We start from the raw sequence: 108,734 nt of genomic DNA on the forward strand, positions 1-108,734 counted from the left end.
TTCCGACACCGGACACGCGCCGCGCATCCCTGCTCGCCAGTTCCCGACCCGGTCCTTCTTCTTGGCCGAAATACTCCGGGGTCCGGGGCAGCGCCCCGGGTGTCCGGGCCATGCGCCCTCGGCGGGACGACCGCGCTACCCCGCGACCGCCCGCAGGAGCCTCTTGCGCGCTGGCGGGATGCGGCCGATCTCCACCCCGGTGAAGACGTGCAGCGTGTTCAGGTCCGGATCGACGACGGCGTGGTCGCTGACCCAGCCGCCCATCATCAGGTAGGTCCGGAGCAGCGGCGGCATGCCGAGCGTCGCCTTCTTGGCATCGGGCGCGCGCCGCAGCCGCTGCGCGAAGCGGACGACGGTGGGCGCCTTGATCTTCGGCAGCCAGCGCACGGGCCCGAGATGGCGCGCGCGCAGCATCGCGAAGGCGTCGAGATGCGCGCGCCAGTCGGTTCCGGCGAACGACGCGCAGCCAAAGAGCATCTGCGTGCCCGACCGGTCGACGTAATCGGTCATCGCCCCCCAGGCCACGCGCAGCACGTCGGCGTCGCGAACTTCGGGGTGGATGCAGAAGCGCCCGAGCTCGAGCATCGGCCCGTCGAAGGTCTCGAGCCCGGCGAGGTTGTAGAATTGCGCGGCGTAGGAGCGCCCGATCTCCGACCCGCCGGCCAGCGGCAGGAGCCGGAAACACCCAACCAGCCGCTCCCCCGCCCGCTCCTCGACCAGAACATGCACGCAGAGAGGATCGAAGCGATCGCGATCGAGCCCGTCGTCGCGGCCGCGAAAGCACAGATGACGCAGGCGCTGCGCGGCGGCGATGTCCGCGGCGCTCTCGGCCACGCGCACGCGGTAGCGCCCCTTGACGAGGTTCAGCATGAGGTCTGCCTCGATTGTCCTGCCCTGGCGGGCAGTCTGCGACGCCTTCGCGACACCGGCATGACAGGGCCGACGCCGCCCCGGCGGCGCGTTCAGTTCGAGCCGAGGAAGTCCGCGGCCTGCAGGCGTCCGATGTTGCCGAAGAGCCGCCGGATGAACCCGATGTCGCCACCGGCATTGTCCGTGACCCGGCGCGTCAGCGGAACGACCCGCCCGTCCTCGAGCCCGTAGCGTTCGATGCCGCGCACGATCCCGGCCTGGTCGAAGGAGATCGCGACGACCTCGCGCTGGACCACCTGCGGCCGCTGCCACGCGAAGGTGCGCATCCGGCTCGAGACCCAGTAGTAGCCGTCGTTGTTCAGGATGCCCTGCGATGTCGGCACGCCGACCAGGTCCTCGACTGTCGCGCGCGTGTCCACGCCCGGCACGATCCGCGCGAGGTCGGACTCGGGCGGCGTGTAGCCGTGATCGCGGAACTGCGCGGTGCAGCCGGTCAGCGCCGCGGCCGCGATCGCCGCAAGCATCACGCCGCGCGCGCCTGATGTCACAGCCCTGCCCGTCATCGTTCGCCCCTTGTCATCGGTCTTTTCCGACTTTTATTGCCGATATACGCCACGAGACAAGCAATCAAGTCGAGGGGGGCCGTTCCGCCCATGACCGCATCACCCGGCCCGTTCCGCACCGCCGACCTGTCACCGAGCCGCAGAACCGCGTTTTCCGTTGTCCCGGACGCCGATGGACGCGCCGCACTGGCCGAGTCACTGGGTCTGCGCGGTGTGCGCAAGCTGTCGTTTTCCGGAGAGATCGTGCCCGCAGGAGCACAGGGGTTCCGGCTCGAGGGGCAACTCGGCGCGACGCTCGTTCAGGATTGCGTCGTGACGCTGGCCCCGGTGACCACACGGATCGACACGGTCGTGCGGCGCGAGTTTCGCCCCGAGGCCCGGATGGAGACGCCCGAGGCCGGGTCCGAGGTGGAGATGCCCGAGGACGACACCGTCGAGGCCCTCGGCGCCGAGATCGCGCCCGAGACCGTCATGCGCGAAGCGCTGATGCTGGAGATCCCGGATTATCCGCGCAGCCCCGAGGCCGAGTTCGCCGGCGCGACCGCCGAGCCCGAGGGCGCGGCACCGATCACCGACGCCGACGTCAAGCCGTTCGCCGGCCTCGCCGCCCTGCGCGACCGGATGAACGACGACACGCAGGACTGACGCGCGCCCTCGCGCACCGGACTATCCGCTTGTCTTTTGCGAATTCGCGCGTATGTTCGCGCCTTCACGGGAGATTCAGGGTTGTCACCGCCCCTCTCGGGGCACTATGTGCGCGGTGATTTCCGACATTCACGAGGGCTCCGGGCGCCGGGTGCGCCGCGATCCTGCCCGCAGACAGCAAGCACCGAGGTTGAGACATGGCCGTCCAACAGAACAAAGTATCGAAGTCGCGCCGCAACAACCGCCGGGCCCATGACGGGCTGGTGGCCGCGAACCGCAACGAGTGCGACAATTGCGGCGAGCTCAAGCGTCCGCACCACATCTGTGCGTCCTGCGGCCACTATGCCGAACGTGAAGTGATCGCGCAGACCGACGAGATCGATCTCGACGACGACGCCGCCTGAACTGATCCCCGCCGGATAGGCCCGTTGCCATGAGTTCCCAGCCGGAAATCTCCGAGGCGGGCCAAGGCGAGGTGGTGATCTCGGTCGACGCCATGGGCGGAGACCGCGGCCCGTCGGCCGTGATCGCGGGCATCGCCAAATCGGCGCGCAAGAACCCGGACATCCGCTTCATCCTGCACGGTGACGCGGACGAGTTGCGCCGCCTCGCGGCCAAGCGGCTCTACGCGCGATACCTCGACGGGCGATGCGAGTTCCGCAATGCGCCGGATGTCGTCACGATGGACGACAAGCCCAGCCAGGTGATGCGGCGCGGACAGGACACCTCGATGTGGTCCGCGCTCGAATCGGTTCGCAACAAGGAAGCCACCGTTGCGGTGAGCTGCGGCAACACCGGCGCGCTGATGGCGCTTGCCATGGTGCGGCTGCGCAAGCTGCCGGGCGTAAACCGCCCCGCGATCGCGGTGCTCTGGCCCTCGCGCAATCCGCAGGACTTCAACGTCATGCTCGATGTCGGCGCCGATGTGCGGGCCGATGCCGAGGATCTGCTGCAATATGCGCTGATGGGAGCGTCCTACGCCCGCAACGGCCTCGCGCTCGACCGGCCGCGCGTCGGCCTTCTCAATGTCGGCACCGAAGAGCACAAGGGTCGCCCCGAGATGCGCGCGGCGCACGATCTCATCGCCTCGACCGCGCAGGATTCGCATTTCGACTTCGTCGGCTTCGTCGAAGGCGGCGACATTCCGGGCGATCGCGCCGACGTGATCGTCACGGACGGCTTCACCGGCAACATCGCGCTCAAGACCGGCGAAGGCACGGCAAGCCTGATCGGGGACCTCTTGCGGGAGGCGTTCGCCTACTCGCCGCTGTCGCGCATCGCCTCGGTGCTGGCGCTCACCTCGCTGCGGCGGCTGAAAAAACGGATCGATCCGCGTCGCGTGAACGGCGGCGTCTTTCTCGGCCTCAACGGCACGGTCGTGAAGTCGCACGGCTCTGCCGACTCGACCGGCGTGTCGGCGGCGGTCAAGCTTGCCTTCCGGCTGGCGCAGTCGGGCTTCTCCGACCGTCTGGCAGCGCGGGTTGCATCCGCCGCCGAGCAGGCACAGGATGCCGCTGCGGCCCACGCCAACGAGGATGCCGCGAAGGACGGAACACACGCATGACCACGCGCGCGGTCGTCACCGGATGCGGCCACTACCTCCCCGAGCGGATCGTGGAGAACACCGAGTTCGAGAAGACCCTCGACACCACGGATGAATGGATCCGCTCGCGATCCGGCATCGAACGGCGGCATTTCGCGGCCGAAGGACAGACCACCTCCGACCTCGCCACGCGCGCTGCCCGCGCCGCGTTGGCCGACGCCGGTCGTGACCCGTCCGAGATCGACGCCATCATTCTCGCCACGTCGACCCCGGACCTGACCTTCCCTGCGGCAGCGACGATCGTTCAGGCCGAACTCGGCATGACCAAGGGCTTCGCCTTCGACGTTCAGGCGGTCTGCGCGGGCTTCGTTTACGCGCTCGCCAATGCCGGCGCGATGATCTCTTCCGGCCAGGCGCGGCGCGTCCTGGTCATCGGCGCAGAGACGTTCAGCCGCATCATGGACTGGAGTGACCGCGCGACCTGCGTCCTCTTCGGGGACGGCGCCGGGGCGGTCGTTCTCGAGGCTCAGGAGGGCGACGGCACGTCCGACGATCGCGGTATTCTCGCCACCGACCTCAATTCCGACGGCCGCCACCGCGACATTCTCTACGTGGATGGCGGAGTATCCACGAACTCGACCGGGCATCTGCGCATGCAGGGGCGCGAAGTCTTTCGTCATGCGGTCGAAAAGCTGGCCCAGACCGCTGAGACCGCGCTCGAACGCGCCGGTGTCGGCAGCGACGAGGTCGACTGGGTGGTGCCGCACCAGGCAAATATCCGGATCATCCAGGGCACCGCGAAGAAGCTCGGACTCGGCATGGACAGGGTCGTTGTGACCGTTCAGGATCACGGCAATACCTCGGCCGCCTCTATCCCCCTTGCCCTGTCCGTCGGCCGCGCGCGCGGCCAGATCAAGCAGGGCGATCTCATCGTCACGGAAGCGATCGGCGGCGGTCTGGCCTGGGGCTCGGTCGTTCTGCGCTGGTAGGCGTCTCGAACGCCCGAATCCGCTTGCAGACGGCGACTTAAAAGTCCTTTCACAACCCGTTGATATTGACTCGGAAAAGCCTCGGGGCCAGTCTCGTCGCAAATCCGGGAGGGTAGGATGGGCGAAAAAACGTTGACGCGCATGGACCTGAGCGAGGCCGTCTTCCGTGAAGTCGGCCTGTCGCGCAACGAAAGCGCCGAGCTCGTGGAATCGGTTTTGACGCACATGTCGGACGCGCTCGTCGCCGGCCAGCAGGTCAAGATCTCGTCCTTCGGCACGTTCTCCGTGCGGGACAAGGCGGCGCGTGTCGGTCGCAATCCGAAGACCGGCGAAGAGGTTCCGATCCAGCCGCGCCGGGTGCTTACCTTCCGCCCGTCGCACTTGATGAAAGAGCGCGTGGCGGCCGGCAACAAGGCCTGAGGACACGAATGGCGAAGTCACCCGACGCCTTCCGCACGATCAGCGAGGTCGCGGAGTGGCTCGACACCCCGGCGCACGTCCTGCGCTTCTGGGAAAGCAAGTTCACGCAGGTCAAACCGGTCAAGCGCGCGGGTGGACGGCGCTATTATCGGCCGTCGGACATGGAGCTTCTCGGCGGCATCAAGAAGCTCCTCCACGATGACGGCATGACCATCAAGGGCGTGCAGAAGATGCTGTCGGAAAAGGGCGTGAAGTCCGTCTCTGCGCTGTCGCAGCCCGTGGACATGACGGCGATCGAGGCCGAACCCGCCCTGCCGGAGGCGGACGAGCCGCTTGCACGCATCGCCGACACGCCCCACACCGACGATACGGCCGACCGCCCGACCGACGAGAGCCACGACGAAGAGGTCGCCTCGGCCGGGTTCATCGCGGACGCGGTCCCCGAGGAGCATAGTGGTCACGTCGTGCCCTTCGCCCCGCAGAAGCGCGCGACGGCGCGCGATGCCGAGGTGCCCGTATCCGAGGACGCGGCGGAGGAGACGGCCGCCGGCCCGGACGCACCCGAAACGATCGCGGATGAGGCAGACGTCCCGGCACCGGTCGATGCCGGCACGACGCCGGACGACGCCGACAGCATCGCAGCGTCGGAAGACCCGGCCACGTGGTGGCTCGGGGACGACGATGTACCGGCCGAAACGCCGATGGACGCACCGGCCGAGCCGACCTCCCTCGATCCGGTCGGCGAGCCGCTCGACACTGCCGAGCCGGCCGAAGATGCCGGCCCCCCGACTCTGGCCGAGGAGGAGCCCGCCGAAACCGACATCGGGGACACGCCCGACGTCCGCGACCCTGACCTCACCGAAGACGCGACCGCGGAGGGAGTCGAGCCGGAGCCGGGCTTTCCGGCCGAAGCCGTCGAGACGGGCCTGACAGAGAGTCCAAGCGAGCTTGCACAGGACCCGGAGATGCCCGAGCCTCTGGCCGAGCCCGACGAGACCGTGGACGAGATCGACGAAGCGGAGGACTCCGACATGGAGGCCCCGCGCACCGACGAGGACGTATCGCAGGGCGAGTTGTTCCCCGAAGCCGAGAGCCCTGTTCCGTCCTTTCTCAGCCAGACTCTTGCCGACCGGCTTCGCGATGCCGGGGTCGGACCTGAGCCGCAGGAGGATGCGGCATCGGCCGAGGCAGACCCGGTTGTGGCCGAGAGCATCGGCATGTCCGAGCCGGAGCCCGAGGAGGATGCCGCCGGCGCAGACACGGTCGAGCCCCTTGTCGAAGAGCCGCTGACCACGTTGCCCGAAACCGACGATGGCGACGCGGCCGACGACGACACGGCCCCGGCAGTAGACGAGGAGCCTCTGCCGACGGTGCCGACGACCGAGGAGGCCGAGGCGGCCGAGCCTGCGCTTGCCGGCGCAAGCCCCGGCCCGCCGCCTGAGGACGACCACGCCGAGCCCCCGCCAGGTCCGCTCTTTCATGTCGCCCGGATCGCCCGGCTGACGCCTGCGCAGGCGGCGCAGATCGCGCCGCTGGCCAAGCGCCTGCGCGCGCATCTCGAACATTGAGCCATGAGCGAGAGGCCCCCCAAATTTCCCCGGCGGAGGGGTTGCGACGCCGCGCAAACCCTGTATGACACCGCTCACCAATTCGGGCTATGGCGCAGCCTGGTAGCGCGTCCGTCTGGGGGACGGAAGGTCGCAGGTTCGAGTCCTGCTAGCCCGACCAAATCACCCCGCCATCCGATTTTCTACGACCCGCGTCGGCCGCGTGCCGCGGGATCCGATCGCGCGCGCTGCGCCGGAGCCGTGGCGTGACCGGGGTTCTTGCCAGCCAACAGATCGAGGCGCTCTTCGACGCCGAAGCGGTGTCGTCGGATGCGCCACTGGCCGAGGGCCAGATCCAGCCGGCGAGCCTCGATCTGCGGCTCGGACAGGTGGCCCACCGCGTGCGCGCCTCGTTCCTCGCCGGTGCCGGACGCAGCGTCGCGGACCGGCTCTCCGAATTCGAGATGCACCGGATCGACCTGTCCGAAGGCGCGGTGCTCGAGAAAGGCTGCGTCTACCTCGTGCCGCTTATGGAGCGGGTCGCGCTCCCGCCCGAGATCAGCGCTGTCGCGAATGCCAAGTCGTCGACCGGGCGGCTGGACCTGCTGACCCGCACGATCACGGATGGCGGCACCGAGTTCGACCGCATCGTCGCCGGCTACGATGGCCAGCTTTATGCCGAGATTTGCCCCCGCTCCTTCTCGGTCCTTGTCCGGCCCGGGATGCGGCTGAACCAGATCCGCTTCCGCTCCGGGCGCTCGGTTCTCGACGATGCGGAACTGACCGCGCTTAACGAAGCCGAGACTCTGGTCAACGGAAAGGCCGTGATCGGCGACGGCCTCGGTTTCTCGGTCGATCTCACGGCCGGGCCCGGAGGTCTGGTCGGCTACCGCGCAAAACCCCATACGGGCGTCATAGATCTCGACCGGATCGGCCACTACGACCCTGCCGAGTTCTGGGAAGAGATCCGCACCGAGGACCGGCGCATCATCCTCGATCCCGACGCATTCTACATTCTCGTAAGCCGAGAGGCCGTGCACATTCCGCCGGGCTACGCGGCGGAAATGGCCCCCTACCTCGCGATGGTCGGAGAGTTCCGCGTGCACTACGCCGGTTTCTTCGATCCGGGCTTCGGTCATGCAGGGGCCGGCGGAACGGGATCGCGCGGGGTTCTGGAGGTCCGCTGTCACGAGGCACCCTTCGTTCTCGAGCACGGGCAGGTCGTCGGCCGGCTGGTGTTCGAGCGCATGGACGCTGTACCGCGCACGCTATACGGCGCCGGGATCGCGTCGAACTACCAGGGTCAGGGGCTCAAGCTCTCGAAGCATTTTCGAGCGTAAGATCCTGTTTTGACTGGGAACCGGCGTCAATCCGCCCATGCGCGCTCACGCGCGGACGTCTCTTTGCGCATTCCCTGAAACATGGTCGGACTCCGCCGGAACGGACCGACGCCGTACCGACTTCTTTCGCCACGACGCCCCCGGTGTGGGCGCCCTGAACGCGAAAGGAGAAAGACCATGAAAACCAGAATCATCGTTCTGTCTACGGCCGTTGCCGGCATCCTCGCCACCCCGCTGGCCGCGCAGATGACCGCCTCGACCACGACCGACCTCAACTTCCGCGCCGGCCCCGGGCCCCAATACGCCGCGCAAGGCGTGATCCCGGCCGACACGGCCGTGGACGTCGCCGGTTGCCTCGAGGGCGGGGAATGGTGCGAGGTCACCTATGACGGCGCGACCGGCTGGGCGTACTCGGCCTACCTGACCACGCCGGTCGAGAACGAACCGGTCGTGCTTTATGAGGCGCCGTCGACGGTCGAGATCGAGACGGTGACCTACGAAGAGGGCAATGCCGGTGTCGGCGGCGCGGCTGGCGCCACCTGGGGCGCGGCCGCGGGCTCGCTTCTCGTTGGGGGGCCCGCAGCGGTTGCCGCGGGCGCGGTGCTCGGCGCAGCGACCGGCGCGTCCGGCGCGGTCGAGGAAGAGACGGTGACCTATGTGCGCGAGAACCCGGTGGAGCCGGTCTATCTGAACGGCGAAGTTGCGGTTGGCGCCGGCGTGCCCGAGACGGTCGAGGTCTACGAAGTGCCCGAAGCGGGGTACTCCTATCTCAACGTGAACGAGCAGACGGTGGTCGTGGACCCCGAGACGCGCCGCATCGTGCAAGTGCTGCGCTGACACCTACTGAGACCACTGCGATGATCCCGGCGCGCGTGGCCGGGGTCGTCGCCCTGTTCCGAGTGCCGGGTCTAGAGACGTCCGGCACGCCGCGCGACGCGCATCGCCCGCTTTGCCTGCCGGCTGGTCTTCTTGGCGGATCGGGCCTGCTGCCGCTCTTCGGGAGTCATGTCCTTCGGCGCCTTGCCCTTGCCGAAGGCGGTGTCGATCCCGGCGTTGACGCCTCTCGATATAAGGCGCCGCATGACCATGCGGCCGATCATGCTGATGATCTGGTTGGCGTTCATCGCCGCCTCCTCATGTCTGCTCCGCGCGGAGCATAGGCTGTAATTGTGCGCAATGTTGGGCGCATGCCCGCGCGCCGCGCCCGTCAATCCTCGAACAATTCGCTCTGGCCGGCATCGCTCGCCTCGTCCGCGTCGACGTCGCCCTCGCCCGCCTGGGGCGCGTCCCCGGGCGGCGGACGGCTTTCGAGCAGGCCCGCCGCGCGCAGTTCTTTCAGTCCCGGCAGATCGCGCGCACTCTCGAGCCCGAAATGGTCGAGGAATGTCTCGGTCACCACGAAGGTGACCGGCCGGCCCGGCGTCATCTTGCGCCGCCCGAAGCGGATCCACTCCATCTCCAGCAGCTGGTCCACGGTGCCCCGCGACACCGACACGCCTCGGATCTCCTCGATCTCGGCACGGGTCACCGGTTGATGATAGGCGATGATCGCCAGCGTCTCGATCGCCGCACGGCTGAGCTTCCGGGTTTCCTCGGTCTCGGCGCGCATGAGAAAGCCGAGATCGGGCGCCGTCCGGATCGCCCAGGAATCGCCGACGCGTACGACATGCACGCCACGGCCCTCGTAGCGCCGGCGCAGATGCACCAGCGCCTCGGCTGCGTCGCAGCCATGCGGCATCCGCGCTTCGAGCTCCTTGACGGTGACCGGTTCGCTCGCGGCGAACAGCATCGCCTCGACCATTCGCTCCTGCTCGGCCATCACCGGCGCGTCGAACAGGCTCTCGCGCGGCGCTGCGGTGTCCGGTTCTTCCGGCTCAGGCGCGTCGGTGTCGTTGCTCATGAGCGGCCGTCCGTGCGCCGGATCTCGATGGGAGCAAACGTCTCCGACTGACGTATGTGAACGCGCCCCTCCTTCACCAATTCGAGCGATGCGGCAAAGGTCGCCGCCGTGGCCGAACGCCGCTTCACCGGATCGTCGTGCCATCCGTCGGGCAGGTAGGCGGAGATGTCCGTCCACGTGCCCGCGAAGCCGATCATGCCCCGCATCCGGTCAAGCGCCTGCTCCATCGTCCAGACGCGATCCCGGTCCATCACGAAGGGGCGGAACTCGTCCCGGGTGCGGATGCGGGCATAGGCCTGCATCAGGTCGAGAAGATTGGCGGTGTAGCTGACCCGCTTCACCCGCTCGATCCGCTCGGGCAAGCCGCGGGCAAAGACATCGCGGCCGAGCCGGTCGCGCGCCATCAGCTGCGCGGCGCGTTCGCGCATGGCCTGCAGACGCTCGAGCTGGAACGCCAGGTGCGCGGCCATTTCCTCGCCCGAGGGCCCCTCTTCCTCCGGATCGGGGGGCAGCAGGAGCCGCGACTTCAGGAACGCGAGCCACGCGGCCATGACGAGATAATCCGCTGCCAGCTCGATCCTGAGCGCCTTCGCCTGTTCCACGAAGGCGAGGTATTGCCGGGCGAGGTCGAGCACGGAGATCTTGCGCAGATCGACCTTCTGCGTCCGCGACAGCGTCAGAAGAAGGTCGAGCGGCCCCTCGAAGCCGTCCACGTCGACGATCAGCGCCTCGGCATCGAGGCGCTCGGCAACGCTCATATGCGCGATCTGCGGCTCGGTGTCGTCGCTCATGGCCTCAGGCAGGACGTTCCGTGGGAAGCGCCTCAAGCTGCGCCGCGAGGTCGGCGATGTCAACGTCCGGTGCCGGACGGCGGGCGGCAAGCGCGGCCTCGGCCCGGGTTTGCGCCGCGTCCGTCATCTCTCCGACAGCCCGCATCAGGCCCAGCATTTCGGTCATGTCGCCGTTGCAATGCAGCACCGCATCACACCCTGCGGCGATCGAGGCCGCGCCGCGCTCGCGCACTGTTCCCGAAAGTGCCTCCATCGAAATGTCGTCGGTCATCAGGAAGCCGTCGAAGCCGAGCCGGTCGCGGATGAGCGCGATCATCGTTTTCGACACGGTAGCCGGCGCCGTGTCGAGCGCCTCGAACACGAGGTGCGCGGTCATGCCGAGCGGTTGGTCGGAGAACGGCCGGAACGCCGCAAAATCGGTGTCCTCCAGCGTATCGAGCCCGGCCTCGATCCGCGGGAGCGCCAGGTGGCTGTCGAGCTGCGCGAGACCGTGGCCGGGCATATGCTTGATCACCGGCAGCACCCCGCCGTCGAGATGCGCCTGCGCCACGGCGCGGCCGATCTCGATCACCAGGTCCGCGGTTTCGCCGTAGCAGCGGTTTCGCAGGAACCGATGCGTATCGGGGCGCGCCACGTCAAGCATCGGCGCACAGTTGCCGTCGATGCCGTAGCTGCGCAGTTCCGCCGCGATGACGCGGTAGCGCAGGTACATCGCGCGCCCGGCATGGGCCCGATACTGCCGTACATGGTCGAGCGGCGCCGGCCAGTCGCGTGCGAGCGGCGGGCGCAGGCGCTGCACGCGCCCTCCCTCCTGGTCGATAAAGATCGGGGCGTCGCGTCCGACGCTTTCGCGCAGTTCCCCGGTCAGTGCACGCAGTTGCGCGCCGTCTTCGATGTTCCGCGCGAACAGGATGAAGCCGAACGGATCAGCATCACGGAAAAAACGTGTTTCGGCGCCCGACAGCCTCGGCCCGGCGCAGCCGAGGATGGCGGCGCCGAACGTCATCGCGCGACGACCGGGATACAGTCCGCGTTGCCGGCGACAAAGGCCGCGCAGAAGCGGCGCGCGTCCGAAAGGGAGTCAAAGCCGTGTGCCCGCAGCCGGTAGAAGATCTTGCCACCCGACGAGGCACGCTCGATAACCCGGTCGTGGCCGTCGAGATACTCGCTGAAGCGCCCGGCCAGCCTGCTCCATTCCTCGCGCGCGGTCTCGGGGCTGTCGAAGGCGCCGAACTGCACGAGCCGCGTGCCTTCGGCGATCTGGTCCGCCGCGATCTCGCGCGTGTCTGGCGCACTCGGCGGCGCCGCCGCGGCGATCCGGTTCGCGAGCGCGACCGGCCGCAGCGCCGGCCGGCGCGACGTGGAGACGCCGGGAACGCTCGCGGGGATGACGCGGAATTCCGGCTCGGCCGGATCAACGGCGCCAAGAGCCTCGGCGACGACACGGTCGATGGCCGCGGCCTCGCGCTCCTCGGGCGTCGCCTCCGCCGTCTCGGCCTCCGCCACGGTGTCCTCGGAGAGATCGGACAACGGCGCAGCGCCTTCGGCCAACTGATCGGCCAGCGCCCGGATCGCCGTCTCCGGATCGTCCGAGCTCGCCGTCAGTTCGGCCAGCGTCGGAAGCGGCCCGGGCGCCACTGCACCGGAGGGCGCCGGCGGCGGCGCGATCTCGGCGAAGGCCACGTCCTCTTCCGTCAGGTCCGGCTCCGACGGTGCGAGTCGCAGGGTGTCTGCGGGTTTCGACGCGGTGCCCGTGCCGGCCACGGCGTTCACCGACAGTCCCTGGTGATCCGCGGGCCGCCCGCCGGGGCGTTCGGGCGCCATGCGCATCGGCCCCTCGGCCGCCAGGACAACGGGAATGTCGCCCACGTCGCGCAGGATGATCTTGGTGCCCCACACGCCGATTCCGATCACGAGGCCGAGCGACATCGCCGCCCCGGCGTAGTTCGTCCACCGGGCGAGTCGTGCCTGCATTGTCGCGAGAAAGCCCGGATCCGCCTCCGGACCCGAAAGGTCATTGTCCGCCATCACTGCCCTTTGCCGGCCTTTTTGGCGGATCTGGCCCGCCGCCGGTCACCTGCTCTGCCAAGTCACCGGCGGCGCGTTGTTTTGTCAGCGCATTTCTTCTGCCGGCGTGACACCCAAGATACCCAAACCGGCCGAGATGACAACCGAGACGGCCCGCGCCAAAGCGATTTTCGAGCGGCTCGTGTCCGGATCGTCCTCCTGCAGGAAGCGCAGTGCCGTTTCGTCGTTGCCGCGGTTCCACAGCGTGTGGAGCGACGAGGCCAGTTCGTAGAGGTAGAACGCCACGCGGTGCGGCTCCGACGTTCGCGCCGCGATCTCCACGAGTCGCGGCCATTCGGCGAGTTTCCGGGCCACGTCGAGCTCGGCCGGATGATCTGTACCGGACAAATCGGCGTTGGCGAGCACCGGATCGTCGACGTGGATCCCGGCCTCGCGCGCCTTGCGCAGAACGGAATGCACCCGTGCGTGCGCGTATTGCACGTAGAAGACCGGGTTGTCCTTCGACTGCTCCAGCACCTTGTCGAAATCGAAGTCGAGCGGCGCGTCGTTCTTGCGGGTCAGCATCACGAAACGGGTGACGTCCGGGCCCACCTGCTCGACCACGTCGCGCAGGGTCACGAAGGTCCCTGCCCGCTTGGACATCTTGAACGGCTCGCCGTTCTTGTAGAGCTTCACCAGTTGGCACAGCTTGATGTCGAGTGGCACGCGGCCGTCAGACAGAGCCGAAACCGCAGCCTTCATCCGCTTGACGTAGCCGCCGTGATCGGCGCCGAACACGTCGATCAGCAGATCGTAACCCCGGCCGACCTTGTCCCAGTGATACGCGATGTCGGGAGCGAAATAGGTCCAACCGCCGTCCGACTTCATGATCGGGCGGTCTACGTCGTCGCCGTGCGCGGTCGAGCGGAACAGCGTCTGCTCGCGCGGCTCCCAGTCCTCGGGCGTCTTGCCCTTGGGCGGCTCCAGCGTTCCGCGATAGATCAGGTCCTTTGCGCGCAGCGTCTCGATCGCCTCTTCGATCCGGCCGGTACCGTAGAGCGACTTTTCGGAGAAGAAGCGATCCATCTCGACGCCGAGAAGCGAAAGATCGCCGCGAATGAGGTCCATCATCGCGGCGGTCGCGAAATCGCGGACGGGCTCGAGCCACTCGGCCTCGGGCGCCTCGACATAGGCATCGCCGACCTTCGCCTTCAGGGCCTCGCCCACGGAGATCAGGTATTCGCCGGGATACGTGCCGTCGGCGAACTCGACCTGGTGGCCATGCGCCTCGAGGTAGCGAAGGTAGACGGACCGCGCGAGCGTATCGACCTGGGCACCGCCGTCGTTGATGTAGTACTCGCGCGTGACCGAGTAGCCGGCATAGGCCAGGAGCGCGGCGAGCGCGTCGCCGAACACGGCGCCGCGCGTGTGGCCGACATGCAGTGGTCCGGTCGGGTTGGCCGAGACGTATTCCACGTTCACCGCCTTGCCCTGCCCCAGCCCGGAGCGGCCGTAGTCCGCGCCTTCGGTCAGCACAGTACGGGCGACCTCCTGCCAGACGACGTCGGACAGGCGCAGGTTGATGAAGCCCGGTCCCGCAACCTCGGCCGACGCGACGCGCGGATCGGCCGCGAGCTTCGGGGCCAGCGCCTCGGCGATGTCGCGCGGCTTCTGTCCGGACGGTTTGGCCAGCACCATCGCCGCGTTCGTGGCCATGTCGCCATGCGCGGGATCGCGCGGCGGCTCGACGGTCACCGGCCCGAGGTCGAGCCCCGCGGGCAGCGTGCCCTCGTCGGTCAGCGTTCCGATCGCGCCGTGGACGAGCGCGCCGATATCGGTGAAGAGGTTCATCTTGGGTGTCCCGGATATGTCGGCGCTCGTCTATCCACGCGCGGACGAAGCGTCAACGCGGCGCCGTCACCCGCTCATCCGGTGCGCCGCTCCTCGCGCCGCGGCGACAGCGAGACCAGCCGCAGGCCGGCGCGATCCTCGGGCGCGTCTTCGGGCCCCAGAAAGCGCAGGGCGCCGCCCTCGCTCAGTGTCGCGACGGGGACCGCGTCGGGATTTCGGGTGCGCCAATCCTCCAGCCCGAACTCCTCGGACAAGGTGGTGGCCCGGAACTCCCAGCCGTCGCGCAGCCGCGCCTGCGCCTCGTCGAATGTCTCGTCAGCCGCGATGGCGCGCCCGCCGAGCGTCGCCGGCAGCGCGTGGCGGCGTGACGTGTCTTTCGTTCGACGCAACTGGTAGACGTTCTCACGGCCGAACTCCGGCGCGAGGTCGGTGGTGACCAGCGTGTTGTAGGCGTCGTTGTCGGTCGCGGCGACCACCTGTTCGTAGCGCACGAGGTCGAGCCGGTGCTCGGCCTCCTCCGAGAGCACGTCGCCGAAGAAGGTCTCGATGCCCGCTTCTCGCGCCGCGCGCAGGTGGGCGTGGTTCGGATCCGCGATCATCACCGGCAGATCGAGCTTGGACAGCGCCGAGGCAAGCGCCACCGACCAGCGCGACCCGCCGACAATCAAGACGCCGGGCCGGTCCGCGGCCGTCAGGCCGAGCGCGCGGGCCATCGGCGCGAGCGCGAAGCCGTGCAGCACCACCGTCGCGCCGACGAGCGCGAAGGCGAGCGGCGCCATCGCCTCGCCATCCGGCACGCCGAGCTCGGCCAGCCGCTCTCCGAAGAGGCCCGCCACCGCGACCAGCACCACGCCGCGCGGCCCGGTAAAGGCCACCAGCAGCCGCTCGGCCCACGGCACGTCGGAAAAAGCCAGCGACAGCAGTACGGCGAGCGGCCGCGCGAGGAAGACCACGGCAAGCACGAAGAGAAGCGCGCGCAGATCTAGGCTCGCCAGGGTCGCGCGGTCCATGTTCGCCGCCAACAGGATGAACACGCCCGACACCAGCAGCACGGTCGCATGCTCCTTGAAGCGGCGCAGCTCGACATACGAGGGCAGCTCCACGTTCGCGATCCAGAGGCCCATGAGCGTCACGGCGAGCAGGCCGGATTCGTGCAGAACGTGATCCGACGCCGCGAAGACCGCCAGAACCGCGGCGAAGAGGACCGGCACCTTCATGTATTCCGGCACCCTGCCCCGCGCGAAGGCGCGCGCAAGGCCCCAACCCGCAACGAGGCCAAGGACCGTCGCCGTCGCGATCCCGATGAGCAGATCGGCCGCCGCAGCCCCGGCGCCGGTCGCCGTGCGCAGGACCAGCACGACCTCGAAGGCGAGAACCGCGGCGAGCGCACCCACGGGATCGTTGACGATCGCCTCCCATTGCAAAAGCGCGGCGGGCCGGCGGCGCAGCCGCGCCTGCCGCAGCAGCGGCGCGATCACCGTGGGGCCGGTGACGATCATTATGCCGCCGAACACCGCCGACGTCTCCCACGTCAAGCCCGCGCCCCAATGCAGTGCCGCGGCCGACGCGATCCAGCCGAGCGGCGCGCCGAGGACAACGAGGCGCCGCACGCCCGAGGCGGCATCGCGCAGCCCGTGGATGTCGAGGCTCAGCCCGCCTTCGAAGAGGATGATCGCCACCGCGATCGCGACCATCGGCTGCAGAAGATCACCGAAGTCCCGAGAGGGATCGAGCAACCCCAGCCCCGGCCCGACGATCAGACCCGCGAGCAGCATCAGAACGATCGCCGGCATACGAAGCCGCCACGCCAGCCACTGCGCCCCGACGCCGAGCGCGCCCACGAGCGCAAAACCCAGAAGCGGGGCAAGACCCGGATCGGCGGGGGTGGCCATATGTGTCGTCTCCTGTCACGCGCGGGCTGAGCGTGGTTTAGCACGGTCGTCCGCCGTGGCGAGTCCCGGTGGGCGGGGGGCGCCCGGCCCGGTGCGGGGTCAGGTGGCGTCGGCCAGCACGTCGCGTCCGGTCAGGCGCGCGTGGCTCTGCAGCGCGTAGCGATCGGTCATCCCGGCGATGTAGTCGGCCACGAGGCGGGCGCGCGTCGTCTCGTCGGTCGCGGCCCGGATCTCGGGCTGCCAGCGGCCCGGCAAAAGGTCGGGCCGCGCCATGTAGATAGGGAACAGCTCCTCAACGACCTCGGTCACGCGGGCCCGCTGCGCCATCACCGACGGCGCACGGTACATCTGGTGAAACAGGAAGGCGCGGATCTCTGTGATCGCGGCCGTCATGCCCGAAGAGAAAGCGATCACCGGGTGCCCGAGGCGGCGCAGCGCATACGCGTCGCGCGGCTCCGCCGTGTCGAGCGCGACGCGCGCGGTGTCGATCACGTCGGCCACCATTGCGCCGAAGACCCGGCGCAACGCCTCGTGCCGTCGGCGCGACGTATCGGTCTGCGGATAGAGGCGGTCGACCTCGGCGTAGCAGTCGCGCACCACCGGCAGGTCGGCGATGTCGCCTTCGGTGAACAGGCCCGCACGCAGCCCGTCGTGCAGATCGTGGTTGTTGTAGGCGATGTCGTCGGCAAGGGCCGCGACCTGCGCCTCCGCGCTCGCATGGGTGTCGAGTTCCAGCGACTGGCGGGCCTCGTATTCAGCAAGGGCATACGGCAGCGGCGGGGCGACGGGGCCGTTGTGCTTGGCGATGCCCTCGAGGGTCTCCCACGTAAGGTTGAGACCGTCGAATTCGGCGTAGTGCCGCTCGAGCCGGGTGACGATGCGGATGGTCTGCGCGTTGTGATCGAAGCCGCCATGCGGCGCCATGAGCGCGTCGAGCGCATCCTCGCCGGTGTGGCCGAACGGCGTGTGCCCGAGGTCGTGCGCCAGCGCCACCGCCTCGGTCAGATCGGTATCGAGCCCCAGCGCGTTCGAGATCGTGCGCGCCACCTGCGCCACCTCGATCGAATGCGTGAGCCGCGTCCGGAAGAAGTCGCCCTCGTGCTCGACGAAGACCTGCGTCTTGTGCTTGAGCCGCCGAAAGGCGGAGGCGTGGATGATCCTGTCCCGGTCGCGCTGATAGCAGGAGCGGAAGGCGCTTTCCTCCTCCGAGTGAAGGCGGCCGCGCGAACGGGCCGGGTCGCAGGCATGAGGCGCGCGCATGAGATCGGGTCCTGACGTTCGAAGGGCCGTTCTTGTGACCGGGTCGCGCGGTCCATATATTGGGTTTTGCGGTGAAGGGGAACCGCTGGTACCGCTTGGCCGTGCCGCCCCGCCGGGTCCTGCCCGGACGACCGCCGCACCGACATGTCGCATGACCCGAAAGATCCCGGAGCTTCGCCAGATGCACCTGCCGCCCAAAGTCACCGACCGCGCCTTCGCCCGGCTCGCCGAGATCGGCGCCGCGAAGGATGGCACCGCGCTGCGAGTCGCCGTCGAAGGCGGCGGCTGTTCGGGGTTCCAGTACGATATCCGCCTCGACGCCCCCGAAGACGGCGACCTCGTGCTCGAGGGCCAGGGCCAGAAGGTGATCATCGACGAAGTCTCGCTGCCGTTCCTGGAAAACGCCGTCATCGACTTCACCGAAGAGCTGATCGGCGCGCGCTTCGTCATCGAAAACCCGAATGTGGCGAGTTCCTGCGGCTGCGGCACCAGCTTCGCGATGTGAGGTCGGAACGGCCCGCGCGGTGACGTGACGGGCCGCCACATTCGTGGTCCGGGCGAAGCTGATCGGCCGCTTCGCGAACGTGCCGATGCGGCCACTTTCATCTAAATCACACGAAATCCGCTACGTTACCACGACGTCAGAACACTTCGCTAACGGCTTGCCGATACGAGCGGAGTGCGCGACGCCCCGCCCGTGTCACACACGTGATCGGAATGGGGGATTCGGTGTTATCAAGGCTTAAGGCGACGCGCACGGCCGGGCTGGAGGTCGAGAATGACGTTCTCATCGGACGCAACGGGACGCTGTTCATCTTTCAGGGCGGGCACAAGCTATACGAGCAGGCTCAGGGCAAGCACCCGCTGACCGCGGAAGCGCGGGATGCCTTCGCGCAGAATCTCCGAAGCCGTCGCGCATTGTGCGCCGAGCGTGGGATAGGCTTCGCCCACCTCTTTCCGCCGGACAAGCAGGTGACCGTGGCCGAGGATTACCCGCTGCGCGACGTCTATTCGATTGGCGCGGCGGTGCGCGAACAGCTTGATGCGCCGTTCATATGGGGTGGCGATATGCTGACGCGCTCCGACTTCCACCGAACCGACAGCCATTGGAACATCCACGGGCAATTCAAGATGATGCCCCCGCTCCTACACGAGCTCGGCCTCGATGACCTTCTGCCGGAGGTTCTGGGCTGGCGCGACGGGCTGGCGGAACGGAAATTCACGGGCGACCTCGGCGTGAAGTTGAGCGCGCAACCGTCGGAGATCGCCTCGGTCCTTCCGCCGAATCCCGACACGACGCGCTACGGAAATGGACTGAAGCCCGCGGGCAACGAGGGCACGATAGAGGTCGTGCTGAACCGCAAGCCGCTTGTCCGGCGCACGCTCCTCGTCTTCGGAACCAGCTCCACGCAGGTCTGATGCCGCTCTTGTCACGCATCTTCGAGGTGACGGTGCATTGCCGTGCACGTTTCCTGCACCGCGACGTGCTCGACATGGTAAAGCCGGATTTCTGCGTGACCCAGAACCTTGAGCGGTATTTCTGGTCGACCCGCAGCGATCTCAACGCGCTGCCCTTCTTCCTGATCCCGCATCTGCGGGACCGCGAGCCGGCTTATTCGCAAAAGGCACTGGAGATCATCGGCGCCACGTTCAGCCACGGATCGTTGCGCCACGACGCGATGTTGAGGATGTTGCGTCGAGGCCGGTTTCCCGGCGCCCATCTCAGACGGATCCAGCCATGAAGATCGCGACCTTCAACATCAACGGCGTCAAGGCGCGTATTCAGACGCTTCTGGACTGGCTCGACCGGGCCGAACCGGACGTGGTCCTGCTGCAGGAGATCAAGTCCGTCGACGAGGCGTTTCCGCGCGAGGCGATCGAGGACAAGGGCTACAACGTCGAGACGCACGGCCAGAAAAGCTTCAACGGTGTCGCGATCCTGTCGAAACATCCGCTCGAGGACGTAGTGCGCGGTCTGCCGGGGGACGACGACGACGAACAGGCGCGCTGGATCGAGGCGACGGTGACAGGGGACGCCCACGCCGTGCGCCTCTGTGGGCTCTATCTGCCGAACGGCAACCCCGTGAGCTTCGATTCCGAGGGTCGTCCCGAGCGCAACGGAAAGTATGGCTACAAGCTCGACTGGATGGCCCGGATGGAGGCGCGGGCGCGCGATCTTCTCGCCGCCGAGATGCCGGCGCTCATGGCGGGCGACTACAACGTCATACCCCAGCCCGAGGACGCGAAGCGCCCGGACGCCTGGGCCGAGGATGCCCTGTTCCTGCCCGACAGTCGCGCGGCCTTTCGGCGCGTCCTGAACCTCGGCTTCACCGAAGCGTTCCGCGCCCGGGTCCGCGGCCCCGGGCACTATTCGTTCTGGGACTACCAGGGCGGCGCTTGGAACCGGGACAACGGCATCCGGATCGACCACGTTCTTCTCACGCCACAAGCTGCGGACCTGATGACGGATGTCGGCATCGACCGCGAGGAGCGCGGGTGCGAGAAACCCTCGGATCACGTGCCGGTCTGGGTCGAACTCGCCGCCTGAGCGCTCCCTTGTTCCCCGCCGGACGCTCGCATACATTCCGGCTTCGAGGACAGCAGGGAGTCACGCCGCACATGGCCATCGAGGCGACAGAGATCGAGGCGCTGATCCGCGAGGCGTTTCCCGACGCCCGGATCACGATCACGGACCTAGCCGGAGACGGCAATCACTATGCCGCCGAGGTCATCGACGAGAGCTTTCGCGGCCAGAACCGGGTGCAGCAGCAGCGCGCCGTCTACTCCGCGCTGAAGGGCAAGATGGACGGCTCGCAAGGCGAACTCCACGCGCTTGCGCTCACCACCAAGGCGCCGGAATGACCCGGGCCGCGACGTAGCGGCCACACACAGATCACGGGGCGCCAGCCCCAGAGACCGGAGGCAGAGATGACCACCACCGACGCGCACAGCCGGATCGAGGAAACCGTGAAGGCCAATGACGTGGTGCTCTACATGAAGGGCACCAAGACCATGCCGCAATGCGGGTTCTCCTCGCGCGTGGCGGGCGTTCTCAACTACATGGGCGTGGAATACGCCGACGTGAACGTGCTCGCCGACGAGACGATCCGCCAGGGCATCAAGGATTATTCCGACTGGCCGACGATCCCGCAGCTCTACGTCAAGGGCGAGTTCGTGGGTGGCTGCGACATCATCACCGAGATGACGTTGTCGGGCGAGCTCGATCAGCTGTTCGAGAAGGAAGGCGTCGCCTATGACAAGGACGCCGCCGAAAAGATCCGCGAAGCGAACGGCTGAGACCGAAAGACCGCTTTGAGCAAGGGACGTGCCGAGGCGATCGGCACGTCCTTTTTCGTTTTACGCTACATGAGCCGCCCGCATCCCGCCGCAGGGCGCGCGCTGCCTCGGCGCCAATACTAGTCGCGAGTCTTTTCCTCGACCTCTTCGGCAAGGGCCTCGGCCCGCGCTGCAAGTTCGGCCAGTGCATCGGTCATTTCGGCGGGAACGACCGGCACCTCGATACGCTCGGGCTCGGGCGGCGCGGCGTCTTTCAGAGCAACGAGCTCGGCGTTGAGTGCCGCGACTTTCTCTTCGGCCGCCTCGGCACGCTCTTCCATGCCGGCGGTCTTGTCGGCGAGCATCAGTCCAGCCATCAGCAGCATCCGAGCCTCGGGCACACGGCCGAGCTGGTTCACCAGGACCTGCGCCTCACCGTCCAGCATGGCGGCAGCCGAGTGAAGATAGGCTTCCTCGCCGTCCTGGCAGGCCACGGTGAAGCTGCGCCCCCCGATATGGATGTCGACCTCGGGCATCAGGCGTCCTCCTCGGTTTCGGCGCCGGTCTCGGCCGCGGTCCCTTCGGCGGCCTCGGTCAGAAGCGGCTCCAGCGCCGCGAGCAGCGCGGCGCCCTCGGCCTTGTCGGTCGCCCGCGCGGCACGGATCGACTCGAGCTCCGCCAGCATCGCCTTGTTGATCAGGTGCGGCTCGCCCACGTTCTCGGCGACGGCGCGGCTCAGTTCCTCGTTCGTATCCCGCAGCATGTCGTTGGCCCGGCGCAGACGGCCGAGCTCGCCATCGAGCTGCGCCAGCGCCTCCCGGCTCGCCGCCACCTGTTCGCGCAGTTCGGCGACCTGTCGCTCCTGCTTGTCACGGATGCCGCGCACGCGCTCCTCGAGCTGGGCGTTGGCGAGACGCTCGTCTTCGAGCGCGGCGCGCAGATCCTCCAGTTCCGCGGGATCGGCCTCGGGCGCGGCGGGCGGCGGCGTTGGACGGTCGAGCTGCCCGACCCCCTTTCCGATCCGCTCCAGCGCGGCGGCGATGCGGCCCTGAAGCTCGTCGATATCGCTCATCTCTCTGCCTCTCGTTCTGCGGGCGGCCCCGGCCCGTGCGTGTCGTCCGCCACATTGGCCCGTTGACCGACCGGCGAATCGCGGTTGCGCGGCCGTGACGTCGGGCGCGCCCCGATGCAAGAGTGCTCCTGCTGGCCTGTCAAGGCCTTGTGGGCCGAGCTTGAACTTCGGTCCCGCCCTGATATGAGCGTCGCGACAGGATGAAATCGCGAGAAGGACCGCGCGAGGTGGATATCGAGACGCTGCGCAGCCGCGCCCCCGATCACTGGATGACCGCCGCGGCCATCCGCACGCTGACGCTCGATGCGGTCGCGGCCGCGAATTCGGGCCATTCGGGCATGCCGATGGGCATGGCCGACGTCGCGACCGTGCTGTGGTCGAAACACATGAAGTACGACGCGGCCCACCCGGACTGGCCGGACCGCGACCGCTTCATCCTGTCCGCCGGGCACGGATCGATGCTGCTCTATTCGCTGCTCTACCTGACCGGTGATCCCGAGATCACGCTCGAGGAGATCCGCAACTTCCGCCAGCTCGGATCGCAGACGGCGGGCCACCCCGAGAACACGCTCGCCCGCGGGATCGAGGTCACCACCGGCCCGCTGGGCCAGGGGCTCGCGATGTCGGTCGGTTTCGCCATCGCCGAGGAGAGCCTGCGCGCGCGGTTCGGCAAGAAGCTCGTCGATCACCATACCTGGGTTATCGCCGGCGACGGCTGCCTCATGGAAGGCGTGAGCCACGAGGCGATCGCGCTGGCCGGACGCCAGCAGCTCGGCCGGCTCATCGTGTTCTGGGACAACAACGCGATCACCATCGACGGCAGCGTCGATATCGCCGACCGGGTCGATCAGCCGGCGCGCTTTGCCGCCGCCGGCTGGCACGTGCAGGAGATCGACGGCCACGATCCCGAAGAGATCGACGCGGCGATCACGGCAGCCAAGAGCGACCCCCGCCCGTCGATGATCGCCTGCAAGACGCATATCGCGCTTGGCCACGCGGCGCAGGACACCTCCAAGGGGCACGGCGCGCTGACCGACGGCCAGCAGCTGATCGATGCCAAGGAAGGCTACGGCTGGGGCTACGGCCCGTTCGAGATCCCGACCGAGATCAAGGAGCGCTGGGAAGGCTATGGCCGTCGCGGCGCCGAAGACCGCACCGCGTGGGAAGAGCGGCTCGCCGCCGCATCCGCCGCGCGCCAGGCCGAGTTCCGCCGCACCTTCGCGGGCGATGCGCCCAAGAAGCTGTCGGCCACGATCAAGGCGCTCAAGAAACAGGTCTCCGAAACCCAGCCGAAGGTCGCGACGCGCAAAGCCTCCGAGATGGTGCTCGAAGTCGTGAATCCGATCGCGCCCGAAACCCTCGGCGGGTCCGCCGACCTGACTGGCTCGAACAACACCAAGACGGCCGATCTGGGCGTGTTCGACATCGAGGAGCGCAAGGGCCGTTACATCTACTACGGCATCCGCGAGCACGGCATGGCGGCCGCGATGAACGGCATGGCGCTGCACGGGGGCATCCGGCCCTACGGCGGCACGTTCATGTGCTTCACCGACTATGCCCGCCCGGCGATGCGCCTTGCTGCGCTGCAGGAAGTTCCGACCGTATTCGTGATGACCCACGATTCGATCGGCCTCGGCGAGGACGGTCCGACCCACCAGCCGATCGAGCATCTCGCCATCAGCCGCGCGACGCCGAACATGCGGGTATTCCGCCCCGCCGACGTGGTGGAGACCGCGGAGGCCTGGGAACTGGCGCTCACCGCGCACGAAACCCCGTCGGTCCTGTCGCTCACCCGCCAGGGCCTGCCGACCGTGCGCACCGCACACAAGACCAAGAACCTGACCGCGCAGGGCGCCTATGTCCTCGCCGAGGCCGAGGGCAAGCGCCAGGCGATCCTGCTCGCGACCGGTTCCGAGGTCTCCGTCGCGCTCGCCGCACGCGACAGGCTGCAGGCCGAGGGAATCGGCACGCGCGTCGTCTCCATGCCCTGCTGGGAGCTTTTCGCCGAGCAGGACGAAAGCTACCGTCGCAAGGTGCTTCCGGCCGGCCCGGTCCGCGTCGGCGTCGAGGCCGCCTGCGGCTTCGGCTGGGATCGCTGGCTGTGCGGCGAGCGGGGGCGCGAGAAGAAGGCGGGCTTCGTCGGGATGGACAGCTTCGGCTCGTCAGCCCCTGCAGAGGAACTCTTTGCGCATTTCGGCATCACCGCCGAGGCGGTCGCCGCGCGCGTGACCGCCCTGCTCTGAGGTCAAACGGCGATGCCCACCGCGCCGAAATCGGGGCCCGGGCCAACCGCGCGCATGGTCGCCGGCGCCCGGCGCCTGCTGGGCCGGCTGGCCGCTCCGGCGAGTGCCGGCAGCGTGCTGTCGCCACCGGCCGGCGGCGACGCGTCGTACGAATACAAGCGCGTGACGCTCGTCGTGAATCCGGGGCTGCTGGCCGAGAGGCTCGGGCGCGAGACGCTCGTCTGTTGCGGGGCGGCGCGCGGCATGACGTCGGTCGTCGCCTACACGCTGTTCGATCAGGGCTACTTCCTGGGTGAGCGGCTTCAGCACCGCAACTTCGAGGACGTGGACATGCGCCGCGCGATCCCGCCGCGCGACCAGATGCTGCGCCCCCTGGCGAACCGGCCGGACTTCACCACGCTCGTCGCCGCGCGGAACGCCGACTACACGCGCTGGGGATTCAAGATCCCGCACGCGGTCGAGCACGTGCCCGAGCTCTGCCGCCTTCTGCGCGACCCCGTCATCCTGCTGTGCGTGCGCAACCCGGTGGGCACCGGCAAGTCCATCGTCCAGCGGTCGGAGACCGAGACCGGCGGCATCGACCAGATCATGCACGCGTCGCTGCGCTGGGTGCCGGCGCTGCAATACCTCGTCGGCCAGGCGGATGTCCCTGCCCTCATATGCGACATGGACATCGTGCGCCGGCGCCCCTTTGCCTTCGTGCGCGACCTCAAGGAGGCGCTGGACCTCGAGGGCGACGCAGACGCCATCGCCGAGACGATCGGAACCGCGGGATACAAGCGCGCCGAGGCGCGGCCCGGCATGACCTTCGTCAGCGACGACGCGCCGGCGAGCGACGCCGCCCCGGACGACGCGGACCGACCCGCGCCGTAAGCCCGCGACCGCCGCGGTCGATGCCGCCGCACCGGACGCCGCGCCTGATACGGTTGTGATGTGCTGCGACAGATCGCCCGCCTACCTCCCGGGCAGTTTTCGGAGGATATCACCATGCGCCGCTTCGCCATCCTGCTTGCCGGAACATCCACGCTGACCGCCGCCTGCGCGACCGCGCAGGACTTCGAGCGTGGGTCCAGGAACACCGATCTCCAGCCCGCCTACGAGTGGCAGTTCCGCGCCCCGCTCGAGGACTCGGGCATCGCCATCGAAACCAGCGTCGTCGCCGACGGGCTCGTGCATCCCTGGGGCATCGAGGTGCTCCCCGGCGACGCCGGCTATCTGGTGACCGAGCGGCCCGGACGGCTGCGCGTCGTGGCCGAGGACGGCACTCTCGGCGAGCCCATCTCGAACGTGCCCGAGGTTCTGGCCCAGGACCAGGGCGGGCTGCTCGACGTGACGCTCGCCCCCGATTTCGAGACGAGCCGGCGGATCTACCTGACTTACGCCAAACCCCTGGGCGGTGGCGAATCCGCAACGGCCGCCGCCTACGCGACGCTGAGCGAAGACATGACCGCGCTCGAGGGCGTGACCGAGATCTTCGTGCAGGAACCGGGCTCCACCGTGCCGAAGCATTACGGCAGCCGGGTGGAGCTCGACGATGCCGGCCACGTCTTCATCACCACGGGCGAGCACTCCTCGCAGCGCACACGGGTCTATGCGCAGGATCTCGACAAGACCTACGGCAAGACGATCCGCCTTACGCGCGACGGCGCTGTGCCGTCGGACAACCCGTTCGTCGGCCAGGACGGTGCGGTGGACTCGATCTGGTCCTGGGGGCACCGCAACATCCAGGGCGCGATGGTCGTCGACGGCACGCTCTGGACGATCGAACACGGCCCTGCCGGCGGCGACGAACTCAACGAGATCGAACCCGGCGCGAACTACGGCTGGCCGGTGATCTCCTACGGCGAGCAATACAGCGGTGGGCCCATCGGCTCGGGCGAAGCGCAGCGTGAGGGCATGGAACAGCCGGTCTATTTCTGGGACCCGGTGATCGCGCCGGGCGGCATGACGATGTACGACGGTGACGCCTTCCCAGACTGGCAGGGCGACGTCTTCATCGGCTCCCTCGCGCCCGGCGGCATCGTCCGGCTCGAATTGCAGGACGGGCGCGTCGCTGCCGAGGAACGGCTGCAGATGGACCTCGGCCGCGTGCGCGACATCACCGTCGACGACGATGGCGGCCTGCTCGCGATCACCGACTTTCGCAACGGTGAGATCGTCAAGCTCCTGCCGGCGAATTCGGGCTGAGGGGCGCCGACGGTCGCGGCGCGATGGCGTCGCGGACGGGAGCGGGGGGCCAGCCCCTCGCGCTCCCCGGAGTATTTCGGCCAAGAAGAAGGGGAGTGCAGCCCGGGCGCGACTCGCCGGTGCTGGTGCCGTGCCGGCTCAGGCGGCCTTGCGGTCGCCGAACAGCGCGGTCCAGACCGGGGCAACGAACCGTGTGCCGATGGGGATGAGCGCGGCACCGAGCGCGATGCCGAGCAGACCGTCGCAGAGGGCGGTGACGGCCCATTCCACAGTGCCGTGCATCCCCTCCGGCGTGGCGCCGGCCACGGCGACCGCGATGGCGTGGATGACCTCTTCGGGCCCGTGCCAGCCCATCTGGGCGAGACCGTGCACGATGATCGAGCCGCCGACCCAGAGCATCGCGGCGGTGCCCACGACCGACAGCGTCGTCATCACGCGCGGCATCGCCTTGACGATGCCGCGCCCGAGACCGCGGCCCGCGCCAGTGCGGCCCGTCTGCGCCAGCCAGAGGCCGATATCGTCCATCTTCACGAGAAGCGCGACGGCGCCGTAGACCGCGGCGGTGATGAGGACCGCGACGGCCGCGAGCGTGGCGGCTTCCATCCAGAACCCGCTTTCGGGAATCGCCGCAAGCGCGATGGTCATGATCTCGGCCGACAGGATGAAATCGGTCTTGATCGCGCCTGCGACCTTCTTTTCCTCGAGATGCTGGTCGCTGAGATTCTGCGTTTCGGGCGGGCGCGCGTCGGCGTCATGGTGGTGGAAGAGCGCGTGGTAGAGCTTCTCGGCGCCCTCGAAACACAGGTAGCCGCCGCCCAGCATGAGAAGCGGCGGGATGAGCCACGGCGCGAAAGCCGACAGCAGCAGACCGGCCGGCAGCAGGAACACGAGCTTGTTGAACAGCGAACCGCGAGCGATCTTCCAGATGATGGGCAATTCGCGCGCGGGCGGAAATCCGGTGACGTATTTCGGGGTGACCGCGGCGTCGTCGACCACCGCCCCGGCGGCTTTCGAGCCCGCCTTCAACGCCTGCGCCGCGACGTCATCGACGGAGGTCGCCGCGACCTTGGCGATGGCCGTGACGTCGTCGAGTAATGCCAGAAGTCCGCTCATGCGCGCCGGTCCCCGTCTGATGCCGCCCCGACCGACCCTAGCGACGCGGCGGACCGGTGCAAGCGCGACACCGCGAAGCGACCCGGCCCGTGCGCGGCGAGGCACAGGCAACCCCCGGCGATCGCCCAGTTCTTGACGAGGATGCTCATCTGCCAGGGATCGTCCGGAACGAAATGAAACACGCTGGTCACCGCGCAGTAGGCCGCCAGGAGCGTTGCGACGGCTGGCACACGGACCCCCGCGACGAGCGCGAGGCCGGCGGCGAGATTGAAGGCGAGTGCCGGCCAGAGCAGGATCTCAGGCAGGCCGCGCCCGGCAAGGAGCGCCGCGGTGGGCGCGGGATCGAGCGCCTTCTGGATCGCGCCGGCGAGAAACAGCGCCGCGATCAGAACGCGGCCGACGAGAACGGCGAGGTCGGGCATCGGATGTCTCCGTCGCGGCGTGTCGATGTGTCTGTGTGTCGGGGCGCAGCGGGACGTTAGCGCCACCACGCGCGACGGCCACGCTTTTATCGCTAACATATGCCAATACAACGATTTTTCGCTTCCGGCCCGGCGGCCCGCGGGCTAAGCGGTGGACGATTGCATACAGTCGAGGACCCGCCATGACCGTCACGCTCGGGATCAACGGATTCGGCCGCATCGGCCGCTGCACGCTCGCCCATATTGCCGAGAGCGCGCGAAACGACGTCGCCGTCGTCAGGATCAACGCGCCCGGCGACATCGAGACCCATGCGCATCTGCTGCGTTACGACAGTGTGCACGGGCGCTTTGGCGGCCGTGTGTCGGTCGAGGGCGACACCCTCGACCTTGGCGGCGGGCCGATCCGGGTGATGTCGGACTACGACCCTGCGGCGCTCGACTGGTCCGGATGCGACGTGGTGCTCGAATGCACCGGGCAGCTCAACGACGGTGACCGCGCGGGCGTGCATCTCGAGCGGGGCGCCAAGCGCGTGCTGATCTCGGCGCCCGCGAGGAACGTCGATCGCACGATCGTCTACGGCGTCAATCACCGCAGCCTGGTCGAGACCGACCGGCTGGTGTCGAACGGGTCGTGCACCACCAACTGCCTCGCGCCCGTCGCCAAGGTCCTCGACGACGCGATCGGGATCGAAGAAGGGATAATGACGACAATCCACTCCTATACCGGGGACCAGCCGACACTGGACCGCCGGCACGCCGATCTCTATCGCGCGCGGGCCGCGGCGATGGCGATGATCCCGACCTCGACCGGCGCGGCGCGCGCGCTCGGAGACGTGCTGCCCAACCTGGCCGGCAAGCTCGACGGCACCGCGATGCGGGTGCCGACCCCCAACGTGTCGGCTGTGGACCTGACGTTCCGGGCCGGCCGCGACGTGAGCCTGGCAGACGTGAACGAGATCGTCCGCGAGGCAGCGCAGGGCCACATGGGCATGGTGCTGTCCTACGACGAAGAGCCGAAGGTGTCGGTCGACTTCAACCACACCACGGCGAGCGCGATCTTCGCCCCCGACCAGACCAAGGTCGTGGGCCGCCGGATGGTGCGCGTGCTGGCATGGTACGACAACGAATGGGGCTTCTCGGCGCGGATGGCCGACGTGGCCGGCGCGATGGGGCGGCTCATGCACTGAGGCCGCACCCGGTCCGGCCGGTCGGCGGCGAGGGGCCAGCCCCTCGCGCTCCCCGGGGTTTCGGGGCAAGATGAAGAGAGGGGCCGGGCCGCAGCGCCACGCCGCGCGTGCCGTGCCCCCCGCGCGGGCTCTCAGAGCCCCGGAAGCGGCTCGGCCGAAGGATCGGAGGCATCCCGGCCCTCGCGCGCGCGCTTCCACGCGAAGACCTCGCCGCGGGGCCACCATTCGTAATCGGGATCCTCGGTCACCGCCCCCCAGTAGAGGCGGCCGCCCCAGCGCCACGGGTCGAGCACGATCCCGCTGGCCATCGTGGCGCCGGCGCGCGACACGATCACCGTGGAATGTTCGATCCGCAGCGGCTTGTCGTGGTTGGCGATGGCGCGGTGCAGTTCGAGCGTCGCGAAACCCTCGCGCGCGAGGCGGCGTTCGAGATCCTCGGCCCAGTGCCAGCACAGGCCACGCGGACGCGTCCCGGCGTTGACCTTCATGTTGTGCACGATCGGCGGGTCGGTGATCCGGTAACGCTCGGCGAGTTCGAGCGGATGCAGGTAGGCGATGCGGGCGGCGGCCTGCGCCTCGTCTGGCGCCACGTCTGGGCCCAGATCCCGAATCGCCGTGGCGAGCGCGGCGATCTCGCCCGCCTCGGGCGCCGGCGGCCCATCGCGATAGGTGGGCCCGCACGCGACGAGCGCGACGCCGGCGATCAGTGCGAGGAGACCGGCACGGATCGAGCGCATTGGAAACCCTTTCTGCTGACGCTGCGGATGGCGACGTATAGCGCCCGCGCGGCGGTGTCGAGACCGGGGGCGCAACACCGCTTTCGGGAGGGCGCGCGGGGCACTAGCGTTGCGGGGCACAGCGAGGGAGCCTGCCATGACCCCGACATTCGTCACCGCGGACGCGGCCGCGGAACTGAACTGGCACGATGCCGTCGAGGCGCTTCGCGCCGGCCATCGCGGCGCCGCGCCGGAGATCGGCGACCTGTTCCTCGGGCCGGCGGAGGCAACGCTCCTGACGCGCGCGGCGCACGTGCCGGGACTTGGCTTCGGCGTGAAATCGGTGACGGTGCGTCCGGACAATCCCGCCGCGGGACGGCCGAGCGTGCAGGGCGCGATGTTCGTCTTCGATCCGGAGACCGGCGCCCTTTCGGCGGTGATCGACAGCGCGCTGGTCACGCGCCTGAAGACGGCGGCGGATTCGGTTCTCGGCGCGACGCTTCTGGCGCGGCCCGAAAGCCGGCGGCTCCTGATCGTGGGAGCCGGCGCGGTCGCCGCCAGTTTGATCGAGGCCTACCCGGCGCTGTTTCCGGATCTCGAGCGGATCGAGGTCTGGGCGCGCCGGCCCGAGCAGGCAGAGGCGCTCGTGGCGGCCGCGGCGGCCGGGGGCGCGGCCGAGCTCGGTGTCGCGACCGACCTGGAGGCGGCCGCGGGCGCCGCGGATATCGTCGCGACGGCGACCATGGCGCGCACGCCGGTGCTGCGCGGCGCGTGGATCCGGCCCGGCACGCACGTGGACCTGATCGGCGCGTTCCGCGCGGACATGCGGGAGGCGGACGACGCGCTGATCGCCGGCGGGCGGCTGTTCGTCGACAGCCGCGAGACGGTGCTTGGCCATATCGGCGAGCTCGCGATTCCGATCGCCGAGGGCGTCATCGACGCCGACCACGTGCGCGCCGATCTGCGCGCGCTCGTCGCCGATCCGGACATCGGGCGGCAGGGGCCGGAGGACGTGACCGTGTTCAAGAACGGCGGAGGCGCGCATCTCGACCTCATGATCGCCGCGTGGATCGCGCGAACGATCGGCTGAGCCGGTCAGCCGCGCTTGAGCGCACCGATGGCGGCACGTTCGGACTGCAGCCGGAGAAAGACCGTGTTGTCGAGCGCGAGCCGGCGCGCGGCGGCGGCTCGGGGCGTGAACCGACGCCACGAGGGCTGCATGGCCTGCGCGGTGGCGGCAAGGTCGCGTCCCGGTGCCGCGGCGGCGATCGCCGCTCCGAGGAGGACGCCGTCGCATCCCTCGGCGACGCGCACGTCGCAGCCGGTGGCATCGGCGAGAAGCTGCATCAGCAGCGCCGACCGCGCGTGCCCACCGGTGACGTACAGCGCCTCGATCGGCGGGCCGGCGGCGCGCAGATGCTCGACGATCTGACGCAGCCCGAGCGCACTGCCGACCGCCGCGCGCCAGTACAGACGTGCGGTGCCTTCGGGCGAACGATCGAGCGTGATGCCGCAGAAGATCGCGCCCAGATCCGGATCGGCGAAGGGCGTACGGTTGCCGTTCACGTCCGGCAGCACGTCGATCTCTCCGCCGAAGCCCGGGCCCTCGGCGGCAAGACCCGCCTCGGCGAGAGCCTGCGCCCCCACATGGTCGAGCCCGGGACAGCGCGCGAGCACATCGTCGAGCAGCGCGCCCGTGGCCGACTGCCCGCCCTCGTGCACGACACGGCCGGGCAGGATCGCGTCGGCATATGGCCCCCAGACGCCCTTGGCGCGCCAATGCGCGTCACCGATCACCATGATACAACTCGACGTGCCGGCGACGAGCGCCGCGCTGCGCGTGCGAGCCCGGGTGTCGAGACCGCCCAACATCGCGAGCGCGCCGGCGAAGGCGTCGACCAACCCGGCGGCGACCGGTATCCCGGGCGCAAGGTCCAGCGCCTCGGCGGCGCTGGCGCGCAATGCGCCGAGCCGTGCGCCCGGCGCGATCACGCCCTGCCCCAGCCCGGCCCGCGCCGGCATGTCGGCGAGATCGAGCGCGGCGAGAAAATCCGGCGGGATCGCGTCGGCGGGCGCGACATGCGCCCACTTGGCGGCGAGCGTGTTGCGCGAGCGTGCGCCCTGCCCCGTGGCCATGTGCCCCAGCCAGTCGGTCAGGTCCCACGCGCCACCGAGACGCGCCCAGAGATCGGGGCGCCGGCGCTTCAGCCAGAGGAGCTTCGGCGTCTGCATCTCGGGCGACATCGCCCCGCCGAGCGTTTCCAGCACCGGATGCGCCGTCGCGGTGCAGAGCGCGGCTTCCTCCGTCGCGCGGTGGTCGTACCACAGGATGACGTCGCGCCCCTCGGGCCCGAGCGCCAGCGGAGCGCCCGTCGTGTCGGCGAGGACCAGCGAACAGGTCGCGTCGAAGGCGAGCCCGGCCACGGCGGCGGCCGGCACGTCCGCGATCGCGCGGGCCTCACGGACGGCGCGCGCGGCCGCTTGCCAGATCTCGGTCGAGGCGGCCTCGGCCCGTCGTCCGGGCAGATCGTGAACGGCGACCGGGCAGACCGCCCGCGACAGCATCGCCCCCGACGCGTCGAAGATCCCGGCGCGCACGCTCGCGGTGCCGGCATCGACGCCGCAATAGAGCGGCCCCTCGGTCAGGCGGGACGGCACGGCGGTGCGGGTCGGGCGAAGGGGCGGTCGGTCATGCGGAGATCATGGCACCGCATGATCCCGTGCGCCAGCACCGCAACGGGTGCAGAGGTCTCGGGCGGGACACGGTTTCAACGCCCCGTCAGCTCGGTGATGGCCGGACCGAGCGCGGACATGTCGTCGATCAGCGCGTCGGGCCCGAGCGCGGCCAGCGTCCGCGACAATTGCGCCGGGCCGGCGTGCCCGCCGCCGGCGAAGCCGATCACCGACATGCCTGCGGCGCGTGCCGCGCGGACACCGGCCGGACTGTCCTCGACAACCACAGCAGCGGCCGGGTTCGCGTTCATGCGCGCGGCCGCATGCAGGAAGAGATCGGGCGCGGGCTTGCCGGCCGCCACCTCGGTCGCGCTGAACACCCGTCCGCCGAAAAGTGGTGCGAGGCCGGTGACGCCGAGCGCGAGAGCGAGCCGCTCCGGCTGGCTGGAGGACGCCACGCAGACGGGGGCGCCGATCGCCTGCACCGCATCCGCCACCCCGGCGATCGGCCGTAGCTCTGCCATGAAACGTTCGGCGAGTCGCAGGCGCATCGCCGCGAGCTGCGGATCGGTCAGCACCAGACCGTCGGCTTCGGCGAGGTCGGTGCGGATCGCGCCGAGCGACCGGCCGAGAAACCGCGCGTACACATCCTCGAGCGTGAGCGAGAGGCCGGCGGCCCGCATGGTTTCCGACAGGACGGCGACGGCAATCGGTTCGCTGTCGACGAGCACGCCGTCGCAGTCGAAGATCACCAGCGAGGGGCCGCATGCGGCGATCGCTCAATCCTCCAGGTAGGCGCGCAGCGTCGCCTCGGTACCATCGGACCAGAGCCGGTCGAGCCATGCGGCGAACCGTGCGCGCAACCGCGGATCTTGACCGAGCGCCCCGTAGATCGCGCGCTGGTCGAGCCAGACCTCGGGCCGGGTCCGCGCGTCGAGCGCGACCGGGCGGAGCGTGTCCCATGCGGGATCGTTCGCGGCGATCTCCGCGCCGGCGTCGGTTGTCCCGGCGCAGTATCGGCACCAGAGCGCGCAGGCAAGCGCCAGCCCATCGACCGGACCGCCCCGTTCGAGCGCGTCTGCCAGCGAAGGCAGGATGAATTTCGGTTGCCGGTTCGATCCGTCGAAGCAGAGCCGCCGCACCGTGTCGCCGATCTTGGGGTTGGCGAAACGCGACTTGATCGTCTCGAGATAGACGGCGGTGTCTGTGTTCGGCACCGGTGGCACTCCGGGCAGGATCTCCTCGCGCTCCACTTTGTCGAGGAAGCGCGCGACGAGGTCGGTCTCCATCGCCTCGTGCACGAAATGGACCCCGAGCAGGCCCGCCGGGTAGGCGATGAGCGCGTGCCCTCCGTTGAGGATCCGGATCTTCATCGCCTCGAACGGGGTCACGTCGTCGACGAACTCGACCCCGACGTCCTCGAGCGGTGGCCGGCCCTGGGGGAAGTCGTCCTCCAGCACCCACTGGATGAAATCCTCGGCGAAGACGGGCCAGCCATCGGCGACGCCGTGATCGTCGCGGAGCATCCGGCGCTCGCGCTCCGATGTCGCGGGAGTGATGCGGTCGACCATGCCGTTGGGCATCGCCACCGACGTCCGCACCCAGTCGGCGAAGTCGGCGTCGGACATCGCGGCGAGCCCGCAAAGCGTGTCACGGGTCACGCGTCCATTGTGAGGGATGTTGTCACAGGACATCACGGTGAACGGCGGAAGGCCCGCGTCGCGACGTAGCCGCAGCGCCTTCAGGATCATGCCGAACACGGTCGCCGGCGCATCAGGCGCGGCCGCGTCGGTCGTCATTGCCGGGTGCGCACCGTCGAAATGGCCCTCTGCATCGAGGAAATATCCGCCCTCGGTGATCGTCAGCGACACGATTCTGATATCGGGCTCGGCCATGCGGGCGCAGATCGCCACCTGGTCGGCTGCCGGCAGGTAATCGATCATCACGCCGGTGACGCGCGCGGCGGAGGCCTCGGCCGATTGTTCGACCAGCGTCGACAGCCAGTCCTGCGCCGCGAGCGTGTCGCGCGCGGCGGCATCGCCGGCCATGACGCCGGCGCCAACGACGGCAAATTCGCGGCCCCGTCCGGTCGAGAACAGCCGGTCGAGATAGGCGATCTGGTGCGCGCGGTGAAAGTTCCCGACGCCAAAATGCACGATGCCGGCCGAGAGGTCTGCGCGCGCATAGCCCGGCCGGCCGACAGGCTCGGGAAGGTCGTCGAGGGTCGCAAGGGAAAGGTGCGTCGCCATCAGCTCATCCACTGTCCGCCGTCCACGTTGTAGGTTTGCGCCACGATGTACCGCGCCTCGTCGGTGGCGAGAAACACCGCCATGCCGGTGAGGTCCTCGGCCACGCCCATGCGACCGAACGGCACGGCCTCTCCGACCTCGCGTTTCTTCTGGCCGGGCGCCTTGCCTTCGTATTTCGCGAAGAACGCATCGACGCCGTCCCAGTGTTCGCCGTCGACCACGCCGGGCGCGATCGCGTTCACGTTGATGCCGTGCGGGATCAGGTTCAGCCCCGCGGACTGCGTGAGCGAAATGACCGCCGCCTTCGTCGCGCAATAGACCGCGACGAGCGGTTCGCCGCGCCGGCCGGCCTGGCTGGCCATGTTGATGATCCGGCCGCCCTGCCCGCGCGCGACCATGTGGCGCGCGACCGCCTGCAGGGTGAAGAGCGTGCCCGCCACGTTCACGTCGAAGGTGCGGACATAGTCCGCGCGGTCGATCTCGGCGATCGGCGCGGCTGTGAAGAGCGCGGCGTTGTTGATCAGGATGTCGATGTGGCCGAGCCGCGCGACCGTGTCGTCCACGGCGCGATCGATCGACTCCTGGTCGGTGACATCGAGCGCGACGGCGATTGCGGCCCCGCCGATCTCGGCCGCGGTCGACTCGGCCCGGGCGATGTCGATGTCCGCGATCGCGACGCGCGCGCCCTCGCGCACGTATGCCTCGGCGAAGGCACGGCCGATGCCCCGGGCCGCCCCGGTGATGAGCGCGGTCTTGCCCTCCAGTCGCATCAGATCCTGAGACCCTGCTGATCGAAGCGGTGGATGCGGTCCTCGTCCGGGGTGAGCCAGACGGTATCGCCGTGCTTAAGCGCGACCTCGCCGGTCGCCCGGACCGTGATCGGCTCGTCCCGGCCGTCGAAATGAACGTGGAAGAACGTGTCGGAACCGAGGTGCTCGGCCACCCCGACGGTTCCCCTCCAGACGCCGTCGCTGTCAGACACGGCAAGGTGCTCGGGGCGCACGCCGATCGTGTGGGCACCACGGCTGCTCGCATCCTCGCCGTCGATGAAGTTCATCCGGGGCGAGCCGATGAACCCGGCGACGAAGAGGTTGCGCGGGGTACGGTAGAGCTCGAGGGGCGAGCCCACCTGCTCGATATGGCCCGCGCGCAGCACCACGATCTTGTCGGCCATGGTCATCGCCTCGACCTGGTCGTGGGTGACGTAGATCATCGTCGTGGCCAGGCGCTTGTGCAACTCGGAGATCTCGAGCCGCATGCCCACGCGCAGCGCAGCGTCGAGGTTGGACAGCGGCTCGTCGAACAGGAACGCCGCCGGTTCGCGCACGATGGCGCGGCCGATGGCGACGCGCTGGCGCTGGCCGCCCGACAGCTGGCCGGGCCGACGGTCGAGATAGTCGGTCAGGTTCAGGACCCGGGCGGCGTTGTCGATCCGCCTGGCCTGCTCGTCCTGCGGGATGCCGGCCATCTTCATCGGGAACGCGATGTTCTTGCGCACGCTCATGTGGGGATAGAGCGCGTAGGACTGGAACACCATCGCCAGCCGGCGCTTTGCCGGCGGCAGGTCGGTGGCCGGCGTGCCGTCGATGGTGATGTCCCCGCCGGTGACGTCCTCGAGCCCCGCGATCAGCCGAAGCAGCGTGGACTTGCCGCAGCCGGAGGGGCCGACGAAGACCACGAATTCGCCGTCCTCGATCTCGAGATCCAGCGGCGGGATGACCTCCACGTCGCCGAAGCTCTTCTGCACCTTGTCGAGCGTGATGCGTCCCATGCGTTGCGTTCCTTACTTGACGGCGCCGAAGGTGAGGCCACGGACGAGCTGCTTCTGGCTGAACCAGCCCATGATGAGGATCGGCGCGATGGCCATCGTCGAGGCGGCCGAGAGCTTGGCGTAGAAGAGCCCCTCGGGCGACGAATAGCTCGCGATGAAGGCGGTGAGCGGCGCGGCGTTGGCCGCGGTCAGGTTCAGCGTCCAGAACGCCTCGTTCCACGCGAGGATGATATTGAGCAGGAGGGTCGAGGCGATGCCGGGCACGGCCATCGGCAGGAGCACGTAGGTGACCTCGGAGCGCAGCGTCGCCCCGTCCATCCGCGCGGCTTCGAGGATGTCGCCCGGGATCTCGCGGAAATAGGTGTAGAGCATCCACACGATGATCGGCAGGTTGATCATCGTCAGCACGAAGATCAGGCCGACGCGGGTGTCGAGCAGACCCCAGTCGCGGAAGATCAGATAGAGCGGCACCAGCACGCCCACCGGCGGCAGCATCTTGGTGGAGAGCATCCACATCAGCACGTTCTTGGTCTGCCTGCCGGGCACGAAAGCCATCGCCCAGGCCGCCGGGATCGCGATCGCGAGACCGATCAGCGTGGAGCCCACGGAGATCACGACCGAGTTCAGGAAGTGCCGGAAGTAGTTCGACCGCTCCTGCACCGTCACGTAGTTCTCGAGCGTCCACTGGAAGTTGACGAAGACCGGCGGGTCGGCGATCGCCGTCGCCTCGGTCTTGAAGCTGGTCAGCACGGTCCAGAGGATCGGGAAGAAGATCAGGATCGCGATGATCCACGCGATGGCCGTGTTGCGGGCCTTGACGCGGGTCGGGACGGCACGGGCCATGGGTCAGGTCCTCGCATTCGGGCGGCGTGTGCGCCGGGTCGGACGTGGGGCGCCCGTGGCGGTGTCGGATGCCTCCGGCGGGAGTATTTCCGCCAAGAAGAAGCCGGGGGCGCAATCGGAGGATGGCGCGCGGGCGGCAGGGTCGGTCATCGGTCGGGCCTCACGCATCGAGGTTCTTGCCGATCATCCGCATCAGGAAGATCGCGACGATGTTGGCGAGGATGATGGCGACGACACCCCCGGCCGAGCCGGTTCCAACGTCGAAGCGCAGGAGGCTTTCGGCGTAAACGAGGTAGGTCAGGTTGGTCGACGCCGTGCCGGGCCCGCCATTGGTGGTCACCAGGATCTCGGCGAAAATGGACAGCAGGAAGATCGTCTGGATCAGAACGACGACGGTGATCGCCCGCGCGAGGTGCGGCAGCTTGATGTGCCAGAAGCGCGCCCAGGCCGAGGCGCCGTCCATCTCGGCAGCTTCGAGCTGTTCGCTGTCGAGCGACTGCATCGCCGTCAGCAGGATCAGCGTGGCGAAGGGCAGCCATTGCCAGCTCACGATCCCGATGATCGAGGCGAGCGGGGCCTGCGTCAGGAAGTCGAACGCCGCCATCCCGAGCACGTCGGCGATCCAGGCGAAGAGCCCGTTCACCGGATTCATGAACATGTTCTTCCAGACCAGCGCGGACACCGTGGGCATCACGAAGAAGGGCGAGATCACCATGATCCGCACGAGGCCGGTTCCCCACATCGGCTGATCGAGGAGGGTTGCGACCGCTATTCCGCCCACCACGGTGATGACGAGAACGCCGCCCACGAGCAGCAGCGTGTTCACGATGGCCGTCTGGAACGCGGGGTCGGACAGGAAGTAGGTGTAGTTCTCGAAGCCCACGAAGGGGTTCGCGCCCGGCATCAGCAGGTTGTAGCGCAGGAACGAGAAGTAGAGCGTCATCAGGAGCGGCACCAGCATCCACGCCAGAAGCAGGATGACGGATGGCGCGATCATGACGCGCGCGGCGGCGCGCGAGTGCTGCGTGGCCATGGCGAACCTTATCGGACGATGCGGGGGTCGGCCGGGGCAGTCAGGCGCACTGGCTGCCCCGGCCTTCCGGGAGGAGGCGGGTTACTGGATGTATCCCGCCCGCGTCATCTCGCGCGTGGTGATCTGCTGCGCCTGCTCGAGCGCCTGTTCGGCATCGGTCTGGCCGGCGAGCGCTGCAGACAGAGCCTGACCCACCGCGGTGCCGATGCCCTGGAACTCGGGGATCGCCACGAACTGCACGCCGGTATAGGGCACCGGATCGACCGTCGGGTTGGTCGGGTCGGCGGCCTCGATCGACTGGAGCGTCGTCTCGGCGAAGGGCGCTGCGGCGAGGTACTCCTCGTTCTCGTAGAGCGACGTGCGCGTGCCCGGCGGAACGTTGGCCCAGCCTTCGGTCTCGGCCACGAGCTCGGTGTAGCCCCGCCCCGTCGCCCAAGCGATGAAGGTCTTGGCCGCGTCCTCGGCGTCGGTGCCGGACGGGATGCCGAGCGACCATGCCCAGAGCCAGTTGCCCTTCTTCTCCACCCCGTCCTTGTTGGGTGCGAGCGCGAAGCCGACGCTGTCGGCCACCTGGCTTTCGTCGGGGTTGGTCACGAAGGACGCCGCGACCGTCGCGTCGATCCACATGCCGCACTTGCCCTGCTGGAACAGAGCGAGGTTCTCGTTGAAGCCGTTCGAGGCCGCGCCCGGCGGCCCGTAGTTGTTCATCAGGTCGAGATAGGTGGTGAAGGTCTCGTTCCACGCCTCGCTGTCGAACTGCGGCTGCCAATCCTCATTGAACCAGCGCGCGCCGAACGAGTTCGACATCGCCGTGAGGAAGGCCATGTTTTCGCCCCAGCCCGGCTTGCCGCGCAGGCAGATGCCGTAGATCTCGTTGTCCTTGTCGGTCATCGCCGCGGCAGCGTCCTCGATATCCGCCCAGGTCGGCTCTTCGGGCATCTCGAGCCCGGCCTCTTCCATGAGGTCGGTGCGATACATCACCATCGAGCTTTCACCGTAGAACGGCGCGGCGTAGAGCGTGCCATCGACCGACAGGCCGTCTGCGATCGAAGGCAGGAAGTCTTCAGGGTTCCAGTCCTCGGGCATGCCCTCGAGCGGCACGAGCCAGCCCTGCTCGCCCCAGATCGGGACCTCGTAGGTGCCGATCGTCATCACGTCGAACTGCCCGCCCGATGTCGCGACATCCTGCGTCACGCGCTGGCGCAGCACGTTCTCTTCGAGCGTGACCCATTCAAGTTCGATGTTCGGGTGCTGTTCGTTGAAATCGCCGGTGAGGCCCTGCATCCGGATCATGTCGCCATTGTTCACGGTGGCGATCGTCAAGGTCACGGAATCGTCCTGCGCTGCCGCGAGGCCGGCGGCCGTGCACAGCGCTGTGGCGCCCAGAAGGGCGCGGGTCAAAGTCGTCATGAGTCCTCCCTTTCGAGCAATTGCTCTGCTCTCGGGCATTTACTCACTTTCCGCGATCGAAGGTCAATAGCAAAGATCGGCCGTGCCTGAAGCCGCGCCGCAACGGTCTGGAAAATCAAGAAAGATTGCGCGCGGCGGCGCTCAGGGCCCGAGCAGGGATGCCGCCGTGTTCTCGTCGGTGATGAGGCCGGAGATGAGTCGCCCGGCGATCGCGGCACGCAGCGCGGGCACCTTCGACCGGCCATGGGCGGCGGCGATACGCTCGACCGCGGACTCGGTCGTCAGTGCGACGGAACAGACCCGCCCGGTCACCTCGTCGTCGATCAGTGCGCCCTCGCCGTCGAAGGGAAAGCCGAAGATCTCGCCCACCGCTCCCTTGCCGCGCACCCGTGTGAGCGTGGCATCGTCGACGAACCCGTCGCGCAGAATCGGCGCCGCCGAATCCATCGTACCGATTCCCATGATCCGGAACTGGGCCCCGTGCGCGAGACGCAGCGCCGGCGCGAGCGTGGACTGGCCGAGCAGAGCATCGCGTTCGCTCTGCGTGGAGGCAATCACCGGAACCGGAAGCGGGAACGTCTGAGCGGTCACCTTTTCGCCCAGCGTGAACAGCACGTTGTAATACGACGTGGACCCGTCGGGCGCGACGTTGCCGGTGAGTGACACGATGCGATGCTGCGGGCAATCGATCCGCGGCAGGTGCTCGACAGCTGCGCGCAGGGTCCGGCCGGTGCCGATGCCGAGCGTGACCGGCGCCTCGGCCGACAGGCGGTCCTCGATCAGGTCGGCGAGGCGATGAGCGACGGCCTGACCTGCCTCGGCCTCGGACGACAGCGCGGGCACGACCTCGCACAGCGCGAGCCCGAAGCGGTCCTGCAGCCGTGCGGACAGATCGAGGCAGGTCGAGATCGGGTGATCGATGCGCACCTTGACCAGGCCCGCCTGCATTGCCTGCGACACCAGCCGCTGCGCCGATTGCCGCGAGACCCCGAGGAGTCGCGCGATCTCGTCCTGCGTCTTGCCGGCGACATAGGCCAGCCAGGCCGCGCGGGCGGCGTCATCGAGCTTTTTCGGCGTCTGGGCGCTTCGCGGGGTCTTCATGACCTCAAGAGCCATCCAGCGCATGACGGCAAAGAGCAAGACTTTTCCGGGCGCGCGGCCAGTCTCCGTCTACATTGCGATGCGGGAAATGGCGCACCCGAAAGGATTCGAACCTTTGGCCTCTGCCTTCGGAGGGCAGCGCTCTATCCAGCTGAGCTACGGGTGCCTTGGAGCGGTGAGTAAACGCTGCACGTTGCGGACGCAACCCGGTTCGGGTGACGCTGCTCCGGGCCGGATCACAAAGCGCGTGCGCGGACACACTTTTTTCGCGACATATGTTTCGCCTCATGGTAGTGTTTCCATGTTCTGATTACATGTCAAAACTGTTTTTCGAATCACGCTTTGATATTGTTGGGACGGGAAGGATGATTCGGTCGGATTAAGAGCCCGAGTGTCCCGATGGGCCGGTCCGCCAGCCAAGAGATCGGCACCGCTGTAACAGTTTCTCGTGCGCGGGTGAAAAGCCCCTAGTGTGACCCGCCACCCCTCGGGTCTCGCCTCTCTCCGCGTGCGGGCGCGGCACCTCGGCCCTGGCGGCCGGGGTGCCGCAAAATGCCGGATGCGCTAGGTCGGACGGCGCGCGACGGCCAGTTTCGTCATCTCCGGGATCATCTCCATCACTTCGACCTCGACGAACCCCGCCGCTTCGAGCAGGCGCCCGAGCCCGTCGGAGTCGAGCGAGCGCGCCTCGGGCGTGAAGGCGGTGTGCTGCAGTTGCCAGAGCGCCGCCAGCCGCGGGCCGGACCGATCCGCCGAGACCACGAAATCGTGCACCAGAAGGCGCCCGCCGGGCGCGAGATGCGCGTACGCGCGTTCGAGGAGACGGGCGTGATCGTCGCCGGGGACGCCCGAAAGCAGATAGGACATCAGCACGATGTCCTGCCCGTCCGGCCAGTCGGCCGCGAGCGCATTGCCGTCGACGAAGGCGATGCGATCCGCAAGACCGGCATCGGCCGCATACGCGCGGCCGAGTGCCGAGACGTTCGGAAAGTCCACCACCGTCGCTGTCAGGTCCGGGAAGGACTGGCACAGCGTGATCGCGAACGCGCCTGTGCCACCGCCCACATCGAGCAGGCGGCGCGCTCCGGTCAGATCGACCTTTCGGGTCAGCTGACGCGCGGGACCGAGCGAACCGGCATGCTGGCTTTCCGAGTAGAGCCGCGCCTCGGCAGCGTCCGAAAACCATTCCTCGTATGAGGCCGTCGCCCCGGCCGGCATGTTGCCGGAGATCGCCGCGCCCAATTGATGGATCAGGCCATACATCTGCCGCCCGACCTGAAGCCTCAGGTAGTCGCCGAAATCGTACTTGGCGCCGCGCACGAGAAAAGCCTCGGCCCCCGGCGCGTTCGCGAAGCGCCCGTCCTCCACGGTCAGCAGCCCGAGCCCGGCCAGCGCCGTCAGCAGGGTCTCGACCCGATCGCGATGAAGGCCGGTTTTCGACGCGATATCATCGACATCGGCGTCACCGTTCGACAGGTGCGTGAAGATCTCGTGGTCCAGCGCAACGAAAAGCGCCTTCGACCCCATGAAGCCGAAGGCGATTGCGGAAATCTCGTCCGCTTCGGTGACGGCTGTCATGTGGAGGGGCCCCGCGCGTTGTCCGTGTTACTGCGCGGGACGCTACCAGCCGTCATGGTGAAGGGCCAGCCTCAGGCGAAGAGCTCGTGCGCCAGTTCGAGCGCCTCCACCAGAACGTCCACCTCGGCCTCGGTGTTGTAGAGGCCGAAGGAGGCGCGACAGGTCGCCGACACCCCGAGGTGATCCATCAGCGGTCCGGCGCAGTGATGGCCGGCGCGGACCGCGACGCCCTTCTTGTCGAGAATTGTCGAGATGTCGTGCGCGTGGGCCGCGCCGTCGAGCGAAAACGAGAAGATCGCGGCCTTGCCCGGAGCCTTGCCCTGAACCTGCAACCAGTTCATCCCGTCGAGCCGTGTGCGCGCGTATGCGGCGACCTGAGCCTCGTGCGCGGCGATGTTCTCCATGCCGAGGTCCATCATGTACTCGAGCGCGACACCGAGCCCGATGGTCTGGACGATGCCGGGCGTCCCGGCCTCGAACTTCATCGGCGGGTCGTTCCAGGTGACCTCGTCCTTGTGCACCTCGCGGATCATGTCACCGCCACCCATGAAGGGCCGCATCTCGGCCATCCGCTCGCGCGCGATGTAGATCGCACCCGAGCCGCTCGGGCCATAGAGTTTGTGACCGGTCACCGCGAAGAAATCGACACCGAGATCGGTGACGTCGACAGGCATGTGCACGGCAGATTGGCTGCCGTCCACGAGAACCGCAACGCCCTTTTCGCGCGCGGCCTGGGATATTGTCTTCACGTCCACCACGGTGCCCAGGACGTTGGACAGCTGGGTGATCGCGACCAGCTTGGTCTTGGGCCCGATCGCGTCGATCACCTTTTGCGGATCGAGCGAGCCATCGAGTTCCGGATCGACCCAGACGAGCTTGATCCCCTGCCGTTCGCGCAGGAAGTGCCACGGCACGATGTTCGCGTGATGCTCCATCGTGGACAGGACGATCTCGTCACCCTCCTGCATCCGCGGCATGGCCCAGCCGTAGGCGACGAGGTTGATGCCCTCGGTCGTGCCGGTGTTCAAAACGATCTCGTCCTCGTGCGCCGCCCCGAGGAAACGCGCAACGATGCCGCGCACCGCCTCGTACTTCTCGGTAGCGAGGTTCGAAAGGTAGTGCAGGCCCCTGTGAACGTTCGAATATTCCTCGGCGTAGGCGCGCGTGACCGCGTCGATCACCACCTGCGGTTTTTGCGCGGACGCGCCGTTGTCGAGATAGACCAGCGGCTTGCCGTTCACCTCGCGCGACAGGATCGGAAAGTCGCGCCGGACCTCGTTCACGTCGTACATGTCACACCGCCTCCACGGTTGCGCCGGACAGCGTGACGATCAGCGCAAGCCCGAGTGCGAGCCCCGTGACCGCCACGAGCAGGGCGAGCGCGGCCTTGCCGACACCCTCGAAGCCCTGCGCCTCGGCGAGGAAATTGAGAAGAATCCAGAGGCCCACCCCGGTCGCGGCCAGCGACACCAGCGCCGCGATCGGCGGCACCAGCGGCGCGAGGATCGTCAGGAGCACCTGCACCAGGACATCGAGTCCCTGGACCCAGACAACAAGCAGACCCACGTCGCGAAGTCGCGCCACGCCACCGAGGCCGCGCCCCGCCCATGTCAGCGCCAGCGTCAGGATCACCAGCACGACCGCGAGGCCCGCCGCAAAAAGGAACGGCTGGCTCAGGAGCGGCGCGATGGACGGATCGGGCGGCACGATCTGTGCCGACAGCGTCACCAACGCGGTCTGGAGCACCACGACAAGCGCGAACCCCGTGCCGACGACGTCGCCCGACAGTCGCAGCGACAGCAGCATCCGGGCGACCTCGCGCGGCGCGACCACGCTCTGCCAGGCGAGCGAGAGAAACCCGTTGACCGTCATGCGCCCTCCTCGGCGATCTTGAGGCTTCGCAGCCAGAACCACGCGAAGATGGCGCACCAGGCGACACCGACCAACGTGAGGCCCGCGCCCGGCCCCACCAGGCCCGCGACGAGACCGTTCAACAGGATGAGCGGCGTCGAGGCAAGAAAGCTCCAGAACAGCGCGAGACGCGCGCCATACCAGTCACCGCGCCCGCCGACCGCCTTGGCGACGAGGTGGCTGAGCGCGGCGATGGCATAGAGCCCGAGCGGCGCGATGAAGATCCAGCCCATCAGTGCCCCGCCCAGCATCTGGTCGAGGCTGGTCTCTGTCAGATGCGCCTCGCGCGCGAGGCGCGGCAGCGACGACAGAAACGTCAAGAAACATGCACCCATCGCCATGGCGAGCGCGCGATCCTCGCGCTGGCCCATGGCGAGAAGGCGCCGCATAACCGCACCCGGCCCCCGGTAGGTGGCCGCGATATCTGTCGTGACCGCCAAGCCGTCCTCAGCGAGCCTGCCGGCGGAACAGCCAGGCGGAGATGCGCTCGACGATCTCTGCCTGCAGATCCTCGTCGGCGATCTCCTGAACCGCCTCTGCGAGGAAGGCGAGCGTCAGATAGTTGGTCGCCTCGGCCTCACCGATGCCTCGAGAGCGCAGGTAGAACAGCGCCTCTTCGTCGATCGCGCCCGAGGTCGACCCGTGCGAGCACGCCACGTCGTCGGCGTAGATCTCGAGCTCCGGCTTCGCCTGGAACGTGCTGTCGTCATCGAGCAGCAGCGACTGCGAAATCTGGTAGCCATCGGTTTTCTGCGCGCCGGGCTCGACCAGAATCTTGCCCTGGAACACGCCGACCGCGCCGTTGCGCAGGACCTTCTTGAAGACTTGCCGGCTTTCGCAGTTCACCGCATCATGCGTGATGAAGACGGTGTCGTCGTGGTGAAAGTCGCCGTCGCCCATGCAGGCGCCCGCGACATGCGCGATCGCATTGTCGCCGGTCAGCTCGAGCACGACCTCGTTGCGTGTGAGCACGCCGTTCGCCGTGAGCGTGAAGGACTGGAACACCGATTCCCGGCCGAGCCGACCGAAGATGTGCGTCACGGCACGCCGCTCATGGTCGCGGCCTTGGGCCCGGATGTGACGGAACGTGCCGGTATCGGCGACCTCGACTTCCATGCACTTGTTGAACCGCGCGGCGGCCGGTCCGCTTTCCAGAAGCGTGACCTCGGCGCCCTCCTCGACCTTCACGACGTGATGAAGGATCGCGTCGGAACGCGTTGCCTCGTGGTGATAAATCAGGCTCAGCGGCTTCGAGGGCTTGCCCGTCACGCGCACCAGGATGCCGTCGGACGCGAACGCCGTGTTGAGCGTGGCGAGCGGACGCTTCACCGGCGACTGACCCCGCGCCTCGAGCTGGCCGTAGACGTCCTTGGCCCAGTGAATGTCAGCGCGGCTGTCCGCCAGACGTTCGATCTCCACACCCTCGAGGGCAAGGTCGTCGGACGCTTCGGCGTCGAACACGCCGTCGACGAACACGATCTTCAAGCGGTCGAACGCGTCGAAGACCGGCGGCTCGCCCGCATCGAACGTCGCTGCCTCCGGCGCCTCCGGCGCGGTCAGCGTGTCCGGCTTGGTGTATTTCCAGTATTCGTCGCGGCGGATGGGCAGGCCGTCGGCGCGCAACCGTGCCAGCGCGTCCCGGCGCGCGGGCTCGGCCCAGCCGCCCTCGGGCAGCGTGAGCGCGTCGATCCGGGCCTCGGCGATCTCGAGCGCACGCGGTTCGGGTGCCTTTGGTTTGAGAAGCGCCATTACACCGTCTCCTTGAAGTCGGCATACCCGTTCGCCTCGACCTCGCGTGCCAGCTCGGGCCCGCCGGTCTTCACGATCCGGCCGTTCGACATGATGTGCACGACATCCGGCACGATGTGGTCGAGAAGCCGCTGGTAGTGCGTGATGACGAGGAAGCCGCGATCGGGCGAGCGCAGCGCGTTGACGCCCTCGGCCACCAGCTTCATCGCGTCGACGTCGAGCCCGGAATCGGTCTCGTCGAGAATGCACAGCCGCGGCTCGAGCATCGCCATCTGCAGGATCTCGTTGCGCTTCTTCTCACCGCCCGAGAAGCCGACGTTCACCGGACGCTTCAGCATCTCCTGACCGATCTGAAGATCCTTCGCCTTCGCCCTGATTTCCTTTAGGAAATCACTCGAGGACATTTCCTCTTGGCCACGGGCCTTGCGCTGCGCGTTCACCGCCGAGCGCAGGAATGTCATGTTGCCCACGCCGGGAATCTCGACGGGGTACTGGAACGCGAGGAACAGGCCGGCGGCCGCGCGCTCCTCGGGTTCGAGCCCGAGGACGTCCTCGCCTTCGAGCGTCGCGGAGCCGTCGGTCACCTCGTAGCCGTCCCGACCGGACAGGACATAGCTCAGCGTCGATTTGCCGGAGCCGTTGGGGCCCATGATCGCGTGGACCTTGCCGGCCTCGACGGTCAGGTCGACGCCCTTCAGGATCGCCTTGTCCTCTTCCTCGAGTTTGACGTGCAGGTTCTTGATCTCGAGCATGTGTGTCCTCTTTCGGCTGTCTTGCGCAGGTCGCCCGTCAGGGCCGCTGCATCATCTGGATGATCCGCAGCAACCGGGCCGGCGGCACGGGCTGCGGGGTGATTTCGAACCGGGCCATGCGGCCGGTCATCTTCGGGGCACCGAGAAACGGCTCGATGCGGTGGTAGTGCGTGCGCGGCCCGTAGTCGTCGAAGAGCAGCGTCACCGGGCGATCGGTCAGGAACGCCGTCGCGAGCGCACATCCCAGGCGGAACCGCCCATCGACCAGGACGACGTCGGGCGTGCGAAACCCGGGTCGGTCCCAGACCTCGAGCGGATAGCGCGAGAAGTCGCGCCAGCCGCTGTCGTCGACCGGGTGCCCCCAATCGCGCGTGGGCCCGATGTCGACATGCACGATGTCGACCGTGCTGTGTTCGGCCGGCGGGTGGGCGTCGAACCACGCACGCATCATGTCCGCCCAGTGGCCATCCGACTCGACCGTCGTGACCGTTCGACCGGAAAGTTCGGCAGCCAGCACGGTGGAGCCGCCCGAGCCGTATTCGAGGATCACGCCGGCGCGCTCGTATTCCGCCCTCAGGAGCGCCGCCTCCGCCTCCGGCAGAGTCAGCTCGGGCCGGACCGGGGCCGCGTCGCGTTCTGTGGTTTCGGCACGCACTGACATCATGCTTCGCCCGGTTCGCAGCGAGCCGCGAGGATCCGGCGCTCCGGACATTGGCCGGCGCCTCTGCCATGGATTCCGCTGGTCATTCGATCACCACCGCCGTGCCCGAGACGGACACCATGAGCATGGAGTCCCCCACGACTTCGTAATCGATATCGATCCCGACGACGGCGTTGCCGCCGACGCGTCGGGCCTCGTCGCGCAGCGCCTCGAACGCCGCCTCGCGCGCGTCCCGCAGCTTGGCCTCGTAGGCGCCCGACCGGCCGCCGACGATGTCCGTGACCTGCGCGAAGAAGTCGCGAAACACGTTCGCCCCCATGATCGCCTCGCCGACGACGACATCTCGGTAGTCGGTGATCCGGTGACCTTCGATGCTATGCGTCGTCGTAACGATCATGGGATGGCCCCACGTGTCGGCCGGCGCCCGCGCAGGACTGTCTGGGCAAAGAGCGATCCGCCCGCGCCCGAGACGAAACTGAGCAACAGGACCGTGCCGAACGACAGCGCATCGGTCAGGACGGCCACGGCGACCGAGAACACGACACAAAAGATGCCCGTCAGGGCTGCCTGGATCAGCATCGCGGGTTTCATGGCGTTGCTCCACCTGCATCGCACGGATCAACCGGCAGGAGACGCGACACGCCCGGAGCAGGACCGGGCGCGGCAAGGAGCCGCGACCCCGGTCGCTGCGCCGATCGAAGCGTGTCGCGCGGCGACATCATGGCGGCGTCAGCCCACCGAGCCCTCGAGAGAGATCGCCACGAGCTGCTGCGCTTCCATCGCGAACTCCATCGGCAGGGCCTGCAGCACCTCCTTGGCGAAGCCGTTGACGATCAGCGCCACGGCCTCTTCTTCGTCGAGGCCACGCTGGCGGCAATAGAACATCTGGTCGTCGTCGACCTTGGAGGTCGTGGCCTCGTGCTCGACCCGGCTCGAGTTGTTCTTCACCTCGATATACGGGACCGTGTGTGCCCCGCACTTGTCGCCGATCAGGAGCGAGTCGCACTGGGTGTAGTTGCGCGAATTCTTCGCCTTGGGATGCATCGAAACGAGGCCGCGATAGGTATTCTGCGCCTGTCCGGCCGAGATGCCCTTCGACACGATCCGCGAGCGGGTGTTCTTGCCAAGGTGCACCATCTTCGTGCCGGTATCGGCTTGCTGATGGTTGTTGGTGATCGCGATCGAGTAGAACTCGCCCTGGCTGTCGTCGCCGCGGAGGATGCAGGACGGATACTTCCACGTCACCGAAGAGCCCGTCTCGACCTGCGTCCACATCACCTTCGACCGGTCGCCACGGCAATCCGCGCGCTTGGTGACGAAGTTGTAGATCCCGCCGCGACCTTCCTCGTCGCCGGGGAACCAGTTCTGCACCGTCGAATACTTCACCTCCGCGTCTTCCTCGGCGATGATCTCGACCACCGCCGCGTGAAGCTGTGCGGTGTCGCGCTGGGGCGCGGTGCAGCCCTCAAGGTAGGACACGTAGGCGCCCTTGTCGGCGATGATCAGCGTCCGTTCGAACTGGCCGGTATTCTCGGCGTTGATCCGGAAATAGGTCGACAGCTCCATCGGGCAGCGAACGCCCGGCGGCACGTAAACGAACGACCCGTCCGAGAACACCGCCGAGTTCAGCGTGGCGTAGTAGTTGTCGCTGACCGGCACGACCGAACCAAGATACTTCTGTACCAGCTCGGGATGGTCGCGGATCGCCTCGGAGATCGAGCAGAAAATGACGCCCGCCTGCTCCAGCTCCTTCTGGAAGGTGGTGCCGACCGACACGCTGTCGAACACCGCGTCCACGGCCACGCGGCGCTCTTCGCCGCCACCGGTGCGCGCCTCGGCGGGCGCGGCATCGGCGCCTTCGACACCCGCGAGGATCATCTGCTCCTTCAGCGGGATGCCGAGCTTCTCGTATGTCTCGAGCAGCTTGGGATCGACGTCATCGAGCGACTTCGGCTTCTCTGCCATGCTCTTGGGACGCGCGTAGTAGTACTGTTCCTGGAAGTCGATCTGCGGGATCTGCAGCATAGCCCAGTCGGGTTCGGCCTTCTGCAGCCAGCGCTCGTAGGCGCTGAGCCGCCACTCCGTCATCCACTCGGGCTCTTCGTTCTTTTCCGAGATCAGGCGCACGATGTCGGGCGACAGGCCCTTCGGCGCGTAGTCCATCTCGATCTCGGTTTCCCAGCCGTATTTGTACTTGCCGCCGAGATTGCGGACCTTGTCGACGGTTTCCTGGTCGACGCCCTCTTTGACTTCGGTCTGGTCCAGAGCTGCCATGTCGTCCTCTCCTGATCGCCCGGCCGCAGGTCGCGACCTTGCTCGTCTGGCGCCGGCGCGGCGCGTGTTCCATTCGCCGCGACGGCGGCCCGTAAGCGGTGCGCCGCAACGCGGCGCTGTCTTTCGATCTTCGTTCCGGGCCGCGATCCTCGTCGGCCCGGACGTTGCTCGCGATGTCCGCGTCAGGCGGCCTTCGCGCGAAACTTCTCGTATTGCTTGCCCCATGCCGCAGCGAAGCGAAGCACATCGTCCTCGACCGTGTCGGGCCCGAGGCTCACGCGGATCGCCCCCGCGGCAGTCGCCGCATCGTGGCCCATGGCGCCGAGCACGCGGCTCTCGCGCACCTTCCCGCTGGAGCAGGCGCTTCCCGCGCTGATCGCGAACCCGGCAAGGTCCATCTGCATCACCTGCGTCTCACCCTTCCAGCCGGGCACCGCGAAGCAACTCGTGTTCGGCAGGCGCCGTCCGCCATTCCCAACAAAAATAGTCTCGGGGGCCCGGGCTGCAATGCTCTCTTCTAGAATGTTTCTAAGTTTTTCGACCTGCGACCACGTCCCGGCGTCGAGATCGCGCGCCGCAGCCTCCGCCGCGGCGCCGAAGCCCGCGATCCCGATCACGTTCTCCGTGCCGGACCGCCGACCCATCTCCTGCCCGCCGCCGCGGATCTGCGCGGCGAGGTCGGTGCCCCGACGCATGACGAGCGCGCCGATCCCCTTCGGTCCGCCGATCTTGTGCGCGGAGACGAGCGCCATCCCCGCGCCCATCCAGTTGAACGCGAGCGGCAGCTTGCCGAGCGCCTGCGTCGCATCCACGACGGCAAGGCCCTGAGGCAGGTCCTGCACGATCCCCGTCTCGGAATTGGCCGCCTGCAGGGCGGTGCGGCCCGGGTCATCGACGCTGACATGGCCGCTGCGGTCGACCGGCAGCGCCGGGTCGATCCAGGCCGCCACCGCGTCGTGTTCGATCGCAGCGCCCACCAGCCCGCGCCCGGCGCAGGCCAGCGCCGCCGCTTCTGTCGCACCCGAAACGAAGACCACGTCGGCGCCGTCGGCCCCGAAGGCCGCCGCGACTTGTGCGCGCGCCGTCTCCACGATGCGCTTGGCCGCACGTCCCTCGGCATGAACCGAGGACGGATTGCCGGCCGCGTCCATCGCCTCGAGCATCGCCGCCCGTGCCTCGGGCCTGAGCGGGGCCGTCGCGTTCCAGTCGAGATAGGTCCGGCTTACCATCGCGCCCCTGCCCTCGCGGCCGGCGCACGTGCCATCGATCCGCATGCGCTGCGATTATAATGCGCCGCGTGCCGGATCATGCCTCGTCCACCACGTCGAAGATCGCCGGGACGGCCGGGCACGGCACCAGCGCATTGCTCGCCACGTCCGACAGCCGCGTCTGATGCAGGAAGACGTAGACATGCGCCGAAAGGCCCTGCCATAGGCGATTGGACAGCGATTGCGCCTTGGATCCAGACGTCCCGCCAGAGGCACCGGCGCCCTTGTGCATGGCGTCCACCGTTTCGTCGACCGCGGCGAGCACATCCGCGACGCGGATCTCCGAAGACGGCCGCGCGAGGCGATACCCTCCGCCCGGACCGCGCACGGAGGCCACGAGTTTCGCCCTCCGAAGCTTGACGAACAGCTGCTCCAGGTACGGCAGAGAAACGTCCTGACGGCGAGAGATGTCGCCTAGCGTCACCAGCGTATCGGGCGGCTGCAGCGCGAGATCGACGAGCGCGACCATCGCGTACCTACCCTTCGTGCTGAGCTTCATCCCGCTGCCTCCACTCCAAACCGCGCCGCCGCGTTCCGCCGCGGATCTCGCGGCGGTAATTGACCTTGCCGGGGCAAATGCGTATCTGCCTCGGACGCCGCCCGGCCGCCCGCCGGAGGATTTAGAATAGTTCTAAAGAGGCTGACGGATCGAGTCAACAATCCGTCGCCACGCATCGCGACGCGAAGGAGCCGCTCCGACCATGCCCGAGGTGATTTTCCCCGGCCCCGAAGGCCGCCTCGAAGGACGCTATCACCCGCAGAAGGACCGCGACGCCCCCATCGCCATCGTGCTGCATCCGCATCCCCAATTCGGCGGGACGATGAACAACAAGGTGGTCTACAACCTTCATTATGCCTTTCACCAGATGGGCTTTACCGTCCTGCGCTTCAACTTCCGCGGCGTGGGCCGCAGCCAGGGCGAGTACGACCAGGGTGTGGGCGAGCTGTCGGACGCGGCATCGGCGCTCGACTACCTGCAGTCGATGAACGCCAACTCGAAACATTGCTGGGTTGCCGGCTTTTCCTTCGGCGCGTGGATCGGCATGCAGCTTCTGATGCGCCGGCCCGAGATCACCGGATTCATCTCGGCCTCCCCGCCCGCAAACATGTACGATTTCTCGTTCCTTGCGCCCTGCCCGTCCTCGGGCCTCATCATCAACGGTACCGCGGACCGCGTGGCGCCGCCGGCCGACACCACCGCGCTCGTCGGCAAGCTGAAGGAGCAGAAGGGCATCACGATCAGCCACGAAGAGATCGAGGGTTCGGGCCATTTCTTCGAAGGCCCGCACATGGAGACGATGATCTCGACGGTCAGCGATTACGTGAAGCGGCGCCTGACCGAGAGCACGCGCTGACATGGCGCAGGGCGGCTATATCGAGGAACTGGCCGACGGCCTCGCGCGGGACGTGCTCGAGGCGCAGGACAAGCTCGGCGAAGAACGCCTCTTCATGGAGGTGGCCGAAGTGCTCGCCGCGGCCTCGACCACGCTCGAGGAGGCGTTCCTGACCGCGGTGCGCGTCCGTCTCGCCGAGCGTCGCGCCCGCAACTTCCTTGTCGACCGCGTGCGGCAGGCCGACCCCGGCACGGTGACCGACGCGCCGACACCCCCATCGAACGAGCCGTCGGCGTGAGCGATGCGCTGGACCGCCGCATGGCGTTCCTGGCCGAAGCGGACCGGCTCAAAGGCGTGGAGCGGGCGACCCACGCGCTAGGCGGCGCCCGGGCCGAAAACTCCGCCGAGCATTCCTGGCACGTCGCGCTTTACGCGCTGATCCTGTCCGATCACGCCGAGGCGCCGGTGGACCGCGACCGAGTGGTGCGGATGCTGCTCTTGCACGATCTCGTTGAAATCGACGCGGGCGACGCGCCGATCTTTGCGGACGGCGACGCCGGCGCGCTGGCGGAGAGCGAGGCGGCCGCGGCCGACCGGATCTTCGGGCTGCTGCCCGCGGCACAGGCCACCGAGATGCGCGCGCTCTGGGAGGAGTTCGAGGCCGCCGAGACGCCCGAGGCGCGTTTTGCGAAGGCGATCGATCGCTTCCAGCCGCCGAACCAGAACCTGGCCGCCGACGGCGGCAGCTGGCGCAGCTACGGCGTGACCGAGGACACGTTCGAGCGGCGCGTCGCGCAGGTCATCACGCGCGGCGCCCCGTCGCTCATCGAGTGGCTGTGGCCCAAGGTGCGCGCGGTGCTGAACCGGCTCTGAGTTGACGCAGCGAGAGCTGGCGGCTTGCAGGCCGAGAGCGCGTCAGGCAGGTTCCTGCACCTCGCGCACGACCCGGCCATAGCCGCCCTCCTCGAGAAAGCGCGCTTCCTCCTCGGTGGTCGCCCGGCCCAGCACCGCGTTGCGATGCGGGAAGCGGCCGAACCGGCGCACGACCTCGCGGTGTGCGCGGGCATGCAGGAGATTCGGCGCGCCGTTCTGCGGCATCCGCTCCTTGATGAGGCGGACGCACCGCTCCTGATCGCAGAGGTTCTCGGCATGCATCATTGGCAGGTAAAAGAACTGCCGCGCGGGCTCGTCGATTTTCATGTCCCAGCCACGATGCACCGCCTGCTTCGAGGCGGCGAGCGCGACCCGGTCGGCCGCGAAGGCTCGCGGATCGTCCCGGAAGATGTTGCGCGAGAATTGATCGAGCAGAACGATATAGGCGAGCGCACCCGACGGATAGGTCAGCCAGAGCGCATAGCGTCCCTGCATCGCGCCTTCGAGTGTCTCGGAAAAGCGGTCGCGGATCTCGCCGTCGAGCGCCGCGTCTTGCTTGTACCAACCTTCAGGCCCGACCTCGTCGAGCCAGAACGTCAGAATATCATCGGGTCCGGGCACTGCTCTCCTCCTCGCACCGGTCGCGTCGCAATTCGTCGAGTAAAGCCCGCATGATCGTGAAACGACAGTCACAAATCATGTCACCCGCTCACGGGTTTCCGATGCGTCACCTTTCTCCGACACTCCGGGACGGCCGTTTCCCGCGACCCCATAATTTCACCCCCAAACAGGGGCTTGGGCATCACGCGGCCGTGTCCGGCTCCCGCTCGGACGCGAGCGACTCGGCATCGGTTTCGGCCTCTGCCGCCTCGATAGCGGCCTCTTGTGCGTATTCCATCGCCACCACCGTGCCGGTCGGTGCGAAATACGTGTAGGCCCCGGTCTCGTCGACCGACGGCGCCGGGCGCCGCGTCATCCGCCAGAGCGCGTAGCCGGTCAACGCCAGCATCGGCACAGCGATCGGCACGAAGTAGCCACGCGCGCCCAGAACGCCCATCAGCCAGCCGGTCACGATCGGCCCGACGACGGCGCCGACGCCGTTCACGAACATCAGCCCCGCCGAGGCGCTGGCCATGTCCTCGACATCGAGAAAATCGTTCACGTAGGCGATGAGCAAGGAATAGAGCGGGTTGGCCGATCCCCCGATCACCGCCGCGACCCCGACCAGAACCACGAAGCTGTCGGACAGCACAAGCCCGGCGAGGCCAGCGACCCCACCCGCGCAGGCAACCGCCGCGATCAGCACGCGCCGGTCCATCCGGTCGGACAGCCAGCCGAGCGGATACTGGCAAATGAGCGCACCGACATAGAATGCCGCGACGAAGATGGAGGTCTGCTGCAGCGTCAGCCCCGCCACGGTGGCGAACACCGCCGACATGCCGAACTGCAGCGCGAAAACCGCGCCCATCAGCGACATGCCGACAAACCCGAGTGGCGAGGTGTGGAACAGCTTGAGGATGTTCATCGGCTTCGTCGACTCGAAGGCCGGCGTCGGCGAAATCGCCAGAAGGATCGGCGCGAAGGAAATCGAGACGAGAACCGAGGGAATGATGAACAAGAGGAAGCCGGACGGATCCGGCACCACGAGAAGCGCCTGCGCCGCGATGATCCCGACCATCTGCGTGATCATGTAGAGCGACATCGACTGCCCGCGGGTGTCGTTGCTCGCCGCGTTGTTGATCCAGCTCTCCGAGGTCACGTAAACGCCGCAGAACGCGAAACCGAGCAGCACGCGCATGGCGATCCAGACAGACGGATGCTCGATGATCGGAAAGACGATGAGCGCGCCGGAAATGAGCGATCCGAGCGCCGCGAAGACGCGGACATGCCCCACCCGCCGGATCAGTTCGGGCGTGATCCGCGAGGCGATCATGAAGCCGAGGAAATAGGCCGAGATCACCACCGACATCACGAAGGGCGAGAACCCCGCCGCGCCGCCGCGCACGCCCATCAAAGAGCCCTGCAGGCCGTTGCCGACCATCAACAAAAGGATGCCGAAGAAGAGCGGCCAAGAACTCAGAAAAACGTTAACCATCGCGACACCTGCGGCCCGGCCGAGACTCGGCTCGGCCTTCCGCTACATCCGGCCTCGCGGCGCGTCCATACGCTTTGCGACCGACACGCTGTCGATTTTACGCGTCTCCCGGCACCAGCAGAGAGGCGTCGCCGTATGAGAAGAAGCGGTAGCGCTCCGCGACGGCGTGGGCGTAGATCGCGCGGATGCGCTCGGCCCCCATCAGGGCGGAGACCAGCATCATCAGCGTCGAGCGCGGCAGGTGGAAGTTGGTCATCAGCGCGTCCGTCGCGCGGAACGCGAAACCGGGATAGATGAAGATGTCGGTCTCGCCGGTCCAGGGCCGGACGTTGCCGGTATCGCGGGCCGCCGTCTCGATCAGGCGCAGGGCGGTCGTGCCCACGGGAATGATGCGCCCGCCGGCGGCACGGGTGGCGGCGATCTCGTCCGCGGCGCGCTCGGACACCTCGCCCCACTCGGCGTGCATCCGGTGGGTGGTGACGTCCTCGACCTTTACCGGCAGGAAAGTGCCGGCGCCGATATGCAGCGTGACGTGGCTGAAGGCGATACCACGCGCGGACAGGTCGGCCAGCAGCGCATCGTCGAAATGCAGCGACGCCGTCGGCGCCGCGACGGCGCCCGGCCGCGCCGCCCATACCGTCTGGTAATCCTCGCGATCGCGCGCATCGGCGGCGCGACGTCCCGCGATATAAGGCGGCAGCGGCATTGCACCGGCCTCGGCGAGCGCGGTGTCGAATGCCTCCCCCTCGAGGTTGAACCGCAGCACGCCCTGCCCGTCGCCGCGCGACTCGAGCACCGCCGAAAGCGCGTCGGAAAACCGGATCGTCTCGCCGTCGCGCACCTTCTTGAGCGGTTTGACCAGCGCCGCCCACGTGCCGTCGGTGCGCGGCTCCAGCAGGGTCACTTCGACCCGCGCCTCGGTCCGGCCCTCGGCACCGGTGCGGGCCCGCGTGCCCGACAGCCGCGCCGGAATGACCTTCGTGTCGTTGAGCACGAGCCGGTCGCCGGGCCGAAGCCAATCGCCGAGATCGCGCACGACCGCGTCGGTGATCCGATCACCCTCGGCCACAAGCAGCCGCGCCGACGAGCGCGGGCGCGCGGGGCGCGTCGCGATCAGATCCTCCGGCAGGTCGAAGTCGAAGGCGTCGATGTGCAGGCTCATTCGGGCACCGGCGGCGGTCGGCGAAAAATCTCGCGGAACATGCCGGGGGTGAACACCGAAAGCGGATTGACCGCAACCCGCGGCGCCGACGACGACCCGCCGATGGTGAAGTTGAACCCGAGCAGCCCCTCGCCGCGCCGGGTGAAGATCGAGCCGATCGAGTTCAGGACGTAGACCGGCGACAGCACCCCCTGCAGGTCGATGGAGCCCGAGCGCAGATCGACCGTGCCGTCCATCGACACGCCCATCGACGGGCCGACGGCGCTCGATTGCGTCAGCGTCACCCGCTCGGGACTCAGACGGAACCGCGCCTCGACGTCCTGAAAGTAGATCCCCGGGCCTTCGAGCTGGTCGATGATCCCGACGATCGAGATCGCATCGAGCAGCGCCCCGATGGCTGGCGCATCGCGCAATCGTGCGTCGGTGACGGTGACCGCCCCGTCGTAGGTGCCCGGACGGCCTTCGGGCGTGAGGTTGAGCACGAGCCGCCCGCCGGCAACGGTCTTGAGGATACCCGTCGATTCCAGAACATCGCCGGCATCCTCGGACAGGAGGCGGAGGCCCGTGCCGCCGTTCTGCGGCAGGAGCTGTCCGCGGACCGGGGCGCCGGTGCCCGACATCTCGGCGGTGAACCCTCCGTCGAGCCCACCGCCCCGGGCGGCGAACCGCCCGGCGAAGCCGCGCAGCGCGATGCCCTCGGCGATGGTGAGTTGGTCGAGTTGCACGTCGAGAGGGGTACCGCCGCCGGAGCCGCCGCCGCCTCCGCCGCCAGACGGGGACACGCCGCGCAGGTCGAGCCGGCCCCCGCGCACCCGCACCTCGGGCGCCGCGCCTGCGCCGCGACCGACAAGCGTCACCGGCGCGTCGAGCCAGTTGCCGATCCGGACGCGATCGAGCCGCACCGCATCGAGCCCGCCACCGGGTCGCAGGTCGATGCGCCCGGCCGTCCTAAGCCCCCCGGCGTCTAGGCGCAGCGTGTCGATCCGGGGCGCCTCGCCGAGCCGGCCAGCGATGTCGAGCGTTCCCTGCGTGCCGCGCGCGAGGGACCAACCGATTTGCGGGATCGCCATGCCGATGCCCGAAAGAGAGGAGGTCAGCCGGAATTGCGGCGGGCCTCCGGGTGGCAGCGCCACCTCTACCCGCGCCGGTCCCTCGCCTGAGATGAGCCCCTGTGGCAACGCCACCCCGAGCGCCTGAGCCGCCGACGCGCTAAGACGCGCGGTGCCCGCGATCCGGGCACCGCTGCCGCCTGCTTCCCCGATGGGCAGGGTCCAGCTCCCGTCGAAGGGCACGCCGTCGAAGGTCAGGTCGCCGGCGAGACTCACCTCCGTGTTCGTCACCGACAGATCGAGCGTGTCCGCCGCGATGCGCCGGTCGGGGACCGCACGCGTGGTTTCCACGTCGCTCAGCGTTCCCGAGAGATCGAGCGCGGTGTCCGCGAACGTGACGCCGCTTGCCAGTGGCCGGGTCAGCGTGCCCGTGACCTGCACCTGCCCGGTCGCCAGATCGGGTGTGCGGCCAGCCTTCTGCAAAAGCGACAGCGGCGGCAGGTCGAGAAATGACAGAGCGGCGCGCGCCGGGGCTGCGGCCGCAAGGCGCAACTCGCCCGTCGCCGGCTTCTGCCGCGTGTCCGGGATCACGAAACTGCTGCCGGCTATGTCGATAGGCCCGCCCTCCGGCGGCGAAAGCCGGCCCGCATCAACCCGCGCGGACAGCCTGTCCTCGGCGATCATGAGCCTGCCCTCGGCAGCCTCCACCGGTGGCAGCGTATCGGCGAAGCGGACGGTCGCGTCCTCGAAACCGGCATCGACGTAGAGCGACGGGCGGTCGCCCGGCTGCCATCGCAGGCCAAGGATCGCGTCGCGCGCCACGCCGCCGACCACCCGCTCGGACACCCAGCTGCGCGTCCCGGGCGCGATCCCGGTGGGCCAGTAGGCCACCAGCGTCTCGGGTGGCAGACGGTCGGCAAAAGCATCCACGCTGACTGCCCAGCCATCTGCGCCCGCTGCGACATGCCCGCGGCCCCGCAGCGCAGGCGCGGGCTCCGTCACCGAAAGCCGGCCGATCTCCACCCGGAACGGCGCGAGTTCCAGCTTCACGTCGACCTCGGCGGCTCCGATCTCGAGCGGCGCGGCGAACAGATCCCCGGGATTCGTGCGCACCTCGGACAGCGCGAATTGCCCGGTGATTGCCTCCGGCCGGCCATCCGCCCCAGGCCTCAGCGTGGCGCGCCCGGTGGCGCGGCCGCGGCCGGCCGCGCTGTCGACCGAAATCTCGGAGAAGTCGATGCGCCCGGTCTCCGGCGCGAACGAGAAATAGGTCTGCGCACTTTCGAAGCGCAGCGGCCGCGCCGCCTCGGTCGGCTGCAGCACACCCGGCCCGATCCGCAGCGTCGCGTCAAGGCCGCCGACCGCGCCGTCGGCATCCGTCCAGCCCCGAAGGCTACCCGAGATCGGCGCGCGCAGCGCCTCGAGCCACGCAAGCGCGGGGCTCTGCCCGGCAATGTCCTCGGCCGGCAAGCCATCGAGCGACAGGCCGAAGGACAAGTCGGCATCGCCGATCCCGCTCTCGGCATTGAGGGCGAAGCGCGCGGGCGTGTCGCCCTCGCCGAGAAGCGACGCGCTCCCCGACAGGCGCAGCGTTCCGGCGTCGCGCTGCACCGAGATCTGGCCATTCTCGGCCAGCGCCTCGCGACCGAGACGGCGATCGATCAGGCGGATCGTGAGCCCGTCGAGCGACACGCGGTCGAGCGAGGCAAGTCGGGGATCGCCGAGAGCCGCGTCGATGCGCGCCACGACCTCCGGCACGCTCGGGCGATCCCCGCCGACGATACCCAGCCCGATGCCCAGCCGGCCGTCGGCGTCGCGCTGTGCACTGAGGAACGCCCCCGATACGCGCGCCGACCGCAGCACCACGTCCCCGGACAGAAGCGGCATCGCCTCGGCGGCGATCTCAAGTTCGGACAGCGCGGCAATAGGGGCGCCGTCCGGCGCGCGCAGTGCGGCGTTGTCCATTCGCACCCGGACCAGACCGGCATCGCCGATCACCAAGCGGAGGTCGTCGAACTCGATGGTCGCGCCGGGCACGAGGTCCGCGACCCGCGTTTCGATCCGCTCGGATGCCCAGTCGGGAACCATGAGCGGGCGCCCCACCAGCGCGCCCGCCGCAAGGATCGCTGCCGTCGCGAGAAGCACGAGGACGGTCGCGAGACGGATCGGCCATCGCCGGCGGCGTCCGCTTTGCTCTGGGCCATCGCTCTGCACTGGCGGTCCGGCGCTCCCGCGTTATCCTCTGCGCACGCACCGCGCGCATGTCCTGATGGTCACGGAATGCGTGCAAGGTCAAAAGTCAAATCGCCAGGGAGCCCCTCACATGCTCGATACCGCCGACACCGCGCCCGATTTTACCCTGCCCGTGACTGGAGGCGGCGAGGTCACGCTGTCTGAACTTCGCCCCGCACCGGTGGTCCTGTTCTTTTATCCGCGCGATGACACGTCGGGCTGCACCAAGGAAAACGAGGCGTTCACCGCGCTCCTGCCCGAGTTCGAAGCCGCCGGCGCCAAGGTCTTCGGGATCTCCAAGGACACGATCGAGAGCCACGACAAGTTCATGGCGAAAAAGTCGCTCACCGTGCCGCTTCTGTCCGATGCCGAGGGCGACGTCTGCGAGCGCTACGGCGTGTGGAAGGAAAAGAGCATGTACGGCAAGACCTTCATGGGGATCGAGCGGTCGACGTTCCTGATCGCCGGCGACGGCACGATCGCCAGGACATGGCCGAAGGTGAAGGTGCCTGGCCACGCCGAGGAGGTTCTGGACGCCGTAAAGGCGATGTGATCCTGCAACCGGACCCCGGATCGGCGCGAGCACTGGCGATCCGGGTCCGGCCCTGCGACACAGGCCGCAACCCACCGGATGCGGAGCCGCCCCATGACGCAGACACTGACCGAAATGGCCGTGGACGTGCTGACCACGGCCGATCCTCGCGACAAGACCGCGCGCAGTCGCGCGCACGCCGCCCGCTGGCAGTCCGCGCGTGCGGCCGGCGAGGAGATCCCTCTTGGCCGAGCGGTTCCGCCGCTGCGCCCGGCGCGACCGGAAAGCCCCGAACTGCGCGATCCCCGCGACGTGCCCAAGCGCAAGCCCGGCAGTCCGCAGGGGCGGATCGCGCTCCTGCACGCGGTCGCGCATATCGAACTGAACGCGGTCGACCTGCACTGGGACATCATCGCGCGCTTCGCGGACACCCCGATGCCAGCCGGGTTTCACGACGACTGGGTCAAGGCCGCAGACGAGGAATCAAAACATTTCAACCTGATGGCGGACTGTCTTGAGGCGGCGGGAAGCAGCTACGGCGCCCTGCCGGCCCATGCCGGCATGTGGCGCGCCGCCGAGGACACGGCCGAGGACTTCTTCGGCCGGCTGGCCGTGGTGCCGATGGTCCTCGAGGCGCGCGGCCTCGACGTGACCCCGGGCATGATCGAGATCTTCCGCAAGGCCGGGGCCACCGATGCCGTTGCAGCGCTGGAAACGATCTATGCCGAGGAAGTCGGTCACGTCGCCTATGGCTCCAAGTGGTATCATTTCCTCTGCGGCCGGCACGAAATCGATCCGCTGCCGCACTTTCACGCGCTGGTCAGGCGCTATTTCAAGGGCGCGCTGAAGCCGCCCTTCAACGAGGAAAAGCGGGCCGAAGCCGGCCTCGCGCCGGACTTCTACTGGCCGCTTGCTGCGGAAACAGGCGGCTGACGCTTGGCAAAGGCGCTGGAATCGGCGGATTTTTGCCGCTTCGGCATGATCCGGCCCGGTCGGAGGACCGTGATGCCTCAAAATGTTGCAACCAAAATCACGGCTGGGTAACCCCTGTAACCTAAGGTGCCGGGACCGGACGGGACGCCGAGCACCAAATGTGGGACGGGCGAAACGGGACAGAGGGACGAACACGTGAGAACGCGCTTCGCGATCAAGACACATGCGCTCCTCGAGCGCACATTTCCGGAACGCCGCCTGTTCCTCCGCTCCGAAACAGACACTCGCTTCATCCGCCTTCGACCAGAAACGCAGGCCATCGCATTTGCCGGGGCCACCGCCGTGGTCGGTTGGGCCATCGTCGCCACGGCGATCCTTCTCATGGACTCGATCGGCGCCGGCTCCTACCGGGAACAGGCGCAGCGCGACCAGGTCACCTTTCAGCACCGCCTGAACGCCGTCGCCGCCGAACGTGACGCCCGCGCGGCCGAGGCTCTCGCCGCTCAGGCACGCTTCAACTCGGCACTGGCCGAAGTCTCCGCGATGCAGTCTCAGCTGCTCGAGAGCGAGTCCCGCCGCCGCGAACTGGAAACCGGGCTCGACGTCGTCCAGGCCACGCTCGGCGCGACGATGAAAGAGCGAGAGGCGGTCCGCGACCAGTACGCCGCGCTTCGCCGCCAGGTCGAGGAAGGCGGCGCCGCCCTCGCCGCCTCGGGCGACGACAGCACGCTCGATTTCCTGACCGCCGCGCTGGCCAGCACCGCCGAAGAGCGCGACCAGGTCGTCGCGGACGCGCAGGACGCGCTCCTCCGCGCCGACGAAATGGCGACCGAGATCCGCCTGATGGAAGAGAAGAACGACTTGATCTTCCGTCAGCTCGAAGAGGCGATGACCGTGTCGGTGAAGCCGCTGGACAAGATGTTCGAGGCTGCCGGCATGGATCCCGACGACATCCTCGACGAGGTGCGTCGTGGCTATTCGGGCCAGGGCGGCCCGCTGACGCCGCTGTCGTTCTCGACCCGCGGCGAGGATCTGGGCGCTGACGCGAGCCGCGCCAACGAGATCCTCAACCAGATGGACCGGCTGAACCTCTACCGGATCGCCGCGCAGAAGGTGCCCTTCGCCTCGCCGCTGAAGGATCCGTTCCGCTTCACCTCTGGCTTCGGCCGCCGCTGGGGCCGGATGCACGAGGGCGCCGATTTCGCCGCCGCGCACGGCACCGCGATCTATGCGACCGCGGACGGCGTCGTGGTGCATGCGGGCTGGCAGTCGGGCTATGGCCGGCTGGTCAAAATCAAGCACGAATTCGGGATCGAAACGCGCTACGCACACAACTCGCAACTGTATGTCGAGGTCGGGCAAAGGGTCTCGCGTGGGCAAAAGATTGCTGCTATGGGGAACACTGGACGTTCGACCGGCACGCACCTGCACTACGAGGTCCGTGTCGGCGGCAGGGCCGTCAACCCAATGACCTACATCAAGGCTGCGAACGATGTTTTCTAAGAGCAAGATCAACGAACCGGCGACCAAGCCGGAGGACAGCAAGCCGGCGCCCGCCGATCCGCAGGCCGCGGCACCGCGCCAGTCCTCCGACTTCAAGCCCGCTGCACCGAAGGCCAAGCCGGCGGCGTCGGTGCTCTCGAGCGATCTGCACATCACCGGCAACGTGAAGACCACCGGCGACATTCAGGTCGAAGGCACGGTCGAGGGCGACATCCGCGCCCATCTTCTGACCGTCGGCGAGACCGCGACCATCAAGGGCGAGTGCATCGCCGACGATGTGGTGGTCAACGGCCGCATCGTGGGCCGCGTGCGCGGCCTGAAGGTGCGCCTCACCGCGACCGCGCGCGTCGAGGGCGACATCATCCACAAGACCATCGCGATCGAAAGCGGCGCGCATTTCGAGGGCTCCGTGCAGCGTCAGGACGATCCGCTGTCCTCGCGCGGCAAGGGTTCCGCCCCGCAGCAGGCGGCACCGGCCCAGAAGGCCGAGCAGCAGCCGAGCTGAGCCGACGGAGGCCCGCGCGATGACGGGCCCCGACACCGCAGACCGACCCGATCGGGCCTCCGTCTCCGCACGGCGGCCCGTTTTCGATTCCGGGTTGTGCACCGAACGCGCGCGGCCATACCTGCTGGTTGCCGCGATCCTGGCCTCCGCGCTCGGCTTCATCGACGGGTCGGTGGTGGCGATCGCCCTGCCCGCCATGCGCGAGACGTTGTCGGCCACGCTCGGGCAGGCGCAGTGGATGGCGAACGCCTACCTGCTGACGCTGTCCTCGCTGATCCTCGTGGGGGGCGCGCTCGGCGACCGGTTCGGCGTGGCGCGCGTCTTCGGCGCCGGGATCGCGCTCTTCGTCGCAGCGTCGATGGTGTGCGCCGCGGCGCCGACCGCCGGGTTGCTCATCGCCGCGCGCGCGGTTCAGGGCATCGGTGCGGCGCTGATGGTGCCAGGCTCTCTCGCGCTCATCAGCCGCGCCTACCCGCGCGAGGAGCGCGGCGCGGCGATCGGCACCTGGGCCGCGGCCTCGGCGCTCACCACGGCACTCGGCCCGGTGGTCGGCGGCGCGGTGCTCAGCGCGTTCGGCGATACCGCGTGGCGCTGGATCTTCGCGGTGAACCTGCCGCTGGGCGGGATCGCGCTCTGGCTGCTGTGGCGCCACGCGCAGGAAGGCCGGACCGAGGATCGCCCGATCGACCTTGTCGGCGCGGGACTGGCGACGCTCGGGCTCCTTTTGCTCGCGTGGGGCCTGTCGGGAGCCGAGCACGAGGGCGGCACCGGCGGCATCCGGTGGGGTCTGGCCGCGGCCGGGCTCGTCGTCTTCGCGATCTTCATCGCCGCGCAGGCACGGGTGACGGCGCCGATGGTGCCGCTCGGCCTGTTCCGCAGCCCGGTCTTCGCGGCGGCGAACCTTCTGTCCTTCTTCCTGTATTTCGCGCTGACGGCGATGCTGTTCTACCTGCCGATGACGCTGATCGCGGCATGGGGCGTCTCTCCTCTGGCGGCATCCGCCGCCTTCGCGCCGCTGTCGGTCTTCATCTCGGCGCTGTCGCCACGCGTGGGGCGGTTGGCGGACCGGATCGGGCCGCGCGCGCCCATCGCCGGCGGCTCGGCGCTGGTGGCGCTGGCCTACGGTCTTCTGGCGGCCAGCGTGCCGCTCCAGAGCTACTGGTTCGCGGTCGTTCCGGCGATGGCGCTGGCCGGCCTGGGCATGGCCTTCGTCGTCGCGCCGCTGTCGACCGCGGTCATGGGCGCGGTCGACGATGCGCAAAGCGGCACGGCCTCGGGCGTGAACAACGCGGTGACGCGGGTGGCAGGGCTGATCGCGGTCGCCGTGGCGGGCGCGCTGGCCGGGGCGGTCTACGCCGCGTCGGGCGGGCCGGCGAGCTTCGGCGCGGCAGCCGATGGCGCGGCCCACAGGGCGGCGACGGATGCGGGATTCATCGCCGTCGCGTGGACCTGCGCGGCCCTGTCGGCGCTGAGCGCCGGCGTGGCCTGGGCCGGCCTGCGGCCCCGGCCTTGATCGCGCTCACTGCTCCAGTTCGGCGTCCCAGTAGAGGAAATCGAGCCAGCTGTGGTGGAGGTGGTTCGGCGGAAAACGCCGACCCATGTTGCGCAGCTCCTCCGCGCCGGGCTGGCGCGGCGGCTTGCGCAGCGACAGGCCGGACTGGCGCAGGCTCTTGGAGCCCTTGCGCAGGTTGCACGGCGCACAGGCCGCGACCACGTTTTCCCAGCTCGTGATGCCGCCGCTCGCCCGCGGGACCACGTGATCGAAGGTCAGATCGCCGGTCGAACCGCAATACTGGCAGCGGAATTCGTCCCTCAGAAAAAGATTGAAGCGCGTGAAGGCCACGCGCTTCTGCGGTTTGACGAAATCCTTGAGCACCACCACGCTCGGTATCCTGAGCGTCATCGAGGGGCTTCGGACCACCTCGTCGTATTCGGCGATGATGTCGACCCGGTCGAGGAACGATGCCTTTACCGCCTCCTGCCACGGCCAGAGCGACAAGGGATAATACGACAGCGGACGGTAGTCCGCGTTCAACACGAGCGCCGGGTTGCGTTTCAGCGCTCCCGGCTCGCGCACGAAATGTGTCCTGAAATCTCCGTCCATCTGCGACTCGGTCCCTGCCCTGACTGCCCGCCTTCCGAAGCACCAGAGCGGGGAACCCCGCCCCAGCCTGACATCACTATATATCGCGATCCGATTCCGACAAGTCCCGCAATATACGGTGTCACGGGTCGGGATAGTGGGTCATTGCAACACGTGGATGACAGCGTGGGCAAGTGACTGACCGCGCGGCACTCCGCCGCGGACGGCGGGGCCCGGACCCGCGCGGCCCCCGTGCGGCACGCGCCGGGGGCTCTGCCCCCGGACCCCCGGGGTTTTCGGCAAGATGAAGGACGGCGCGCGCGCGCGCCGGGCGACCGTCGCGCCGCCAGACGTCAGGGCGCGCCGGTCAAAACCCGCACTTGTCGCGCAGGAAGGCCAGTGCCACGGACAGACCGTCGGGCGCGATGCCGTGACCGGTGCCCTTCATGACGTGGGCGAAGACCTCCTGCCAGCCGGCGGTCTGCAGCGCCTCGGCGGCCTCGGGCATCGAGTGCGGCGGCACCACGTCGTCCTGATCGCCATGGACCAGCAGGACCGGAAAGCGGCTCCGCGTCTCGTCCTCGAGCAGGTCGGGGCTGAGCACCCGGCCCGAGAAGGCGACCACCCCGGCCACCGGATCCTCGCGGCGCGGCGCCACGTGCAGCGCCATCATCGTGCCCTGCGAGAAGCCGAACAGTGCCACCTGTTCCGGCAGGAGATCCTCGTCGACCATGAACGCGTCGAGGAAGGCGTCGAGATCGGTCGCCGCGGCGCGCATGCCGGCCTCGGCCTCTTCCTGGCTCGATCCGTCGATCCAGGGGATCGGGAACCATTGCAGGCCCATCGGATTGACGGCGCAGGTCTCGGGCGCGTCGGGCGCCACGAAGAGCGTGTCCGGCAGGTGTTCGCCCAGCGGCTCCGCCAGGCCGAGAAGATCGGCGCCGTTGGCGCCGTAACCGTGCAGGAACACCACCGCGGAGCGGGTGTCGCCCGATACGGGCGGCCGACGGCCGGCTTGCAGAACGCGGGTCATGCGACACCCTCCCTGTCCTTTGCGACGTGGTAGTAGGCCCAGAGCGCACGGGCCGCAACCGATCTCCACGGGCTCCAGGCGGTCGCCATGTCGCGCAGCGCCCGTTCCTTCGGGCGCCCGGGCAGCGCGAAGAGAAGACGTGCGCCCTCCTGCAGGGCCAGGTCGCCGGGCGCGAAGACGTCGGCCCGGCCGAGCGAGAACATCGCGTAGATCTCGGCGGTCCAGACGCCGATGCCCTTGACCGAGGTCAGGGTGGCGACGACCACGTCCGTGGGCGCATCCCGGAGCGCGGCGAAATCGATCTCGGCCTCCGCGAGCGCGCGCGCGTAGGTCGCCTTCTGCCGCGACAGACCGAGCGCCCGGAGGCCGTCGGCATCGGTGGCGCGGATCGCCTCGGGCGTGGTCATCCCCGCGGCCGCGAGCCGGCCGCGGATGGCACGGGCGGAGGCCACCGAGACCTGCTGGCTCACGATCGCGTTCAGCAGATGTTCGAACCCGTCCGGCGCGCGCCGGAGCGGCAACGGCCCGGTTTCTGCCAACGCCGCCGCGAAGCGCGGCTCGGCACGCGCCAGCCACTCCGCGCCCTCGGAGACGCAGGCGTCGGAGACGATTATCCGGCCGGCGACGGGGTGATGCGGTCGATCCATCGGCAGGCCTCCTCGGGGGTCGTGGCGAGCGCGCCGCACGGGCGCGGCGGACGTGCGATCATCGCGACGCGGATGCCGAGCGCGCGGGCGGCGTCGAGTTTCGGCCGCGCGCCCGGTCCGCCGGCATTGCGCAGGACCAGCCAGTCGGGCCGGATCCGGCGGAAGAGGCGCATCTCGCTGTCGACGGTGAAGGGCGGCGCACCCCGCGCGATCCGCGCGCCGGCGACCCGGGCCCCAGGCGCGACGAGCCGAAGCCAGAGCCGCGCGTCGAGGCGGCGCAACGCGGCGAGATCCTCGCGCCCGGTCGCCGCGAAGACGCGCGCCCCGGGCGGGATCACGCGCGCGAGCGCGGCCGCGTTGCGGACGGTGACGCGCTGCTCTCCGGGCGCCCGGGGCCAGGGCGGACGCAGCAGGGTCAGGCACGGCAGGCCGGCGGATCCGGCCGCGGCCCGCGCTGCGGCGATGCCGGCCGTGTCGAACGGATGCAGCGCGATGACGAGCGCCGCCGCCTCGGCCTGCCGCAGCGCTGCGCCGAGGGTCGCGTGACGCGCCGCCGCGCCGCACGGCCCGGCCCCGACGGCGACGTCGTCCCGCCAGCGCACGACGCCGGTCGCGCGGGACGCGGCGAGCGTCCGCGCCTCGGACGTGTCGCCGAACACGACGACAGGGCGGGAGCGAGGGTCGATCACGGGGCTCTGATACCGCGCGCGACGGCGGATGCCCATGCCCGGCGCGCCTTGCCCTTGCCCGCGGCGCCGCTTACGCAAGGGGCATGAGCGATCTGCCGAGTTCCCGCGCGCGGCGCAACGTGACCGTCCTGGTGCTTGCGCAGGCGATCCTCGGCGCGCAGATGCCGATGCTGTTCATCGTCGCCGGTCTGGCCGGCCAGTCGCTCAGCCCGAACCCCTGCTTTGCCACGCTGCCGATCTCGCTGATCGTCGGCGGCTCGATGCTGTCGGCGCCGCTGATGTCGACGCTGATGCAGCGGTTCGGGCGGCGCGCGGGTTTCTTCACTGGCGCGGCGGCCGGCGCGGCCGGCGGCGCGATCGGCGCGTGGGGCCTGATCGAGGCGTCCTTCGGTCTCTTCCTTGTCGGCAGTCTGCTGACCGGGACGTACATGTCGGCGCACAATTTCTACCGCTTCGCCGCCACCGACACCGCGGACGACAGCTTCCGGCCGAAGGCGATTTCCTACGTGCTGGCCGGCGGGCTCGCGGCGGCGCTGATCGGGCCGCAGCTCGTGAAGCTGACAAGCGAGGCCTACGTCATCCCGTTCCTCGGCACCTACCTGGCCGTGATCGGGGTGAACGTCGTCGGGGCGACGCTGTTCCTGTTTCTCGACATTCCGCGCCCGCCCAGGCCCGAGGAGGGCAGCCCGCGGGGCCGCTCCGTGCGCGAATTGCTCGCCACGCCGCGGATCGCGGTCGCGGTGATCTGCGCCATGGTGTCCTACGCGCTGATGAACCTGATGATGACCTCGACGCCGCTGGCCGTGGTCGGGTGCGGTTTTTCGCAGAACGCGGCCGCCGACGTGGTGAGCGCGCATGTCCTGGCGATGTACGTGCCGTCCTTCTTCACGGGGCACCTGGTCGCGCGCTACGGCGCCGAGCGCATCGTCGGCATCGGCCTGGCGCTTCTGGCCGGCGCGGGCGCGATCGGGCTGGCAGGGGTCGCGCTGACCAACTTCTTCGCGGCGCTCGTGCTTCTGGGGATCGGCTGGAACTTCGGGTTCATCGGGGCGACCTCGATGCTCGCCTCGGCGCACGGCCCCGAGGAGCGCGGCCGCGTTCAGGGCATGAACGACCTGATCGTGTTCGGCGGCGTGACGGTGGCGTCGCTGGCGTCCGGCGGGTTGATGAACTGCGCCGGCGGCACGGCCGAGGCCGGGTGGACGGCCGTCAACCTGGCGATGGCGCCGCTCCTCTGCCTTGCAGGCGCGGCGCTCCTGTGGCTGGCGCTGCGCCCGCGCGAGCGCCCGGCGGAGTGAGCGTTCAGACCGCGCGGCCGATACCGGCGGCGCGGAGCGCCAGTGTGAACCGCTTGCCTGCCTCGGCCCCGCCCAGCGTGCCGTCGAGGACGCGGCCCGGGGACGCGGCAGCCTCGCGCAGGACGCCGTCGGCCCGCCACGCGGCGAGTTCCGCCTGCCGCGCGGGGCGATCGGGGCGCGTCTCGAGCCCACTGCGGTCGTCACGCCACGCTGCGATCACCTGTCCGACCGCGGCGTCCGACATGTCGGGAAATGGACGCCGCCCGCGCCGCGCCAGCGACGCGGCGCCGAGGCACCAGTTGGCGCGCGCGAGCCGCAAGCCGGCCGCGCGCGTCCGCGCCTCGGATGACGAGCCGAGCGCGCGCGCCGCGGCCCACAGGAGCCCGCCGCCGGTTGCCGCGAGGTAGGCGTCGAGCGTTTCGATCTCGCCCACGTCCTCCCGATGCGCGTCGGCGCGGTGCGCCTCGACCGAGGCCGAGAGCAGCCGCGCGCCCTCGGGATCGAGAACATGGGCGAGCGGCGTCACCACCTCGTGCCGCCGGACCACGCCGCGCGCGGCGATCTCGTCCAGGGCGTCGGCCCACCATTGCAGCCGCATCTCCGCGATCAGCGGCTCCTCGGTCACCCACGGCGCGCGGGCGATCTCGACATTGGCCGCGTAGATCGGAAACAGCACGGCCCGCCTCGCGACCGGAACCGCCATGACGGCGCGGAACCGGTCGGGGTCGCCCTGCTCCACCAGCATGGCACAGGCGTTCAGATCATCGTCGAACTGCATGGAGGGCACCTAATCCGCGCAGCGGCGCAGGGAAAGTCCACGAGGGCAACGGCATTGCTCCTTTGGCACGCCAGCGGGGCCGCCCGGAGGAGGCATGGCAGGACCTTCCGTACCCGACGCGGCCGCGTTCGACGCTGGAGCAATCCGATGCGCCCGGGATCACACCGCGACGACGATGCGCCGCGCGCCGCCCTGCGCGATCCGTTCGTCCGGCCCAGCGCGCGCGTCACTCCGCGGCGGCGGCGACCTGCCCCGCGTCGCGGGCGAGTTTCCAGCGCACGGCGTCGAGCAGCGCCTCGAAGCTCGCATCGACGATGTTGGCCGAGACGCCGACCGTGGACCAGCGCCGTCCCTGCCCGTCCGCGCTGTCGATGATGACACGGGTCACCGCTTCGGTCCCTCCTTGGGTGATGCGGACCTTGAAATCGACGAGCCGCATGTCGTCGATGATCTCCTGGTACGGCCCCAGGTCCTTGGCCAGAGCCTTGGCCAGCGCGTTCAGCGGCCCGCGGTCGGCGCCGGTCTCGTCCATGCTTTCAGACACGGACAGGCGCTTCTCTCCGTTGATCTTGACCACCACGACCGCCTCGGACAGCGACACCATACGATCGTACTTGTTCTTCCGCCGCTCGACGGTGACCCGGTAGCGCTTGACCTCGAAGAACTCGGCCGCCTGGCCCAGCTCGGCGCGAGCGAGAAGCTCGAACGAGGCCTGTGCCGTGTCGTAGGCATAACCCTCGGCCTCGCGCGACTTCACCGTCTCGAGGATGCGGGCGAGCGCCGGGTCGCCGGGAGAGACCTCGATCCCGGCCTCCATCAGCCGGCGGCGCAGATTGGACTGCCCCGCCTGGTTCGACATCGGGATGAAGCGCGCGTTGCCGACGCGCTCGGGCGCGACATGCTCGTAGGTGGTGGGATCCTTGAGGATGGCACTGGCATGCAGCCCCGCCTTGTGCGCGAAGGCCGAGGCGCCGACATAGGGCAACTGTTTCAGCGGCACTCGGTTCAGCACGTCGTCGAGCATCCGGCTCACCTGCGTCAGCGTCGACAACGCGTCGTCGGTCACGCCGGTCTCGTACAGGCTCGCGAAGGGCTCCTTCAGCAGCAGCGTCGGCAGCAGCGACACGAGGTTCGCGTTGCCACACCGCTCGCCGAGACCGTTCAGCGTGCCCTGGATCTGGCGCGCTCCGGCCTCGACCGCGGCGAGCGACCCGGCCACCGCCGTCTCCGTGTCGTTGTGCGTATGGATCCCCAATCGCTCGCCAGGGATGCCGGCCGCGATCACCGCGCGCACCACCTCGGCGATCCGGTCGGGCAGCGTGCCGCCGTTCGTGTCGCACAGCACCATCCAGCGCGCGCCGGCGTCGCGCGCGGCCCGGAGGCAGTCCAGCGCGTAGTCCGGATTGGCAGCGTAGCCGTCGAAGAAATGCTCGGCATCGAAGATCGCCTCGCGCCCTTCGGCGACGCAATGGGCCACCGAGGCGCGGATATTCTCGACGTTTTCCTCCAGCCCGATGCCGAGCGCGGCGGTGACGTGGAAATCATGCGTCTTGCCGACGAGGCAGACGGCCGCCGTGCGCGCGTTCAGGACCGCGGCGAGCACGTCGTCGTTCTCGGCCGAGCGGCCGGCGCGCTTGGTCATGCCGAACGCGGCCATGGTGGCCCGGGTCGGCGCGACGGTATCGAAGAAGCCGCTGTCGGTGGGGTTCGCGCCCGGCCAGCCGCCCTCGATGTAATCGACGCCGAGCGCGTCGAGCGCCTTGGCGATCTTCTGCTTCTCGGCGACCGAGAACTGGACACCCTGCGTCTGCTGCCCGTCACGCAGCGTGGTGTCGTAGAGATACAGCCGTTCACGCATGACATGCCTCCGAGAGCGGATCTGAACGCAAGCGGGGGAGCGTGGCCATAGGCACGCATAGCCTGCGGAACGCGGTCGATGTCGGGGCCATCACGCGTCCTCCTCCAGCTTCGCGGCATCGAAGTCGGGTCCCGGGATCAGTTCCACCCCGGCTTTCGACATGCGCACCTCGACCCCCGCACTCGTCAGGAGTGCCTTCAGGCGATCGACCTCGGCGAAGTCCTTGGTGTCCATGGCCCGCGCCCGTTCGGACGCGAGCCGGTCCTCCCAATCGGACAGGTCGGCGGCAGGCGTCACCGCCCAGTCCGGAACGTCCCGTCCCATCAGGCCGAGGAATTGCAGCGTTGCGCGAAGTGTCGAGGCATCCCCGTCAAGCGCGAGCTGGTGGATCTCGGAAATCGCGCCCGCGGTGTTGAGGTCGTCGGTCAGGGCCGCGACGACGCCGTCGTGCGGGGCCGCGCCGTCCTGGCCGGACGCGGCCCGTGCGTACCACTTGCGCAGATGCGCCTCCGCCTCCTTCCGCTTGGCCGCCGTCCAGTCCATGGGCTTTCGGTAATGCGCGCTCAGCAGAACGAGCCGGACCACCTCGCCGGGGATGCCCTCATCCAGCAGATCGCGAACCGTGAAGAAGTTGCCGAGCGACTTCGACATCTTCTTGCCCTCGACCTGCAGCATCTCGTTGTGCATCCAAATACGCGCGAAATCGCCGTCGGGATGCGCGCAGGCCGATTGCGCGATCTCGTTCTCGTGGTGCGGAAACATCAGGTCGTTGCCGCCGCCGTGGATGTCGAAGCTGTCGCCAAGAAGCGCGCCGGCCATTGCCGAGCATTCGATGTGCCAGCCCGGGCGACCGCGACCCCAGGGGCTCTCCCACCCCGGCAAGCCGGGCTCGGACGGCTTCCAGAGGACGAAGTCCATCGGATCGCGCTTGTAGGGCGCGACCTCGACGCGGGCGCCGGCGATCATGTCCTCGACCGAGCGCCCCGACAGTGCGCCGTAGGCGTCATAGCTCGCGACCGAGAACAGCACGTGACCTTCGGCCGCGTAGGCATGGCCGTGGGCGATCAAGCCCTCGATCATCGCGATCATCTCGTCGATGTACCGGGTGGCGCGAGGCGCGTGGGTCGGCTCCAGCGCGCCGAGTGCGCCCATGTCCTCAAGGAACCACGCGATCGTCTCTTCGGTGATCGCGCCGATGCTGCGCCCGGTCACCTCGGCACGCGCGTTGATCTTGTCGTCGACGTCGGTGAAGTTGCGCACGTAGGTCACGTGATCGGCGCCGTAGACATGCCGCAGAAGCCGGTAGAGCACGTCGAACACCACCACGGGACGCGCGTTGCCGAGGTGCGCCCGGTCATAGACGGTGGGCCCGCAGACATACATGCGCACGTTGTCGGGATCGATCGGCGCAAAGACCTCCTTGCGGCGGGTCTTGGTATTGTGAAGGCGGATCTCCATGACGTCCTCGCAGGCAGGCCTCGTCGCTCGCGGCGGGCTTTAGCAAGTTCGACTTCTGGAGAAAACGAAAAGAGCGCCCGCCGGATGGTTCAGCAGGGAATGCAGCAAATGATGTTGCGTGCGGTGCTCATGGACGATCGGTACCATATCCCGGCTCCGCAGGCCAGCAAAACGGCGAACACGCTTGATCGGACCGATCCGGTGGCGGACACTTCGGCCCATGACCCGCAACGATGTCGATCGTATCTGCCGGGCTTTGCCGGGCGCCGAATGCTCCGACCCCTGGGGCGGCGGGCATGACGCGTGGAAGGTCGGCAGCAAGATGTTCGCATGCATCGGCGTCGCCAACACCGGCGTTTCGGTCAAGACGCCGAGCGTTGAGGACGCGGCCTTCCTGATCGAGCTCGGCCGCGCCGAACGCGCCCCCTACTTCCACCGCAGCTGGGTTCTCGTGCCGTGGGGCGTGGCCGAAGACGACGAACTGCGCGACCGGCTGCACACGTCCTACCGCATCGTGCGCGCGGGCCTGCCGCGCAAAGTTCAGTCCACGCTCGATCCCGGCCCCGAACCCGCTTGAGCCCCGCCGGCCAACCGGGTCTAACGAGGGCCGCCGCCCATCCGCGCAGGAGATCCGTCATGCCCGAGCTGTCGACCCGCATCACCGGCTTGAACGAGGGCGGCGCCGACGGATGGGAGATCCATGCCCGGGCGCGGGCGCTTCGCACCGCGGGGGCCCCGGTAACCGATCTGACCATCGGCGAACACGATACGCCGACGGACGGTCTCATCCTCGACGCGATGAACGACGCCGCGCGTGCCGGTCTGACGGGGTATGCCCCCGGCCCCGGCATGCCCGAGCTGCGCGAGGCTGTTGCGGCACGGGTCAGCGCGCGCACCGGCGTGGCGACCGCGCGCGACAACGTGCTGATCGTGCCGGGTGGTCAGGCCGGGCTCTTCGCCGCTCACATGGCCTTGTGCGATCCGGGCGATATCTCGCTGCACGTCGATCCCTACTACGCGACGTATCCCGGCACGATCCGGGCCGTCGGCGCGCGCCCCCGGGCGGTGGCCACACGCGCCGAGGACGGCTTCCTGCCAACGCGCGCCGCGCTCGACGCGGCCGCGCACGGCGCCCGCACCCTGCTCGTGAACACGCCCAACAATCCGACCGGAGCCGTCTATCCCCGTGCCACGCTCGACGACATCGCCGCGGTCGCTGCCGCGCACGACCTTTGGGTGATCTCCGACGAGGTCTATGACACCCAGATCTGGGAGGGCACGCATCTGAGCCCCCGCGCGCTTCCCGGCATGGCCGCGCGCACGCTCGTCATCGGCTCCATGTCCAAGGGCCACGCGATGACCGGCAGCCGCATCGGGTGGGTCGTGGGACCGGACGACGCGATCGCACGTCTGCGCGAACTCGCCACCGTGACCACCTACGGCGTCCCCGGCTTCATCCAGGAGGCGGCGCGCGCCGCGCTGCGCGCGGGCACCGATCTCGAGGCCCGGATCGCCGAGCCCTTCCGGCGGCGGCGCGCGCTGGCAATCCGGCACCTGACCGCGCGGGATATCGGCGTGCTGCCCGCGCAGGGCGCGATGTACCTGATGCTCGACATTCGCGCGACCGGCCGCTCCGGGCTGTCGTTCGCGCACGAGCTGCTGGAGCGCCACGCGATCGCCGTCATGCCGGGCGAGAGTTTCGGCAGTGCCGCCGCGGGGCATGTCCGCGTCGCGCTGACGGTCGACGACGATGCCCTGGCCGACGCGCTCGACGCGCTCGCGGGGTTCGCCGCGGGTCTGGCCCGTGCCGCCTGATCCCGCGGCCGGAACCCCGCTGACCGCGATCCGCGGGATCGGCCCGGCGCAGGCCGCGCTTCTCCGGGCCGCCGGCGTCGACGACGCCGAAACGCTTCACGCGCTCGGCGCCGATGCGGCGTATGCCCGGATGTTGTCGGCCGGCGCCCGGCCGCACTTCATTCCCTTCTACGCGCTTCACATGGCGCTTCAGGGTCGGCCCTGGAACGACTGCAAGGGCGACGAAAAGGCCGCCCTGCGCGCGCGGTACGACGCGCTTCTGGCCGAACACGCGGCGGGCCCCGACTCACTGCCCGCGGCGCTGGCGCGGTTTCTCGACGACCTCGGCATCCGCGCGCCCCTCGGTTGAGCTCGGCTGAAACCGCGGAACGCCGGGGCCGGGCACGGCGTTTACCGCCGAATAGACTGTCACGCTTCAGGAGACCCGCCATGGACCTTGTCCGCATCATCCTGTCGATCATCCTGCCGCCGCTCGGCGTGTTCCTGCAGGTGGGGATCGGCAAGCATTTCTGGATCAACATCCTGCTCACGCTGCTCGGTTACATTCCCGGCATCGTGCACGCGGTCTGGGTGATCGCTCGCGTCGGACCGCAGCGCGCGTGATGCGCGAGGTAACACCCGAAACCGAACTTGCACGGGTGGCGCGGATCGAACGCCTCGCCACCCGGATGGACCGCGCCTTCCGCGTGCCCGGAACGCGCATCCGCTTCGGCTGGGACGGCGTTCTGGGCCTCGTGCCGGGCATCGGCGACACGCTCGCGCTCGCCCCCGCCGCCTACATCCTGCACTCGGCCTACGAGATGAAAGTGCCGACGCCGCTTCTCGCACGAATGGGCGTGAACGTGGCCGTCGACTGGGCCGTCGGCCTCGTGCCGATCATCGGCGACCTTCTCGATGTCGGGTACAAGTCGAACACGCGCAACGCGGCGCTGCTGCGCGAGCATGTGGAATCCCGCCACAACGTGATCCGGGCCGCGGCTGAATGAACCGTTGGCCCCCGGGGTCACGGATCTCGGCGGACCCCCGGCAGCCGCGCGGACCGAAAAGACAAAAGGGGGCCAAGCGGCCCCCTTCAACACGTCTGCAAGGCTCGATGCGCCGGCTCAGCCGACGATTTCGAGACCTGCGAAGAAGAACGAGATTTCCTCGGCCGCCGTCTCGGGCGCGTCGGACCCGTGCACCGAATTTTCCCCGACGGACTCGGCGAACTCCGCGCGGATCGTGCCCGGCGCCGCGTCGGCGGGGTTGGTCGCGCCCATCACTTCGCGATTCTTGGCAATCGCGCCTTCACCCTCGAGCACCTGCACCACGACCGGCGCCGAGGCCATGAACTCGCACAGTTCGTCGTAGAACGGGCGCTCGGCGTGAACCTTGTAGAAGATCCCGGCCTGGGCCTTGGTCAGATGAATGCGTTTCTGCGCCACGATGCGCAGGCCCGCCTCCTCGAACTTGGCGTTGATCTTGCCGGTCAGGTTGCGCTTCGTCGCATCGGGCTTGATGATCGACAGCGTGCGTTCGGTTGCCATGTGTCACCTCTTCGGGCGCCGCGCGGACCCTCCGGGCGGCTTGGATCGGCGCTGCCCTAGCATGCACCCCCGGTCATGAAAACCACTTTGCGCCCCGTCTGCCCCCCTGCGTGCGCGCGCCCGTCGCGCCGCGCAAGACCGGCGCGCCGCATTTCCCCCGCACCCCCGCTTCCCGCGCCCCGCGCCCTCTGCTAGAGCGCCGCGCATGTTGCGCATCGACACCATTTCCTACTCCGTCGAGGGCCGGCCGCTTTTCGAGGGCGCGTCGGCCACAATACCCGCCGGCCACAAGGTCGGTCTCGTCGGCGCCAACGGCACCGGAAAGACCACGCTCTTCCGCCTGATCCGGGGCGAGCTGACACTCGACGGCGGCGAGATCGCGCTGCCCGCGCGCGCCCGCATCGGCGGCGTCGCGCAGGAGGTGCCGTCCTCGGACACGACGCTGCTCGACACCGTGCTCGGCAACGACACAGAGCGCGCCGCACTGATGGCCGAGGCCGAAACCGCCACCGATGGCGCACGCATCGCCGAGGTGCAGACCCGCCTGGCCGACATCGACGCCTGGTCGGCAGAGGCCCGCGCCGCCTCGATCCTCAAGGGCCTCGGCTTCTCGGACGCCGAACAGCGCATGCCCTGCTCGGCCTTCTCGGGTGGCTGGCGCATGCGCGTCGCGCTCGCCGGCGTTCTCTTCGCCGAGCCCGACCTTCTGCTGCTCGACGAGCCGACCAACTACCTCGATCTCGAGGGGGCGCTCTGGCTCGAAAGCTACCTCGCGCGGTATCCGCACACCGTCATCGTCATCAGCCACGACCGCGGGCTGCTCAACCGCGCCGTCGGCGGCATCCTGCATCTCAGCGAGCGCAAGCTGACCTACTGGCAGGGCCCTTACGACCAGTTCGCGCGCCAGCGCGCCGAACAGCGCGCCAACCTCACCGCGCAGGCCAAGAAGCAGGAGGCCCGCCGCGCCCACCTGCAGAGCTTCGTCGATCGCTTTCGCGCCAAGGCCTCGAAGGCCAAGCAGGCGCAGGCCCGCGTGAAGATGATCGAGCGGATGGACACGATCACCCTGCCCGAGGACGCCGCCAAGCGCGTCTTCACGTTCCCGCAGCCCGACGAACTGTCGCCCCCCATCGTCAACATCGAGGGCGGCGCCACCGGCTACGGCGACCGGCAGGTGCTGTCGCGGCTGAACCTGCGCATCGATCAGGACGACCGCATCGCGCTGCTCGGCCGCAACGGCCAGGGCAAGTCGACGCTGGCCAAGCTCCTGTCCGACCGCCTCGCCCTCATGGACGGCCGCAAGACCGCCGCCGCCAAGCTCCGGGTCGGCTATTTCGCCCAGCACCAGGTGGACGAGCTGCGGGTCGAGGAAACGCCGCTGCAGCATCTCGTACGCGAACGGCCCGACACGCCGCCGGCCAAGCTGCGCGCCCGCCTCGCGGGCTTCGGCCTCGCCGCCGCCCAGGCCGAGACCGAGGTCGGCCGCCTCTCGGGCGGGCAGAAGGCACGGCTCTCGCTCCTGCTCGCGACGCTCGACGCACCCCACATGCTCATTCTCGACGAGCCGACGAACCATCTCGACATCGAAAGCCGCGAAGCGTTGATGGAGGCGCTCAACGCCTACGACGGGGCCGTGATCCTCGTCAGCCACGACATGCACCTGCTCTCGCTCGTTGCCGATCGCCTGTGGCTGGTAAAGGACGGCACGGTGCGCCCCTACGACGACGATCTCGACGCCTATCGCCGCATGCTGCTGACGCCCGAAAGGGCCGCAACGCCGGCGAAGCCCGCCGAGACACCGGCTCCGAAACCGGCGCGGCCCTCGCGCGACGCGATTCTCGCGCTGCGCTCCGAGGTCCGCAAATGCGAGGCACGGGTCGAGAAGCTCAACGAGATGCGCGACAAGCTCGCCGCGAAACTCGCCAATCCCGAACTCTACGCCGAGGATCGCGTGGGCGAACTCGAGACCTGGAACCGAAAATACGCCGAGGTGATGGACGGCCTCGACCGCGCCGAGGCGCTCTGGATGGCCGCGCTGGAAAAGCTCGAGACCGCCGAGGCCCGCTGACCGCCGGCCTTCCCTCCAGCCCCGACACGATCGCGCCCCACCAAATCCTGATGCGGCGGACCACGGTCCACCGCGCGCTGCCCCCACCCCTCTCATCTTGCCCGTCTTTACGTATCCGGGACAGGGGCCCCGGGCCTGTTGGCGGCCGCCACGGCACCGGCCCTGTCGCGACCGCAACCACAACGGTCGTGTCCGCCCCGCGCCGCCCCCGACCCTTCATCTTGCCCGGAAACCCCGGGGGTCCGGGGGCAGCGCCCCCGGTCCTTCGGATACCACCGGGTGGCACGGTTGCCCCTTGCCGTCGCGATCCGCGCCGCCTAAGCGCGGACACATGGACAGCGCGTTTCTCGTTTCCGCCTTCGTCACCCTTTTCGTGGTGATGGATCCCATCGGCACCACGCCGGTCTTCATCGCGCTCACCCGCGGCATGGCGCCGGCGCGGCGTCGGGCGATCGCAGTGCGGGCCTGCCTCGTGGCGCTCGGCGTGCTGCTGCTCTTCGCGTTCCTCGGCGAGGCGGTGCTGGATTTCGTCGGCATCACCATGCCGGCCTTCCGCATCGCGGGCGGTCTCCTTCTGTTTCTCACCGCGCTCGACATGCTCTTCGAGCGGCGCAACAAGCGCCGCGCGAGCACCGCCGAGGAGGCCGAGGAAGAGGACGACGACCCCGACAGCGACCCGTCGGTGTTCCCGATGGCGATCCCGCTGCTGGCGGGCCCGGGCGCGATCACGACGATCATCCTGCTGGTCGGGCGCGCGGGCGACGCCGCCGGCACCGCCGCGGTGCTGGGGGTGATGAGCTCGGTGCTGTTGATCGCGCTCGTTCTGCTCCTGGCCTCGAACCTGATCGAGCGCGCGCTCGGCGGGATCGGCATCACCGTGCTAACCCGGCTCTTCGGGCTGCTGCTCGCCGCGCTGTCGGTCCAGTTCGTCGCCGACGGCCTCATCGCCTTCGGCTTCGGCACGCCGCCGGGCTGAGCGGGCTTCCCATCGGCGCCGCGCGCGCCTACCTCAGGAAGATGAGACGCGGAGCGACGCCATGACCGGGGACGAGATCGCGCGGCTGGGATATCTCGGCCTGCTCGGCAGCGCGCTGATCGTCTGGTTCCTGGTCTCGGGGCGGGAAAGCCTCGGCCAGCGCGCCAAGCAGATGGCGGCCTGGGTCCTGATTTTCCTCGGCACCATCGCGGCGATCGGGCTGTGGGGCGACATTCGCCAGACGGTCGCCCCACAGCAACAGGTCATGGCCGAGGCGGGCCGGATCGTCCTTCCGCGAGCGGCGGACGGGCACTACTACGCCGATGTGGACGTGAACGGCGCCTCGCTGCGCATGCTCGTCGATACCGGCGCCTCGACCACGGTACTGAGCCCGGCCGACGCGCGCCGGGCCGGGCTCGATCCCGACGGTCTCGGCTATTACGGTCGCGCGATGACGGCGAACGGCGAGGTGCGCACCGCGCCGGTGACGCTCGACAGCGTGGCGATCGGTCCGGTGTCGGCGTCCGGGGTTCGCGCCGCGGTCACCGAGGGCGAGATGGCGCAATCGCTGCTCGGAATGACCTACCTTCAGCGCTTCTCGCGGATCGAGATCGCCGGCGGCGAGCTGGTGCTCGAGCAATAGCGCCGGCGCCCGTGCCGACGGTTTCAGCGACGCCGGTGAGGTCCGGGCGGCACCGCATCCCGTGGCGCCACGGGCGCGGGGCGCCTCATCGTCCGGCGCTTTCGGCCTTCATCTCCCAGCGCCCGGACTCCTCGGACCAGTACTGCGCCGCGCAGCCGGCATCGGTCAGCCCCTTCCACTGCACCCGCGCGGCCTGCGTCGCCGCAGTGTCGGCGCCGTCGAAAAGCACGCAGACCCGCGCGAAGGCGCCGACCTCCGCGGCCGTCACCGTCGCGCCATCGACCGACATCAGGCAGGTCGCCCCGTTCGGCGTCTCGACCGCGTCGGTCAGCAGCACCGGTTGCGCCGTGTCGTGCGGCCCGCCCGCAAGGCCGTGCGGCAGGAAGCCGTCCTCGTCGCCCGCCCAGAGCGCGGCGTCGAGCGCCGCGAGCCGGTCGCGGTCGGTGCCGCGAACGGCGATCCGGTGCCCTGCCCCCAGCGCCTTGTCGAGAAGCTGCGCCAGCGCCGTGTCGAGCGGCCGCCGCGTCAGGTGGTAGAAGAGCGCGGCGCCCATCTCATCCCGTCTCGAACCCGTCGCGCACCAGTCGGTCCAGCGCCATCACGCCCCAGCCGGTCGCGCCCTTGGGCGCCAGGAGCGTATCCTTGCCGACGAGGGCGACACCGGCGATGTCGATGTGGATCCACGGCACCTCGTCCTTGACGAAGCACTTGAGGAACTCGGCCGCGGTGATCGTGCCCGCGGGTCGCCCGCCGGTATTCTTGATGTCGGCGATGTCCGACTTGATCTGCTTGGCGTAGCCGGCACCGAAGGGCAGCGGCCAAGCGCCCTCGCCCTCGGCCTCGGCGGCCGCGGCGAACTGCCGGCCGAACCGGTCGTCGGTGGAGAAATAGGCCGCGTTCTCGTGGCCGAGCGCGATGATCGCGGCCCCCGTGAGCGTTGCCAGATCGACGATGGCGGCGGGCGCATAGTGCTCCTGCGCGTACCAGAGCACATCGGCGAGCACGAGCCGGCCCTCGGCGTCGGTGGAGATCACCTCGACCGTGTCGCCCTTCATCGAGGTCAGCACATCGCCCGGGCGGTACGCCTGGCCATCGGGCATGTTCTCGACGAGGCCGGCGAACCCCACGACATTGGCCTTCGCCCCGCGCTTGGCGAGCGCCATCATGGTGCCGGCGACGGTGCCGGCGCCGCCCATGTCCATGGTCATCGCCTCCATGCCGGCCGACGGCTTGATCGAGATGCCGCCGGTGTCGAAGACGACACCCTTGCCGACGAGCGCGAGCGGCGGCTCGTCGCCGCCGTTCATCCACTTCATCACCACCAGTTGGGCCGGCGTCACCGACCCGCGCGAGACAGCGAGATAGGCCCCCATGCCGAGACGCTCCATCTCGGCCTCGTCGATCACCTCGACCTCGAGACCCAGATCGCGCAGCGCCGCCAGGCGCGCGGCAAACTCGGTCGTCGACAGCACGTTGGAGGGTTCGCTGACCAGATCGCGGGTGAAGGCGACGCCCTCGGCCACGGCGCGCGTCGCGGCGAAGGCGCTCCGCGCGGCGTCCGGCTTCGCCACGTGGACCGCGACGGGCTCCGGCGTGGTGGCCGGTTCGGACTTGCGCGCGGTGAAGGCGTAGGAGCGCAGGATCAGCCCGAGCGCGATCTCTGCCGGGCGGCGCGTGCTGCCACAAAGCAGCGTGACGGCGGTGCGCCCGGCGATCCGCCCGATCGCGGCACCCGCCTTGCGCGCCTCGGCGACCGAGGGCCGGCGCGACAACCGAACGAGGTCGACCCCTTCGGCGGCAAGCCCGGCGGGAAAGCCGAGGCTCAGCACCTCGCCCTCCTCGAGCTTGGCCCAGCCCTCGGAGGCGACCGCACGGGCGACCGCGCCCTTGGTCAGGCGGTTGAGCCGCCGCGCCGCGGGCCCCAAAGTTCCGTCGCCGGGGATCAGCACGGCAATGCGGCCGGCTGCCTCGGCCAGCGCGGCAAGATCGGTCTCCTGGAAGGCGACGTCGCGAAGGTCGGTCATGCGGGAACTCTCTTCGGTTGCGGGCTCGTTCCGGCGTAGCGGCTTCGCGCGGGGATGACCAGAGCGGGGCCGCCCGGCAGCCAGACGCCGGCGCGGGCGGAGAGACCCGGGGGCGCTGCCCCCGGACCCCCGGGGTTTGCGGCAAGATGAAGATCCCGGCGTGGCGCGCGGCGGATGCAGGGGGGCGCCCGGGCGCCCCGGCTCCTGGGCCGGCGCGCTTGCGCCCGGCCGGCAAGAGGCGGTTCGGGCGGCGAAGCTGCGCGCGGGTCCTGCGTGGTCGCCGGCGAGACCAAGACCGGATGGGAGGCGATGCCGGTGACGCAGGAGGATGCGGGACAGGCCGGGACGGGACCGGGTGCGCGGCCCGTGCGGCCGTGCCGGTCGGGTGCGCCGCGGGCCGGGCTTTCCGGCCCGGGCGGCATCGGATAGGGTCCGGCACGGGAACCGGGGTGCAGGAGAGACGGGCGTGGCGAGATTCGACAGGTACATGCTGTCGCGCTTCATGATGCTCTTCGGCTTCTTCGCGCTCGTCCTCGTGTCGGTCTACTGGGTGAACCGCGCGGTGATCCTGTTCGACCGCCTGATCGGCGACGGCCATTCGGCGGCGATCTTTCTCGAGTTCACCGCGCTGTCGCTCCCGAACGTGATCCGGCTGGTCCTGCCGATGGCGGCCTTCGCCGCCACCACCTACGTCACGAATCGTCTCGCCTCAGACAGCGAACTGGCAGTGGTGCAGGCGACCGGCTATTCGCCGTGGCGGCTGGCGCGGCCGGTGCTGATCTTCGGCGTGATCGTGATGGCGATGATGCTGGTGCTCAGTCACGTTCTCGTGCCGGCCTCGCTCAAGCAGCTGCGCGAGCGCGAGGGCGACATCGCCGGTTCGGTGTCGGCGCAGCTTCTGCGCGAGGGCCAGTTCCTGCATCCCTCGGACGACGTGACCTTCTTCATCCGCGAGATCACCCAGGACGGCCAGTTGCGCGACGTGTTCCTGTCGGACCGCCGGCAGGAGGGGCGCGCGGTCACCTACACGGCCGACACCGCCTACGTCCTGCGCGAGGACGGCGCGATGAATCTGGTCATGCTGAACGGCCTCGCACAGACCTTCGTGGCGGCGGACGACCGGCTGTCGACCACCACCTTCTCCGACCTCACATACGATGTCAGCGGGCTGATCGACGGCGGCGGCAGCCGGCGGCCGCGCACCTACGCGATGTCGACGGCCGACCTGCTGCTGCGGACCGAGGAGATGGCGGATATCGCCGACGACAGCGTCGGCGAGGTGCTCGAGGAGGCGCACGGGCGGTTCCAGCAGCCGCTCCTGGCCGTGGTCGCGGCGGTCATGGGCTACGCCGCGCTGATGCTGGGCGGATTCTCGCGCTTCGGGCTCGGGCGGCAGATCGTGCTGGCGATCTTCCTGCTCGTGCTGGTCAAGCTGGTCGAGAGCGCGGTGACCGCTCCGGTGCGCTCGAACGGCGCGCTCTGGCCGCTGGTCTATCTGCCCTCGGTCGTGGGGCTCGGGATCGCGGCCGTGCTCCTGCATCTCGCCAGCCGGCCGTTCCGGCGCCGGCGCGGCATGGCGGAGGTGGCGGCGTGACTCTGCACCTCTATTTCGCGCGCCGGTTCCTGATGGTCTTCCTCGGCCTTTTCACGGTGTTCGTCCTGTTTCTCGGGCTACTGGACCTCGTCGAGCAGCTGCGCCGCTTCGACGGCGAGGTGGCGTTCGGGCGGGTCGCGCTGCTGACCGCGCTGAACGCGCCCGCCTCGCTCTACGAGATGCTGCCGCTGGTCATGATCCTGTCGTCCATCGCTGTGTTTCTCGGATTGTCGCGGTCCTCGGAACTCGTGGTGGCCAGGGCGGCGGGGCGCTCGGGCCTGGTGGCGCTGGTCGGGCCGTCCATCGTCGCGCTGCTGGTCGGGATGGCGGCGGTCGCCGTGGGCAACCCGATCGTCGCGGCGACCTCGCAGCGCTACGAGGCGATGTCCGAGCAGGTCTCGAACGGGGACACGGGCGTGCTGTCGATCGGGTCCGAAGGGCTCTGGCTGCGGCAGGGCGACAGCAGCGGGCAGACGGTGATCCAGGCGGCGCGCGCCAATGCCGACGCGACCACGCTCTTCGACGTGACCTTCGTGACCTACGACCGCGATGTCGGGCCCGTGCGCCGCATCGCTGCCGAAGCGGCGGAACTCGGCGACGGCGCGTGGGAGCTGCGCGACGCCAAGTCCTGGCCGCTGACGCCGGGGATCAACGCCGAGGCGCGGGCGGAGCGGTTCGAGACGCTGGACGTCGCGACCACGCTGACGCGCGAGAACATCCGCGACCGCTTCGGCCGGCCCTCGGCCGTGGCGATCTGGGCCCTGCCCGACTACATCGCCGATCTCAACCGCGCGGGGTTTTCGGCACGGCGCCACGTCGTGTGGTTCTGGATGGAAATGGCGCGCCCGCTCTTTCTGGTGTCGCTGGTGCTTCTGGGCGCGGGCTTCACCATGCGGCACTCGCGGCTCGGCCGCACGGGCCTGTCGGTGCTGTCGGCGGTGCTCGTCGGCTTCGGGCTGTACTACATCCGCAACTTTGCGCAGATCCTGGGCGAGACCGGGCAGATCCCGGCGCTTCCGGCGGCCTGGGTGCCACCGGTCGCGTCTTTGCTGCTCGCGCTCGGGCTGATCCTGCAACGGGAGGACGGATGAGACGTCGGATGCGATTGGCCTGGGTCTGCGCGCTGGCGATGAGCCTCGCCGTGCCCGCCGCGGCACAGGACGACGCGCCGGGTGGCGCCGCGCTTCTCGTCGCCGACAGCGTGACCGTCGAAGACCAAAGCCGCCTCGTCGCCACCGGCAATGTCGAGGCGCTCTTTGACGGCGCACGCCTGGAGGCGCGGCGCATCGTCTACGACCAGGAGACCGGTGCGCTCGAGATCGAGGGGCCTCTGCGACTCACCGATCCCGACGGCAATGTCCTCGTGGCCGATCGCGCGGAGCTCGACCGTGAGTTCGAGAACGGGCTTCTGCGCGGCGCCCGGCTCGTTCTGGACGAGCAGCTGCAACTGGCCTCGGTCGAGGCGCAGCGCGTCGGCGGGCGCTACACCGCGATGAGCAAGGTGGCCGTGACCTCCTGCCAGGTCTGCGGGCCGAACGAGACCCCGCTCTGGCAGATCCGCGCCAGCCGGGTCGTCCACGACGAGGACGCCCGGCAGATCTATTTCGACGACGCGCAGTTCCGCGTGCTGGACGTGCCGGTGATCTACTTTCCCCGGCTGCGCATTCCCGACCCGACGCTGGAGCGCGCGCAGGGCTTCCTCACGCCTTCGATCCGCAGCTCGACCCTGTTGGGCTTCGGCATCAAGGTGCCGTACTTCGTGCCGCTCGGGCAAAGCCGCGACCTGACCTTCACGCCCTACCTGTCGCCGGTGACGCGGACGCTCGAGACCCGCTACCGCCAGGCGTTCCGCTACGGCGAGATCGAGCTGAACGGTGCCGTCAGCCAGGACACGCTCGAGTCGGACACGACGCGCGCCTACCTCTTCGCCGAGGGTACGTTCCGCCTGCCGCGACGCTTCCGGCTGGACTTCGATCTCGAGACCACCTCGGACGAGGCGTACCTGAACGACTACGACTACTCCGGGTCCGACCGGCTCGACAGCGCGATCACGCTCAGCCGGACGACGCCGCTGAGCTATTTCGAGGCGGAGTTCATCCACTACCAGACCTTGCGCGACGAGGAGCGCAACGCCACGCAGCCGACGCTGGTGCTGCATTCGGAGTACGAGCGGCGTATCCCCGGGCTCTGGGGTGGCGAATTGCGGCTGGGCAGCGTGGCGCAGGGGCATTACCGCTATTCCGACACGCCGTTCGACGGCGACGACGAGGACATGATCGTCGACGGGCGCGACGTGGCGCGAGCCACGGTCGAGGCGTCGTGGCGCCGGACCTGGACGCTGACCGGCGGCCTGCGCGCGGGGCTCACGACACAGCTCTGGGCCGACCGCTTCGAGATCCGGCAGGACGACACGGCGGCCCGCAGTGCGTCGCAGCTGACCCCCGCGATCGCGGGCGAGCTGCGCTGGCCGTGGACGCGCAACGGGCCGGGAGGCGGCCAGTCGCTGATCGAGCCGGTATTCCAGACGGCGTGGACCGGCGGCAGCCGGCCGGACATCCCCAACGACGAAAGCACGCGCGTCGAGTTCGACGAGGGCAACCTGCTCGCGCTGTCGCGGTTTCCCGCGGCGGACCGGCGCGAGCGCGGCCGTGTGTCTGCGGCGGGGCTGCGCTTTGCGCACACAGCGCCCGAGGGCTGGTCGACCGGATTCACGCTCGGGCGGGTCTGGCGCGAGGATGCCGATCCCGCGCTGACCTCCTCCTCGGGCCTCGACGAGGAACAGTCGGACTACCTGCTGGCCGGATACCTCGCGACCAACGAGGGAATCGCCTTTTCGGCGCGGTCACTCCTCGACCAGGCGGAGGGACGCGTGACCAAGGCCGAGGCCCGGATGACCTGGACCAACATGCGCATGGATATCGAGGCGTCCTACCTGCTCGTTGCGCGGGACGCGGCCGAGGCCCGCGACAGCGCGACCTCCGAATGGAGCTTCGACGGCGCCTACGATTTCGGCCGGGAATGGTCGGGCGAGGTGTTCGGCCGCTACAACCTCGTCGAGGACACCTTTGCCCGGGCCGGTCTGGGCGTCACCTGGGAGAACGAATGCGTGAGCGCGAACTTCACCGCGGAGCGCCGTTTCGCCTCCTCAACCAACCTCGAACCATCGACCGATTTCGGCTTGACCGTCGCGCTGAAGGGCTTCAGCACCGGCGGCAGCGCGAAGGAGTATCGCCGCACATGCCAGTCTTTCTGACCCGTCTTCTGTCCCTTCTCCTGCCGCTCGTCGCCGCACTGACCGTGGTGCCCTCCACCGGCGCGGCGCAGAACCTGTTCGCCCCGGCGATCCGGGTGAACGAGCAGGTGATCACCAATTACGAGCTGTCTCAGCGGATCCGGATGCTCGAGGTACTGAATGCGCCCGGCGACCCGGAGGAGACCGCGCGCGAAGACCTGGTCGACGATCGCCTGCGGCTTGCCGAAGCGCGGCGCGCCGGGATCCAGGTGACCGAGCAGGAGATCCTCGAGGGGATGGAGGAATTCGCCGGTCGCGCAGATCTCAGCCGCGAGGAGTTCCTCACCGCGCTCGCGCAGGGCGGCGTAGAGGAACAGACCTTCCGCGACTTCGTGCGCGCGGGCGTGGCGTGGCGCAACTTCGTGCGCCAGCGCTTCCCGTCCGAGGTGGACGTTGCCGAAATCGAGGTCGACCGCGCCATTGCCGGCGACGGCACCGGGTCGAACCTGCGCGTGCTGCTGTCGGAAATCATCATTCCGGCCCCGCCTCAGGAAGCCGCGCGCGCCCGCGCCGTGGCCGAGGAAATCTCGACCTACACGAGCGAGGCGCAATTCTCGTCCGCCGCGCGGCAGTATTCCGCGACCCGCTCGCGCGAGAATGGCGGTCGCCTTCCGTGGCAGGACATCACCGAATTGCCGCCGGGCCTTCGCCCGATCATCCAGCGCCTGTCGCCGGGCGAGGTGACCGATCCGCTGCCGATCCAGAACGGCATCGCCCTGTTCCAGCTGCGCGGGCTCGAGGAAACCGGCTACGACGCGCCCGAAGTGGCCCAGGTGGACTACGCCGCCTACTACATCCCCGGCGGGCTGTCGGCCGAGGCGCAGGCGCGCGCGCGAGTCGTCACCAGCGAAGTCGACCGGTGCGACGACCTCTACGGCGTCGCGCAGGGCCAGCCGGCGGGCGTGCTCGACCGGCGCCAGGCCGCCCCCGCGGAGCTTCCGACCGACGTGGCGTTCGAGCTGTCGAAGCTCGATCCGGGCGAGACATCGGCGGCGCTGACGCGAAACAACGGCCAGACGCTCATGCTGCTGATGCTGTGCTCGCGCGACCGCGAAGTCATCGCCGACCGGGACGCACGCGACGAACGGCGAGAGGAGATCGGGCTCGAACTTCGCAACCAGCGCGTCGGGCAACTGGCCGAACGCTATCTCGCGGAGCTGCGCGCCAACGCCCGCATCGTCGAGGAATGAGTCCCGCGCCGATCGCCATGAGTTGCGGCGAGCCATCGGGCATCGGCCCCGAGCTTGCCGCTGCGGCGTGGGAGATCCTCGGCGCGACGGTTCCGTTTGCCTATATCGGCGACCCCTCCCATCTGCCCGAGGGCACGCCGATCGCGGAGATCTCGGCGATCGGCGATGCCGCCGACGCGGCGGCAGACGCCGTGCCGGTCCTGCCGATGGCCTTCGGCGGCGCGCGCGTGCCCGGCGCGCCGCAGGCGGGACAGGCCTCCAAGGTCGTCGCGGCGATCGACCGCGCGATCGAACTGGCCGGCGAAGGCCGCGCCGCGGCGATGTGCACGCTGCCCATCCACAAGAAGGCGCTGGCCGACGGGGCCGGCTTCGCCTTTCCCGGCCATACCGAGTATCTTGCCGATCGCGCCGGGGTCGACCGCGTGGTGATGATGCTCGCCTCCGACCTGCTGCGGGTGGTACCGGCCACGATCCACATTCCGCTCGCCGAGGTGCCGCGCAACCTGCGCACGGACGGGCTTGAGCGGACCATCCGCATCACGCACGACGGTCTTCGTCGGCTGTTTCGCATCGAACACCCGCGGATCGCGGTCGCCGGACTTAATCCCCATGCGGGCGAAGGTGGCCGGATGGGGCGCGAGGAGATTGAGATCATCGGCCCTGTGATCGAGAAACTCGTGGCCGACGATATCGACGTGACCGGACCGCATTCTGCCGACACGCTGTTTCACGCGGCGGCGCGCGCCCGCTACGACGTGGCGATCTGCATGTACCACGATCAGGCGCTCGTCCCGATCAAGACGCTCGATTTCGATCGCGGGGTGAACGTCACGCTTGGGCTGCCGTTCATCCGGACGTCGCCCGACCACGGCACCGCGCTCGACATCGCTGGCAAGGGCGTCGCAAATCCGAGCTCCACCGTCGAGGCGCTGCGCCTCGCGTGGCGGCTGGCCGGCGGACAGTGTTGAAACCCCTGGCATCCCGTATGCCCCGAGCCGTCGTGACGTTCATCAATCGGAGCGCACGCCATGGCGATCGATGACCTGCCGCCGCTGCGCGAGGTCATCGCGCGCCACGGCCTGTCGGCGCGCAAGGCGCTGGGACAGAATTTTCTGCTCGATCTGAACCTGACGGCAAAGATCGCCCGCGCGGCCGGCGATCTCGGCAACCGCGACGTGCTCGAGGTGGGACCGGGACCCGGCGGCCTGACCCGCGGGCTTCTGGCCGAGGGCGCTCGCAAGGTTCTCGCGGTCGAGAAGGATCCTCGCTGCCTGCCTGCGCTCGAAGAGATCGCCGCGGCCTATCCCGGCCGGCTGGAGGTCGTCGAAGGCGACGCGCTGCGGATCGATCCCGCGGCGCACCTCGATCGGCCTTACGCCGTTGCGGCGAACCTGCCTTACAATGTCGGGACGGAGCTGCTGGTGCGCTGGCTTACACCCGCGTCATGGCCGCCTGACTGGTCATCGCTGACACTGATGTTCCAGCGCGAGGTGGCCGAGAGGATCGTCGCGGCGCCGGGATCGAAGACCTACGGCCGGCTCGCCGTTCTGTCGCAGTGGCGGACCGACGCGCGGATCGTGATGTCGCTGCCGCCCGGAGCGTTCACTCCGCCGCCGAAGGTATCGTCGGCGGTGGTGCACCTGACGGCCCTGCCCGCGCCGCGTTTCCCGGCCGATCCGAAAGTGCTGGAGCGCGTTGTCGCCGCCGCGTTCAACCAACGCCGCAAGATGCTTCGCGCCGCATTGAAGGGCCTTCATCCGGATATCGAGACAATGCTCGCCGAGGCCGGCCTGGAGCCGACCGAGCGCGCCGAGCAGGTACCGCTGGAGAAATTCTGCGCCCTCGCGCGGGCCTTCGCGGCGCGCCGCTGAAACGGAGATCGCCGCGGCCTACTCGGCCGCGCGCGTCGTGTCGGAGGCTGTTGCGTCGCCGCCGTCCCCTTCGGATTGCTGCGCCGAATCGTCGCTCTGAGCCTTCTTGGGCTTCGACGCGCGCCGTCGTGGTTTGGGCTTCGGCGCCTCTTCGGCCGGTGCGTCGGAGGATTGAGCCTCGGCTGCGTTCTCCGGCGTTTCGACGAGGCCGGAGCCGTCATCACCTTCGGAGAAATCCACCACGTCATCACTTCGGCTGCGCGCGTCGTCGCCGCCGCGAGTGTTTTGCTGGGAGCGATCGTTGCCGTCTTGGCCGCCGCTCTGGGCATTGGCATTCTGGCTCTTGTCCTGGCCGCCGCCCTGCCCCTTGTCGGACCCGCCGCCATCCTGGCGGCCGTCGGCGTCCTGCTTGTCCGCGCGGTCGCGATCGCGTTGCGCCTGACGCTCGCGGTTCTCGCGTTCCTGCTGCTCGCGCCGCTGATCCTGTTCGCGCTGAGCCTCGGACAGCAGACGCAGATAATGCTCTGCATGCTGCTGGAAGTTCTCGGTGGCGACGCGGTCATTGGCCAACTGCGCATCGCGCGCGAGCTGGTTGTACTTGTCGATGATCTGCTGCGGCGTGCCGCGCACCTTGCCGTCCGGCCCGGAGCTGTCGAACACGCGGTTGACCACGTTGCCGATGTTGTTCCGGTTGCGGTTCGACTTGGACCGCGAGCGTGATTTGGAAGATCGCATTTGAGAGTGTCAGCCCTGTTTGTGACTGGTCGCTTGGGTGATCTGCGGCGGCGTTGCGTTCTGGGCGAGTAAGCGCCCGTCCGGCCGGATCACGTCTCTGTCTGGCTTACCGTCGAGCGGGACCGCACGCCGTCCTCGGGCTCGACTGATCATGAGTAAACATGTCGCGACCGAGTTTACAACCCGAAACCCCGAAAAATGCTCATCGAGCAGCGTCTTGGGGCCATATTCCCGCGATGACCCGGTCCCGTCCATCGAGATCGCGCAGGATTTCAATCCCTTCAACACCGGTAGAGGCGAAGATTTCGCGCACCGCCTCCCCCTGGGTTGCGCCGATTTCCACCAGAAGGCGCCCGCCCGGCATGAGGTGCGCCGGCGCCGCCCTGGCGATGGCGCGATAGGCGGTCAGCCCATCACGCTGGTCGGTCAACGCGATCGCGGGCTCGTGGTTCCTGACCTCGGGCGCCAGACCCGCCATCTCGTCTGCCGCGATATAGGGCGGGTTCGAGACGACGAGGTCGAACCGCGCGCCGGGCGAAAGTTGCGCCGTCCAGCTTCCGAGGCGAAGATCGGCACGGTCCCGAAGCCCGAGCCGCGCGGCGTTCTCCGCCGCGATCGCGAGCGCCGCCTCGGACACGTCGGTGCCGATGCCGGTGGCGGTCGGCCGCTCCGCGAGGAGCGACAACAGGATGCACCCCGAGCCCGTGCCAAGATCGAGCAGGCGGGAAAACGGCGCCTGGAGCGCCGCGGCGATCAGGGTCTCGGTTTCGGGGCGGGGATCGAGGACGTCGGCGGTGACCCGGAACTCCCGCCCCCAGAAAGCGCGGAGGCCGGTCAGGTGGCTCAGTGGCACGCGCGCCGCCCGGCGGTCCACCAGCGCCTCGAAACGCGCCGCGGCATCTTCGGGCACCGGATCGGCGAGAGCGAGCGTCAACCGTGCCGGCGGCACTGCGAGCGCGTGTGCGAGCAGACGACGGGCATCGCGGGCGGGATCAGGAATGCCGGCCGCCTCCAACCGTCGGGCGGCCGCGGCCAGCGCATCGCGGCCGATCACGCCTGCATCTCGGCCAGTTGCGCCGCCTGCGCATCGGCGGTCAGCGCGTCGATCACCTCGTCCAGATCCCCGGCCATGACCTGATCGAGCTTGTAGAGCGTCAGGTTGATGCGGTGATCGGTCATCCGCCCCTGCGGGAAATTATAGGTCCGGATCCGCTCGGAGCGGTCGCCGGAGCCGACCTGCGTCTTGCGAAGGCCTGAACGCGCCTCGGCGGCGCGCTGGCGTTCGATGTCGAACAGCCTCGCGCGCAGAACGTTCATCGCGATCTCGCGGTTGCGGTGCTGCGACTTCTCGGACGACGTGACGACGAGCCCGGTGGGCACGTGTGTGATCCGCACCGCGCTGTCGGTGGTATTGACGTGCTGCCCCCCGGCGCCCGACGATCGCATCGTGTCGATCCGGAGGTCCGCAGGATCGATCTCCACGTCCACCGCCTCCGCCTCGGGCAGGACGGCAACCGTCGCGGCCGAGGTGTGGATCCGCCCGCCGCTTTCGGTCGCCGGGACGCGTTGCACCCGATGCACACCGCTTTCGAACTTCAGCCGGGCAAACACGTTCTCGCCCGAAATCCGCGCCACGAGTTCGCGCAGACCGCCGATTTCGGTCGGCTGTTCCTCGATCACCTCGAACCGCCAGCCCTGCGCTTCGGCATGGCGCATGTACATCCGCTGAAGATCCGCGGCGAAAAGCGCCGCCTCCTCGCCGCCGGTGCCGGGGCGGATCTCGAGGATCGCCGGACGCGTATCGGCCGCATCCCGCGGCAAGAGCGCGAGCTGCAGAGCGTGCTCCGCCTCCGGCAACTCGGCCTGAAGTCGCGTCAGTTCTTCGGCGGCCAGTTCCGCCACCTCGGGATCTTCGCGCATCGCCTCGGCCTCGGCGATACCGGTGCGCAGCGCGCGCCATTCGGCGATGCGCTCGACCACGGGTTTCAGCTCGGCATACTCGCGACCGAGCGCCGCGATGTCGCCGCGGCCTTCGGCCATGCAGGCTTCGAGGTATTCGAACCGGTCGACGATCTGGGCAAGGCGCTCTTCGGGGATCATGCGCGGTGCTGTCACCGATCGACGCGCTTTGGTCAAGCGGGCGGGCGTGCTAGCCTGACCGGATGATCCGGGCGCTCGTCCTTCTGTGCAGCCTGCCTCTGCCCGCATGGGCCGGAGAGGCCGAACCGGCACGCGGGCTCGACTGCTACTGCACCGACAGCATCGGCGACCGCGTGGAGCTGGGCGAGGTGATCTGCCTCAGCGTGGGCGGCCGGGACTTCACGGCGCAGTGCCAGATGTCGCTCAACGTGCCGATGTGGCGCGAAGTGTCCGAGGGCTGCGTCGCGGCGGCGCTGCCGCGCCGGGCCGCGGCGCGCCTCGCCGCCCTTCGTGGCACGGACTAGCGCCTCAGCCTTCGGCCGTGCCGATCTGTTGCAGCCAGCCCTCGACCCGGTCGCGGTTCACCCCGAGATCGGACTGCCCGAAACGCGCCCGCGCCCAGAGCTCGATCACGTCGTCCTTGCGCTCGATCGTGGTGTAGTCGGGAAAGCCCATCCATTTGGACCGGGTGACGTATGTCGCGCGCCCGTCCTCCGGCCCGCCGGTCAGGAGTTCCGTCCGCGGCGTGGCGAGCACGATGGCGTGCAGCCGTTCGAGCGTGTCCTCGCCGGCCGGGATCCGGCGGCGCACGCCGTTGGCGAGATCCTGATCCGCCGTCACTTGCGGATCGACATGCCAGGTGTCCGGGTCGGAGGGCGCGAAACGGATCCACGCCAGCCCGGCGATCACCACGACGATTATGAGCCAGAACACCATTCGCACGCCGACTTTCCCTTGTTGCGCGGCCCTCGGCCACGCTGCTGAAACCTGACCGCGCTAGCCGCGCCGGCGCGTCCATCCCCACAGACAGAGGATCTCCATCGCCACATGCGCGCCAGCTACCGCCGTCGCCCCGGTCGTATCGTATTGCGGCGAGACCTCAACCACGTCGCCCCCCACGATGTCGAGACCGGCGATCTCCCGCAGGACGATCGCCGCCTGGCCCGACGTCAGCCCGCCCCAGACCGGCGTGCCGGTTCCCGGCGCGAAGGCCGGGTCGAGCGCGTCGATGTCGAAGGTCAGATAGCACGGCCCCTGCCCCGCAACCTCGCGGATCCGCTTGGCGATGGCGTCGGGCCCGGTGCGGTGCACATCGGGCGCGTCGAGGATCGTCACACCCATCGTGTCCGGGTTCTCGGTCCGAATGCCCACCGCGACAGAGCGCGCCGGGTCGATCAGCCCCTCGCGCACGGCCTTGTAGACGAAGGTGCCGTGGTCGATCCGGTCGGGATCGTCGTCGACCCAGCTGTCGGAATGGGCATCGAACTGGATCAGGCCCAGCGGCCCGTGCCGCGCGGCGTGCGCACGCAGGAGCGGCAGCGTGACGAAGTGATCGCCGCCGAGCGTCAGCATCGCCGAACCGGCCTCGAGGATGCCGCGTGCATGCGCCTCGATCGCCGACGGCACATCCGAAACCTTGGCGTAGTCGAAGGCCATGTCGCCGTAATCGACGACATCGAACGCCTCGAGCGGGGAATAGCCCCACCCATAGGGCGGATCGTAGGGCTGCAGCGTCGAGGCCTCGCGCACGGCCCGCGGTCCGAACCGGCATCCTGGCCGATTGGTCACCGCCTGATCGAACGGAATGCCCGTAACTGCGATGTCGACGCCGGACAGATCCTTGGTGTAGCGCCGCCTCAGGAAAGACGTCGCACCCGCAAAGGCATTCTCGAACGAAAGGCCACGCGCTTCTGGCCGGGTGAAGGCGTGATCGATCTGTGTCTTCGCGTCTTCGAGCGCCATCCCGCGGGCCTCCGTTGAGCGTGTCGGCGCCAGTGTAGAGGCGTCCGCGCCGGCAGATGCAAGGGGTGCGCTCCGCGGCCCGCCGCGCTCAGGCGGCGCTGCCGTGCCGGCGCTCGACCAGCCGCGCCAAGAAGGTCGCGCCGATCGGGGCGACCTCGTCGTTGAAGTCGAACTTCGGGTGGTGAACCGACGGGCCGCCCCCCTGCCCCAGCTTCACGTAGGCGCCGGGCCGCGCCTCCAGCATGTACGAGAAGTCCTCGGACCCCATGACCGGCGCGACCTCGGGGCGGACCGCGCTGTCGCCCGCGACGTCGCGGGCCACCTCGACGGCAAAGGCCGTCTGGTCGACGTGGTTCACCGTGGCCGGATACGACCGGTCGTAATCGATGTCGGCGGTGACGCCGTAGCTCGCCGCCTGCCCCGCCACGATCTCGCGCAGGCGCCGCTCCGCAAGGTCACGCAGGGCGGCATCGAAAGTCCGCACGGTGCCGGCGAGACGCGCACGCTCGGGGATGACGTTCGTCGCGGACCCCGCCTCGACGACGGTGAGCGACACGACGATCCGAGCCAGCGGATCCGCATTGCGCGACACGATTGTCTGCAGCGCCTGGCCGATACCGAGCGCCGCCGGAATCGGGTCGATGGTGCCGTGCGGGCGCGCGGCGTGGCCGCCGCGTCCGGTCAGCACGATCTCGAAATCGTCGACGGCGGCCATGATGGGCCCGGGGCGCGTGGAGAGGACCCCGGCGCCGGCCCCCGGATCGGTGTGGATGGCATAGACTTCCTCGATGCCGAAGCGGTCCATGATCCCGTCCTGGACCATGAGGCGCGCGCCGCCGATCATCTCTTCCGCGGGCTGGAAGATCAGCACCACGCGGCCCGGAAAGGCCCGTGTCTCGGCGAGGTAGCGCGCGGCCCCGAGGAGCATCGCTGTGTGCCCGTCGTGGCCACAGGCATGCATCCGGCCCGGAATGGTCGAGGAATGGTCGGCGCCCGTTTCCTCATGGATCGGTAGCGCGTCCATGTCCGCGCGAAGGCCCGTCACGGGGCCGGGCCCGCGTCCGTGGATCACGCCAACGACGCCGGTCTGCGCGAGCCCTTCGTGCACCTCGTCCACGCCGAAGTCGCGAAGCCGCGCCGCGACGAAGGCGGCGGTCTCGTGGCACTCGAGGCCGAGCTCGGGGTTCGCGTGGAGGTGACGCCGCCAGGCGCTCATGTCGGGCGCAAAGGCGGCGATACGGTTCAGGACGGGCATGGACATGGCCTCGGGCTTGCGGTCAGGTGCGCGCGAGCAAACGCCAGAAGCCCGGAGGACGCAATGTCGGACGACCTGATCTTCGATCCCGCCGGCGGTCTGCCGCGGCTGCGCGAGATCATGCGCCGCCTGCGCGACCCCGAAACGGGATGCCCGTGGGACGTGGAACAGACCTTCGCGTCGATCGCGCCCTACACGATCGAGGAAGCCTACGAGGTCGCCGACGCGATCGAGCGCGAGGCCTGGGGCGAGCTCAAGGGCGAGCTCGGCGACCTGCTGTTCCAGTCGGTCTACCACGCGCAGATGGCCGACGAGGCCGGGATGTTCGACCTCGACGACGTGGCGAACGCGATCGCCGACAAGATGGTGGCGCGGCACCCCCACGTTTTCGGCGCGGACTCCAACGCCAAGAGCGCGGCCCAGCAGGTCGATGACTGGGAGGCCGTGAAGGCCGCCGAGCGGGCCGACAAGGCACAGGCCGGCGTTCTCGATGGAATGGCGCTGGGGCTTCCGGCACTGACGCGCGCGGTCAAGCTTCAGAACCGCGCGGCCCGGGTCGGGTTCGACTGGCCCGCAACGGACGAGGTGATCGACAAGATCGTCGAGGAAGCGCAGGAGCTGCGCACTGCAGAGGACGCCGCGCACCGCGAGGAGGAGTTCGGCGACCTGCTCTTCGTCATGGCGAACCTTGCGCGTCACATGGGTATCGACCCCGAGGGCGCGCTGCGCGCGGCGAATGCCAAGTTCACACGGCGTTTCGGGGCGATCGAGGATGCGCTGGCCCGCGACGGCCGCACGCCCGCCGACAGCGACCTGGCCGAGATGGACGCATTGTGGGACGCGGCCAAGCGCGCGGAGAAGGCCCGAGCGGCCGAGTGACGAGGCGCCCTGCGCGGCATCACATACCACAACAGGCCCGCGTCGATTGAAGCGAGCGGACACTCGCTTGGAGCGCCGGGCCGATGCGCTGCGCGACGTTCTTGCCACGAATACATCCTGATTCCCGGCTGAAATTCGCCTTGTGTGCTCCTCTGCACTACCATTCGCGCAACGGCGGGTCCTCGCACCCGCAGACGGTACAGAGGACCACGTTACATGAGCGACACCACGCCCGACGCCCGCATGACCGCCTCCGCGCGGCGCGACGCCGTGCCGGGTCATCGCGGCGCCGTCCACGCGGAACGCCCGCGTCACATTCCCGGTCGAAGCTGGTGGCGCATCCTCAAATCGGTCGGTCAGCACGTGGTGGAGCACAACATCTCGGTCATCGCGGCCGGCGTTGCATTCTATACGCTGCTCTCGATCTTCCCTGCCTTCACCGCCTTCATCTCGCTCGCGGGCTATGTCCTCGATCCGTCGGACCTCACCGCGCAACTCGAACAGCTCGTGTCTCTGCTGCCGCAGGATGCCGCGCGGATCATTCAGGACCAGGTGCTGGAGGTGACGGGCGGCGACCAGACAGCCACCGGTCTGGCGGCGCTCCTAGCGTTGTCGCTGGCGCTCTACGGCTCCGTGCGAGGGGTAAAGACGCTTATGGCCGGCATGAACGTCGCCTACGGCGAACGGGAAAAGCGCAACATCATCATGCTGAACCTCTGGGCCATCGCGCTGATGATCGTGCTGATCGTGGGCGTCGCCCTCGCGCTGAACGCGATCGTCGTCATTCCGGCGGTCATGAGCTTTATCGGCCTGAGCTTCGGGCTCGACATCCTTCTGCGGGTGCTCAAATGGGTGATCCTGTTCGGCCTCGTCGTATTCGGGCTGTCGCTGCTCTACCGCTTCGCGCCGTCGCGGCGGCAACCGAAATGGCGCTGGGTGTCGCCGGGCGCGCTCGTCGCGGCGATCCTTTGGATGGTCGGCACGATCGGCTTCTCGATCTACGTCCAGAACTTCGGCAGCTACAACGAGACCTACGGCACGCTCGGCGGGGTCATCATCCTGCTGACCTGGCTCTGGCTCTCTGCCTTCATCGTGCTGCTCGGGGCAGAGTTCAACGCCGAGATCGAACATAACACGAGCGTCGACACGACCGTCGGGCGAGACCGTCCGATCGGCAAACGCGGAGCGGTCAAGGCCGACACGGTGCCCGAGGACATGAGCGCCGAATCCGCTGAACGAGACGGCTCCGATCCGTATGCCGAAAGGTCGAGCGCCTCGTGACCCGACGCGAAGGCGGGTGGAACGGCCTGCGACCCGGACATGGCACCTGACCGGTCGTGGGGCGATAGCCTGTCACCGGAGGATGTCGCGCCATTCAGACAAGCGCACCGGACACCGTGCGAACCGGACCGACCGCCCGAAACGCGACGGGGCGGATCCCGTTTCCAGGATCCGCCCCGCGCGGTCGTGAACCTGATGCCCTTTCAGGCCGTCAGGTCGCGTCCTTGATGAACTTCACGGCGTCGCCGAAGGTCTGGATGGTCTCGGCCGCATCGTCGGGGATCTCGATCCCGAACTCCTCTTCGAAGGCCATGACCAGCTCGACCGTGTCGAGGCTGTCTGCGCCGAGGTCGTCGATGAACGAGGCGTTCTCGACCACCTTCTCTTCCTCGACGCCGAGATGCTCGACCACGATCTTGCGCACGCGATCTTCGATGTCGCTCATGTTGTCATCCTCACAATGCTTTCGGACCTCTCGGGCCCTGTCTTCCCTTGCCCTTGGCGCGGGCCGTTCCTGTCGTGCCCGTCACCGGGCGGCGCCTCTCCCGCGCTGTCCCCCGGGGGCGAGGGTCCGGGACATTGACCCGGAAAATGCAGTCCCGGAGCCAAAGCTGCGAGCGCCTATAGCACATGGATCGGTGATGGCAAACGCTTTCCCCGGCAGCGTTTCGGGCCTCGTTACAGCATGGCCATGCCGCCGTTCACATGGAGTGTCGCACCCGTCACGTAGCCCGCCTCGACGCTCGAAAGATAGAGGACCGCCGCCGCGATCTCGGTCGGCGTTCCCATCCGGTCGACCGGGATCTGCGACAGGAGCTGCGCCTTCTGATCCTCAGTGAGCTTGTCGGTCATCGCCGTCTCGATGAAGCCCGGCGCGATGACGTTCACGGTCACGCCGCGGCTCGCGACTTCCTTGGCGAGCGATTTCGACATGCCGACGAGACCGGCCTTCGCAGCGGCGTAGTTCGCCTGACCGGGGTTGCCCGTCGCGCCGACGATCGAGGAGATATTGACGATGCGGCCCCAGCGCGACTTCATCATGCCGCGCAGCATGCCTCGCGTCAGGCGGAAGGCCGCCGTCAGGTTCACGTCCATGACTTGCGTGAACTCGTCGTCGGTCATCCGCATGAAAAGGTTGTCGCGGGTGATCCCGGCATTGTTGACGAGGATGTCCACCCCGCCCATAGCCTCGGCCGCCTGTTTCGGCAGTGCCGCGATCGCATCCGGATCCCCGAGGTTGCACGGCAGGACATGGGCGCGTCCGCCGAGCGTTTCGGCCAGCTCCTTGAGCGGTGCCTCACGCGTGCCCGAGAGCCCCACGTCGGCGCCCGCCTCGCACAGGGCTTGCGCCACGGCGCCGCCGATGCCGCCCGAAGCGCCTGTCACCAATGCACGCTTTCCGGTCAGGTCGAACATTGTCTCACTCCCTCTGAACTCGTATCGCCGCGGGTCGGGCGAGAGCCGACGGTCTCAGCCCTGCGCCGCCGCGGCAGCGGCGACATCGTCGGGCGTGCCGACGTTGCGCGTGGCGAGATTGCGATCGATGCGCTTTGCCATGCCCGACAACGCCTTGCCTGCGCCGACCTCCCAGATCTCGGTCACACCCTGTCCGGCCATCCACGCGACACTCTCGCGCCAGCGCACGGCCCCGGTGATCTGCTGCACGAGCAGCTCGCGGATCGTCTCGGGGTCCGATACCGCCTCTGCCCGCACGTTGGGCACGACCGGCACGCTCGGACCCGAGATCGTCGCCTGCGCCAGCGCCTCTTTCATGATCCGGGCCGCAGGCTCCATCAGCGCGCAGTGGAACGGCGCAGAGACCGGCAGCATCATCGCCCGCTTCGCGCCCTTGTCCTTGGCGATGCCGACCGCGCGTTCGACCGCGGCCTTGTTGCCGGAGACCACGACCTGTGCGGGATCGTTGTCGTTCGCGGCCTCGCAGACCTCGCCCTCGGCGGCCTCCTGCGCCACGGCGCGCACCGTCTCGAGGTCGAGCCCGAGGATCGCGGCCATCGCGCCGGTGCCGACCGGCGTTGCCTCCTGCATCGCGCGACCGCGAATCCGCAGAAGCCATGCGCAATCGGTCAGGCTGAGCGCGCCGGCGGCGGCGAGGGCGGAATATTCGCCGAGCGAGTGCCCTGCGACGAATGCGGCATCGGTGACCTTCACGCCCTCGGCCTCGAGCGCGCGCAGAGCCGCGATCGATGTCGCCATGAGCGCCGGCTGGGCGTTCTGCGTCAGGGTCAATGTCTCGATGTCGCCGTCCCAGATCAGCGCGGAGAGTTTCTCCCCGAGCGCATCGTCGATCTCGTCGTAGACCGCGCGCGCCGCGGGGTACGCATCGGCGAGGTCGCGACCCATTCCGATGGTCTGGGCACCCTGTCCAGGGAAAACGAAGGCTCGGCTCATTGCGGGCATGTCTCCTCTACCGGCATCGCTGGAGCCGTCCCTTAGCGTTTTGAATGCGTTGGCGCAACGGATCGGCACAGATCCTGTGCGCTCGGCGCGATTGAGCCGAGGGTCCGTTTCGCTATGTCACGGCAGTGGTCGGGAATGCCGATCCGATGCCGGTCAAAACACGGAGGACTCGCCATGGCCGTCACTGACTTCGACGTCTCGAACGACACCGATCGCTACGGCGCTGTCGCGAAATTCTTTCACTGGTCGATCGCGCTCGGAATATTCGCCAATCTCGCGCTCGGCTTCATCGCCGCCTTCGTGCCGACCGACACGAGCGGACAGGTGGCGTTGAAAACGTCGCTCTTTTCGACGCACAAGACACTTGGGATCGTGATCTTCGCGCTGGCTCTCGCCCGGATCCTCTGGGCCCTGAGTCAGCCGAAACCCGCCCCGCTGCACCCCGAGCGCCGCGCCGAGACGCTCGCGGCCGCCACCGTGCATTGGCTGCTATACGGCAGCCTCGTTCTGGTGCCGCTGTCGGGCTGGATCGGTCACGCCGCGAGCGAGGGCTTCGCTCCGATCTGGTGGCCGCTCGGACAGGGCTTGCCACTCGTCCCGAAATCGACCGCGCTGGCGGAAACGGCATGGGCCGTGCACTTCGTGTTCATGTGGGTCCTTGTCGCGTCGGTGGCGCTGCATGTGGCCGGCGCACTGAAGCACCATGTGGTCGATCGCGACGCCACGCTTCGGCGCATGTGGCCCGGTGGCACGCGGGCCGGACACCCGGCGACCGCACACCAGCCGCACGCGCTTCCGGCGGTACTGGCCGTCGCGCTCTGGGCCGTGGCGCTCGGGATCGGCAGCATGGCGGGCCTGTTCCGGCAGGACGCGCAGGCGGCCGAACCGGCCGCGCTGGACGAGGTCGCGTCCGATTGGGTGGTCCAGGACGGCGAGCTTGCGATCGCCGTCATCCAGATGGGCGACGAGGTGAGCGGCGCGTTCTCCGACTGGACCGCCGACATCGACTACGAGCCCCGCGACACTCCGGGACCGGCAGGATCGGTCACCGTGCGGATCAATCTCGGCTCGCTTGCGCTCGGCTCCGTCACCGATCAGGCGACCAATCCCGCGTATCTCGCGGCCGAGGAATATCCCACGGCGACCTTCGAGGCCAATCTCGTGCGCACCGACGACGGGCACGTGGCCGAAGGCACGCTCACCCTGAAGGGCGAGACGGTGCCGGTCACCCTGCCCTTCGACCTGACGCTTTCGGATGACACGGCCGAGATGAGCGGTGCCACGACGCTGGACCGGCGCAACTACGGGATCGGCCAGAGCATGGAAGACGAGAGCCAGGTGGGTTTCGACGTCGAGGTGCGCGTGGCGCTGACCGCGGAGCGGTCCGAGGGCGGCTCCGCCGACTAGGCAACCTGCTTCACCCGCGCCGGACCGCTTGCGTCCGGCGCGGGACCGGTGCGACATGCGGGCACTCTGCGACAGGCTGCCTCTGGCAACGGGCAGGCGTCATGCTTTTTTCCGAAGCATCACACAGAGCAACGGAGAAAAGCATGAAAAAGCTCGCAGTTTCCGCCGCGGCACTCCTCGCATTCGCCGCCCCGGCGGCGGCCGAGGTGATCGAGGTCGAGATGCTCAATCGCACCGAGGACGGCCGCAACATGGCCTTCAGCCAGGAACTGATCATGGCCGATGTCGGCGACGTCATCCGCTTCGTCCCGACCGATCGCGGCCACAATGCGCAGACCGTCGAGGGCGCGATTCCGGACGGTCAGGAGGGCATCAAGGGCCGCATCAACGAGGCTGTGGAATACGAGGTCACGGAGCCAGGCGTCAGCGCCATCATCTGCCTGCCGCACGTGACGCTCGGCATGGTGGCGGTTGTCGTCGCCGATGGTGATCTGTCGAACGCCGACGCCGTGCGCGATGCGCAAATCCGCGGTCGCTCGGGGCAGAAGGTCGATGAACTCCTGTCGCAAGCCGAGGCCGACCTCGGCAGCTGAACGCGACACGATCGACCCGAAAGAAAAGCCCCGGCAGCATCTGCCGGGGCTTTGTCATTCCGTCGCGCTGGTGTGCCGCTCAGCTCTCGCTGGCTTCGGCCTGCATCGCCTCGACCGAAAGCTCCACCTGCACCTCGTCGCTCACCGCGGGGGCGAAGGCGCCGACGTTGAAGTCAGACCGCAGAAGCGTCGTGGTTGCCGAGAATCCGGCCCACGGCTCGCCTTCCATCGGGTGCTCACCCGCCTGGTTCAGGACCGCGTCCAGAACGATCTCCTGCGTGACGCCGTTCATCGTCAGGTCGCCGGTTATCTCAGCGGTATCCTCGCCGGTCACTTCGATGCCCGTGGAGGTGAAGGTCACCATGTCCTCTTCGGTTGCGCCAAAGAAGTCGTCCGACATCAGGTGCTCGAAGCGCGCTTCCCACCCGGTCATCATCGAGCGCACCGGGAACGACACCTCGACGCTAGAATTGGCGGGATCTTCCTGATCGAACATGATCTCGCCCTCGAAGCCCGAGAACATGCCGTAGCCCGTGGAGAAGCCGAGATGGTCGTAGTGGAACACGATCTGGCTGTGCGAGCTGTCGAGCGTGTAAGGCACCGGCTCGGCGAGCGCGGCACCGGCGGGCAGAAGCGTGATGGCGGCGATAGTGACGAAACGGTTCATGGTGAGACCTCTCTGTTGCTGTCAAAAACCTGGCAGAGAGGTGCGTCCCGATCCTCGCCGATCAATGCTGCGGCGCGTCACATGTTCTGTGAGCAATTGAACAGACGTCAGTGCCGGGCCCGCGACAGTCCGATCAGCCCCAGCCCGCCGAGCGCCATGAACGCGGTCAGCCCGAGCTTGAACAACATCAGCGCCGGCAAATCCGGGTGGCGCGCCGGCACGGCCCAGAGCGCCAGCGCCGCGGCGACGAGGCCCGCCCCGACGACGAGAAACACGACACGATGCAGCGCGTGGGCCGGAGCCTCGGCCTCCGCCTCTTCGGGCGAACGATGCGGATCGTTGGCGACATGCGACATGGACGGCTCCTCGATTTCCGTACGGTCAACAATCGAGGGTCAAATCGGCAACAATCGGGCGCGATCCGGGCACGCGATGGACGCGCCCGTGACGGTGATGCGCCGCCCCTTGCGTCATGGCACGAGGCGTGTATACGGGCGGCTCCCTTCGCATCCGATGTGAACCGCGCAGTCTCTCGTGGGCAGGCGCGAAGGGTGGATCGCCTGTCCTTTGAAATGCGCCAGAATGATACGGAGACCGCATGCCGCTGTACGAGCATGTCTTTATCTCGCGTCAGGACCTGTCCAACGCACAGGCCGAGGGCCTGATCGAACACTTCTCCTCCATCCTCGCAGACAACGGCGGCACGCTCGTCGACAGCGAGTACTGGGGCGTAAAGACCATGGCCTACAAGATCAACAAGAACCGCAAGGGGCATTACGCCTTCCTGCGCACCAACGCGCCCGCCGAGGCGGTGCAGGAGATGGAGCGCCTGATGCGGCTGCACGACGACGTGATGCGCGTGCTCACGATCAAGGTCGACGAGCACGAGGAAGGCCCCTCGATCCAGATGCAGAAACGCGACGAGCGCGACGACCGTCGCCGCGACCGCCGCAACTGATCGCCAGAGAGTAGGAGCCCAACCCATGGCAGCAAAACCGTTTTTCCGCCGCCGCAAGGTCTGCCCGTTCTCCGGCGAGAACGCGCCCAAGATCGATTACAAGGACACCAAGCTGCTGCAGCGCTACGTGTCCGAGCGCGGCAAGATCGTGCCCTCGCGCATCACCGCCGTCAGCTCCAAGAAGCAGCGTGAACTGTCGCGCGCGATCAAGCGCGCCCGTTTTCTCGCGCTGCTCCCCTACGCCGTGAAGTAAGGAGAGGACCATGCAAGTCATTCTGCTGGAACGCGTGGCCAAGCTCGGGCAGATGGGCGACGTCGTCGACGTCAAACCCGGCTACGCGCGCAACTTCCTTCTGCTTCAGGGCAAGGCGCTGACCGCGTCGAAGGAAAACATCGCCCGCTTCGAAGCCGAGAAGGCGAACCTCGAGGCGAAGAACCTCGAGTCCCGCAAGGAGGCCGAAGCGGTCGGCGACAAGCTCGGCGGTGAACAGTTCATCGTGATTCGCCAGGCGTCCGACGGAGGCAACCTTTACGGCTCCGTGACGACGCGCGACGCGGCCGATGTCTGCAAGGAGGCCGGCTTCGACGTCGACCGCAAGCAGGTCATCATCCGCACGCCGATCAAGGAGCTGGGCCTGCACGAGGTCGAGGTGCACCTGCACCCCGAGGTGATCGTCGAGGTCACGCTGAACGTCGCACGGTCGCCCGAAGAGGCGGAGATCCAGAAGGCCGGCAAGTCGATTCAGGAGGTCGCGGCCGAAGAAGAGGCCCAGGCCGAATTCGAGATTTCCGAGCTGTTCGACGATATCGGCGCGGCCCAGCTCGACGAGCTGGAGACCGATGTCGAGCAGGCGTCGGACGAACCGGCCGTCCAGGAAAAGGACGAACTCGACGCTCGCCTCTCACGCGACGAGACCGCGAGCGACGACAGCGATCGCTGAGCGCTGGATCAATTTTGCTACAATTTCGGCCGTCCCGCCCTCGGGGCGGCCGATTTCGTTCAAAATCATGGACTTTGCCGGGGACGAGAACAGTCTGTCACCCCACAAACGGGTGCGAGCCGCAAACCTTTGGCTTGAAAAATTTCGCAAATTATGGCGGGTTAACACCACCAAAGAGCGAGAGACCAGTGAATTCAGTAGATAAATGTATCGGTGCGCGTGTTCGCGCGCAGCGCCAGGCGCGCGGGCTAACGCAGCGCGACCTGGGTGAGCGCCTCGGCGTGCGGTTTCAACAGATCCAGAAATACGAGAGCGGCCAGAACCGGATTTCGGCCGCCCAGATGTGGCGAATCGCCAGCGTGCTGGACGTTTCGATCACCCACTTCTTCGAGAAGCTGGAAATCGAGACCCCGGACGATGCGGCAGAGCGCACGACACCGCCGCTCACGCCCTCGCAGACACGCGAGCTTGCCAGCATCTTTACCAATTTGGACACATCTCAGCGTGAAGCTGTCATGGCGTTCTTGCGTTCGCTTGCAACGGGCAAGGAAAACGTGACACCATCTTAAAGGAATAATCTGGGCAAACTTTTGCCGCGATCGCGTGGAAGGGTATGAGCCTTACGGAACACAAATCCAACGGCACCCGCGAGGACCACGTGATCGATTTCCTGAAGCGGATCTGCGATCAGCACGGGCTGGACGACGCGGCCTATGCTGGCGCAAATCCGATCTCCGGGCGCCTGCATGGGTTCATGACCTACGCTCCTGATTGGCAGGCGCACTACGCGAAGAACCAGTTCCACCGGATCGACCCGACGCTGATCGAGGCGCGGCGGAGCATTGCGCCCGTCGACTGGACGCGCCTCGAACCCTCCGAAAACTTTGACAAGGTGTTTCGCGACGCCCATGACTTCGGCATCGGAAGCGTGGGAATGACGATCCCCGTCCGTGGTCCATTGGGCGATGTCGGAAGCCTCAGCGTCACGTCGAAGCTCCCGCGCGAAGAGTGGATGAAGCTGCGCAAAGAGGTCGTCCATTACCTCCAGACCTACGCGGTGAACATCCACGACCAGGTGATGCGCGAAGACAAGCTGATGAGCGCGTTGACCGATCACGCGCTCTCCACACGCGAGGTGGAGATCCTTCAATGGATCGCCGCCGGCAAGAGCCAGAGCGACATCGGCGATATCCTGTCGATCTCTCACCGTACGGTCGAGGTTCACCTGCGCTCCGCGCGGACGAAACTCAACGCTCTGACGACCGCTCAGGCCATCGGCCGAGCCATCGCACGCGGGCTTATCTACCCGGAATAATTGCGACTCCGCGACGTCACGGCACTTGTACGGGATTCCCCGAATAGTGCCCTGTCAAGATTCATCTATGGTTAATCCCATCGTTCGGCCTGAACACTCCGGGTCGGATATCGAAACACTCATGGGATTAAGGGGTTAGCCATGATCATCGTCGTCGACGCACTCAACAAAAACCGATTCAAAGACGTTATGGAGGACATGTTCCGCTTGAGAGCGCGTGTCTTCGGAGAGCGGCTCGGCTGGGACGTGACCATCGAAGACGGCATGGAGCGCGACCAGTTCGACGATCTGGATCCGGCTTATGCAATCGGTCTCGACGATGACGGCAACGTGGTGTCCTGCGTCCGGGCGCTGCAGACCACGGGTCCGCACATGCTGTCGGATGTCTTCGCCGACATCCTCGACGGCGAGCCGCCGATCCGCGACCCGCACATGTGGGAATCGACGCGGTTCTGCGTTGACACCAAGCGCCTGACCAGCGGCACCGGCCGCCACAGCGTGTCGCACGCCACCTGCGAGTTGATGATCGCCTCGCTCGAATCGGCCATGGACGCCGGCGTGACGGATATCGTCACGGTGATCGATCCGGTCATGAACCGCGTGCTGAAGCGGTCTGGCAATGCGCCCTACGACTATGTCGGCAAGACTGTCCCGATGGGCAAGGTGCCGGCGATGGCCGCGCTTCTCGATGCCACGCAAGAGCGCGTCGACGCGATCCGCACGTTTTCTGGCATCGAGACCAACGTGTTCATGACCGATGCCGAAGCCCGCGAACTGCGCGACTCGACGGTCGCCAAGCGCGCCGCCGACGCAGAACCAGCGCCGGCTGCCGACGCTCCGGACGCCGGGGTTTCGAGCGCCGACAGCGCCAAGCTCGAAGAGCTGATCAGCTACTGCCGCGATCAGATGCTGACCGCCCGCACCAAGTCCGAGAAGAACGCGGCACTGCGCCTTGTCACCTCGATAACCTCCACGCTTCCGGCCGCACAGCGCGATCGGCTGGAAGCGGCGCTCAAGACCGCCACGGTCTGAGCGCGCCTCACTCACGGTCACACGCGCAAACACGGAACAGAGAACAAGAAAACGGCGGCTCGAATTACCGAGCCGCCGTTCGTCGTTCTAGATCATTCGCGGCGGATCAGACCGCGTCGAGCTCGTCGAGCAGCTTCTGCAGCTCTTCCTTGGACAGCTCGTTCTCCGTTACCTGCGCCTTTTCGAGGATCACGTCCACGACCTTGTCCTCGAAAATCGGCGCACGCAGCTGCTGCTGCATCTGCTGGTTCTGCCGCACGAAGTCGAAGAACTGGCGCTCCTGCCCCGGATACTGCCGCGCCTGGTTCATGATCGCCTGGGTCATCTCGGCATCGGTGACCTGAACCTCTTCCTGATTGCCGATCTCGGCGAGCAGGAGCCCGAGGCGCACGCGGCGCTCGGCCAGCGACGTGTGCTCTTCGGTCGGTTCGATCTCGCCATGGTCGTGGCCGTGATCGTCCGGGTTTTCCTCGTGGTGGAGTTGGTGCGCGATCTGCTTGGCCTCGGCCTCCACAAGGCTCGGCGGCAGGTCGAACTGGACCTTCTCGTCGAGCACGTCGAGCAGGCGGCGCTTGACCACCTGGCGCGCGGCGCCCTGATACTCAGCCTCGAGCCGTTCGCGGATCTGACCCTTCAACGCTTCGAGATCCTCTGCCCCGAACTTCTTGGCCAGTTCATCGTCGATCTCTGCCGCGACGGGCTTCTTCACCGCCTTGACTGTCACGTCGAAGGTCGCGTCCTTGCCTGCGAGGTTCTCGGCCCCGTATTCGGCCGGGAAGCTGACCTCGACGGTCTTTTCCTCGCCGGTCTTCACGCCGACGAGCTGCTCCTCGAAGCCGGGGATGAAAGAGTTGGAGCCCAGAACAAGGGGATAATCCTCGGCGGCGCCGCCCTCGAACGGCTCACCGTCGACCTTGCCCACGAAGTCGATGACGACCTGGTCGCCGTCCTTGGACTTCACGTTGTCCTGCCGGTCCTTGTAGTCGGTCGCGGTCTCGGCAAGGTTCTTGAGCGCCTCGTCGACATCCTCGTCCGACGCCTTCGCCACCGGCCGCTCGACCGAGATGTCGGTCAGGTCGATCTCGGGCACGTCGGGAAGCTTCTCATAGTTCATCTCGACATGAACGTCGTCGCCTTCCTTCCAGTCCTCGTTGGTCATCTTGACCTCGGGCTGGAGCGCCGGGCGATCGCCGGTATCCTCGA

Annotated in this window: 115 protein-coding genes and 2 tRNA genes (1 of these 117 running past the window's edge); 54 read left to right on the plus strand and 63 right to left on the minus strand. The window is 68.5% G+C overall.

Annotated features, from left to right (window positions below):
• Positions 1 to 135: 135 nt before the first annotated feature.
• Together ROJ8625_RS06080 and ROJ8625_RS06085 are read right to left on the minus strand one after the other, a co-directional pair.
• Complete coding sequence (locus ROJ8625_RS06080; RefSeq protein WP_085790990.1) at positions 136 to 870, minus strand: GNAT family N-acetyltransferase; 735 nt, start codon at positions 868 to 870, stop codon at positions 136 to 138.
• A gap of 92 nt (positions 871 to 962) precedes the next feature.
• Positions 963 to 1,433, minus strand: a complete 471-nt coding sequence (locus tag ROJ8625_RS06085) for an outer membrane protein assembly factor BamE (RefSeq protein WP_085790991.1) — start codon at positions 1,431 to 1,433, stop codon at positions 963 to 965.
• A 90-nt stretch (positions 1,434 to 1,523) separates the two neighbouring features.
• Here ROJ8625_RS06085 and ROJ8625_RS06090 point away from each other — a divergent pair, with 90 nt between their 5' ends.
• The 9 genes from ROJ8625_RS06090 to ROJ8625_RS06130 all read left to right on the plus strand — a co-directional run bounded on the left by ROJ8625_RS06090 (position 1,524) and on the right by ROJ8625_RS06130 (position 8,754).
• Positions 1,524 to 2,078, plus strand: coding sequence for a YceD family protein (locus tag ROJ8625_RS06090; protein WP_085790992.1), 555 nt, complete (start codon positions 1,524 to 1,526; stop codon positions 2,076 to 2,078).
• A gap of 197 nt (positions 2,079 to 2,275) precedes the next feature.
• A complete protein-coding gene (gene rpmF / locus ROJ8625_RS06095; protein WP_085790993.1) occupies positions 2,276 to 2,482 on the plus strand; it encodes a 50S ribosomal protein L32 in 207 nt (68 codons plus the stop codon).
• A gap of 29 nt (positions 2,483 to 2,511) precedes the next feature.
• Positions 2,512 to 3,642: a phosphate acyltransferase PlsX gene (plsX, locus tag ROJ8625_RS06100; protein ID WP_085790994.1), complete on the plus strand. Its 1,131-nt coding sequence runs from the start codon at positions 2,512 to 2,514 to the stop codon at positions 3,640 to 3,642.
• Positions 3,639 to 4,610 carry a beta-ketoacyl-ACP synthase III gene (locus tag ROJ8625_RS06105; RefSeq protein WP_085790995.1) on the plus strand — a complete coding sequence of 324 codons (972 nt, stop codon included), beginning with the start codon at positions 3,639 to 3,641 and terminating at the stop codon, positions 4,608 to 4,610. Before plsX ends, ROJ8625_RS06105 begins: the two co-directional genes overlap by 4 nt.
• 117 nt (positions 4,611 to 4,727) lie before the next feature.
• Entirely contained in the window at positions 4,728 to 5,030 is a 303-nt protein-coding gene (gene ihfA / locus ROJ8625_RS06110) for an integration host factor subunit alpha (RefSeq protein WP_085790996.1), read from the plus strand.
• 8 nt (positions 5,031 to 5,038) lie between these two features.
• Entirely contained in the window at positions 5,039 to 6,598 is a 1,560-nt protein-coding gene (locus ROJ8625_RS21305; RefSeq protein WP_085790997.1) for a MerR family transcriptional regulator, read from the plus strand.
• 83 nt (positions 6,599 to 6,681) lie between these two features.
• Positions 6,682 to 6,758, plus strand: a tRNA-Pro gene (locus ROJ8625_RS06120).
• An 85-nt stretch (positions 6,759 to 6,843) separates the two neighbouring features.
• Positions 6,844 to 7,917, plus strand: coding sequence for a 2'-deoxycytidine 5'-triphosphate deaminase (locus ROJ8625_RS06125; protein ID WP_085790998.1), 1,074 nt, complete (start codon positions 6,844 to 6,846; stop codon positions 7,915 to 7,917).
• Positions 7,918 to 8,094: 177 nt separating this feature from the next.
• Complete coding sequence (locus tag ROJ8625_RS06130; RefSeq protein ID WP_085790999.1) at positions 8,095 to 8,754, plus strand: DUF1236 domain-containing protein; 660 nt, start codon at positions 8,095 to 8,097, stop codon at positions 8,752 to 8,754.
• 71 nt (positions 8,755 to 8,825) lie between these two features.
• Here ROJ8625_RS06130 and ROJ8625_RS06135 read toward each other — a convergent pair whose 3' ends face one another.
• The 8 genes from ROJ8625_RS06135 to ROJ8625_RS06170 form a co-directional block, all read right to left on the minus strand.
• Positions 8,826 to 9,041, minus strand: coding sequence for a hypothetical protein (locus tag ROJ8625_RS06135; protein ID WP_085791000.1), 216 nt, complete (start codon positions 9,039 to 9,041; stop codon positions 8,826 to 8,828).
• A gap of 83 nt (positions 9,042 to 9,124) precedes the next feature.
• Positions 9,125 to 9,817 (minus strand): SMC-Scp complex subunit ScpB, encoded by a 693-nt coding sequence (scpB, locus tag ROJ8625_RS06140; RefSeq protein WP_085791001.1) that lies wholly within the window; start codon positions 9,815 to 9,817, stop codon positions 9,125 to 9,127.
• Complete coding sequence (locus tag ROJ8625_RS06145; protein WP_085791002.1) at positions 9,814 to 10,608, minus strand: segregation and condensation protein A; 795 nt, start codon at positions 10,606 to 10,608, stop codon at positions 9,814 to 9,816. Before ROJ8625_RS06145 ends, scpB begins: the two co-directional genes overlap by 4 nt.
• 4 nt (positions 10,609 to 10,612) lie before the next feature.
• The gene (locus ROJ8625_RS06150) at positions 10,613 to 11,614 is read right to left on the minus strand and encodes a glycoside hydrolase family 3 N-terminal domain-containing protein (protein ID WP_085791003.1); all 1,002 of its coding nucleotides are present in this window, start codon (positions 11,612 to 11,614) and stop codon (positions 10,613 to 10,615) included.
• On the minus strand, positions 11,611 to 12,636 hold the full coding sequence (locus tag ROJ8625_RS06155) for an SPOR domain-containing protein (RefSeq protein WP_085791004.1): 1,026 nt from the start codon (positions 12,634 to 12,636) through the stop codon (positions 11,611 to 11,613). The genes ROJ8625_RS06150 and ROJ8625_RS06155 overlap by 4 nt, the downstream gene beginning before the upstream one ends.
• 84 nt (positions 12,637 to 12,720) lie before the next feature.
• Complete coding sequence (gene argS, locus ROJ8625_RS06160; protein WP_085791005.1) at positions 12,721 to 14,466, minus strand: arginine--tRNA ligase; 1,746 nt, start codon at positions 14,464 to 14,466, stop codon at positions 12,721 to 12,723.
• 74 nt (positions 14,467 to 14,540) lie between these two features.
• Entirely contained in the window at positions 14,541 to 16,358 is a 1,818-nt protein-coding gene (locus tag ROJ8625_RS06165) for a cation:proton antiporter (RefSeq protein WP_085791006.1), read from the minus strand.
• A 99-nt stretch (positions 16,359 to 16,457) separates the two neighbouring features.
• Entirely contained in the window at positions 16,458 to 17,618 is a 1,161-nt protein-coding gene (locus ROJ8625_RS06170) for a deoxyguanosinetriphosphate triphosphohydrolase (RefSeq protein ID WP_085791007.1), read from the minus strand.
• A gap of 181 nt (positions 17,619 to 17,799) precedes the next feature.
• Here ROJ8625_RS06170 and ROJ8625_RS06175 point away from each other — a divergent pair, with 181 nt between their 5' ends.
• From ROJ8625_RS06175 to grxD, 6 genes are all read left to right on the plus strand, one after another.
• Positions 17,800 to 18,123: a HesB/IscA family protein gene (locus ROJ8625_RS06175; protein ID WP_085791344.1), complete on the plus strand. Its 324-nt coding sequence runs from the start codon at positions 17,800 to 17,802 to the stop codon at positions 18,121 to 18,123.
• Positions 18,124 to 18,347: 224 nt separating this feature from the next.
• On the plus strand, positions 18,348 to 19,037 hold the full coding sequence (locus ROJ8625_RS06180; protein ID WP_143535059.1) for an alginate O-acetyltransferase AlgX-related protein: 690 nt from the start codon (positions 18,348 to 18,350) through the stop codon (positions 19,035 to 19,037).
• Entirely contained in the window at positions 19,037 to 19,360 is a 324-nt protein-coding gene (locus ROJ8625_RS06185) for a hypothetical protein (RefSeq protein WP_085791009.1), read from the plus strand. Before ROJ8625_RS06180 ends, ROJ8625_RS06185 begins: the two co-directional genes overlap by 1 nt.
• Positions 19,357 to 20,166, plus strand: coding sequence for an exodeoxyribonuclease III (xth, locus tag ROJ8625_RS06190; RefSeq protein ID WP_085791010.1), 810 nt, complete (start codon positions 19,357 to 19,359; stop codon positions 20,164 to 20,166). The genes ROJ8625_RS06185 and xth overlap by 4 nt, the downstream gene beginning before the upstream one ends.
• 71 nt (positions 20,167 to 20,237) lie before the next feature.
• The gene (locus ROJ8625_RS06195) at positions 20,238 to 20,480 is read left to right on the plus strand and encodes a BolA/IbaG family iron-sulfur metabolism protein (protein ID WP_085791011.1); all 243 of its coding nucleotides are present in this window, start codon (positions 20,238 to 20,240) and stop codon (positions 20,478 to 20,480) included.
• A gap of 66 nt (positions 20,481 to 20,546) precedes the next feature.
• Positions 20,547 to 20,915, plus strand: coding sequence for a Grx4 family monothiol glutaredoxin (gene grxD / locus ROJ8625_RS06200; RefSeq protein ID WP_085791012.1), 369 nt, complete (start codon positions 20,547 to 20,549; stop codon positions 20,913 to 20,915).
• Between the two features lie 119 nt (positions 20,916 to 21,034).
• On the opposite strand, the gene ROJ8625_RS06205 is transcribed toward grxD, so the two are convergent.
• On the minus strand, positions 21,035 to 21,430 hold the full coding sequence (locus ROJ8625_RS06205; RefSeq protein WP_085791013.1) for a cell division protein ZapA: 396 nt from the start codon (positions 21,428 to 21,430) through the stop codon (positions 21,035 to 21,037).
• Positions 21,430 to 21,966: a hypothetical protein gene (locus ROJ8625_RS06210; protein ID WP_085791014.1), complete on the minus strand. Its 537-nt coding sequence runs from the start codon at positions 21,964 to 21,966 to the stop codon at positions 21,430 to 21,432. The genes ROJ8625_RS06205 and ROJ8625_RS06210 overlap by 1 nt, the downstream gene beginning before the upstream one ends.
• Before the next feature lie 227 nt (positions 21,967 to 22,193).
• Here ROJ8625_RS06210 and tkt point away from each other — a divergent pair, with 227 nt between their 5' ends.
• The 3 genes from tkt (at position 22,194) to ROJ8625_RS06225 (ending at position 26,396) form a co-directional block, all read left to right on the plus strand.
• Positions 22,194 to 24,209: a transketolase gene (gene tkt / locus ROJ8625_RS06215; RefSeq protein WP_085791015.1), complete on the plus strand. Its 2,016-nt coding sequence runs from the start codon at positions 22,194 to 22,196 to the stop codon at positions 24,207 to 24,209.
• Positions 24,210 to 24,221: 12 nt separating this feature from the next.
• Positions 24,222 to 25,082, plus strand: coding sequence for a hypothetical protein (locus ROJ8625_RS06220; RefSeq protein ID WP_143535060.1), 861 nt, complete (start codon positions 24,222 to 24,224; stop codon positions 25,080 to 25,082).
• A 114-nt stretch (positions 25,083 to 25,196) separates the two neighbouring features.
• Positions 25,197 to 26,396: a PQQ-dependent sugar dehydrogenase gene (locus tag ROJ8625_RS06225; RefSeq protein WP_085791017.1), complete on the plus strand. Its 1,200-nt coding sequence runs from the start codon at positions 25,197 to 25,199 to the stop codon at positions 26,394 to 26,396.
• Between the two features lie 138 nt (positions 26,397 to 26,534).
• Here the strand turns inward: ROJ8625_RS06225 and ROJ8625_RS06230 are convergent, their stop codons facing one another.
• A complete protein-coding gene (locus ROJ8625_RS06230) occupies positions 26,535 to 27,509 on the minus strand; it encodes a DUF808 domain-containing protein (RefSeq protein WP_085791018.1) in 975 nt (324 codons plus the stop codon).
• Positions 27,506 to 27,931: a DoxX family protein gene (locus tag ROJ8625_RS06235; RefSeq protein ID WP_085791019.1), complete on the minus strand. Its 426-nt coding sequence runs from the start codon at positions 27,929 to 27,931 to the stop codon at positions 27,506 to 27,508. Before ROJ8625_RS06235 ends, ROJ8625_RS06230 begins: the two co-directional genes overlap by 4 nt.
• Positions 27,932 to 28,113: 182 nt before the next feature.
• Here ROJ8625_RS06235 and gap point away from each other — a divergent pair, with 182 nt between their 5' ends.
• Entirely contained in the window at positions 28,114 to 29,118 is a 1,005-nt protein-coding gene (gene gap, locus ROJ8625_RS06240) for a type I glyceraldehyde-3-phosphate dehydrogenase (protein WP_085791020.1), read from the plus strand.
• Positions 29,119 to 29,249: 131 nt separating this feature from the next.
• On the opposite strand, the gene ROJ8625_RS06245 is transcribed toward gap, so the two are convergent.
• On the minus strand, positions 29,250 to 29,855 hold the full coding sequence (locus ROJ8625_RS06245) for a hypothetical protein (protein ID WP_085791021.1): 606 nt from the start codon (positions 29,853 to 29,855) through the stop codon (positions 29,250 to 29,252).
• Between the two features lie 136 nt (positions 29,856 to 29,991).
• Between ROJ8625_RS06245 and ROJ8625_RS06250 the strand changes: the two genes are divergently transcribed.
• Entirely contained in the window at positions 29,992 to 30,924 is a 933-nt protein-coding gene (locus ROJ8625_RS06250) for an ornithine cyclodeaminase family protein (RefSeq protein ID WP_085791022.1), read from the plus strand.
• 5 nt (positions 30,925 to 30,929) lie between these two features.
• Here the strand turns inward: ROJ8625_RS06250 and ROJ8625_RS06255 are convergent, their stop codons facing one another.
• From ROJ8625_RS06255 to iscR, 22 genes are all read right to left on the minus strand, one after another.
• A complete protein-coding gene (locus tag ROJ8625_RS06255) occupies positions 30,930 to 32,492 on the minus strand; it encodes an FGGY-family carbohydrate kinase (RefSeq protein WP_085791023.1) in 1,563 nt (520 codons plus the stop codon).
• A 110-nt stretch (positions 32,493 to 32,602) separates the two neighbouring features.
• Entirely contained in the window at positions 32,603 to 33,259 is a 657-nt protein-coding gene (locus ROJ8625_RS06260; RefSeq protein WP_234984182.1) for an HAD-IA family hydrolase, read from the minus strand.
• A 27-nt stretch (positions 33,260 to 33,286) separates the two neighbouring features.
• On the minus strand, positions 33,287 to 34,756 hold the full coding sequence (locus tag ROJ8625_RS06265) for a mannitol dehydrogenase family protein (RefSeq protein ID WP_085791025.1): 1,470 nt from the start codon (positions 34,754 to 34,756) through the stop codon (positions 33,287 to 33,289).
• Positions 34,756 to 35,529 (minus strand): L-iditol 2-dehydrogenase, encoded by a 774-nt coding sequence (locus tag ROJ8625_RS06270; RefSeq protein ID WP_085791026.1) that lies wholly within the window; start codon positions 35,527 to 35,529, stop codon positions 34,756 to 34,758. Before ROJ8625_RS06270 ends, ROJ8625_RS06265 begins: the two co-directional genes overlap by 1 nt.
• Entirely contained in the window at positions 35,526 to 36,527 is a 1,002-nt protein-coding gene (locus ROJ8625_RS06275; protein WP_085791027.1) for an ABC transporter ATP-binding protein, read from the minus strand. The genes ROJ8625_RS06270 and ROJ8625_RS06275 overlap by 4 nt, the downstream gene beginning before the upstream one ends.
• 12 nt (positions 36,528 to 36,539) lie before the next feature.
• Positions 36,540 to 37,370 (minus strand): carbohydrate ABC transporter permease, encoded by an 831-nt coding sequence (locus ROJ8625_RS06280; protein ID WP_085791028.1) that lies wholly within the window; start codon positions 37,368 to 37,370, stop codon positions 36,540 to 36,542.
• 160 nt (positions 37,371 to 37,530) lie between these two features.
• Entirely contained in the window at positions 37,531 to 38,403 is an 873-nt protein-coding gene (locus ROJ8625_RS06285) for a carbohydrate ABC transporter permease (RefSeq protein WP_085791029.1), read from the minus strand.
• An 81-nt stretch (positions 38,404 to 38,484) separates the two neighbouring features.
• Entirely contained in the window at positions 38,485 to 39,813 is a 1,329-nt protein-coding gene (locus ROJ8625_RS06290) for an ABC transporter substrate-binding protein (protein WP_085791030.1), read from the minus strand.
• 141 nt (positions 39,814 to 39,954) lie between these two features.
• On the minus strand, positions 39,955 to 40,914 hold the full coding sequence (locus tag ROJ8625_RS06295; RefSeq protein ID WP_085791345.1) for a sugar-binding transcriptional regulator: 960 nt from the start codon (positions 40,912 to 40,914) through the stop codon (positions 39,955 to 39,957).
• An 89-nt stretch (positions 40,915 to 41,003) separates the two neighbouring features.
• A tRNA-Arg gene (locus tag ROJ8625_RS06300) sits at positions 41,004 to 41,080 on the minus strand.
• Positions 41,081 to 41,478: 398 nt separating this feature from the next.
• Positions 41,479 to 42,492: a methyltransferase gene (locus ROJ8625_RS06305; RefSeq protein ID WP_085791031.1), complete on the minus strand. Its 1,014-nt coding sequence runs from the start codon at positions 42,490 to 42,492 to the stop codon at positions 41,479 to 41,481.
• Between the two features lie 71 nt (positions 42,493 to 42,563).
• Positions 42,564 to 43,784, minus strand: a complete 1,221-nt coding sequence (locus ROJ8625_RS06310; protein ID WP_085791032.1) for a cysteine desulfurase — start codon at positions 43,782 to 43,784, stop codon at positions 42,564 to 42,566.
• 1 nt (position 43,785) lies between these two features.
• The gene (locus ROJ8625_RS06315) at positions 43,786 to 44,364 is read right to left on the minus strand and encodes a YIP1 family protein (protein WP_085791033.1); all 579 of its coding nucleotides are present in this window, start codon (positions 44,362 to 44,364) and stop codon (positions 43,786 to 43,788) included.
• Positions 44,361 to 44,843 carry a YIP1 family protein gene (locus ROJ8625_RS06320; protein ID WP_085791034.1) on the minus strand — a complete coding sequence of 161 codons (483 nt, stop codon included), beginning with the start codon at positions 44,841 to 44,843 and terminating at the stop codon, positions 44,361 to 44,363. The genes ROJ8625_RS06315 and ROJ8625_RS06320 overlap by 4 nt, the downstream gene beginning before the upstream one ends.
• A gap of 7 nt (positions 44,844 to 44,850) precedes the next feature.
• Positions 44,851 to 46,152, minus strand: a complete 1,302-nt coding sequence (locus tag ROJ8625_RS06325) for a SufB/SufD family protein (RefSeq protein WP_085791035.1) — start codon at positions 46,150 to 46,152, stop codon at positions 44,851 to 44,853.
• Positions 46,152 to 46,904, minus strand: coding sequence for a Fe-S cluster assembly ATPase SufC (sufC, locus tag ROJ8625_RS06330; RefSeq protein ID WP_085791036.1), 753 nt, complete (start codon positions 46,902 to 46,904; stop codon positions 46,152 to 46,154). Before sufC ends, ROJ8625_RS06325 begins: the two co-directional genes overlap by 1 nt.
• A gap of 37 nt (positions 46,905 to 46,941) precedes the next feature.
• Positions 46,942 to 47,565 (minus strand): hypothetical protein, encoded by a 624-nt coding sequence (locus tag ROJ8625_RS06335; protein ID WP_085791346.1) that lies wholly within the window; start codon positions 47,563 to 47,565, stop codon positions 46,942 to 46,944.
• An 82-nt stretch (positions 47,566 to 47,647) separates the two neighbouring features.
• The gene (locus tag ROJ8625_RS06340) at positions 47,648 to 47,962 is read right to left on the minus strand and encodes a heavy metal-binding domain-containing protein (RefSeq protein ID WP_085791037.1); all 315 of its coding nucleotides are present in this window, start codon (positions 47,960 to 47,962) and stop codon (positions 47,648 to 47,650) included.
• Positions 47,959 to 48,156 carry a hypothetical protein gene (locus ROJ8625_RS06345; protein WP_085791038.1) on the minus strand — a complete coding sequence of 66 codons (198 nt, stop codon included), beginning with the start codon at positions 48,154 to 48,156 and terminating at the stop codon, positions 47,959 to 47,961. Before ROJ8625_RS06345 ends, ROJ8625_RS06340 begins: the two co-directional genes overlap by 4 nt.
• Before the next feature lie 138 nt (positions 48,157 to 48,294).
• Positions 48,295 to 49,839, minus strand: a complete 1,545-nt coding sequence (gene sufB / locus ROJ8625_RS06350; protein WP_085791039.1) for a Fe-S cluster assembly protein SufB — start codon at positions 49,837 to 49,839, stop codon at positions 48,295 to 48,297.
• 182 nt (positions 49,840 to 50,021) lie between these two features.
• Complete coding sequence (locus ROJ8625_RS06355) at positions 50,022 to 51,068, minus strand: cysteine desulfurase family protein (protein ID WP_085791347.1); 1,047 nt, start codon at positions 51,066 to 51,068, stop codon at positions 50,022 to 50,024.
• A 76-nt stretch (positions 51,069 to 51,144) separates the two neighbouring features.
• The gene (gene iscR / locus ROJ8625_RS06360; protein WP_085791040.1) at positions 51,145 to 51,606 is read right to left on the minus strand and encodes a Fe-S cluster assembly transcriptional regulator IscR; all 462 of its coding nucleotides are present in this window, start codon (positions 51,604 to 51,606) and stop codon (positions 51,145 to 51,147) included.
• A 202-nt stretch (positions 51,607 to 51,808) separates the two neighbouring features.
• Between iscR and ROJ8625_RS06365 the strand changes: the two genes are divergently transcribed.
• Genes ROJ8625_RS06365 through ROJ8625_RS06375 form a run of 3 tightly spaced genes read left to right on the plus strand, consistent with a single transcriptional unit; the run spans position 51,809 to position 53,314 of the window.
• Positions 51,809 to 52,462 carry an alpha/beta hydrolase gene (locus ROJ8625_RS06365; protein ID WP_085791041.1) on the plus strand — a complete coding sequence of 218 codons (654 nt, stop codon included), beginning with the start codon at positions 51,809 to 51,811 and terminating at the stop codon, positions 52,460 to 52,462.
• 1 nt (position 52,463) lies between these two features.
• On the plus strand, positions 52,464 to 52,739 hold the full coding sequence (locus ROJ8625_RS06370; protein ID WP_085791042.1) for a hypothetical protein: 276 nt from the start codon (positions 52,464 to 52,466) through the stop codon (positions 52,737 to 52,739).
• A complete protein-coding gene (locus ROJ8625_RS06375; protein ID WP_085791043.1) occupies positions 52,736 to 53,314 on the plus strand; it encodes an HD domain-containing protein in 579 nt (192 codons plus the stop codon). Before ROJ8625_RS06370 ends, ROJ8625_RS06375 begins: the two co-directional genes overlap by 4 nt.
• Before the next feature lie 42 nt (positions 53,315 to 53,356).
• Here ROJ8625_RS06375 and ROJ8625_RS06380 read toward each other — a convergent pair whose 3' ends face one another.
• The 4 genes from ROJ8625_RS06380 to ROJ8625_RS06395 form a co-directional block, all read right to left on the minus strand.
• The gene (locus tag ROJ8625_RS06380) at positions 53,357 to 53,935 is read right to left on the minus strand and encodes a DUF924 family protein (RefSeq protein ID WP_085791044.1); all 579 of its coding nucleotides are present in this window, start codon (positions 53,933 to 53,935) and stop codon (positions 53,357 to 53,359) included.
• 181 nt (positions 53,936 to 54,116) lie between these two features.
• Complete coding sequence (locus tag ROJ8625_RS06385) at positions 54,117 to 55,409, minus strand: MFS transporter (RefSeq protein ID WP_085791045.1); 1,293 nt, start codon at positions 55,407 to 55,409, stop codon at positions 54,117 to 54,119.
• Positions 55,410 to 55,506: 97 nt separating this feature from the next.
• Positions 55,507 to 56,571, minus strand: coding sequence for a tRNA preQ1(34) S-adenosylmethionine ribosyltransferase-isomerase QueA (queA, locus tag ROJ8625_RS06390; RefSeq protein WP_370738469.1), 1,065 nt, complete (start codon positions 56,569 to 56,571; stop codon positions 55,507 to 55,509).
• Positions 56,568 to 59,765 carry a YhdP family protein gene (locus ROJ8625_RS06395; RefSeq protein ID WP_143535062.1) on the minus strand — a complete coding sequence of 1,066 codons (3,198 nt, stop codon included), beginning with the start codon at positions 59,763 to 59,765 and terminating at the stop codon, positions 56,568 to 56,570. The genes queA and ROJ8625_RS06395 overlap by 4 nt, the downstream gene beginning before the upstream one ends.
• 178 nt (positions 59,766 to 59,943) lie before the next feature.
• Between ROJ8625_RS06395 and ROJ8625_RS06400 the strand changes: the two genes are divergently transcribed.
• The 5 genes from ROJ8625_RS06400 to ROJ8625_RS06420 all read left to right on the plus strand — a co-directional run bounded on the left by ROJ8625_RS06400 (position 59,944) and on the right by ROJ8625_RS06420 (position 64,838).
• Entirely contained in the window at positions 59,944 to 60,405 is a 462-nt protein-coding gene (locus tag ROJ8625_RS06400; RefSeq protein WP_085791047.1) for a peroxiredoxin, read from the plus strand.
• Between the two features lie 93 nt (positions 60,406 to 60,498).
• Positions 60,499 to 61,317 carry a ferritin-like domain-containing protein gene (locus ROJ8625_RS06405; protein ID WP_234984184.1) on the plus strand — a complete coding sequence of 273 codons (819 nt, stop codon included), beginning with the start codon at positions 60,499 to 60,501 and terminating at the stop codon, positions 61,315 to 61,317.
• A gap of 195 nt (positions 61,318 to 61,512) precedes the next feature.
• Positions 61,513 to 62,820, plus strand: a complete 1,308-nt coding sequence (locus tag ROJ8625_RS06410; protein WP_085791048.1) for a M23 family metallopeptidase — start codon at positions 61,513 to 61,515, stop codon at positions 62,818 to 62,820.
• Positions 62,810 to 63,325 (plus strand): bactofilin family protein, encoded by a 516-nt coding sequence (locus ROJ8625_RS06415; protein ID WP_085791049.1) that lies wholly within the window; start codon positions 62,810 to 62,812, stop codon positions 63,323 to 63,325. Before ROJ8625_RS06410 ends, ROJ8625_RS06415 begins: the two co-directional genes overlap by 11 nt.
• Positions 63,326 to 63,344: 19 nt before the next feature.
• Positions 63,345 to 64,838 carry an MFS transporter gene (locus ROJ8625_RS06420; RefSeq protein ID WP_085791050.1) on the plus strand — a complete coding sequence of 498 codons (1,494 nt, stop codon included), beginning with the start codon at positions 63,345 to 63,347 and terminating at the stop codon, positions 64,836 to 64,838.
• Positions 64,839 to 64,844: 6 nt separating this feature from the next.
• Here the strand turns inward: ROJ8625_RS06420 and ROJ8625_RS06425 are convergent, their stop codons facing one another.
• The 4 genes from ROJ8625_RS06425 to ROJ8625_RS06440 form a co-directional block, all read right to left on the minus strand.
• Positions 64,845 to 65,429, minus strand: coding sequence for an HNH endonuclease (locus ROJ8625_RS06425; RefSeq protein ID WP_085791051.1), 585 nt, complete (start codon positions 65,427 to 65,429; stop codon positions 64,845 to 64,847).
• 346 nt (positions 65,430 to 65,775) lie between these two features.
• Positions 65,776 to 66,441, minus strand: a complete 666-nt coding sequence (locus ROJ8625_RS06430) for an alpha/beta hydrolase (protein WP_085791052.1) — start codon at positions 66,439 to 66,441, stop codon at positions 65,776 to 65,778.
• Positions 66,438 to 67,088: a DNA-3-methyladenine glycosylase family protein gene (locus ROJ8625_RS06435; RefSeq protein ID WP_085791053.1), complete on the minus strand. Its 651-nt coding sequence runs from the start codon at positions 67,086 to 67,088 to the stop codon at positions 66,438 to 66,440. The genes ROJ8625_RS06430 and ROJ8625_RS06435 overlap by 4 nt, the downstream gene beginning before the upstream one ends.
• Positions 67,052 to 67,813 (minus strand): precorrin-6A/cobalt-precorrin-6A reductase, encoded by a 762-nt coding sequence (locus tag ROJ8625_RS06440; RefSeq protein ID WP_085791054.1) that lies wholly within the window; start codon positions 67,811 to 67,813, stop codon positions 67,052 to 67,054. The genes ROJ8625_RS06435 and ROJ8625_RS06440 overlap by 37 nt, the downstream gene beginning before the upstream one ends.
• 47 nt (positions 67,814 to 67,860) lie before the next feature.
• Here ROJ8625_RS06440 and ROJ8625_RS06445 point away from each other — a divergent pair, with 47 nt between their 5' ends.
• Positions 67,861 to 69,075 carry an MFS transporter gene (locus ROJ8625_RS06445; RefSeq protein ID WP_085791055.1) on the plus strand — a complete coding sequence of 405 codons (1,215 nt, stop codon included), beginning with the start codon at positions 67,861 to 67,863 and terminating at the stop codon, positions 69,073 to 69,075.
• 4 nt (positions 69,076 to 69,079) lie between these two features.
• Here the strand turns inward: ROJ8625_RS06445 and ROJ8625_RS06450 are convergent, their stop codons facing one another.
• From ROJ8625_RS06450 to cysS, 3 genes are all read right to left on the minus strand, one after another.
• Positions 69,080 to 69,853, minus strand: coding sequence for a squalene/phytoene synthase family protein (locus ROJ8625_RS06450; protein ID WP_085791056.1), 774 nt, complete (start codon positions 69,851 to 69,853; stop codon positions 69,080 to 69,082).
• A 226-nt stretch (positions 69,854 to 70,079) separates the two neighbouring features.
• Positions 70,080 to 71,711, minus strand: a complete 1,632-nt coding sequence (gene cimA, locus ROJ8625_RS06455; RefSeq protein WP_085791057.1) for a citramalate synthase — start codon at positions 71,709 to 71,711, stop codon at positions 70,080 to 70,082.
• A gap of 90 nt (positions 71,712 to 71,801) precedes the next feature.
• A complete protein-coding gene (gene cysS, locus ROJ8625_RS06460; RefSeq protein WP_085791058.1) occupies positions 71,802 to 73,169 on the minus strand; it encodes a cysteine--tRNA ligase in 1,368 nt (455 codons plus the stop codon).
• Positions 73,170 to 73,389: 220 nt separating this feature from the next.
• On the opposite strand from cysS, the gene ROJ8625_RS06465 reads away from it, so the two are divergent.
• The 5 genes from ROJ8625_RS06465 to ROJ8625_RS06485 all read left to right on the plus strand — a co-directional run bounded on the left by ROJ8625_RS06465 (position 73,390) and on the right by ROJ8625_RS06485 (position 75,970).
• Complete coding sequence (locus tag ROJ8625_RS06465) at positions 73,390 to 73,746, plus strand: MmcQ/YjbR family DNA-binding protein (RefSeq protein WP_085791059.1); 357 nt, start codon at positions 73,390 to 73,392, stop codon at positions 73,744 to 73,746.
• A 59-nt stretch (positions 73,747 to 73,805) separates the two neighbouring features.
• On the plus strand, positions 73,806 to 74,984 hold the full coding sequence (locus ROJ8625_RS06470) for a pyridoxal phosphate-dependent aminotransferase (protein ID WP_085791060.1): 1,179 nt from the start codon (positions 73,806 to 73,808) through the stop codon (positions 74,982 to 74,984).
• Complete coding sequence (locus tag ROJ8625_RS06475) at positions 74,974 to 75,333, plus strand: TfoX/Sxy family DNA transformation protein (protein WP_234984185.1); 360 nt, start codon at positions 74,974 to 74,976, stop codon at positions 75,331 to 75,333. Before ROJ8625_RS06470 ends, ROJ8625_RS06475 begins: the two co-directional genes overlap by 11 nt.
• Before the next feature lie 80 nt (positions 75,334 to 75,413).
• Positions 75,414 to 75,587 carry a YqaE/Pmp3 family membrane protein gene (locus ROJ8625_RS06480; RefSeq protein WP_085791062.1) on the plus strand — a complete coding sequence of 58 codons (174 nt, stop codon included), beginning with the start codon at positions 75,414 to 75,416 and terminating at the stop codon, positions 75,585 to 75,587.
• A complete protein-coding gene (locus ROJ8625_RS06485) occupies positions 75,587 to 75,970 on the plus strand; it encodes a DUF4112 domain-containing protein (protein WP_085791063.1) in 384 nt (127 codons plus the stop codon). The genes ROJ8625_RS06480 and ROJ8625_RS06485 overlap by 1 nt, the downstream gene beginning before the upstream one ends.
• 117 nt (positions 75,971 to 76,087) lie before the next feature.
• Here the strand turns inward: ROJ8625_RS06485 and ndk are convergent, their stop codons facing one another.
• The gene (gene ndk, locus ROJ8625_RS06490) at positions 76,088 to 76,510 is read right to left on the minus strand and encodes a nucleoside-diphosphate kinase (protein ID WP_085791064.1); all 423 of its coding nucleotides are present in this window, start codon (positions 76,508 to 76,510) and stop codon (positions 76,088 to 76,090) included.
• Between the two features lie 205 nt (positions 76,511 to 76,715).
• On the opposite strand from ndk, the gene ROJ8625_RS06495 reads away from it, so the two are divergent.
• The 3 genes from ROJ8625_RS06495 to ROJ8625_RS06505 all read left to right on the plus strand — a co-directional run bounded on the left by ROJ8625_RS06495 (position 76,716) and on the right by ROJ8625_RS06505 (position 80,197).
• Positions 76,716 to 78,578 carry an ABC-F family ATP-binding cassette domain-containing protein gene (locus tag ROJ8625_RS06495; RefSeq protein WP_085791065.1) on the plus strand — a complete coding sequence of 621 codons (1,863 nt, stop codon included), beginning with the start codon at positions 76,716 to 76,718 and terminating at the stop codon, positions 78,576 to 78,578.
• 331 nt (positions 78,579 to 78,909) lie between these two features.
• On the plus strand, positions 78,910 to 79,554 hold the full coding sequence (locus ROJ8625_RS06500) for a MarC family protein (RefSeq protein ID WP_085791066.1): 645 nt from the start codon (positions 78,910 to 78,912) through the stop codon (positions 79,552 to 79,554).
• Between the two features lie 61 nt (positions 79,555 to 79,615).
• Positions 79,616 to 80,197 (plus strand): retropepsin-like aspartic protease family protein, encoded by a 582-nt coding sequence (locus ROJ8625_RS06505; RefSeq protein ID WP_085791067.1) that lies wholly within the window; start codon positions 79,616 to 79,618, stop codon positions 80,195 to 80,197.
• An 85-nt stretch (positions 80,198 to 80,282) separates the two neighbouring features.
• Here ROJ8625_RS06505 and ROJ8625_RS06510 read toward each other — a convergent pair whose 3' ends face one another.
• A complete protein-coding gene (locus ROJ8625_RS06510) occupies positions 80,283 to 80,750 on the minus strand; it encodes a DNA polymerase III subunit chi (protein WP_085791068.1) in 468 nt (155 codons plus the stop codon).
• Position 80,751: 1 nt separating this feature from the next.
• A complete protein-coding gene (locus ROJ8625_RS06515; RefSeq protein WP_085791069.1) occupies positions 80,752 to 82,221 on the minus strand; it encodes a leucyl aminopeptidase in 1,470 nt (489 codons plus the stop codon).
• Between the two features lie 487 nt (positions 82,222 to 82,708).
• Here ROJ8625_RS06515 and lptF point away from each other — a divergent pair, with 487 nt between their 5' ends.
• Genes lptF through rsmA form a run of 6 tightly spaced genes read left to right on the plus strand, consistent with a single transcriptional unit; the run spans position 82,709 to position 90,168 of the window.
• Entirely contained in the window at positions 82,709 to 83,815 is a 1,107-nt protein-coding gene (gene lptF / locus ROJ8625_RS06520; RefSeq protein ID WP_085791070.1) for an LPS export ABC transporter permease LptF, read from the plus strand.
• Complete coding sequence (gene lptG / locus ROJ8625_RS06525) at positions 83,812 to 84,906, plus strand: LPS export ABC transporter permease LptG (protein ID WP_085791071.1); 1,095 nt, start codon at positions 83,812 to 83,814, stop codon at positions 84,904 to 84,906. The genes lptF and lptG overlap by 4 nt, the downstream gene beginning before the upstream one ends.
• Positions 84,903 to 87,068 (plus strand): LPS-assembly protein LptD, encoded by a 2,166-nt coding sequence (locus ROJ8625_RS06530; protein ID WP_085791072.1) that lies wholly within the window; start codon positions 84,903 to 84,905, stop codon positions 87,066 to 87,068. The genes lptG and ROJ8625_RS06530 overlap by 4 nt, the downstream gene beginning before the upstream one ends.
• Positions 87,053 to 88,297: a peptidylprolyl isomerase gene (locus ROJ8625_RS06535; RefSeq protein WP_085791073.1), complete on the plus strand. Its 1,245-nt coding sequence runs from the start codon at positions 87,053 to 87,055 to the stop codon at positions 88,295 to 88,297. Before ROJ8625_RS06530 ends, ROJ8625_RS06535 begins: the two co-directional genes overlap by 16 nt.
• Positions 88,294 to 89,265 carry a 4-hydroxythreonine-4-phosphate dehydrogenase PdxA gene (gene pdxA, locus ROJ8625_RS06540; RefSeq protein ID WP_085791074.1) on the plus strand — a complete coding sequence of 324 codons (972 nt, stop codon included), beginning with the start codon at positions 88,294 to 88,296 and terminating at the stop codon, positions 89,263 to 89,265. The genes ROJ8625_RS06535 and pdxA overlap by 4 nt, the downstream gene beginning before the upstream one ends.
• Positions 89,266 to 89,325: 60 nt before the next feature.
• Positions 89,326 to 90,168: a 16S rRNA (adenine(1518)-N(6)/adenine(1519)-N(6))-dimethyltransferase RsmA gene (rsmA, locus tag ROJ8625_RS06545; protein WP_085791075.1), complete on the plus strand. Its 843-nt coding sequence runs from the start codon at positions 89,326 to 89,328 to the stop codon at positions 90,166 to 90,168.
• An 18-nt stretch (positions 90,169 to 90,186) separates the two neighbouring features.
• On the opposite strand, the gene ROJ8625_RS06550 is transcribed toward rsmA, so the two are convergent.
• The 3 genes from ROJ8625_RS06550 to prfA form a co-directional block, all read right to left on the minus strand.
• Positions 90,187 to 90,903 carry a DUF4167 domain-containing protein gene (locus ROJ8625_RS06550; RefSeq protein ID WP_085791076.1) on the minus strand — a complete coding sequence of 239 codons (717 nt, stop codon included), beginning with the start codon at positions 90,901 to 90,903 and terminating at the stop codon, positions 90,187 to 90,189.
• Between the two features lie 202 nt (positions 90,904 to 91,105).
• Entirely contained in the window at positions 91,106 to 91,957 is an 852-nt protein-coding gene (gene prmC, locus ROJ8625_RS06555; protein ID WP_085791077.1) for a peptide chain release factor N(5)-glutamine methyltransferase, read from the minus strand.
• Entirely contained in the window at positions 91,954 to 93,003 is a 1,050-nt protein-coding gene (gene prfA / locus ROJ8625_RS06560; RefSeq protein WP_085791078.1) for a peptide chain release factor 1, read from the minus strand. The genes prmC and prfA overlap by 4 nt, the downstream gene beginning before the upstream one ends.
• 62 nt (positions 93,004 to 93,065) lie before the next feature.
• Here prfA and ROJ8625_RS06565 point away from each other — a divergent pair, with 62 nt between their 5' ends.
• A complete protein-coding gene (locus tag ROJ8625_RS06565; protein WP_085791079.1) occupies positions 93,066 to 93,347 on the plus strand; it encodes a hypothetical protein in 282 nt (93 codons plus the stop codon).
• A gap of 4 nt (positions 93,348 to 93,351) precedes the next feature.
• Here ROJ8625_RS06565 and ROJ8625_RS06570 read toward each other — a convergent pair whose 3' ends face one another.
• The 3 genes from ROJ8625_RS06570 to ROJ8625_RS06580 all read right to left on the minus strand — a co-directional run bounded on the left by ROJ8625_RS06570 (position 93,352) and on the right by ROJ8625_RS06580 (position 96,040).
• Positions 93,352 to 93,759 carry a DUF1499 domain-containing protein gene (locus tag ROJ8625_RS06570; RefSeq protein WP_085791080.1) on the minus strand — a complete coding sequence of 136 codons (408 nt, stop codon included), beginning with the start codon at positions 93,757 to 93,759 and terminating at the stop codon, positions 93,352 to 93,354.
• Positions 93,760 to 93,819: 60 nt separating this feature from the next.
• Positions 93,820 to 94,785 carry an agmatinase gene (gene speB, locus ROJ8625_RS06575; protein ID WP_085791081.1) on the minus strand — a complete coding sequence of 322 codons (966 nt, stop codon included), beginning with the start codon at positions 94,783 to 94,785 and terminating at the stop codon, positions 93,820 to 93,822.
• A gap of 88 nt (positions 94,786 to 94,873) precedes the next feature.
• Positions 94,874 to 96,040, minus strand: a complete 1,167-nt coding sequence (locus tag ROJ8625_RS06580; protein ID WP_085791082.1) for a M20 aminoacylase family protein — start codon at positions 96,038 to 96,040, stop codon at positions 94,874 to 94,876.
• Positions 96,041 to 96,103: 63 nt separating this feature from the next.
• Here ROJ8625_RS06580 and mazG point away from each other — a divergent pair, with 63 nt between their 5' ends.
• Both mazG and ROJ8625_RS06590 read left to right on the plus strand, forming a co-directional pair.
• A complete protein-coding gene (gene mazG / locus ROJ8625_RS06585) occupies positions 96,104 to 96,919 on the plus strand; it encodes a nucleoside triphosphate pyrophosphohydrolase (protein WP_085791083.1) in 816 nt (271 codons plus the stop codon).
• Between the two features lie 216 nt (positions 96,920 to 97,135).
• Entirely contained in the window at positions 97,136 to 98,200 is a 1,065-nt protein-coding gene (locus ROJ8625_RS06590; RefSeq protein WP_234984186.1) for a YihY/virulence factor BrkB family protein, read from the plus strand.
• Positions 98,201 to 98,411: 211 nt separating this feature from the next.
• Here ROJ8625_RS06590 and ROJ8625_RS06595 read toward each other — a convergent pair whose 3' ends face one another.
• The 3 genes from ROJ8625_RS06595 to fabD all read right to left on the minus strand — a co-directional run bounded on the left by ROJ8625_RS06595 (position 98,412) and on the right by fabD (position 100,609).
• Positions 98,412 to 98,645, minus strand: coding sequence for an acyl carrier protein (locus tag ROJ8625_RS06595; RefSeq protein WP_085791084.1), 234 nt, complete (start codon positions 98,643 to 98,645; stop codon positions 98,412 to 98,414).
• 233 nt (positions 98,646 to 98,878) lie between these two features.
• A complete protein-coding gene (fabG, locus tag ROJ8625_RS06600; RefSeq protein WP_085791085.1) occupies positions 98,879 to 99,616 on the minus strand; it encodes a 3-oxoacyl-[acyl-carrier-protein] reductase in 738 nt (245 codons plus the stop codon).
• A 54-nt stretch (positions 99,617 to 99,670) separates the two neighbouring features.
• A complete protein-coding gene (gene fabD, locus ROJ8625_RS06605) occupies positions 99,671 to 100,609 on the minus strand; it encodes an ACP S-malonyltransferase (RefSeq protein ID WP_085791086.1) in 939 nt (312 codons plus the stop codon).
• Positions 100,610 to 100,792: 183 nt separating this feature from the next.
• Here fabD and ROJ8625_RS06610 point away from each other — a divergent pair, with 183 nt between their 5' ends.
• Both ROJ8625_RS06610 and ROJ8625_RS06615 read left to right on the plus strand, forming a co-directional pair.
• The gene (locus tag ROJ8625_RS06610) at positions 100,793 to 102,025 is read left to right on the plus strand and encodes a cytochrome b/b6 domain-containing protein (protein WP_085791087.1); all 1,233 of its coding nucleotides are present in this window, start codon (positions 100,793 to 100,795) and stop codon (positions 102,023 to 102,025) included.
• A gap of 143 nt (positions 102,026 to 102,168) precedes the next feature.
• Positions 102,169 to 102,618, plus strand: a complete 450-nt coding sequence (locus tag ROJ8625_RS06615; protein ID WP_085791088.1) for a plastocyanin/azurin family copper-binding protein — start codon at positions 102,169 to 102,171, stop codon at positions 102,616 to 102,618.
• 79 nt (positions 102,619 to 102,697) lie between these two features.
• Here ROJ8625_RS06615 and ROJ8625_RS06620 read toward each other — a convergent pair whose 3' ends face one another.
• A complete protein-coding gene (locus ROJ8625_RS06620; RefSeq protein WP_085791089.1) occupies positions 102,698 to 103,285 on the minus strand; it encodes a YceI family protein in 588 nt (195 codons plus the stop codon).
• 107 nt (positions 103,286 to 103,392) lie between these two features.
• Positions 103,393 to 103,641: a hypothetical protein gene (locus tag ROJ8625_RS06625; protein ID WP_085791090.1), complete on the minus strand. Its 249-nt coding sequence runs from the start codon at positions 103,639 to 103,641 to the stop codon at positions 103,393 to 103,395.
• A gap of 242 nt (positions 103,642 to 103,883) precedes the next feature.
• Between ROJ8625_RS06625 and rpsF the strand changes: the two genes are divergently transcribed.
• The 6 genes from rpsF (at position 103,884) to ROJ8625_RS06655 (ending at position 107,531) form a co-directional block, all read left to right on the plus strand.
• Complete coding sequence (gene rpsF / locus ROJ8625_RS06630) at positions 103,884 to 104,243, plus strand: 30S ribosomal protein S6 (RefSeq protein ID WP_085791091.1); 360 nt, start codon at positions 103,884 to 103,886, stop codon at positions 104,241 to 104,243.
• 25 nt (positions 104,244 to 104,268) lie between these two features.
• Positions 104,269 to 104,496 (plus strand): 30S ribosomal protein S18, encoded by a 228-nt coding sequence (rpsR, locus tag ROJ8625_RS06635; protein WP_037262148.1) that lies wholly within the window; start codon positions 104,269 to 104,271, stop codon positions 104,494 to 104,496.
• A 10-nt stretch (positions 104,497 to 104,506) separates the two neighbouring features.
• On the plus strand, positions 104,507 to 105,184 hold the full coding sequence (rplI, locus tag ROJ8625_RS06640) for a 50S ribosomal protein L9 (protein WP_085791092.1): 678 nt from the start codon (positions 104,507 to 104,509) through the stop codon (positions 105,182 to 105,184).
• A 188-nt stretch (positions 105,185 to 105,372) separates the two neighbouring features.
• Complete coding sequence (locus ROJ8625_RS06645) at positions 105,373 to 105,753, plus strand: helix-turn-helix domain-containing protein (protein WP_159456732.1); 381 nt, start codon at positions 105,373 to 105,375, stop codon at positions 105,751 to 105,753.
• Positions 105,754 to 105,797: 44 nt separating this feature from the next.
• Positions 105,798 to 106,499, plus strand: a complete 702-nt coding sequence (locus ROJ8625_RS06650; RefSeq protein WP_085791094.1) for an autoinducer binding domain-containing protein — start codon at positions 105,798 to 105,800, stop codon at positions 106,497 to 106,499.
• A gap of 198 nt (positions 106,500 to 106,697) precedes the next feature.
• Positions 106,698 to 107,531 (plus strand): acyl-homoserine-lactone synthase, encoded by an 834-nt coding sequence (locus tag ROJ8625_RS06655; RefSeq protein WP_234984187.1) that lies wholly within the window; start codon positions 106,698 to 106,700, stop codon positions 107,529 to 107,531.
• A 106-nt stretch (positions 107,532 to 107,637) separates the two neighbouring features.
• On the opposite strand, the gene tig is transcribed toward ROJ8625_RS06655, so the two are convergent.
• Positions 107,638 to 108,734 carry the 3' portion of a trigger factor gene (gene tig / locus ROJ8625_RS06660; protein WP_085791096.1) on the minus strand. Its footprint extends 235 nt past the window's final position, so the window shows 1,097 of its 1,332 coding nt (coding positions 236–1,332); its start codon lies beyond the right edge, outside the window — the gene reads right to left on this strand; its stop codon occupies positions 107,638 to 107,640.

It is taken from the genome of Roseivivax jejudonensis (assembly GCF_900172265.1).
In the GTDB taxonomy this organism is placed as follows: Bacteria; Pseudomonadota; Alphaproteobacteria; order Rhodobacterales; family Rhodobacteraceae; genus Roseivivax; species Roseivivax jejudonensis.

Bases quoted from the DNA above. Each gene is read 5' to 3' on its own strand.
- ROJ8625_RS06080 (WP_085790990.1), bottom strand. From the start codon at position 870: ATGCTGAACCTCGTCAAGGGGCGCTACCGCGTGCGCGTGGCCGAGAGC.
- ROJ8625_RS06085 (WP_085790991.1), bottom strand. From the start codon at position 1,433: ATGACGGGCAGGGCTGTGACATCAGGCGCGCGCGGCGTGATGCTTGCG.
- ROJ8625_RS06090 (WP_085790992.1), top strand. From the start codon at position 1,524: ATGACCGCATCACCCGGCCCGTTCCGCACCGCCGACCTGTCACCGAGC.
- rpmF (WP_085790993.1), top strand. From the start codon at position 2,276: ATGGCCGTCCAACAGAACAAAGTATCGAAGTCGCGCCGCAACAACCGC.
- plsX (WP_085790994.1), top strand. From the start codon at position 2,512: ATGAGTTCCCAGCCGGAAATCTCCGAGGCGGGCCAAGGCGAGGTGGTG.
- ROJ8625_RS06105 (WP_085790995.1), top strand. From the start codon at position 3,639: ATGACCACGCGCGCGGTCGTCACCGGATGCGGCCACTACCTCCCCGAG.
- ihfA (WP_085790996.1), top strand. From the start codon at position 4,728: ATGGGCGAAAAAACGTTGACGCGCATGGACCTGAGCGAGGCCGTCTTC.
- ROJ8625_RS21305 (WP_085790997.1), top strand. From the start codon at position 5,039: ATGGCGAAGTCACCCGACGCCTTCCGCACGATCAGCGAGGTCGCGGAG.
- ROJ8625_RS06130 (WP_085790999.1), top strand. From the start codon at position 8,095: ATGAAAACCAGAATCATCGTTCTGTCTACGGCCGTTGCCGGCATCCTC.
- ROJ8625_RS06135 (WP_085791000.1), bottom strand. From the start codon at position 9,041: ATGAACGCCAACCAGATCATCAGCATGATCGGCCGCATGGTCATGCGG.
- scpB (WP_085791001.1), bottom strand. From the start codon at position 9,817: ATGAGCAACGACACCGACGCGCCTGAGCCGGAAGAACCGGACACCGCA.
- ROJ8625_RS06145 (WP_085791002.1), bottom strand. From the start codon at position 10,608: ATGAGCGACGACACCGAGCCGCAGATCGCGCATATGAGCGTTGCCGAG.
- ROJ8625_RS06150 (WP_085791003.1), bottom strand. From the start codon at position 11,614: ATGACGTTCGGCGCCGCCATCCTCGGCTGCGCCGGGCCGAGGCTGTCG.
- ROJ8625_RS06155 (WP_085791004.1), bottom strand. From the start codon at position 12,636: ATGGCGGACAATGACCTTTCGGGTCCGGAGGCGGATCCGGGCTTTCTC.
- argS (WP_085791005.1), bottom strand. From the start codon at position 14,466: ATGAACCTCTTCACCGATATCGGCGCGCTCGTCCACGGCGCGATCGGA.
- ROJ8625_RS06165 (WP_085791006.1), bottom strand. From the start codon at position 16,358: ATGGCCACCCCCGCCGATCCGGGTCTTGCCCCGCTTCTGGGTTTTGCG.
- ROJ8625_RS06170 (WP_085791007.1), bottom strand. From the start codon at position 17,618: ATGCGCGCGCCTCATGCCTGCGACCCGGCCCGTTCGCGCGGCCGCCTT.
- ROJ8625_RS06175 (WP_085791344.1), top strand. From the start codon at position 17,800: ATGCACCTGCCGCCCAAAGTCACCGACCGCGCCTTCGCCCGGCTCGCC.
- ROJ8625_RS06185 (WP_085791009.1), top strand. From the start codon at position 19,037: ATGCCGCTCTTGTCACGCATCTTCGAGGTGACGGTGCATTGCCGTGCA.
- xth (WP_085791010.1), top strand. From the start codon at position 19,357: ATGAAGATCGCGACCTTCAACATCAACGGCGTCAAGGCGCGTATTCAG.
- ROJ8625_RS06195 (WP_085791011.1), top strand. From the start codon at position 20,238: ATGGCCATCGAGGCGACAGAGATCGAGGCGCTGATCCGCGAGGCGTTT.
- grxD (WP_085791012.1), top strand. From the start codon at position 20,547: ATGACCACCACCGACGCGCACAGCCGGATCGAGGAAACCGTGAAGGCC.
- ROJ8625_RS06205 (WP_085791013.1), bottom strand. From the start codon at position 21,430: ATGCCCGAGGTCGACATCCATATCGGGGGGCGCAGCTTCACCGTGGCC.
- ROJ8625_RS06210 (WP_085791014.1), bottom strand. From the start codon at position 21,966: ATGAGCGATATCGACGAGCTTCAGGGCCGCATCGCCGCCGCGCTGGAG.
- ROJ8625_RS06220 (WP_143535060.1), top strand. From the start codon at position 24,222: ATGCCCACCGCGCCGAAATCGGGGCCCGGGCCAACCGCGCGCATGGTC.
- ROJ8625_RS06225 (WP_085791017.1), top strand. From the start codon at position 25,197: ATGCGCCGCTTCGCCATCCTGCTTGCCGGAACATCCACGCTGACCGCC.
- ROJ8625_RS06230 (WP_085791018.1), bottom strand. From the start codon at position 27,509: ATGAGCGGACTTCTGGCATTACTCGACGACGTCACGGCCATCGCCAAG.
- ROJ8625_RS06235 (WP_085791019.1), bottom strand. From the start codon at position 27,931: ATGCCCGACCTCGCCGTTCTCGTCGGCCGCGTTCTGATCGCGGCGCTG.
- gap (WP_085791020.1), top strand. From the start codon at position 28,114: ATGACCGTCACGCTCGGGATCAACGGATTCGGCCGCATCGGCCGCTGC.
- ROJ8625_RS06245 (WP_085791021.1), bottom strand. From the start codon at position 29,855: ATGCGCTCGATCCGTGCCGGTCTCCTCGCACTGATCGCCGGCGTCGCG.
- ROJ8625_RS06250 (WP_085791022.1), top strand. From the start codon at position 29,992: ATGACCCCGACATTCGTCACCGCGGACGCGGCCGCGGAACTGAACTGG.
- ROJ8625_RS06265 (WP_085791025.1), bottom strand. From the start codon at position 34,756: ATGGCGACGCACCTTTCCCTTGCGACCCTCGACGACCTTCCCGAGCCT.
- ROJ8625_RS06275 (WP_085791027.1), bottom strand. From the start codon at position 36,527: ATGGGACGCATCACGCTCGACAAGGTGCAGAAGAGCTTCGGCGACGTG.
- ROJ8625_RS06280 (WP_085791028.1), bottom strand. From the start codon at position 37,370: ATGGCCCGTGCCGTCCCGACCCGCGTCAAGGCCCGCAACACGGCCATC.
- ROJ8625_RS06285 (WP_085791029.1), bottom strand. From the start codon at position 38,403: ATGGCCACGCAGCACTCGCGCGCCGCCGCGCGCGTCATGATCGCGCCA.
- ROJ8625_RS06290 (WP_085791030.1), bottom strand. From the start codon at position 39,813: ATGACGACTTTGACCCGCGCCCTTCTGGGCGCCACAGCGCTGTGCACG.
- ROJ8625_RS06295 (WP_085791345.1), bottom strand. From the start codon at position 40,914: ATGAAGACCCCGCGAAGCGCCCAGACGCCGAAAAAGCTCGATGACGCC.
- ROJ8625_RS06305 (WP_085791031.1), bottom strand. From the start codon at position 42,492: ATGACAGCCGTCACCGAAGCGGACGAGATTTCCGCAATCGCCTTCGGC.
- ROJ8625_RS06310 (WP_085791032.1), bottom strand. From the start codon at position 43,784: ATGTACGACGTGAACGAGGTCCGGCGCGACTTTCCGATCCTGTCGCGC.
- ROJ8625_RS06315 (WP_085791033.1), bottom strand. From the start codon at position 44,364: ATGACGGTCAACGGGTTTCTCTCGCTCGCCTGGCAGAGCGTGGTCGCG.
- ROJ8625_RS06325 (WP_085791035.1), bottom strand. From the start codon at position 46,152: ATGGCGCTTCTCAAACCAAAGGCACCCGAACCGCGTGCGCTCGAGATC.
- sufC (WP_085791036.1), bottom strand. From the start codon at position 46,904: ATGCTCGAGATCAAGAACCTGCACGTCAAACTCGAGGAAGAGGACAAG.
- ROJ8625_RS06335 (WP_085791346.1), bottom strand. From the start codon at position 47,565: ATGTCAGTGCGTGCCGAAACCACAGAACGCGACGCGGCCCCGGTCCGG.
- ROJ8625_RS06340 (WP_085791037.1), bottom strand. From the start codon at position 47,962: ATGATCGTTACGACGACGCATAGCATCGAAGGTCACCGGATCACCGAC.
- ROJ8625_RS06345 (WP_085791038.1), bottom strand. From the start codon at position 48,156: ATGAAACCCGCGATGCTGATCCAGGCAGCCCTGACGGGCATCTTTTGT.
- sufB (WP_085791039.1), bottom strand. From the start codon at position 49,839: ATGGCAGCTCTGGACCAGACCGAAGTCAAAGAGGGCGTCGACCAGGAA.
- ROJ8625_RS06355 (WP_085791347.1), bottom strand. From the start codon at position 51,068: ATGGTAAGCCGGACCTATCTCGACTGGAACGCGACGGCCCCGCTCAGG.
- iscR (WP_085791040.1), bottom strand. From the start codon at position 51,606: ATGAAGCTCAGCACGAAGGGTAGGTACGCGATGGTCGCGCTCGTCGAT.
- ROJ8625_RS06365 (WP_085791041.1), top strand. From the start codon at position 51,809: ATGCCCGAGGTGATTTTCCCCGGCCCCGAAGGCCGCCTCGAAGGACGC.
- ROJ8625_RS06370 (WP_085791042.1), top strand. From the start codon at position 52,464: ATGGCGCAGGGCGGCTATATCGAGGAACTGGCCGACGGCCTCGCGCGG.
- ROJ8625_RS06385 (WP_085791045.1), bottom strand. From the start codon at position 55,409: ATGGTTAACGTTTTTCTGAGTTCTTGGCCGCTCTTCTTCGGCATCCTT.
- queA (WP_370738469.1), bottom strand. From the start codon at position 56,571: ATGAGCCTGCACATCGACGCCTTCGACTTCGACCTGCCGGAGGATCTG.
- ROJ8625_RS06400 (WP_085791047.1), top strand. From the start codon at position 59,944: ATGCTCGATACCGCCGACACCGCGCCCGATTTTACCCTGCCCGTGACT.
- ROJ8625_RS06405 (WP_234984184.1), top strand. From the start codon at position 60,499: ATGACGCAGACACTGACCGAAATGGCCGTGGACGTGCTGACCACGGCC.
- ROJ8625_RS06415 (WP_085791049.1), top strand. From the start codon at position 62,810: ATGTTTTCTAAGAGCAAGATCAACGAACCGGCGACCAAGCCGGAGGAC.
- ROJ8625_RS06420 (WP_085791050.1), top strand. From the start codon at position 63,345: ATGACGGGCCCCGACACCGCAGACCGACCCGATCGGGCCTCCGTCTCC.
- ROJ8625_RS06425 (WP_085791051.1), bottom strand. From the start codon at position 65,429: ATGGACGGAGATTTCAGGACACATTTCGTGCGCGAGCCGGGAGCGCTG.
- ROJ8625_RS06430 (WP_085791052.1), bottom strand. From the start codon at position 66,441: ATGACCCGCGTTCTGCAAGCCGGCCGTCGGCCGCCCGTATCGGGCGAC.
- ROJ8625_RS06435 (WP_085791053.1), bottom strand. From the start codon at position 67,088: ATGGATCGACCGCATCACCCCGTCGCCGGCCGGATAATCGTCTCCGAC.
- ROJ8625_RS06440 (WP_085791054.1), bottom strand. From the start codon at position 67,813: ATGGGCATCCGCCGTCGCGCGCGGTATCAGAGCCCCGTGATCGACCCT.
- ROJ8625_RS06445 (WP_085791055.1), top strand. From the start codon at position 67,861: ATGAGCGATCTGCCGAGTTCCCGCGCGCGGCGCAACGTGACCGTCCTG.
- ROJ8625_RS06450 (WP_085791056.1), bottom strand. From the start codon at position 69,853: ATGCAGTTCGACGATGATCTGAACGCCTGTGCCATGCTGGTGGAGCAG.
- cimA (WP_085791057.1), bottom strand. From the start codon at position 71,711: ATGCGTGAACGGCTGTATCTCTACGACACCACGCTGCGTGACGGGCAG.
- cysS (WP_085791058.1), bottom strand. From the start codon at position 73,169: ATGGAGATCCGCCTTCACAATACCAAGACCCGCCGCAAGGAGGTCTTT.
- ROJ8625_RS06465 (WP_085791059.1), top strand. From the start codon at position 73,390: ATGACCCGCAACGATGTCGATCGTATCTGCCGGGCTTTGCCGGGCGCC.
- ROJ8625_RS06470 (WP_085791060.1), top strand. From the start codon at position 73,806: ATGCCCGAGCTGTCGACCCGCATCACCGGCTTGAACGAGGGCGGCGCC.
- ROJ8625_RS06480 (WP_085791062.1), top strand. From the start codon at position 75,414: ATGGACCTTGTCCGCATCATCCTGTCGATCATCCTGCCGCCGCTCGGC.
- ROJ8625_RS06485 (WP_085791063.1), top strand. From the start codon at position 75,587: ATGCGCGAGGTAACACCCGAAACCGAACTTGCACGGGTGGCGCGGATC.
- ndk (WP_085791064.1), bottom strand. From the start codon at position 76,510: ATGGCAACCGAACGCACGCTGTCGATCATCAAGCCCGATGCGACGAAG.
- ROJ8625_RS06495 (WP_085791065.1), top strand. From the start codon at position 76,716: ATGTTGCGCATCGACACCATTTCCTACTCCGTCGAGGGCCGGCCGCTT.
- ROJ8625_RS06500 (WP_085791066.1), top strand. From the start codon at position 78,910: ATGGACAGCGCGTTTCTCGTTTCCGCCTTCGTCACCCTTTTCGTGGTG.
- ROJ8625_RS06505 (WP_085791067.1), top strand. From the start codon at position 79,616: ATGACCGGGGACGAGATCGCGCGGCTGGGATATCTCGGCCTGCTCGGC.
- ROJ8625_RS06510 (WP_085791068.1), bottom strand. From the start codon at position 80,750: ATGGGCGCCGCGCTCTTCTACCACCTGACGCGGCGGCCGCTCGACACG.
- ROJ8625_RS06515 (WP_085791069.1), bottom strand. From the start codon at position 82,221: ATGACCGACCTTCGCGACGTCGCCTTCCAGGAGACCGATCTTGCCGCG.
- lptF (WP_085791070.1), top strand. From the start codon at position 82,709: ATGCTGTCGCGCTTCATGATGCTCTTCGGCTTCTTCGCGCTCGTCCTC.
- ROJ8625_RS06530 (WP_085791072.1), top strand. From the start codon at position 84,903: ATGAGACGTCGGATGCGATTGGCCTGGGTCTGCGCGCTGGCGATGAGC.
- ROJ8625_RS06535 (WP_085791073.1), top strand. From the start codon at position 87,053: ATGCCAGTCTTTCTGACCCGTCTTCTGTCCCTTCTCCTGCCGCTCGTC.
- pdxA (WP_085791074.1), top strand. From the start codon at position 88,294: ATGAGTCCCGCGCCGATCGCCATGAGTTGCGGCGAGCCATCGGGCATC.
- rsmA (WP_085791075.1), top strand. From the start codon at position 89,326: ATGGCGATCGATGACCTGCCGCCGCTGCGCGAGGTCATCGCGCGCCAC.
- ROJ8625_RS06550 (WP_085791076.1), bottom strand. From the start codon at position 90,903: ATGCGATCTTCCAAATCACGCTCGCGGTCCAAGTCGAACCGCAACCGG.
- prfA (WP_085791078.1), bottom strand. From the start codon at position 93,003: ATGATCCCCGAAGAGCGCCTTGCCCAGATCGTCGACCGGTTCGAATAC.
- ROJ8625_RS06565 (WP_085791079.1), top strand. From the start codon at position 93,066: ATGATCCGGGCGCTCGTCCTTCTGTGCAGCCTGCCTCTGCCCGCATGG.
- ROJ8625_RS06570 (WP_085791080.1), bottom strand. From the start codon at position 93,759: ATGGTGTTCTGGCTCATAATCGTCGTGGTGATCGCCGGGCTGGCGTGG.
- speB (WP_085791081.1), bottom strand. From the start codon at position 94,785: ATGGCGCTCGAAGACGCGAAGACACAGATCGATCACGCCTTCACCCGG.
- ROJ8625_RS06580 (WP_085791082.1), bottom strand. From the start codon at position 96,040: ATGCCCGTCCTGAACCGTATCGCCGCCTTTGCGCCCGACATGAGCGCC.
- mazG (WP_085791083.1), top strand. From the start codon at position 96,104: ATGTCGGACGACCTGATCTTCGATCCCGCCGGCGGTCTGCCGCGGCTG.
- ROJ8625_RS06590 (WP_234984186.1), top strand. From the start codon at position 97,136: ATGAGCGACACCACGCCCGACGCCCGCATGACCGCCTCCGCGCGGCGC.
- ROJ8625_RS06595 (WP_085791084.1), bottom strand. From the start codon at position 98,645: ATGAGCGACATCGAAGATCGCGTGCGCAAGATCGTGGTCGAGCATCTC.
- fabG (WP_085791085.1), bottom strand. From the start codon at position 99,616: ATGTTCGACCTGACCGGAAAGCGTGCATTGGTGACAGGCGCTTCGGGC.
- fabD (WP_085791086.1), bottom strand. From the start codon at position 100,609: ATGAGCCGAGCCTTCGTTTTCCCTGGACAGGGTGCCCAGACCATCGGA.
- ROJ8625_RS06610 (WP_085791087.1), top strand. From the start codon at position 100,793: ATGGCCGTCACTGACTTCGACGTCTCGAACGACACCGATCGCTACGGC.
- ROJ8625_RS06615 (WP_085791088.1), top strand. From the start codon at position 102,169: ATGAAAAAGCTCGCAGTTTCCGCCGCGGCACTCCTCGCATTCGCCGCC.
- ROJ8625_RS06620 (WP_085791089.1), bottom strand. From the start codon at position 103,285: ATGAACCGTTTCGTCACTATCGCCGCCATCACGCTTCTGCCCGCCGGT.
- ROJ8625_RS06625 (WP_085791090.1), bottom strand. From the start codon at position 103,641: ATGTCGCATGTCGCCAACGATCCGCATCGTTCGCCCGAAGAGGCGGAG.
- rpsF (WP_085791091.1), top strand. From the start codon at position 103,884: ATGCCGCTGTACGAGCATGTCTTTATCTCGCGTCAGGACCTGTCCAAC.
- rpsR (WP_037262148.1), top strand. From the start codon at position 104,269: ATGGCAGCAAAACCGTTTTTCCGCCGCCGCAAGGTCTGCCCGTTCTCC.
- rplI (WP_085791092.1), top strand. From the start codon at position 104,507: ATGCAAGTCATTCTGCTGGAACGCGTGGCCAAGCTCGGGCAGATGGGC.
- ROJ8625_RS06650 (WP_085791094.1), top strand. From the start codon at position 105,798: ATGAGCCTTACGGAACACAAATCCAACGGCACCCGCGAGGACCACGTG.
- ROJ8625_RS06655 (WP_234984187.1), top strand. From the start codon at position 106,698: ATGTTCCGCTTGAGAGCGCGTGTCTTCGGAGAGCGGCTCGGCTGGGAC.